At 36.2% G+C, this 103,651-nt stretch carries 93 protein-coding genes, 2 pseudogenes, 1 CRISPR repeat array and 1 riboswitch; of the genes and pseudogenes, 79 read left to right on the top strand and 16 right to left on the bottom strand.

The annotated features are described in order from the left end of the window. Nucleotides 1-629 precede the first annotated feature (629 nt). Nucleotides 630-1,391 carry a DeoR/GlpR family DNA-binding transcription regulator gene (locus LDM92_RS07295; RefSeq protein WP_223902654.1) on the bottom strand — a complete coding sequence of 254 codons (762 nt, stop codon included), beginning with the start codon at nucleotides 1,389-1,391 and terminating at the stop codon, nucleotides 630-632. Nucleotides 1,392-1,593: 202 nt separating this feature from the next. Between LDM92_RS07295 and ulaG the strand changes: the two genes are divergently transcribed. The 7 genes from ulaG to LDM92_RS07260 all read left to right on the top strand — a co-directional run bounded on the left by ulaG (nucleotide 1,594) and on the right by LDM92_RS07260 (nucleotide 7,315). After that, a complete protein-coding gene (ulaG, locus tag LDM92_RS07290; protein WP_046331537.1) occupies nucleotides 1,594-2,667 on the top strand; it encodes an L-ascorbate 6-phosphate lactonase in 1,074 nt (357 codons plus the stop codon). A 36-nt stretch (nucleotides 2,668-2,703) separates the two neighbouring features. Continuing rightward, on the top strand, nucleotides 2,704-3,180 hold the full coding sequence (locus LDM92_RS07285) for a PTS sugar transporter subunit IIA (protein WP_223902653.1): 477 nt from the start codon (nucleotides 2,704-2,706) through the stop codon (nucleotides 3,178-3,180). Nucleotides 3,181-3,185: 5 nt separating this feature from the next. After that, nucleotides 3,186-4,679 carry a PTS ascorbate transporter subunit IIC gene (gene ulaA, locus LDM92_RS07280; RefSeq protein ID WP_223902652.1) on the top strand — a complete coding sequence of 498 codons (1,494 nt, stop codon included), beginning with the start codon at nucleotides 3,186-3,188 and terminating at the stop codon, nucleotides 4,677-4,679. 21 nt (nucleotides 4,680-4,700) lie between these two features. Continuing rightward, complete coding sequence (locus tag LDM92_RS07275; protein WP_223902651.1) at nucleotides 4,701-5,003, top strand: PTS sugar transporter subunit IIB; 303 nt, start codon at nucleotides 4,701-4,703, stop codon at nucleotides 5,001-5,003. A gap of 12 nt (nucleotides 5,004-5,015) precedes the next feature. Then, a complete protein-coding gene (locus tag LDM92_RS07270; RefSeq protein ID WP_223902650.1) occupies nucleotides 5,016-5,654 on the top strand; it encodes a 3-keto-L-gulonate-6-phosphate decarboxylase UlaD in 639 nt (212 codons plus the stop codon). 72 nt (nucleotides 5,655-5,726) lie between these two features. After that, a complete protein-coding gene (locus LDM92_RS07265) occupies nucleotides 5,727-6,608 on the top strand; it encodes an L-ribulose-5-phosphate 3-epimerase (RefSeq protein WP_223902649.1) in 882 nt (293 codons plus the stop codon). An 11-nt stretch (nucleotides 6,609-6,619) separates the two neighbouring features. Then, nucleotides 6,620-7,315 (top strand): L-ribulose-5-phosphate 4-epimerase, encoded by a 696-nt coding sequence (locus LDM92_RS07260; RefSeq protein ID WP_046331543.1) that lies wholly within the window; start codon nucleotides 6,620-6,622, stop codon nucleotides 7,313-7,315. 125 nt (nucleotides 7,316-7,440) lie between these two features. Here the strand turns inward: LDM92_RS07260 and LDM92_RS07255 are convergent, their stop codons facing one another. Next, nucleotides 7,441-8,121, bottom strand: coding sequence for a hypothetical protein (locus LDM92_RS07255; protein ID WP_223902648.1), 681 nt, complete (start codon nucleotides 8,119-8,121; stop codon nucleotides 7,441-7,443). Between the two features lie 56 nt (nucleotides 8,122-8,177). On the opposite strand from LDM92_RS07255, the gene yaaA reads away from it, so the two are divergent. From yaaA to LDM92_RS07200, 11 genes are all read left to right on the top strand, one after another. Further along, nucleotides 8,178-8,945, top strand: a complete 768-nt coding sequence (gene yaaA, locus LDM92_RS07250; RefSeq protein ID WP_223902647.1) for a peroxide stress protein YaaA — start codon at nucleotides 8,178-8,180, stop codon at nucleotides 8,943-8,945. Nucleotides 8,946-8,974: 29 nt separating this feature from the next. Continuing rightward, a complete protein-coding gene (locus LDM92_RS07245) occupies nucleotides 8,975-9,580 on the top strand; it encodes a histidine phosphatase family protein (RefSeq protein ID WP_223902646.1) in 606 nt (201 codons plus the stop codon). Between the two features lie 251 nt (nucleotides 9,581-9,831). Beyond that, nucleotides 9,832-10,353 carry a TetR/AcrR family transcriptional regulator gene (locus tag LDM92_RS07240; RefSeq protein WP_223902645.1) on the top strand — a complete coding sequence of 174 codons (522 nt, stop codon included), beginning with the start codon at nucleotides 9,832-9,834 and terminating at the stop codon, nucleotides 10,351-10,353. Then, on the top strand, nucleotides 10,353-11,414 hold the full coding sequence (locus tag LDM92_RS07235; protein WP_223902644.1) for an ABC transporter permease: 1,062 nt from the start codon (nucleotides 10,353-10,355) through the stop codon (nucleotides 11,412-11,414). The genes LDM92_RS07240 and LDM92_RS07235 overlap by 1 nt, the downstream gene beginning before the upstream one ends. Before the next feature lies 1 nt (nucleotide 11,415). Next, nucleotides 11,416-12,090 carry an ABC transporter ATP-binding protein gene (locus tag LDM92_RS07230; protein ID WP_223902643.1) on the top strand — a complete coding sequence of 225 codons (675 nt, stop codon included), beginning with the start codon at nucleotides 11,416-11,418 and terminating at the stop codon, nucleotides 12,088-12,090. A gap of 494 nt (nucleotides 12,091-12,584) precedes the next feature. Then, nucleotides 12,585-12,806 (top strand): hypothetical protein, encoded by a 222-nt coding sequence (locus LDM92_RS07225; protein ID WP_223902642.1) that lies wholly within the window; start codon nucleotides 12,585-12,587, stop codon nucleotides 12,804-12,806. A gap of 106 nt (nucleotides 12,807-12,912) precedes the next feature. Beyond that, nucleotides 12,913-13,524, top strand: coding sequence for a TetR/AcrR family transcriptional regulator (locus LDM92_RS07220; RefSeq protein ID WP_223902641.1), 612 nt, complete (start codon nucleotides 12,913-12,915; stop codon nucleotides 13,522-13,524). A 143-nt stretch (nucleotides 13,525-13,667) separates the two neighbouring features. Then, a complete protein-coding gene (locus LDM92_RS07215; protein WP_223902640.1) occupies nucleotides 13,668-14,207 on the top strand; it encodes an NADPH-dependent FMN reductase in 540 nt (179 codons plus the stop codon). Nucleotides 14,208-14,218: 11 nt separating this feature from the next. Continuing rightward, on the top strand, nucleotides 14,219-14,767 hold the full coding sequence (locus tag LDM92_RS07210) for an NADPH-dependent FMN reductase (RefSeq protein WP_223902639.1): 549 nt from the start codon (nucleotides 14,219-14,221) through the stop codon (nucleotides 14,765-14,767). 85 nt (nucleotides 14,768-14,852) lie between these two features. After that, nucleotides 14,853-15,644, top strand: coding sequence for a tyrosine-protein phosphatase (locus LDM92_RS07205; RefSeq protein WP_223902638.1), 792 nt, complete (start codon nucleotides 14,853-14,855; stop codon nucleotides 15,642-15,644). Between the two features lie 11 nt (nucleotides 15,645-15,655). Then, entirely contained in the window at nucleotides 15,656-16,585 is a 930-nt protein-coding gene (locus tag LDM92_RS07200) for an FAD:protein FMN transferase (RefSeq protein WP_223902637.1), read from the top strand. Nucleotides 16,586-16,645: 60 nt separating this feature from the next. Here LDM92_RS07200 and LDM92_RS07195 read toward each other — a convergent pair whose 3' ends face one another. Together LDM92_RS07195 and LDM92_RS07190 are read right to left on the bottom strand one after the other, a co-directional pair. Next, complete coding sequence (locus LDM92_RS07195) at nucleotides 16,646-17,716, bottom strand: C39 family peptidase (protein WP_223902636.1); 1,071 nt, start codon at nucleotides 17,714-17,716, stop codon at nucleotides 16,646-16,648. 225 nt (nucleotides 17,717-17,941) lie between these two features. Continuing rightward, nucleotides 17,942-18,478, bottom strand: a complete 537-nt coding sequence (locus LDM92_RS07190; protein WP_223902635.1) for a CvpA family protein — start codon at nucleotides 18,476-18,478, stop codon at nucleotides 17,942-17,944. 157 nt (nucleotides 18,479-18,635) lie between these two features. On the opposite strand from LDM92_RS07190, the gene rsmG reads away from it, so the two are divergent. The 19 genes from rsmG (at nucleotide 18,636) to ribH (ending at nucleotide 38,970) form a co-directional block, all read left to right on the top strand. After that, on the top strand, nucleotides 18,636-19,358 hold the full coding sequence (gene rsmG / locus LDM92_RS07185; protein WP_223902634.1) for a 16S rRNA (guanine(527)-N(7))-methyltransferase RsmG: 723 nt from the start codon (nucleotides 18,636-18,638) through the stop codon (nucleotides 19,356-19,358). Nucleotides 19,359-19,373: 15 nt separating this feature from the next. After that, nucleotides 19,374-20,222 (top strand): nucleoid occlusion protein, encoded by an 849-nt coding sequence (noc, locus tag LDM92_RS07180; RefSeq protein WP_223902633.1) that lies wholly within the window; start codon nucleotides 19,374-19,376, stop codon nucleotides 20,220-20,222. A 15-nt stretch (nucleotides 20,223-20,237) separates the two neighbouring features. Then, the gene (locus tag LDM92_RS07175; protein ID WP_198180500.1) at nucleotides 20,238-21,017 is read left to right on the top strand and encodes a ParA family protein; all 780 of its coding nucleotides are present in this window, start codon (nucleotides 20,238-20,240) and stop codon (nucleotides 21,015-21,017) included. Next, nucleotides 20,995-21,882, top strand: a complete 888-nt coding sequence (locus tag LDM92_RS07170) for a ParB/RepB/Spo0J family partition protein (RefSeq protein ID WP_223902632.1) — start codon at nucleotides 20,995-20,997, stop codon at nucleotides 21,880-21,882. The genes LDM92_RS07175 and LDM92_RS07170 overlap by 23 nt, the downstream gene beginning before the upstream one ends. Further along, nucleotides 21,875-22,150, top strand: coding sequence for a DUF951 domain-containing protein (locus LDM92_RS07165; protein ID WP_223902631.1), 276 nt, complete (start codon nucleotides 21,875-21,877; stop codon nucleotides 22,148-22,150). Before LDM92_RS07170 ends, LDM92_RS07165 begins: the two co-directional genes overlap by 8 nt. Nucleotides 22,151-22,175: 25 nt before the next feature. After that, entirely contained in the window at nucleotides 22,176-23,276 is a 1,101-nt protein-coding gene (gene ychF, locus LDM92_RS07160) for a redox-regulated ATPase YchF (protein ID WP_223902630.1), read from the top strand. A gap of 9 nt (nucleotides 23,277-23,285) precedes the next feature. Next, on the top strand, nucleotides 23,286-24,068 hold the full coding sequence (locus LDM92_RS07155) for a DUF1129 family protein (protein WP_223902629.1): 783 nt from the start codon (nucleotides 23,286-23,288) through the stop codon (nucleotides 24,066-24,068). Between the two features lie 144 nt (nucleotides 24,069-24,212). Next, on the top strand, nucleotides 24,213-25,937 hold the full coding sequence (locus LDM92_RS07150) for an ABC transporter ATP-binding protein (RefSeq protein ID WP_223902628.1): 1,725 nt from the start codon (nucleotides 24,213-24,215) through the stop codon (nucleotides 25,935-25,937). Then, nucleotides 25,938-27,809: an ABC transporter ATP-binding protein gene (locus tag LDM92_RS07145; protein WP_373868653.1), complete on the top strand. Its 1,872-nt coding sequence runs from the start codon at nucleotides 25,938-25,940 to the stop codon at nucleotides 27,807-27,809. A 199-nt stretch (nucleotides 27,810-28,008) separates the two neighbouring features. Next, entirely contained in the window at nucleotides 28,009-29,535 is a 1,527-nt protein-coding gene (locus LDM92_RS07140) for an ABC transporter permease/substrate-binding protein (RefSeq protein ID WP_223902626.1), read from the top strand. A 1-nt stretch (nucleotide 29,536) separates the two neighbouring features. Further along, nucleotides 29,537-30,505, top strand: coding sequence for an ABC transporter ATP-binding protein (locus LDM92_RS07135; RefSeq protein ID WP_223902625.1), 969 nt, complete (start codon nucleotides 29,537-29,539; stop codon nucleotides 30,503-30,505). Between the two features lie 177 nt (nucleotides 30,506-30,682). After that, nucleotides 30,683-31,369 carry a response regulator transcription factor CroR gene (gene croR, locus LDM92_RS07130; protein ID WP_034978891.1) on the top strand — a complete coding sequence of 229 codons (687 nt, stop codon included), beginning with the start codon at nucleotides 30,683-30,685 and terminating at the stop codon, nucleotides 31,367-31,369. Nucleotides 31,370-31,373: 4 nt separating this feature from the next. After that, nucleotides 31,374-32,528 (top strand): sensor histidine kinase, encoded by a 1,155-nt coding sequence (locus LDM92_RS07125; RefSeq protein WP_223902624.1) that lies wholly within the window; start codon nucleotides 31,374-31,376, stop codon nucleotides 32,526-32,528. Between the two features lie 44 nt (nucleotides 32,529-32,572). Then, on the top strand, nucleotides 32,573-34,144 hold the full coding sequence (locus LDM92_RS07120; RefSeq protein ID WP_223902623.1) for a UDP-N-acetylmuramoyl-L-alanyl-D-glutamate--2,6-diaminopimelate ligase: 1,572 nt from the start codon (nucleotides 32,573-32,575) through the stop codon (nucleotides 34,142-34,144). A gap of 14 nt (nucleotides 34,145-34,158) precedes the next feature. Further along, on the top strand, nucleotides 34,159-34,905 hold the full coding sequence (locus LDM92_RS07115) for an aspartate/glutamate racemase family protein (protein WP_223902622.1): 747 nt from the start codon (nucleotides 34,159-34,161) through the stop codon (nucleotides 34,903-34,905). Nucleotides 34,906-35,352: 447 nt separating this feature from the next. Continuing rightward, nucleotides 35,353-35,486, top strand: a riboswitch (FMN riboswitch). Nucleotides 35,487-35,605: 119 nt separating this feature from the next. Further along, entirely contained in the window at nucleotides 35,606-36,667 is a 1,062-nt protein-coding gene (gene ribD / locus LDM92_RS07110) for a bifunctional diaminohydroxyphosphoribosylaminopyrimidine deaminase/5-amino-6-(5-phosphoribosylamino)uracil reductase RibD (RefSeq protein ID WP_274383962.1), read from the top strand. Next, nucleotides 36,652-37,257, top strand: coding sequence for a riboflavin synthase (locus LDM92_RS07105; protein WP_223902621.1), 606 nt, complete (start codon nucleotides 36,652-36,654; stop codon nucleotides 37,255-37,257). Before ribD ends, LDM92_RS07105 begins: the two co-directional genes overlap by 16 nt. 11 nt (nucleotides 37,258-37,268) lie before the next feature. Next, on the top strand, nucleotides 37,269-38,495 hold the full coding sequence (ribA, locus tag LDM92_RS07100) for a GTP cyclohydrolase II (RefSeq protein WP_274383961.1): 1,227 nt from the start codon (nucleotides 37,269-37,271) through the stop codon (nucleotides 38,493-38,495). A gap of 1 nt (nucleotide 38,496) precedes the next feature. Further along, the gene (gene ribH / locus LDM92_RS07095; protein ID WP_223902620.1) at nucleotides 38,497-38,970 is read left to right on the top strand and encodes a 6,7-dimethyl-8-ribityllumazine synthase; all 474 of its coding nucleotides are present in this window, start codon (nucleotides 38,497-38,499) and stop codon (nucleotides 38,968-38,970) included. A 97-nt stretch (nucleotides 38,971-39,067) separates the two neighbouring features. On the opposite strand, the gene LDM92_RS07090 is transcribed toward ribH, so the two are convergent. Further along, nucleotides 39,068-40,333 (bottom strand): MFS transporter, encoded by a 1,266-nt coding sequence (locus LDM92_RS07090; RefSeq protein WP_223902619.1) that lies wholly within the window; start codon nucleotides 40,331-40,333, stop codon nucleotides 39,068-39,070. 433 nt (nucleotides 40,334-40,766) lie between these two features. Here LDM92_RS07090 and LDM92_RS07085 point away from each other — a divergent pair, with 433 nt between their 5' ends. The 8 genes from LDM92_RS07085 to LDM92_RS07050 all read left to right on the top strand — a co-directional run bounded on the left by LDM92_RS07085 (nucleotide 40,767) and on the right by LDM92_RS07050 (nucleotide 48,408). After that, the gene (locus LDM92_RS07085) at nucleotides 40,767-41,756 is read left to right on the top strand and encodes a D-2-hydroxyacid dehydrogenase (RefSeq protein WP_223902618.1); all 990 of its coding nucleotides are present in this window, start codon (nucleotides 40,767-40,769) and stop codon (nucleotides 41,754-41,756) included. A gap of 300 nt (nucleotides 41,757-42,056) precedes the next feature. Further along, nucleotides 42,057-43,529, top strand: a complete 1,473-nt coding sequence (locus LDM92_RS07080; RefSeq protein ID WP_223902617.1) for a BglG family transcription antiterminator — start codon at nucleotides 42,057-42,059, stop codon at nucleotides 43,527-43,529. Further along, nucleotides 43,519-43,893 carry a PTS sugar transporter subunit IIA gene (locus LDM92_RS07075; RefSeq protein WP_223902616.1) on the top strand — a complete coding sequence of 125 codons (375 nt, stop codon included), beginning with the start codon at nucleotides 43,519-43,521 and terminating at the stop codon, nucleotides 43,891-43,893. The genes LDM92_RS07080 and LDM92_RS07075 overlap by 11 nt, the downstream gene beginning before the upstream one ends. A gap of 65 nt (nucleotides 43,894-43,958) precedes the next feature. Then, nucleotides 43,959-44,813: a class II aldolase gene (locus tag LDM92_RS07070; RefSeq protein ID WP_223902615.1), complete on the top strand. Its 855-nt coding sequence runs from the start codon at nucleotides 43,959-43,961 to the stop codon at nucleotides 44,811-44,813. A 12-nt stretch (nucleotides 44,814-44,825) separates the two neighbouring features. After that, nucleotides 44,826-45,305, top strand: coding sequence for a PTS sugar transporter subunit IIA (locus LDM92_RS07065; RefSeq protein WP_223902614.1), 480 nt, complete (start codon nucleotides 44,826-44,828; stop codon nucleotides 45,303-45,305). Then, entirely contained in the window at nucleotides 45,305-45,598 is a 294-nt protein-coding gene (locus LDM92_RS07060) for a PTS sugar transporter subunit IIB (protein ID WP_223902613.1), read from the top strand. Before LDM92_RS07065 ends, LDM92_RS07060 begins: the two co-directional genes overlap by 1 nt. Before the next feature lie 10 nt (nucleotides 45,599-45,608). After that, the gene (locus LDM92_RS07055; RefSeq protein ID WP_223902612.1) at nucleotides 45,609-46,970 is read left to right on the top strand and encodes a PTS galactitol transporter subunit IIC; all 1,362 of its coding nucleotides are present in this window, start codon (nucleotides 45,609-45,611) and stop codon (nucleotides 46,968-46,970) included. After that, the gene (locus tag LDM92_RS07050) at nucleotides 46,954-48,408 is read left to right on the top strand and encodes an FGGY-family carbohydrate kinase (protein WP_309294914.1); all 1,455 of its coding nucleotides are present in this window, start codon (nucleotides 46,954-46,956) and stop codon (nucleotides 48,406-48,408) included. Before LDM92_RS07055 ends, LDM92_RS07050 begins: the two co-directional genes overlap by 17 nt. Nucleotides 48,409-48,434: 26 nt before the next feature. On the opposite strand, the gene LDM92_RS07045 is transcribed toward LDM92_RS07050, so the two are convergent. After that, nucleotides 48,435-49,421 carry a LacI family DNA-binding transcriptional regulator gene (locus LDM92_RS07045; protein ID WP_223902610.1) on the bottom strand — a complete coding sequence of 329 codons (987 nt, stop codon included), beginning with the start codon at nucleotides 49,419-49,421 and terminating at the stop codon, nucleotides 48,435-48,437. A 184-nt stretch (nucleotides 49,422-49,605) separates the two neighbouring features. On the opposite strand from LDM92_RS07045, the gene LDM92_RS07040 reads away from it, so the two are divergent. Further along, the gene (locus tag LDM92_RS07040) at nucleotides 49,606-50,262 is read left to right on the top strand and encodes a ribulose-phosphate 3-epimerase (RefSeq protein ID WP_223902609.1); all 657 of its coding nucleotides are present in this window, start codon (nucleotides 49,606-49,608) and stop codon (nucleotides 50,260-50,262) included. Nucleotides 50,263-50,279: 17 nt separating this feature from the next. Further along, on the top strand, nucleotides 50,280-50,795 hold the full coding sequence (gene rpiB / locus LDM92_RS07035; protein ID WP_052060281.1) for a ribose 5-phosphate isomerase B: 516 nt from the start codon (nucleotides 50,280-50,282) through the stop codon (nucleotides 50,793-50,795). 150 nt (nucleotides 50,796-50,945) lie between these two features. Here rpiB and LDM92_RS07030 read toward each other — a convergent pair. After that, nucleotides 50,946-51,440: pseudogene (locus tag LDM92_RS07030) on the bottom strand (PTS system mannose/fructose/sorbose family transporter subunit IID); the annotation flags it as partial. A gap of 17 nt (nucleotides 51,441-51,457) precedes the next feature. On the opposite strand from LDM92_RS07030, the pseudogene LDM92_RS07025 reads away from it, so the two are divergent. The 3 genes and pseudogenes from LDM92_RS07025 to LDM92_RS07015 all read left to right on the top strand — a co-directional run. Continuing rightward, nucleotides 51,458-51,829 (top strand): annotated as a pseudogene (locus tag LDM92_RS07025) (DeoR/GlpR family DNA-binding transcription regulator); the annotation flags it as partial. Between the two features lie 189 nt (nucleotides 51,830-52,018). After that, nucleotides 52,019-53,377 (top strand): DHA2 family efflux MFS transporter permease subunit, encoded by a 1,359-nt coding sequence (locus LDM92_RS07020; protein ID WP_223902608.1) that lies wholly within the window; start codon nucleotides 52,019-52,021, stop codon nucleotides 53,375-53,377. Between the two features lie 32 nt (nucleotides 53,378-53,409). Next, entirely contained in the window at nucleotides 53,410-53,910 is a 501-nt protein-coding gene (locus LDM92_RS07015) for a TetR/AcrR family transcriptional regulator (protein ID WP_223902607.1), read from the top strand. Nucleotides 53,911-53,963: 53 nt separating this feature from the next. On the opposite strand, the gene LDM92_RS07010 is transcribed toward LDM92_RS07015, so the two are convergent. The 4 genes from LDM92_RS07010 to LDM92_RS06995 all read right to left on the bottom strand — a co-directional run bounded on the left by LDM92_RS07010 (nucleotide 53,964) and on the right by LDM92_RS06995 (nucleotide 58,089). Further along, nucleotides 53,964-54,767, bottom strand: coding sequence for an ABC transporter ATP-binding protein (locus LDM92_RS07010; RefSeq protein WP_223902606.1), 804 nt, complete (start codon nucleotides 54,765-54,767; stop codon nucleotides 53,964-53,966). Then, nucleotides 54,745-55,662 (bottom strand): ABC transporter permease, encoded by a 918-nt coding sequence (locus tag LDM92_RS07005; protein WP_223902605.1) that lies wholly within the window; start codon nucleotides 55,660-55,662, stop codon nucleotides 54,745-54,747. The genes LDM92_RS07010 and LDM92_RS07005 overlap by 23 nt, the downstream gene beginning before the upstream one ends. 30 nt (nucleotides 55,663-55,692) lie before the next feature. Continuing rightward, a complete protein-coding gene (locus LDM92_RS07000; RefSeq protein ID WP_373868655.1) occupies nucleotides 55,693-56,655 on the bottom strand; it encodes an ABC transporter substrate-binding protein in 963 nt (320 codons plus the stop codon). A gap of 510 nt (nucleotides 56,656-57,165) precedes the next feature. Beyond that, nucleotides 57,166-58,089, bottom strand: coding sequence for an ABC transporter substrate binding protein (locus LDM92_RS06995; protein ID WP_373868654.1), 924 nt, complete (start codon nucleotides 58,087-58,089; stop codon nucleotides 57,166-57,168). Nucleotides 58,090-58,554: 465 nt separating this feature from the next. On the opposite strand from LDM92_RS06995, the gene LDM92_RS09965 reads away from it, so the two are divergent. Together LDM92_RS09965 and rpoN are read left to right on the top strand one after the other, a co-directional pair. Then, nucleotides 58,555-58,689, top strand: coding sequence for a hypothetical protein (locus LDM92_RS09965; protein ID WP_507762881.1), 135 nt, complete (start codon nucleotides 58,555-58,557; stop codon nucleotides 58,687-58,689). A gap of 98 nt (nucleotides 58,690-58,787) precedes the next feature. Next, nucleotides 58,788-60,059 (top strand): RNA polymerase factor sigma-54, encoded by a 1,272-nt coding sequence (gene rpoN / locus LDM92_RS06990; protein WP_223902602.1) that lies wholly within the window; start codon nucleotides 58,788-58,790, stop codon nucleotides 60,057-60,059. A 61-nt stretch (nucleotides 60,060-60,120) separates the two neighbouring features. Here the strand turns inward: rpoN and LDM92_RS06985 are convergent, their stop codons facing one another. Continuing rightward, nucleotides 60,121-61,062 (bottom strand): aldo/keto reductase, encoded by a 942-nt coding sequence (locus LDM92_RS06985; RefSeq protein ID WP_223902601.1) that lies wholly within the window; start codon nucleotides 61,060-61,062, stop codon nucleotides 60,121-60,123. Nucleotides 61,063-61,249: 187 nt separating this feature from the next. Here LDM92_RS06985 and LDM92_RS06980 point away from each other — a divergent pair, with 187 nt between their 5' ends. The 7 genes from LDM92_RS06980 (at nucleotide 61,250) to LDM92_RS06950 (ending at nucleotide 74,801) form a co-directional block, all read left to right on the top strand. Further along, nucleotides 61,250-62,158 carry an L-lactate dehydrogenase gene (locus LDM92_RS06980; RefSeq protein WP_187154930.1) on the top strand — a complete coding sequence of 303 codons (909 nt, stop codon included), beginning with the start codon at nucleotides 61,250-61,252 and terminating at the stop codon, nucleotides 62,156-62,158. 129 nt (nucleotides 62,159-62,287) lie between these two features. After that, nucleotides 62,288-66,478, top strand: a complete 4,191-nt coding sequence (gene cas9 / locus LDM92_RS06975; RefSeq protein WP_223902600.1) for a type II CRISPR RNA-guided endonuclease Cas9 — start codon at nucleotides 62,288-62,290, stop codon at nucleotides 66,476-66,478. Between the two features lie 226 nt (nucleotides 66,479-66,704). Beyond that, entirely contained in the window at nucleotides 66,705-67,616 is a 912-nt protein-coding gene (cas1, locus tag LDM92_RS06970) for a type II CRISPR-associated endonuclease Cas1 (protein ID WP_223902599.1), read from the top strand. Next, nucleotides 67,594-67,899, top strand: coding sequence for a CRISPR-associated endonuclease Cas2 (gene cas2, locus LDM92_RS06965; protein WP_198180437.1), 306 nt, complete (start codon nucleotides 67,594-67,596; stop codon nucleotides 67,897-67,899). The genes cas1 and cas2 overlap by 23 nt, the downstream gene beginning before the upstream one ends. Next, on the top strand, nucleotides 67,896-68,564 hold the full coding sequence (gene csn2 / locus LDM92_RS06960) for a type II-A CRISPR-associated protein Csn2 (protein ID WP_223902598.1): 669 nt from the start codon (nucleotides 67,896-67,898) through the stop codon (nucleotides 68,562-68,564). The genes cas2 and csn2 overlap by 4 nt, the downstream gene beginning before the upstream one ends. 32 nt (nucleotides 68,565-68,596) lie before the next feature. Next, nucleotides 68,597-72,196: direct repeats of the CRISPR family, unit length 36 nt; unit sequence GTTTTAGATGATTGTTAGATCAATGATGATTAGAAC. Between the two features lie 90 nt (nucleotides 72,197-72,286). Continuing rightward, nucleotides 72,287-73,480 (top strand): MFS transporter, encoded by a 1,194-nt coding sequence (locus LDM92_RS06955; protein WP_238480654.1) that lies wholly within the window; start codon nucleotides 72,287-72,289, stop codon nucleotides 73,478-73,480. Between the two features lie 163 nt (nucleotides 73,481-73,643). Next, complete coding sequence (locus LDM92_RS06950; RefSeq protein WP_223902596.1) at nucleotides 73,644-74,801, top strand: hypothetical protein; 1,158 nt, start codon at nucleotides 73,644-73,646, stop codon at nucleotides 74,799-74,801. Between the two features lie 136 nt (nucleotides 74,802-74,937). Here LDM92_RS06950 and LDM92_RS06945 read toward each other — a convergent pair whose 3' ends face one another. Both LDM92_RS06945 and LDM92_RS06940 read right to left on the bottom strand, forming a co-directional pair. After that, nucleotides 74,938-76,185, bottom strand: coding sequence for a glycosyltransferase family 2 protein (locus LDM92_RS06945; RefSeq protein WP_223902595.1), 1,248 nt, complete (start codon nucleotides 76,183-76,185; stop codon nucleotides 74,938-74,940). Nucleotides 76,186-76,599: 414 nt separating this feature from the next. Continuing rightward, nucleotides 76,600-77,514 carry a proline-specific peptidase family protein gene (locus LDM92_RS06940; RefSeq protein ID WP_223902594.1) on the bottom strand — a complete coding sequence of 305 codons (915 nt, stop codon included), beginning with the start codon at nucleotides 77,512-77,514 and terminating at the stop codon, nucleotides 76,600-76,602. A gap of 500 nt (nucleotides 77,515-78,014) precedes the next feature. Here LDM92_RS06940 and LDM92_RS06935 point away from each other — a divergent pair, with 500 nt between their 5' ends. The 17 genes from LDM92_RS06935 (at nucleotide 78,015) to LDM92_RS06855 (ending at nucleotide 97,965) form a co-directional block, all read left to right on the top strand. Next, nucleotides 78,015-78,464, top strand: coding sequence for a DUF3290 domain-containing protein (locus tag LDM92_RS06935; protein WP_223902593.1), 450 nt, complete (start codon nucleotides 78,015-78,017; stop codon nucleotides 78,462-78,464). 13 nt (nucleotides 78,465-78,477) lie between these two features. Continuing rightward, on the top strand, nucleotides 78,478-79,113 hold the full coding sequence (locus LDM92_RS06930) for a DUF421 domain-containing protein (RefSeq protein WP_223902592.1): 636 nt from the start codon (nucleotides 78,478-78,480) through the stop codon (nucleotides 79,111-79,113). A 13-nt stretch (nucleotides 79,114-79,126) separates the two neighbouring features. After that, nucleotides 79,127-79,948, top strand: coding sequence for a Sir2 family NAD-dependent protein deacetylase (locus LDM92_RS06925; RefSeq protein WP_223902591.1), 822 nt, complete (start codon nucleotides 79,127-79,129; stop codon nucleotides 79,946-79,948). Between the two features lie 9 nt (nucleotides 79,949-79,957). Next, on the top strand, nucleotides 79,958-80,911 hold the full coding sequence (locus LDM92_RS06920) for an exonuclease domain-containing protein (RefSeq protein ID WP_223902590.1): 954 nt from the start codon (nucleotides 79,958-79,960) through the stop codon (nucleotides 80,909-80,911). 105 nt (nucleotides 80,912-81,016) lie between these two features. Further along, nucleotides 81,017-81,889, top strand: coding sequence for a DNA/RNA non-specific endonuclease (locus LDM92_RS06915; RefSeq protein ID WP_223902589.1), 873 nt, complete (start codon nucleotides 81,017-81,019; stop codon nucleotides 81,887-81,889). A gap of 327 nt (nucleotides 81,890-82,216) precedes the next feature. Continuing rightward, nucleotides 82,217-83,302, top strand: a complete 1,086-nt coding sequence (locus LDM92_RS06910) for an ABC transporter ATP-binding protein (RefSeq protein ID WP_223902588.1) — start codon at nucleotides 82,217-82,219, stop codon at nucleotides 83,300-83,302. Then, nucleotides 83,302-84,168: a carbohydrate ABC transporter permease gene (locus LDM92_RS06905; protein WP_187154942.1), complete on the top strand. Its 867-nt coding sequence runs from the start codon at nucleotides 83,302-83,304 to the stop codon at nucleotides 84,166-84,168. The genes LDM92_RS06910 and LDM92_RS06905 overlap by 1 nt, the downstream gene beginning before the upstream one ends. Further along, complete coding sequence (locus tag LDM92_RS06900) at nucleotides 84,169-84,993, top strand: carbohydrate ABC transporter permease (RefSeq protein ID WP_223902587.1); 825 nt, start codon at nucleotides 84,169-84,171, stop codon at nucleotides 84,991-84,993. Beyond that, complete coding sequence (locus LDM92_RS06895; RefSeq protein WP_223902586.1) at nucleotides 84,977-86,272, top strand: MBL fold metallo-hydrolase; 1,296 nt, start codon at nucleotides 84,977-84,979, stop codon at nucleotides 86,270-86,272. The genes LDM92_RS06900 and LDM92_RS06895 overlap by 17 nt, the downstream gene beginning before the upstream one ends. Nucleotides 86,273-86,321: 49 nt before the next feature. Then, nucleotides 86,322-87,632 carry an extracellular solute-binding protein gene (locus LDM92_RS06890; RefSeq protein ID WP_223902585.1) on the top strand — a complete coding sequence of 437 codons (1,311 nt, stop codon included), beginning with the start codon at nucleotides 86,322-86,324 and terminating at the stop codon, nucleotides 87,630-87,632. A 268-nt stretch (nucleotides 87,633-87,900) separates the two neighbouring features. Then, nucleotides 87,901-89,205: an extracellular solute-binding protein gene (locus LDM92_RS06885; protein ID WP_223902584.1), complete on the top strand. Its 1,305-nt coding sequence runs from the start codon at nucleotides 87,901-87,903 to the stop codon at nucleotides 89,203-89,205. A gap of 136 nt (nucleotides 89,206-89,341) precedes the next feature. Beyond that, nucleotides 89,342-90,259: a magnesium transporter CorA family protein gene (locus LDM92_RS06880; RefSeq protein WP_223902655.1), complete on the top strand. Its 918-nt coding sequence runs from the start codon at nucleotides 89,342-89,344 to the stop codon at nucleotides 90,257-90,259. Nucleotides 90,260-90,273: 14 nt separating this feature from the next. Beyond that, the gene (locus LDM92_RS06875; RefSeq protein WP_223902583.1) at nucleotides 90,274-91,197 is read left to right on the top strand and encodes a serine hydrolase; all 924 of its coding nucleotides are present in this window, start codon (nucleotides 90,274-90,276) and stop codon (nucleotides 91,195-91,197) included. 161 nt (nucleotides 91,198-91,358) lie between these two features. Further along, entirely contained in the window at nucleotides 91,359-91,946 is a 588-nt protein-coding gene (locus LDM92_RS06870) for a TetR/AcrR family transcriptional regulator (RefSeq protein WP_223902582.1), read from the top strand. Next, entirely contained in the window at nucleotides 91,939-94,971 is a 3,033-nt protein-coding gene (locus tag LDM92_RS06865; RefSeq protein WP_223902581.1) for an MMPL family transporter, read from the top strand. Before LDM92_RS06870 ends, LDM92_RS06865 begins: the two co-directional genes overlap by 8 nt. A gap of 319 nt (nucleotides 94,972-95,290) precedes the next feature. Beyond that, nucleotides 95,291-96,850 (top strand): ATP-binding cassette domain-containing protein, encoded by a 1,560-nt coding sequence (locus LDM92_RS06860; RefSeq protein WP_223902580.1) that lies wholly within the window; start codon nucleotides 95,291-95,293, stop codon nucleotides 96,848-96,850. 95 nt (nucleotides 96,851-96,945) lie between these two features. Further along, nucleotides 96,946-97,965, top strand: coding sequence for a zinc ribbon domain-containing protein (locus LDM92_RS06855; RefSeq protein WP_223902579.1), 1,020 nt, complete (start codon nucleotides 96,946-96,948; stop codon nucleotides 97,963-97,965). A 77-nt stretch (nucleotides 97,966-98,042) separates the two neighbouring features. On the opposite strand, the gene LDM92_RS06850 is transcribed toward LDM92_RS06855, so the two are convergent. Then, entirely contained in the window at nucleotides 98,043-99,419 is a 1,377-nt protein-coding gene (locus LDM92_RS06850; protein WP_223902578.1) for an NAD-dependent succinate-semialdehyde dehydrogenase, read from the bottom strand. Between the two features lie 122 nt (nucleotides 99,420-99,541). Then, nucleotides 99,542-100,324: an alpha/beta hydrolase gene (locus tag LDM92_RS06845; RefSeq protein WP_223902577.1), complete on the bottom strand. Its 783-nt coding sequence runs from the start codon at nucleotides 100,322-100,324 to the stop codon at nucleotides 99,542-99,544. A 193-nt stretch (nucleotides 100,325-100,517) separates the two neighbouring features. Here LDM92_RS06845 and LDM92_RS06840 point away from each other — a divergent pair, with 193 nt between their 5' ends. From LDM92_RS06840 to serS, 3 genes are all read left to right on the top strand, one after another. Further along, on the top strand, nucleotides 100,518-101,123 hold the full coding sequence (locus LDM92_RS06840; RefSeq protein ID WP_223902576.1) for a TVP38/TMEM64 family protein: 606 nt from the start codon (nucleotides 100,518-100,520) through the stop codon (nucleotides 101,121-101,123). Further along, a complete protein-coding gene (locus tag LDM92_RS06835; protein ID WP_223902575.1) occupies nucleotides 101,123-101,653 on the top strand; it encodes a GNAT family N-acetyltransferase in 531 nt (176 codons plus the stop codon). The genes LDM92_RS06840 and LDM92_RS06835 overlap by 1 nt, the downstream gene beginning before the upstream one ends. Before the next feature lie 330 nt (nucleotides 101,654-101,983). Then, nucleotides 101,984-103,291: a serine--tRNA ligase gene (serS, locus tag LDM92_RS06830; RefSeq protein ID WP_223902574.1), complete on the top strand. Its 1,308-nt coding sequence runs from the start codon at nucleotides 101,984-101,986 to the stop codon at nucleotides 103,289-103,291. Nucleotides 103,292-103,651 lie beyond the last annotated feature (360 nt).

Raw genomic sequence — 103,651 nt, 5'->3', positions numbered from 1 at the left:
AGGAACTCCTTTTTCTAATGTTTTAAGAAATTAATTTAAGGAATTATTCATCCTTACACAAACTATTTTACGGTCTCGCATATAGAGATAAAATGTGTAAGATTTTATATAAATGTATATAATATAAATCACATATTTTAAGTTAAAAACTTGCTTGGAAATAAAATTCTGATTTACATTTAAGCAATACTTATATAATATTGGCTGAAGTGAGATTATGAGTATCGGACCTTTGTCAGAGTGGGTTACTGCAGCTGCATAAATTGCTGCTGTGTGCGTTGCTTTATTTTTACCTGTTTATGATAAAAAACAGGTAAAACGTAAAAAGACTCGTAATATGAAGGCTATTTTTAGGCTTTTAATTAAAAAAGCGCTAGAAGAAAAAGACACGTCAAACTTGGAATCATACTTTAAAATAAGTTTTCTCATTATTGACAGTAATGACGACAAGCAGATTTATTCAATAGTGAAACGTGCATTGAAATTTTAAATAATCAGAATATGCCGGAGGATAAAAAAAGAAACAGGCATTAAGCAGCTAATGGAATATCTTAAATAAGCAAACTTTATTTCTGAACAAATTAAAGCAGGGGTGAAAAGTAATAAACTTTTCACCCCTGCTTTTTTGCTTATAACTGTATTTGAATAACTTGCACACCAGCTTTTATAAACCCTTCAACCGTATCTCTTGGCGTAAAAGAATCCGTGATCAATAGGTCTATATCACTGGCCTGACCGATTACAAAATTAGAAAACTGGTTAAACTTACTGTAATCAGCAACTACTATTAATTTACGGGACTGTCTAATAATAGCTTTGTTTACTTTTGCTTCTTCCATAAAAGGTGTTGAAATGCCTCGTTCAAGACTTAAACCCGCACAGCCGATAATTGACCAGTCGGCAAAGATTTTTAAAAAAGGTTCAACTGCCAAGTCACCGCTCATAATCATTTTGCGAGAGACATTACCACCGCTTAAGATAATTTGGCTGTTACTGGCTCGCATGTCTAAATTTCCTGCATAGCCATTATTGGTTAAAATGTTAACGTCTTTTTTTAGTAAGTAGGGAATCGCCTCAAAAGCGGTAGTACTTGAATTGATAAAAACCCAGTTATGTTTCTCAATGTGAGAAGCTGCTTCTTCACCGAGCCTTTGTTTAATGTAACTGACAGAATCAGTAAAAGGAACTTCTTCAGGCTTTACTAACGAGATGATGCCTTTTTCCTGCAATATCTTGCCTTGATTAGCCAGATTGCTGCAATCTCTGCGAACTGTCATAATAGAAACGTTCAGCTTTTGACTCAATTCATCTAAGCTGATCTTTTTTTGATGGTTAAGTAAATCAATAATTTTTTGGCGTCTATTTTTGATTTCTTGATATGAGTTCTTCATTTTAAATTCTCACCGTAATAACAACTATTTATTTTCAGTAACAAAAATTACCATAAAATATGATAATTATCAATAAAATATCTTATTTTTTGTAAAAATATCATAAAAAGTAATAATTATCCTTTAATATGGTTGAAAGCGATAACATACTACAATATAATTTAACATGAAAACAAGGATAAAAAGAACATAGGAGGAAAAAATGACGAAACCAACTAACATTAATGAAGTGACACCGCAAGTTTTTGCAGAAAATAATTTCCCAGAATGGGGAACTTTCTTAAATGAGCAAATTGCTGCCAAAAAGGTACCAGAAAAATCATTTGCAATCTGGTGGCTAGGTTGCATGGGTACCTGGCTTAAAACACATGAGGGTACAAACATTGCAATTGATATGTGGAACGGTACCGGTAAACACACTCATGGTGATGGCAAGATGCGTCAAGGTCACCAAATGATGAGAATGACAGGTGGAGAGGCTTTACAACCTAATTTACGTAATAAGCCTTACGTAATTGACCCATTTGCTATCAAAGATTTAGATGCACTGTGCGTTACACATACTCACCACGACCACTTGGATATTTATACAGCAGCTTGTGTTAACAAATTTTGCCCTAATGCAAAATTTATCGGTCCTCAAGGCGTAGCTGATGAATGGGAAGAATGGGGCGTTCCGGCAGAAAAAATCACTGTAGTTAAACCTGGAGATGAAGTCAAGGTTGGTTCAGTAACCATCAAGGCTTTAGAAGCTTTTGACCGGACTGAACTTGTTACAGAAGATGATCCGAACGTTAAATTGGCAGGTACTAAGCCAATAGAAATGGCCAAAGTAGCAGTTAACTACCTCGTAGAAACTTCAGGTGGAAACTTATACCATTCAGGCGATTCACACTATTCTAACACTTTTGTGAAACATGGTAACGAAAATAAAGTTGACGTAGCCCTTTGTGCATATGGTGAAAATCCACGTGGAATTACGGATAAACTTGATGATTCCCAAGTTTTACGCATGGCAGAAGCTTTAAAGACAAAAGTTATTATCCCAATGCACTATGACATTTGGACTAATTTTTACAGCGATCCTAAAGATATCTTGGCTTTGTGGAACAGAAAAAAGAATCGCTTACAATATCAATTTAAACCTTACATCTGGCAAGTCGGTGGAGAATTTAACTTCCCTCAAGATAAAGATAAATTTGAATACATGTACGATCGTGGCTTTCATGATGCATTTAAGAATGATCCTGACTTACCATTCCCAGAATTACTATAATTCTCTTTTTCATTAAAAATTTGGTAGGAGGAAATCATGCTCAGATATTTTTTAGAAAATCACTTGATTAATATCAGTCAGAAACACCCAAAAGATTGGCAGCAGGCCATCAGGATATCCGGTGAAATAATGAAGAAAAATAAGCTTGTCACGGATAAATATATTGATCAGGTAATTGCAGACGTCAAACAATATGGACCGTATATTGTGATTGTTCCCGGTGTGGCAATGCCCCATTCGCAAGCCAATAGTTCGGAGGTTTTAGGTACTGGTATTGGTCTGACAATATTCCCAGAGGCAGTTTCCTTTGACCCAAATGATCCAGAAAAAAATGCGCAACTATTCTTTATGCTGGCTGCTAAAGATAACCCTACTCATATGAAAAATATTGCTAACCTCTCCAACTTGCTGATGGAAGATGACATGATTGAAGACCTACGTAAAGTGAAGAATTTACAAGATTATCAAAAAGTCATGCAAAAACATGATAAGAGTAAAGAAAAAAGCAGGTAAGAAAAATGCAAAATATTTTAAATGCTTTATTAGCTATTTGGAGCTACTTTGCCACTAATGTTTTAAATCAACCAGCGTTCATGATCGGCTTCATCGTTCTCATTGGCTATATTTTGGAACGTAAAAAGTGGTATGAAGTTCTGTCAGGTTTTTTAAAGGCTACTGTTGGCTACTTTATATTAGCTGCCGGTTCTGGGGGTTTAGTTAACACTTTCAGGCCGATTCTTGTAGGCCTAAAAGATCGTTTTCATCTTAGTGCGATGATTATTGATCCTTATTTTGGACAAAATGCTGTTAATGCAGGAATAATGGAACGCTTTGGCCGTTCGTTTGCAGACACAATGCTATTACTGTTATTTGCCTATATCATTAATATTTTATTGGTCAGATTTTCAAAATACACCAAGCTGCGGGCCGTATTTACTACGGGCAATGTACAAGTGCAGCAGGCGGCAACTGCCTTTTGGCTGATATTGTTCTGTTTTCCTAAATTAAACCGCTTTTCGATTTTAGCAATCATGAGTTTGATTTTAGGACTCTACTGGGCTGTGGGCTCAAACCTAACAGTTGGTATCACTCAAGAATTAACAGATGGAGCCGGTTTTGCTGTAGCTCACCAACAGATGTTTGGTATTTACTTTTTTGCCAAGCTTTCCGAAATGATTGAAAAACATTCTGTGAAAAAGACTAAGGGTAAAAACAAACGACTTGAGGACATTAAACTGCCAAGTTTTATGTCAATCTTTAATGACAATATGGTATCAACTTCAATCTTAATGTTGATTTTCATCGGCGCAATTTTAGTAGTTCTGGGACCAGATTACTTAACCAAGGCTCATTTTATGCAAAAGGGTCAAAGCTTTATCTTTTACATTTTGCAAACTGCCCTGCAATTTTCAGTTTACCTGGCAATTCTTCAGCTTGGGGTAAGAACTTTCGTTAATGAATTAACTGAATCCTTCACAGGAATTTCAGATCGTTGGCTTCCAGGTGCGGTACCGGGGATTGACGTTGCCGCCACCCTAGGTTTTGGTTCCCAAAATGCACAAACTATTGGATTCATGTTTGGTGCACTTGGTCAATTCACCATGATTATCTTATTGCTTGTTTTCCACTCGCCAACTTTAGTCATAGCTGGATTTATTCCACTGTTCTTTGACAATGCCGCTATAGGACTATATTCAAATGACCGTGGAGGCTATAAGTGTGCGATGATTATGCCATTCATTTCCGGCTTAATTCAAGTTGCAGGTTCAGCTTTAATTGCTACCTGGGTAGGTATGGCAAGATACGGTGGCTACCTCGGCATGTTTGACTGGGCTACTGTTTGGCCATTCTTCACGGTAGTCATGAAATATCTCGGCTATATCGGTGTAGCAGTAATCATTATTTTGCTTTTAGCTATTCCACAATTACAGTACCGTGCCGATCCTGAAGGTTACTTCATGATCACTGAAGATTACCCAGCATGGAAGAAATTAAATAATAAAGAAGAATAACTACAGAAAGGATGATTTTATATGAAGATTTTGACTGCGTGTGCTAATGGTTCAGGAACGAGCTTAATGCTGCTGCGAACCGTCAAGAAGACATTGGAAAAGATGGGCTATCAAATAACGCAAGCTGATCATACTTCCATTTCGGAAGCTAAAGGCATTGCGCGTAACTATGACGTAGTTTTTACCTCAATTCCATTTATCAGTATGTTTGATGAAGTTAAAAAGCGTGGCGGTGAGGTCATTGGCATAAAAAATGTTATTTCGGCTAAAGAAGTTGAAGACAAAGTAAATGCTTCTGACATCCCCACAAAGTTTAAAAAGTAATAGGAGAAAATAATGGATTTACCAAAATTACAAGTGGCTTTAGACAGTGACAATACAGCGCAGGCAATAGAAGTTTTACGTAAAGTAGAAGATGTAATTGATGTTGTTGAAGCGGGGACCATTCTGGTTTATAAAGATGGCTTAAGTGCGGTTAGGAACCTGCGTGCAATGGCTCCAGATAAAATCTTGCTGGCTGATATTAAATGTGCTGATGCTGGTACAAAGTGTGGTCAATCATGCAAAGATGCCGGTGCAGATTGGATGACATGTATTAATGCAGCTACTGTTCCTACTATGAGCAATGCTCAAAAGGAAATTGAAGTTCAAGTAGAACTTTATGAAGGCTGGGATAATAAAGAAAGAATGCAGGAATGGCTTGATCACGGCATTCATCAGGTAGTTTACCATCAAAGTCGTGACGCCAAGTTTGCTGGCCAAAAATGGTCGCAGCAGGATGTTGAAAATGTCAAAAATCTGATCAATATGGGCTTTAAGGTTTCCGTTACCGGTGGCGTTCATCCCGAAATTTTAAAGTTGTTTAAGGGAGTTCCAGTTTATACCTTTATTGCTGGTCGTGCAATCAGAGAAGCAGATGACCCACACGCTGTTGCCAAACAGTTTAAAGACGAAATCAACAGAATTTGGGGTTAATTAAATACTAAAAAAGGGGATAAGTGAGCGAAGGTTCATTTTCCCTTTTTTAATAAATATGAGGAGAGAATAATGACAGTTAATGCTTTAGGAATCTATGAAAAAGCTTTGCCCCAGAACTTGTCGTGGCGGGAAACTTTTGAATTAACACATGACTTGGGCTTTAATTTTTTAGAATTTTCAGTTGACGAAAGCGACGAACGTTTAGCACGCTTAGATTGGACACGAGAAAAGAGAAGTGAAATCCGTAATCTAATGTGGGAGACGAATACCAGGATAAATAACTTAATGCTATCGGGTCATCGACGCTTCCCCTTAGGTTCAGCTGATCCGGCAATACGCGAGAAATCCTTGGTAATGATGCAAAAAGCAATTGATCTTTGTGTCGATTTGGGCATTCACAATATTCAAATGGCCGGCTACGATGTTTTTTATGAAAAAAAGACTATGACTTCCAGAGAATATTACGTTGAAAATCTGATTAAATGTGTCCATATGGCTGCAAAGAAAAATATTATGCTGTCAATTGAAACGATGGATGATCCTTTTATTAATAATCTGTCTAAGATTGCCCATTATCATGATTTAGCTAAAAGCCCGTGGTTGCAGGCATATCCTGACTTAGGCAATTTGAGTGCATGGCCTGAAAACGATGTGCCGGCCCAACTTGAAAAATACATTGATACTATCTGTGCCATTCATTTAAAAGACAGTAAAAAAGTTACCTCAACTTTTAAGGGTCAGTTTAAGAATGTGCCTTTTGGTCAGGGATGCGTTGATTTTACTGGTTTGCTCCGTACTTTAGTCAGATTAGATTATAACGGCAGTTTTACTATTGAAATGTGGTCTGGAGATAACGGTGATGAAAACGCGCTCGAAGAAGTAAAAAGTGCCAAGGCATTTTTTGATGATATTTTCAAACAGGTAGGCATTACTCAAGAAAAGGTGAATTAAAGGAGAATAAAATGCTGGAAAAATTAAAAGAAGAAGTCTATGAGGCTAACATGTCACTACCCAAGTTAAATTTGGTAACTTTTACTTGGGGCAATGTTTCAGGAATAGATAGAGAACAAGGTTTATTTGTAATTAAGCCCTCTGGGGTCCCTTATGAAAAGCTGAAGCCAGAAGATCTAGTGGTTATTAATCTAAAAGGCGAAGTAGTTGAAGGAGACAAAAATCCGTCATCAGACACACCCACCCATACTTATTTGTATAATCATTTTCCTAAAATTGGTGGGATTGTGCACACCCATTCACCTTGGGCAGTTTCATTTGCGGCTGCCAAAATGGATATTCCGGCACTGAACACAACTCATGCAGATACCTTTTATACTGCTGTGCCGGCTGCTGATGCCTTGACTAAGGCAGAAATAGAGGAAGATTATGAAGGCAATACCGGGAAGACAATTGTGCGTACTTTTAAAGAACGTAATCTTGATTACGAAGCAACTCCCGCTGCACTAGTTAGTCAGCACGGTCCGTTTGCTTGGGGTGCAACTCCTGCAAAAGCTGTTTATAATGCCAAGGTGTTGGAAGTAGTGGCAGAAGAAGACTTTCACACTTTAGAATTAACCCATCAGAATTCAGAATTACCGCAGTATTTGCTGGATAAACATTACTACCGTAAACATGGTCCTAATGCTTATTATGGTCAACGGTAAAAATTAAAAACTGATTCATTAAAAAACTGATAAATCTTTATTTGACGATGTAACCCGAATTCTTATTCAAGTTACACAATCTTAACAAGGTTTATCAGTTTTTAAGTTGAAATTGTTATTGAGTGCTAATATTTAGTTTCTTTAATATCGTCTTCTGGCCGGTGCTCTTGAATTCGAATTAGCTGCCATGTAAAATCACTTTTAGGCACACCATCTAAGTTTATGCTCAATTCGTCATCAGCAAAAGTGAAATCCAGTTCAGTCCTATTCTCAATCATTTCGATACGATTAGGATTGTCGGACAGACCCAGAATTTTTAGTGTTTCTGGCAGTGGCTGTTTGATAAAAATATATTTTTGATAAGGCATGTGCCTATTCTGGAGTACGAAACCGTTATTGTCTTCTACATTGCTAATTTTAAGGGCGCAGGGTTCGCTTTCATTAAAAGCATGGCCAAAAAGATGCATCCAGTTGTTGATTTGCTTAAGCATTTCTTCAGTTTCAGAAGGCAACTTCCCATTATCGGTAACTGGAATATTAATTATCGTCTTTTGACCATCTTTACGATTTGCTACAAGCTTTGCAACTGCATTTGCTGGGACTAAATCACAACTTTCTTTAATAGTTTCTGCATCGACCAAAGCAATAGTATATTTTGCACAAGCTTTTTTAAAGTCTGTTTGATGAGCGTCAACGCTGACAGCCCGGGCTCCTATATTGCGAGCAGTTTTAACTAAAAAATCAGCGTCTACATCTTTTGTACTTTTTAGTTTAAAATTTAATACGATGGCAAAATCAGGATTCATTGATTTCTCTCCTTCAGTAGATATTATTAATAAGTTTAACCCAAAAGGTGGTAAAGATGAAAATTATTATTTCACCGGCAATGAAAATGACAGTTGATAATGACTCTTTTTCTGCAAAAACGTCTCCACAATTTTTAGCTCAAGCTCAAGAATTAGCCGCTTTTCTAAAAAAATGCAGTTTTGATGAATTACAAAAAATCTGGCAATCTAGTGAGCGTACAACTAAAGAAGGTCAAAGGCAGATTCAAACTCTAAACTTGAGTCAAAAAGATGGTTTAACTCCTGCCATTATTTCCTATTCTGGCATTCAGTATCAATATATGGCTCCCGACTTGTTCACTAAGCCCGCTTTGTCTTACTTGCAAAAAAATGTCCGAATATTATCAGGTCTGTACGGTGTTTTACGACCTTTTGACGGTGTGTGGCCATACAGATTGGAAATGAAAAACAAGGTAAAGGGGTTTAAACAGCCCAATTTATACCGATTTTGGGGCACGACAATTGCGAACAATCTTTTTGATGAAGATCAGATACTCATTAATTTGGCTTCTAAAGAATATTCTCGTAATGTTACTCCATACGTTAAGAATGGCAGGCAGATGATTACTGTTGATTTTCAAGAAACGAAAAACGGTCAGTGGAAAACAGTTGGGGTGCATGCCAAGATGGCTCGTGGAGAGATGGTGCGCTATATTGCTGAAAACCAATTAACTGAACCGGAGCAACTGCAAGATTTTCATGATTTTGGTTTTGTGTTTGAGCCTGAAGACAGTACCAATGACACTTATGTTTTCAGGACAGAGTTCGATTTTAAACGGCGCTAAAAATTAAGATATAGAAATGTGAGGTTATTATGGAAATTGTTTTTGTTCGCCATGGTCAAACGGATTTAAATAAAACCGGTCGTATTCAAGGTTCGGTTTTTGATCATGATTTAGATGAATCTGGTCGTGCATGTGCTGAAAGAGCTGCTGCCAATTTTGATCCTGCGGGATTTGATGTGGTTTTTTCAAGTCCTTTAAAAAGATCTTTGACAACCGCTGAAATTTTTACTAAAGGACAAAAAGAAATAAAAATTGATCAAAGGCTAACGGAAATTAATTTTGGCGAATGGGACGGTCATTTTCTTTCAGAGCTGGGGCAAAAATATCCTGATGCCATTGATCCTTGGGGCAAGGCTGCAGCTCGCTATATAAAGTATGCCCCGAGTGGTGAATCTTTTGCGGCACTGGATCAAAGGTGCGGCAGTTTTCTAGATGATATGAAAAAGAATTATTTGAGTAAAAAAGTACTCGTTTTTTGCCATGGTACTCTAATTAGAATGATGTTTGCCCACTATTTTACGCATGGTGACATGAAGTATTTTGAAACCATGGATAATTGTGCTTTAGCAAAAGTTTCTTATCTTAATAGTATTCCCCGGGTAAATTATTATAACCGTATTTTAACTTTTGAATAGCGTACTAAGAGTCTGGGAAAAAACTCTAACCTAACTAAAAAAGGCCGACAAATCACGTCAATAAAACGTTGATTTGTCGGTCTTTTTTAATTGTGAAATTTTTAAATTTAACTTCAAAGAACACTTTTTTCCCAGACTCTTTTTTTATAAAAAATTATGCGAGCATTATAATTGACGACTAAAAGCAACTGAACTATCATTTTTATAAAGTGACACTGTGTCACTTACGACAAAAGGAGATGATTAAGAAAATGGCTAAGTCAACTTTTATTAACTTGCCTGCTGGCAAAAAGAAGAAAATCGAAAATGCTTTATTAAAAGAATTTAGCAACTATCCTTTGGCAAAAGCACAAGTGGCACGAATAGTGAAAGAAACGGGTATTGCACGCGGGACTTTTTATAAATATTTTTTTGATTTAGAAGATGCATATCATTATATGTATGAATTGGCTCTAAAAAGTATTCATTTACCAATAAAAATAAAGTCGCAGTTTGATGCACAACAATATTATGTCAATGTTGTGCATTTTATTGAAGAAATGCAGGCAAGTACATATGCAGGTTTAATAAAAACGCATATTTTGTATAACGAAAGTTCACCTGGCCATCCTGTTTCACCAAAAATTTTAGCTGAATTAGATCCGCAGAATTGGAGTGCAATGGTGCTAAGCCATGCCACCATTCGCTTGGTATTAACAAACCCAGCTCAAAAAAAGGCAATTATGACTCGTTTTAAGGCGAGCTTGGAACTGTTGAATAAAGGAAAAAATTAATGTTTTTAGCAATTAAAGAAATAAAAAGAGAGAAACTACGTTATGGCTTAATAATTTTAATGATTTTTTTGATTAGTTATCTTATATTCGTCTTATCAGCACTGGCAACAGGCTTGGCCAGTGAAAATACACAGGCACTTGAATCTTGGAATGCTCAAAAAGTAATCTTAAATAAAAATGCTAACGTAAGTATGAGTCAGTCATTTTTAACCAAAAATGATTTAAAAAGGGCTTCATTATCTAAAGATGAAGCATTGCTAGGTCAAATTCCAGTAGTAGTTAAGAAAGCAGGACGTCCCCAAATTTCAGCACAATTTATTGGGGTTAAAAAGCAACAGTTTATTTATCATGATCAAGAACTTATTGCGGGTAGAAAAGCAAAAAAGAATTATGAGGTGACTGTTGACCAGGCCTTTAAAACTAAAGGTTACAAAATAGGCGATAAACTGGCACTTAACGGCTCGAGTAAAAAGTATAAGATTGTTGGCTTTGTTAAGAATGCGAAAATTAATATTGCTCCAATTATATACGGGACATTGGAGTCTTGGAAAAAGTTGCGGCAAGGGATGCCAACTTTAGAGGCTTCAGCTATAATTTCTCGTGATCATAACTACAAGTATAATTATAAAGATAGCAAGACATATCCTATTGGCCAATTTATTAAAAAACTTCCAGGATATACAGCGCAAAATATGACTTTTGAATTGATGATTGGATTTTTATACATTATTTCGTTAATTATAATCGCAGTTTTCCTGTACATTTTAACAATGCAAAAAATGCATAACTATGCGGTCATGCGTGCACAAGGAATTCCCAGCAGCACTTTAGTAAAAGCAACCGTTAGCCAGGCAATTATATTAGTTCTTACCGGATTAGTCATTGGCTTGGCAGCAATGTTTGTGACAGTTAAGGTTTTACCGGCCGCAGTTCCCATCAGCTTCACGCCAAGAATCATTCTGACCGGTACAGCAGGTTTGCTGTTAACGGCAATTATCGGCAGCTTAATTCCAATCAGATCAATTTTAAAAGTAGATCCGGCACAGGCAATAGGTGAATAATATGGCAATTATCGAATTAAAAAATGTTCAAAAAGTATATGGCATTGGAGCTGCACAAGTTGTTGCCCTTAAAAATATTAATTTTAAAGCCAATCTAGGTGAAGTGGTTTTGATTATGGGGCCTTCAGGAGCAGGTAAAAGCACCTTTTTAACAATAGCCGGTTCTTTGCAAAAACCAACTACAGGAGAAGTTATTGTCAATGGTCAGAATATTGCACGGATTTCTGCAAAAGCAAGTGATCATTTACGACTAATGCAGCTGGGTTTTGTATTGCAGGCTTATAATTTAGTTCCTTTTTTAAAAATTAGAGAGCAGTTTGAACTAGTTAATAAGGTAAAGAAAAGAGGCAATATCAGTCAAGAAAAATTGCAGGAATTATTAAAACAGCTTGGTATCAATTCTTTACTTGATAAATATCCGAGTGAATTATCAGGCGGTCAGCAGCAACGGGCAGCAATTGCACGTGCTCTTTACGCCAATCCTCAAATTTTGCTGGCTGATGAGCCTACTGCTTCACTTGACAGTGTAAATGTGGCAGAAGTAGGAAAGTTGTTTAAAAAACTGGCAAAAAGTTATAATAAGGCGGTTTTGTTGGTAACGCATGATCCCAGATTAAAGCAATACGCAGACCACATTTATGAGATGATGGATGGCAAAATTAAGCAAACGCTTTAGTTATTAAATTTTGTAAATAAAAATAACAATATAAAAAATAACCGGCAGAATTATTTTAATTAAAAGCGAAGAATCAACTAATCTTTTTTTGTTAATAGTAATTTTATTATTTGTAATAATTTCAGTTTAGCATGAACAATGTTATTAATTGAAATCATTTTTTACTGCTTAAATTTCACAGAAAAATCCTTGATTCTTTTGTACTATAAAAAAGTACTTTGCTCTTGACAAAGTACTTTTAAATTTATTATTCTTAGTAGTAGAAAGATAATGTTATTTTTTGAAGTGAAATAACGAATGTAATCAAAAAATATAATTATTAATTTGTTTTTTAACTACTTGAGTAAATTACTAGGAAATAATGATCTCTTTGCTAAAATAACAAAAAAGTATTTTTGAGTATATGTTTTAATTTGGTATAATTTTTATTTTATTTATTAGCGATACGAGTATAATATATTACTGAGTAAGGCTTTTTATGTAGAGGTATAGTAATGAATGATGTCCCAGAAGATAAGTCGATTGAGTTGTCAACCGATTACCAAAACCATAGCATTAATATGACTTTTTCAGACAATCTAACAGATGATTCTGAACGAGGTTATATTCTGTCCGCTGCTTTCTTTTCCTATTGCGCAGCGCAAGGTCTAAGCAAAGAAGAAGTAAGTAACATGGTTTCGACTTATTATGATGAATTTTTAAATAATGAGGAATAATTAACTCATTTCAAATATTTGGCTAAATGAAGTTTCGATAGTAGTACTGTCTCTAGAAAACTGGTTTATATAATAGTACGTTTAAAATTAATCAAGGAAAACCAAAATGGCTAGAAAAAAAGAAATAGGAAGAAATAAGATTTTAAGTATTGCCTACAAAATGGTTGTTAAAGACGGCATTGAGAGTTTGACTGCTCGCAATATTGCCAAAGCTGGTCATTTTTCCACTCAACCTTTGTATCTTGAGTTTAATAGCATGGAAGACTTACGCAAAGAAGTTTTGCGTAAAATTGCCGACAACTTAAAGAATAATATTTTGCAAAAAAGGTATACGGATAAACCATTAATTGATATGGATCTATCATATATTGATTTTGCTAAGGAACAGGAAAATCTTTTTAGAGCAATGTTTGTTGACGGTAAATTTGGTAGTAAAATTATCGCCGATACATTAATTAATTTTGGTATTGAAAAATTTAAGGAGCAATATCCAGATAGTAATTATTCCGAAGATAGAATTAGAAGTGTTGTCATTGCTAACTGGATTACCACTAGTGGTATTGCTTCATTAATAGTTAATAAAATTGCGACTTTTTCACAAACACAAATTATAAATGTTTTAACAGCACAGATTAATGATGCAATCTTAAATGACTGGCTAAGCAAGACTAGTAAAGTTTCTTTATTTGATACTAATGAAGACAAAGATAAGAAATAGACTTTAATGCTCTATTGGCAAAAGAATTATTGGCTGGGAGCAGTTATTAAATTATTAAAACTATCTGAAACAAGGAACATGTTAAAAAGATACGAATATGCTATAATTAATTTTGAAGTTAGTTTTCCTGAAAGGTGGTTTTTATGAAAATCCTTGCATTATGTGGCTCAAATGCCAATAATTCATTTAATGAGGCATTGCTTAAATTTATTTCTAAGCATTTTGCCGACAAGTATGATTTTAAGTTTGCAACTGTTAAAGGGTTGCCAATGTTTAAAGAGGGTGAAGATGCTCCAGAAGCAATTCAAACCTTAACTAAAGAAATTGAAGACGCTGATTTGGTTTTAATCGGTTCTCCTGAGCAACAACACTCTGTTACCAGTGCTTTAAGTAGCGCACTTGAGTGGTTATCTTGTGTAACTCACCCATTTAAGGGTAAGCCAGTTGCTATTGTTTCAACTTCACCAATGCCACAAGGTGGATCTCGTTCACAAAGTCGTTTGAAGAGTTTGTTGACTGCACCAGGCTTTGGCGCCAAGGTCTTTAATGGTGATGAATTCATGATGGGTGTTGCACCAACACAGTTTGATGATAATGGTGACTTGAAAGATGAGCCAACCGTTAAATTCTTAGGTCAATTTTTCGATGAAGTTGATAGTTGGTACGCACAAGTAACTAAGTAGGAGGGTCGAGAATGAAAATATTAGCAATTGTTGGTACAAATGCACCTTTTTCCTATAATCGTTTTTTAGCACAATTTATTGCCAAGCATTATAGTGACAAAGCAGATATTGAAGTAAAAGAAGTCGATAAATTGACACCTTTCTGCAGAACAGAAATGGCTGATGACACTATTAAGGCCTGGATTGAAGAAGTTAAGAGTGCTGATGGTATAATAATCACTACTCCTGAATATGATCATACTATTCCTGCTGCTTTAAAGAGCAGCCTTGAATGGCTTGGTTCACATGCAGGCCCTAATGTTATGAAGATGAAGCCAGTTGCTGTTGCTGGTGCATCATACGGTGCACAAGGTACTGGTCGTGCTCAAGAAGATATGCGTGAAATTTTGCTTTCACCTGATATGAGTGCAAATGTTTTACCAGGCAACGAAGTTTTAATTGGTCAAGCTCCAGATAAGTTTAACAAAGAAACTGGAGAATTAACTGATGAAGCTACTATCAAGCAGTTAGATGGCATGATGGATAACTTCTTCAAGTTTGTTGAGCAAGCACATAAATAAACTTTTGCCAGTTTAGCTGGTAGAGAGTAAAATAACCGGATAGGAGCATCCTATCCGGTTATTTTTGATGTGAAAGGAAGTTGGCATGACAAAACCTGTCGTTTTACCTGTAAAATCTGTGCGTAATCCCCGCGACTTAGGCGGTTATATTGGCCTGGGGGGCCATAAAATCAAAAGTCATCGTTTATTGCGTACAGGCAACATAAGTAAAATAATCCCAAAAGATGAAAAATTTTTGCTTGATTATGGTCTGAGTAAAATTATCGATTTACGTTCACCAGCTGAGTGCAAGGCTAATCCCGACCAAAATATACCAGGTGTTAACCATTATGAATTTCCCTTGTCTGTTGATGACAATACTGGTGGCAATGGTCTGGATATGAGTATAGAATTTGAACAATATCGCCATGATCAATATGCGGGTTTTTATACTATGTGTCAGAGATATCATGATCATGTCAGCAATAAATTTGCTCAGAATAGCATTCACCAAATTGTCAGTTTAATTGCTGAAACGACCCAGGGCTCAGTTTTATACCATTGTTCAGAAGGTAAAGACAGGACGGGATTGGTAACTGTAATATTGCTTCACATTTTGGGAGTAGACCTAGAGACCATTCGGCAGGACTATCTTTATTCCAACTTGATGCTCAACGATTACCGCAAGGTTCGTGATGAGCGATTTAAAAGGGCCGGAGAAAATGATAAGTTCCGTGCTAACATGCGCATTTTGGGTTCGGTAGCCAATGCGTATATTGATACGAGCTTGATTACAATCAATGAAAACTATGGCGGCATTGATTCTTATATTGATAAACAATTAAGAATCGATGAGCAGATGAAAGAAAAAATAAGAGAAAACTATTTGGAGAAGTAGGGATAAAATCAATGATAAAAAATTTAGCTTTAGAACAACAAGTAGGACAACATCATGCTTTAGGCACATCAATAACCTTACAAATTTTTGGAGCACGCGATAAAAGTGTTATTAATGACTCGTTTACTTTGATTGATCATTATGAAGATTTATTAACAGTTAATCGTGATGAATCTGAAGTTATGGATGTAAACCATGCGGCTGGTAAACATCCAGTGCAAGTTTCCAGTGGTACCTATGATTTAATCAAATTAGCAGTAGAAGAGAGCCGGAAAAATTTTGGCTTTAATGCTTTAATTGGTCCAGTCGTTAAATTATGGGCAATTGGTTTTAAGGGAGCCCATGTTCCAACTGATGATCAGATTAAAGAAAGGATGAAGCTGATTGATCCTTTTAGTGTTGACTTGAATGACACAGACCAAACCGTTTTTTTGAAAAAGTCGGGTATGGAATTAGATCTTGGGGGTATTGCTAAAGGCTGGATTGCTGATCGCATTAAAGATTTCTGGATGGCCTATGGTGTTCATGCTGGAATTATTAATCTTGGTGGCAACATTCTACTTGTTGGTGATTCTCCTAAAAGGACTAGTGGTCAGTGGTCAGTAGGAGTGCAGGATCCTAAAGAGCCGCGTGGCAATAATATTGCTTCGGTAATGGTACCACAATGTTCGGCTGTTACTAGTGGTACTTATGAACGGTACTTGGTAGTTGACGGGCATAAATATCACCATTTAATTGACCCGCGGACTGGCTATCCGGTTGAAACTGATTTAGCCGGAGTGACTACCTTTACCAAGTATTCAGTTGAAGCAGAAATCGAATGTAAGAGGCTATTTTTTGCAGGTAAGCCGGTTGCTGGTTGGCATGATAATCCAGATCGCATCGGGGCAGTTTTTGTTTATAACGATGAGCACGTTGAGTATGACAACTTTCAAAAGTAATAAAAAAGTGCCGTGAAAGGCACTTTTTTAATTACAATTTAAATTCGTAATGTAAGTATATTATTTGAACGAGAGAGCTTTATGGCAAAATTCTGCTTGAATAGCACTCTTTGGTACCCAGGCAATTGCACCATGATCATAATTCATGTTCTTGCCACCTGTACCCGCTTTATCAAACTTGGAGTAATAAAGGGGATCATAAACTAAGAACCTGCCTTTCTTGTAGCCGGTGATAACTTTGCAGTGATTGCGCTTGTAATCGCCAGCTTTTTGATATGAAGAAAAGCCATAGTATAACACTGGCTTGCCAGCCTGAATATACATTTTAAGATCATCAACAGTTAGCTTTTTACTGGAAATATTAATAATCTTTTTGCCCTTTTTAAAAGTCCGGGCATATTTAGCTAAGGCACCTGGGCTAATTACGTAGCCAAAACCGACGCCAGTGTAAACATTTCCTTTTTGTCCGCCTTTAACTGGTTGCATTGGTAAATTATTTTGAATTTTTGTAAGCAAGCTAGTAGTAATTTTCTGTCCCTGAGAACCTAACAGCATCGCCATTGAGGCTCCTGCACAGCCCCACGGGGTTTTAACAGGAACGTATTGACTGACATACGGCGTCTTTTCAATTGTTTTAGCCTGATTAGGAGTAGCTACAGCTTTTTTATTAATGTAGCCAATTGATTTCTTGCCCTTTTTGTTAAGCCAATAGTATGTTTTGCCGTTGTGGGTGAATTTTTTATTGACATTAAAAGTTTGGTGAAAATAATTCTTGGCTGCTTTCTTCTTGGTAAAATTATCAAGATAAATACCATAATTCTTTTTAACAATTGCTATTTTGAAAGTTTTGACTTTTTTGGCTGTGATATTAGCAGGCTTTTTATTCTGAGTCTTGGCAGCTGGGACCTTGGTTTCGGTCTTATCTGTTTCTTTGTCTGTCTTTTGGTCTTCTTGCGACTTTTGCGTCTCAGACTCTTTATTTACTTGATTAGGGTCCTGCTTTAATTGCTTATTTTGAGATTCCGTTTCTGCGCTAACTGTTTTGGTCAGACTGTTACTGAAAACAGGTGCTGCAAGAATAATGGCTGCAGAAAGAGTTACAATTTTCTTTAAGGTTAATTTGCTTTTCAATTTATCCTCCTAATTTTCTTATTCAAAATGCCTTTATAACCAGTTTACTACCAAAAATGGCAAATATGTGCAAAAAATTTGTGGATTTCTATTATTAGTAAAGGTGCATATAACACAATTACTCAAATTATTTTAGTTAGAAATCAGAGTAAACTTTTGCTAATTGTTAAACAAAAACAGCACTTAAACTAACCAGTTTATACACTGATGATAGTTTCATTTAATTTAGGCAGCAGTTCTACTGATACTAAAAATGCTGTTGAACAATCCGTTGGATAAGCCAGGTGTGTTATAAATAATGAAACGGATAAATGAAGAATCCAAAGTTTGCTGGATAAACCACGGATTTTGCAGAGCATTAAGCATTGACAATATAATATACACGAAGAAATAACTGGCAAAAAAAGATACGACAGCACCCAAAACGCTATCTAGTAAGTTGCCGAAGTTAGTTGCATGGGGATTTTTATTTGGCACCCAGCCTTTAAAAATCTTAACCACCATCTTACCGATAAAAACAATAATGAAGAAGGCTAAAAAACGAAAGAGCATTAGGTTGGTTCCGGGAGTTAAAGTGGTTTGAATATTCTGTCCCGTGATTTGACTGTAAAGCCAATTGCCAACGGGATTTTGAAACAGAATTGCTGCAATGAAGACAATAGCAGCAAATACCAAATTAATGATTAGTCTGGTAAAGCCGGTTTGAAAACCTTTATAAGTTTTTAGTGCCAAATAAGCCAGAACAATTAGAGTAACAATCATATTAATCTCCTTTGACGATATTATAGCTTAATTTATGCGTTTAGACTTTGACGACAGTCGAAAAATATTTCATAATTAAAGGGATGCATTGACTTTACAATAAGCCATTTTTAGCGTTAAATTTAGAGGGTGTGAAACAAGGTTTCACGGGTGAAAAATGAATCCTGAACAATTTGTCCAAGAATTATCAAAACGTAATTTTAAATTAAATGAAAATCAAATCAACCAATTTAACCAATACTTTACCAGTCTGATTGAAGCTAACAAGCACGTTAATCTCACGCGAATAACTGCAGAGAATGATGTTTACCTCAAACATTTTTATGATAGCATCACGCCGCTTTTGACCTTTAGTACGGTTTTGAAGTCAAGCAGCTCTTTATGCGATGTTGGTGCCGGAGCCGGTTTTCCTTCAATACCATTAAAAATTATGTTGCCAGAACTGCAAATAACAATAGTTGATTCTCTTGGTAAAAGACTGAATTTTTTGCAAGGATTGATCACCCAGCTAAATTTAAAAAATGTTACCTTGGTTCATGGGCGTGCTGAAGACGTGGGCCAAAATAAACATTATCGTGAGCAGTTTGATATTGTAACTGCCAGAGCTGTTGCCAACATGGCTGTTTTAAGTGAATACTGCTTGCCACTTGTCAAAAATGGCGGCAATTTTATTGCTCTCAAGGGACCAAAAGCTGAAGATGAATTAAAATTGAGTCAGAAAGCTTTAAAAATTTTAGGTGGCAAGGCAATTGCCATAAAAGAATTGCAACTGCCTCAAAGCACAGAAGAGCGCACGCTAATTTTGGTAAAAAAAGTGCAGCCTACACCCAAAAAATATCCGCGGCAGGCGGGCACACCGCACCGCAAACCAATTCATTAAACAGGGGGACTCAAAATGTCATTATTTTCTTCTTTGCGTCATCATGAAGAAATACCTAAAAATAAGCAAGTTCAGGATATTGAACTAAGTAAAATAAAACCTAATTCATATCAACCACGACATGAGTTTTCTGAAGAATCAATTCGTGAATTAGCAACGACTTTAGATAAAGATGGCTTGCTGCAACCTATTATTGTGCGTGAAAAGGGCGATGATTATGAAATTGTTGCCGGCGAACGCAGGTTGCGGGCCGCAAAGCATCTAGCTTGGGAAAAAATTCCGGCTATCGTAAACAATATGGATGATAGTCAAGCTGCTTCATTAGCTTTAATAGAAAACTTACAAAGAGAAGATTTAAATCCAATAGATGAAGCACAGGCCTATAATAATCTCATGAAGTTAAATAACTTAACTCAAACAACTTTGGCCCAAAATATTGGCAAGTCACAATCTTATGTTGCTAACAAGTTGCGCCTTTTAAAGCTGACACCTAAGGTGCAGAGTTATTTGGCCAGTGGTGAAATTTCTCCTCGTCATGGACGCTGTTTAGTCGGACTTAGTGAAAAAGATCAAGGTCGCGTTCTCGATGAAATTTTGGCTCACAACCTTAATGTGAGCGATACCGAGAAAATCGTTAAAAATGTAGAGCAATATTTTGCCGGCAAGAAAATTGAGGACAAAGAAAAAGAGCAGGCTGAAAAGACCAGACGAGCAGCTAATCGAATTCCCAAAGACCTAAAGGTACAAATTAATACGATCAAAAAGGCGATCAAGCTTGCACAGCAGTCTGGCATTAAGGTTAAGTTTAAAGAAAATAACGATCCTGATGATTATATGATCACGATTGAATTAAAAAGAAAGTAGGAAGGCATGGAAAATATGGTGAGTGTAATTTCGGTTGCTAACCAAAAAGGTGGCGTTGGTAAGACGACCACGACTATTAATTTAGCGGCTTCGATTGCGGAACGTGGGTATCAAGTCTTAATTGTGGATATTGATCCGCAGGGTAATGCCACTTCTGGCTTGGGAATTGAAAAGTCTGCAATTGATCAAGATATTTATAGCGTTTTGATTAATGATGTTCCGCTTAAAGATACGATTTTCCATACTTCGACTAATCGCTTGGATTTGGTTCCGGCAACTATTAATTTGTCCGGTGCAGAAACAGAACTGATTAGTATGATGGCGCGTGAAACGCGTTTAAAATCTGCTTTAGATTCAATTAGTGGCAATTATGATTTTATCTTTATTGATTGTCCACCTTCTTTAGGCCAGCTGTCTATTAATGCTTTTACAGCATCGGATTCAATTTTGATTCCCGTTCAAAGTGAATATTATGCTATGGAAGGTCTTAGCCAGTTGCTTAACACTATTCGCTTGGTGCAAAAGCACTTTAACAAAGATTTAGGGGTGGAAGGCGTCTTACTGACAATGCTGGATGCTCGGACTAATTTGGGCGCTGAAGTTGTTAAAGAAGTGCGTTCTTATTTTTCCGATAAAGTATATAAAACTATTATCCCCAGAATTACTAAACTGGCTGAGGCACCTAGTTATGGGCAAGCAATTACTGAATATGCGCCTAATTCACGGGGTGCTGAAGTTTATGATGATTTAGCCAAGGAGGTGTTGAAGAATCATGGCAAGAAACTCAAGAAGTAAAGATACAAAAAAGCATGGTGGCCTGGGCCGCGGAATTGAAGCTTTGTTTGAAGACGAGCCGCAGATTGAGGACAATGAGGAAGAAATTCAGGATCTTAATTTAAGCGATATCAGACCGAACCCATATCAGCCACGCAAAAATTTTGATGATAAGTCTCTTAAAGAGCTGGCTGATTCAATTAAAGAAAATGGGGTTTTTCAACCAATTATTGTCCGTAAGTCGGTTAAAGGGTATGAGATTATCGCTGGTGAACGCAGGTTTCGTGCCTCAAAACTAGCCAAAAAGACTACTATACCTGCCATTGTACGTGACTTTAGCGAAAGTCAAATGATGGAAGTTGCGGTTCTGGAAAACTTGCAACGTGAAGATTTAACACCGCTTGAAGAAGCTCAGGCTTACGAAATGCTGCAAAAAAATTTAGGCTTAACTCAAGAAGAAGTTTCAAAAAGAATGGGCAAGTCCCGTCCTTATATTGCAAATTATTTGCGTTTGCTTACTTTACCAAGCAAAACCAAACATTTGCTTCAACATGGTGAGCTTTCAATGGGTCAGGCCAGAACGCTTTTAGGCTTAAAAAATAAAGACAAGATTGATGAAGTAGCTAAACAAGTGGTTAAAGAAGGGATGCCAGTGCGCAAAGTTGAGGCATTGGTAGCCAGTCTTAATGCTAAGAAGCCCCGCAAAAAGACAGTTCATAAATCACCTTTTATTCGTGCTACTGAACATCAGCTAGCTGATAAGTTGGGTTCAACTGTCAATATTTCAGAAAACAAAAAAGGTAACGGTCATCTGTCAATCAGTTTTTCTTCAACTGCTGAATTAAATAGAATACTTGATGTGTTGGGAGTCGATCTTGATGAATAAAGAGATTTCTTATAGTTTGGCAGATACGGTGTTGATGAAGAAACCTCATGCTTGTAAGACTAATGACTGGGAGGTTTTGCGCTTAGGAGCTGATATCAGGTTAAAATGTATGGGCTGCGGCCACATCGTCATGATGCCGCGTTCAAAATTTACGCATAACTTGAAAAAAGTTTTAACTAAGGCGAATGATCCGGTCAACACTAAAAATGAGCTTTATGTGCCTAAAGAAGAAATAGTAAGACCTGGTTTTAATCAAGAAAATAATTGATTTTTGTTAAAGAAAGAGGATAAAAATGTCACTAACTGCTGGGATTGTTGGCTTGCCTAATGTTGGTAAATCAACTTTGTTTAACGCAATTACGAAAGCGGGAGCGGAAATGGCCAATTACCCGTTTGCCACCATTGAACCCAATGTTGGTATGGTTGAAGTTCCTGATAAGAGACTTGCGCGCATTCAGGAATTGATTCCTGCAAAAAAAATAGTTCATACTACTTTTGAATTTACCGATATTGCCGGTTTAGTTAAAGGAGCTTCAAAAGGCGAGGGTTTAGGTAATAAATTCTTGGAGAATATTCGCCAGACTGATGCGATTATTCATGTTGTTCGTGCTTTTAAAGATGACAACATTACTTCAGTTACCGGTAAAGTAGATCCAGAGGAAGATATCAATACTATTAACTTGGAATTGGCAATTGCTGACTTAGATGCCGTTAATCGCCGCATTAATAAGGTAAAAAAGATTGCCCAGCAAAATGATAAGGAAGCTAAAGCTGAATTTAACGTTTTGCAAAAGATTAAGCCAGTTCTAGAAGAGGGTAAACCCGTTCGCTCAATCAAGTTTAATGAAGATGAACAAAAAATTGTTAAGGGCCTATTTTTGTTAACTGACAAACCGGTTATTTATGTAGCTAATATTGCAGAAAGTTCAATGGCTGAGCCAGAAAAAGATCAATATTATCAAATTGTCAAAAAACATGCTGACAGTGAAAATGCTGAATGCTTAGGTATTTCCGCAGCCACTGAAGAAGAAATTGCCGGCTTGGATGATAATGAAAAAGCAGAGTTTTTAGAAGCTGAAGGTGTAACAGAGTCAGGTCTTGACCGATTAATTAGAGCAGCTTACCACATTTTGGGCCTAAGAACTTTCTTCACAGCTGGTGGACCCGAGACACGTGCCTGGACTTTCCATAAGGGCATGAAAGCACCACAAGTTGCCGGCGTTATTCACTCAGATTTTGAACGGGGATTTATTCGTGCCGAAGTAGTTTCATTTACCGATTTGGATAAATATGAAACCATGCAAAAGGTCAAAGAAGCCGGGAAATTACGTCTTGAAGGCAAAGATTATGAAGTCCAAGACGGTGACATTATTGAATTTAGATTTAACGTTTAGGAAAAAATAATGGCAGAAAAGAAAACTGAAGTACAAGCTAAAATCGATACTAATAAGCAAGAAAAATTAAAAGAGAAAGTAGTCAATCAGAATAAAGATGATGAGGTTAAACAGATGAAACCTGATCAGTTGCGCAAGCAACTCAGCAATAAAAATTCTGATTACATTTTTCGCTTGCAAAAGGAGCTTGAAACACAAGGTAAAATGAGTCATGAAGATGCTCAAAAGAAAGTAGATGAGCTTTTGAATGATTTAATAATTGCACAGCGTCATGGTCAGCCGGCCAATACATACTATAATATGTCACCTAAATTAAAAGCTGCTGATATGCTAAAGCCGAAAAAGCGGAAAGCGTCTGATATTCCGTTTTGGCAATACGCCACAGATAATGCTTTATTTTATGTTGCCCTTTTCTTTGGTCTTTTTGGCTTAATTGGTTTATTCCAAAAGAATAACAAATATAATTCAGAGATGGGTGCCTTAACTTTGCTGATTGTTGGTGCTGCTTTAGGCGTTTTTATGACGAAGTATAATGAATGGGTCTTACCTAATGGCGGTAAAAATCGTAAAATTCCTTGGTCAAAATTAATTTGGGGTTTTATTTTAATGATGGCATTACTCTTTATCTGCTTTGGCGTACTGTCTCTGCGGGCATTACAAATTATAAATCCGGTTTTACCTGGAATATATAATTTAATAATTGCTGCGGTAGTATATGGTATTCGCTGGTTTTTCCGTCGACATTATCAAATCATTGGCTCTGCCTTTTCACCAGCTGATAGGAGCAAATAGGGTGCTTTTTGTCAAGAAAAGAGCTATACTTAGATAACTATATATTTTAAAGGATAAATAGATTTGCTATGAATCTATTTATCCTTTTTAAACTGAAGTACACGTTTAAAAACAACGCATTAATAAATTAGAAAGAGGTATTTAATGATTAACACGCTGAGTAAGTCAATCAGGCAGTATAAAAAACTGTCTTTGCTGTCACCACTCTTTGTCACTGGTGAAGTTATCATTGAAATGTTAATACCATATTTGGTCGGTATTTTAATTGATAATGGCATTATGAAAGGGAACATGCCCTATATTACTAAAAGCGGTATTGTTTTATTGGTGTTTACGGTTCTTTCACTTGTTTTAGGTTCTGGTGCCAGCTATGCCTCTGCTCATGCTGCAGCTGGGTTTGCAGCTAATTTACGTAAAGATATGTTTTATCATGTGCAAGACTACTCTTTTGAAAATATTGACAATTTTTCTAGTGCCAGTTTGGTTACGAGAATGACGACTGACGTTAATAACGTTCAGATGTCGTATCAAATATTAATTAGAATTGCAGTCAGAGCGCCAATGATGTTATTGGTTTCAATAATCATGTCTGTTATTGTCAGCCCCCAATTGTCACTGGTATTTGTAGTGATTGCCCCAATTTTTGTTATTCTGCTTGGTATCATTATTAAAAGTGCCAGCAAGTATTTTCCTAAGATTTTTAGGGGTTATGACCGCATGAACCAAGTAGTGCGGGAAAACATTCGCGGCATTCGTGAAGTTAAAACCTATGTTCAAGAAGAAGCACAAACAGTTAAATTTAAAAAATCTGCCGGCTTTATCTACAGACTATTTGCCACTGCCCAAAAAATCATGTCACTGAACTCACTGGTGGTTATGGCAGTGTTAAATATTTCTAACTTGGCTATTTGCTGGTTCGGGGCCAAAGAAATTGTTGGTGGCAGTTTACAAACTGGGCAGCTTATTTCAATGTTTTCATATTCAAACTCTGTCTTAGGCAGTTTGAATATGTTGGCAATGATCTTTACTCAGCTGGTTGTTTCTGCTGCTAGTGGACACAGAATTGCGGACGTTATCAATGAAAAACCATCAATTGAAAATCCACGCAAGCCTTTAAAGCATGTAAATAATGGTGAAGTAATTTTTGATCACGTTAATTTTAAATATGATCCAGATGATAAGAACCTGGCTTTGAACAATATCAATTTAACCATTAAACCGGGTGAGACAATTGGTATCATTGGGAAAACCGGATCATCTAAATCAACCTTAGTATCCATGATTCCCCGGCTTTATGATACGGATTCTGGAGCAGTTCGGGTATCAGGACATAATGTAAAATCATATGATTTAAAAACACTGCGTGACAACGTAGCGATGGTTTTGCAAAATAATGTTCTGTTTTCAGGAACCATTAAGGAGAACCTGAAATGGGGTAACGAAAATGCTACTGATGAAGAAATTGTTGCTGCTGCCAAAATTGCTCATGCAGATGATTTTATTCGTGAAATGCCTGACCAGTATGAAACTATGGTTGAACAAGGGGGGACTAATGTTTCCGGTGGCCAAAAGCAAAGAATTACAATTGCAAGGGCATTGCTAAAGAGACCCAAGATTTTAATTTTGGATGATTCTACTTCAGCGGTTGATACACAAACTGAGCGTCAAATCCGCGAAGCACTGGTAGAAAATATGCCGGATACCACTAAAATAATTATTTCGCAGAGAATCGTATCCATTAAGGATGCAGACAGAATAATTGTCATGGATGATGGTAAAATTCAGGATATTGGTACGCATGAAGAACTGATGCAACGCAATGACTTGTACAGCTCGATTGCCAAGTTTCAAGAAGAACAAAAGAAGTAGGTGATTAATTTGAATAAAGCAGTGGAAAAGCAAAATAACCAAATCTCTGGTAAACGTTCTACAATACTGTGGCGCCTGCTTAAATTAGTTGCCAGTACTAGTCCCTTGATGCTCATCAGTTCTACAGTTGCCATAATTCTCACGGCTGCTGCAAATGTTTTAGGATCCTTATTTATCGAACGCTTGATAAATACTTATATTATTCCGCTAACCAAAGAGGCCAGACCAGATTTTGGTCCACTTTTGCACGCAATTGCAGTAATGTTTGGCTGTTACGCTATTGGATTCATTTCTAATTATCTTTTTGCAATGTTAATGGCAGTTTTAGCTCAAAAAGTCCAATTCAGAGTGCGGATGGAAATGTTTGAGCACATGGAAAAATTGCCAATTTCTTATTTCGATGAAAATGATTATGGCGACATCATGAGCTGTTACACTAACGACATTGATACGTTGCAACAAATGATTTCGCAGTCTATTCCACAGTTTATGAACTCAACTTTAAACCTTATTTTCGTTTTGGGTGCGATGCTGGTTTTGAGCTGGCAACTAACTATTTTTACTTTAATAGTCTTTGCACTTTCTATTATCGTTGTACGCTTTTTAACGATACGTTCAGCTCATTACTTTAAGTTGCAGCAAAAAGAATTAGGGCAAGTTAACGGTTATAATGAAGAAATGCTTAATGGCCTTAAGGTAATTAAAGTCTTTAGCCATGAGCCTGAAGTTGAGCAAGATTTTAATACTTATAACGATTCATTGCAAGTAGCATCTGGCAAGGCTCATACTTATGCCACGATTTTATTCCCAATTATGGGTAACTTGGGCAACTTGCTTTATGTGTTAATTGCAGTTTTAGGTGGTGCGGTGGCCATCAATCATATTGCACCTCTTTCATTAGGAGTTATTGGTGCCTTTTTGCAGTTATCAAAACAGTTTGCAATGCCGATAGCTCAGATTTCACAACAGTTAAATTCTATCGTAATGGCATTAGCGGGTGCGGAAAGAATTTTCAAATTAGAAGATCAGATAGTTGAAGTTGATGATGGTGATGTAACCATCACTAAAGACGAAGATGTAAAGGGTGCATGGCACTGGAATGTACCGCAAAAAGATGGGTCAGTGAAGAAAGTTACTGTCAATGGTCATATTGTTTTTGATCATGTTAACTTTGGTTATTCGCCAAATAAACAAATTTTGTATGATATTTCGATTGATGCCAAACCTGGTATGAAAGTAGCGCTGGTTGGTGAAACTGGAGCGGGCAAAACCACTATTTCTAATATGATTAATCGTTTCTACGAAATTAACTCTGGTACTATAACTTATGACGGTATTCCGATTAATAGAATTAAAAAAGATGATTTAAGGCGGTCGTTATCAATAGTATTGCAGGACACACACATGTTTACCGGTACAGTTATGGATAATATCCGTTTTGGTAATGCTGAAGCAAGTGATGATGATGTGTACCAGGCAGCGCACTTATCGCATGCCGATGAATTCATTCATCACTTAGACGAAGGCTACAAAACTATTATCGATGGTAATGGCGGAGACCTGTCTCAGGGTCAAATGCAGCTGCTCAGTATTGCACGGGCGATGATTGCGGATGAGCCAGTCATGATTTTAGATGAGGCAACTTCCAGCATTGATACCCAAACTGAAAAGCTAGTGCAGGCTGGTATGGATAATCTGCTTGCAGGACGTACAAGTTTTGTTATTGCCCACCGTCTTTCAACAATTGTTAACTCGGACTTGATTTTAGTACTTGATCATGGTCATATTATTGAAGCCGGCAACCATGAGCAGCTTCTAAAGCAAAAGGGTTACTACTACGAGTTATATACTGGTAAAAAAGAAATACAGTAATTTTGATAAAATTTTCTCAGCATTATGGTGCTGGGAATTTTTTTGCTTCAAAAGACCTGCAAGCAATAATTGCTTACAGAACGCAGGTTTGTGTTATGGTAAGGTTTAAGAAATTAGCTAGGTCTAAAGCAATTAACATAGTGCTTTATGTAATTTAGGATAATTAAAAAAACTGGCATAGACAAAAGGAATTACGCAAATGAATCAAATCATCCAAATTTTAAGTGAACGCCGAGGCGATTTAGGGATCGCACTACTGCAACACATACAGATATCATTAATTTCACTGCTAATTGCTATGGTTATTGCAATGCCACTAGCTTTTTGGACTGTAAAACATGCCAAAGTAGCAGAATTTTTATTGCAAATTGCCAGTATCTTACAAACTATTCCTTCTTTGGCACTTCTGGGTTTGCTAATACCACTTGTCGGCATAGGAACAGTTCCTGCGGTAATTGCCTTGATAGTGTATGCTTTATTGCCTATCTTTCAGAATACTTATTTGGGGCTAACAGAAATTGATCCAGCTCTGGAAGAAGCTGCAGATGCGTTCGGCATGTCACGCATGCAAAAACTGGTCAAAGTTGAATTACCATTAGCTATGCCCACAATTATTTCTGGTATTAGGACAGCTTTAGTTTTAATTATCGGAACAGCTACCATGGCAGCATTAATTGGCGCAGGCGGACTTGGTAGTTTTATACTCCTGGGAATTGACCGCAATAATACGGCTTTAATAATTATCGGTGCAGTTTGTTCAGGTGCCCTGGCTATTATCTTAAGTGCCTTGATCAAGTGGTTAGAACATGCTTCAGTTAAAACCGCTTTAGGAGTTTTAACTGTCAGTGTTCTGTTTCTAGCAGGCAGTGGTGTTTATGAAACTGTTGTTAATCAAAAAGAGACGATAACTGTTGCTGGTAAGCTGGGCTCTGAACCCGAAATTTTGATTAATATGTACAAAGAATTAATTGAACAGGGTGATTCGCACATTCAAGTGACGCTCAAACCTAATTTTGGTAAAACTACTTTTCTCTTCAGTGCATTAAAAAACAATAAGATCGATATTTATCCAGAGTTTACAGGCACTATTTTAGAAACTTTTGCTAAAACTCCGGTAAAAACGACGGGTTTATCTGAAAAAGAAACTTATGATAAAGCTAAGGAATTAGTGAACAAGCAGGATAAACTTACTTTACTTAGACCAATGGCCTACGATAACACTTATGCCTTAGCTGTTAAAACATCTTTTAAGCAGAAAAATCATTTAAAGAAAATCAGTGATTTGGCTAATATTACCAATAAGCTCAAGGGTGGTATGACTTTAGAATTTATTGACCGCGGGGATGGTTTTAAGGGTATAAAAAAATTATATGGTATTGACTTCCCAGTTAAATCAATGGAGCCGGCGTTACGTTACCAAGCAATAGACCAAAATAAGGTTAACATTGTTGATGCCTATTCAACAGACAGTGAATTGCGACAGTACCACTTAAGTATTTTAAAAGATAACAAACATAACTTTCCTATTTATCAGGGTGCTCCTTTAATGAGTAATGTCTTTGCACGTCGGCATCCCCAAGTAGTACGCAGTTTAAATAAATTAGCCGGCAAGATTACTGAAAAGCAGATGCAGGAAATGAATTATGAGGTCAATGTCAAAAATATGGATCCAGGCCAAGTAGCGCATCATTATTTAGTAAAACAGCATTTGCTTAAGGAGAAGTAAGATGACTTCAGCGATAAAATTTGATCACGTAAAAAAATCGTTTGCTGATAAAATAGTAATAAACGATCTTAATCTTGATATTCAACAAGGTGAACTCTTTGTCCTAGTGGGTAATTCTGGTAGTGGCAAGACAACATCAATTAAAATGATTAATCGCCTGGAAGATCCTAATGCTGGCCAAATCTTAGTTAATAAGCGCCCAACTACTGCTTATGATGTGCAAAAGTTACGCTGGAAAATTGGTTACGTTTTGCAACAAATCGCTCTTTTTCCCAATATGACCGTTGCCCAAAATATTACTCTCATACCGGAAATTCAAGGGGTAAATGTTAATCTGGAAAAACTGGCAGCTCAACTGCTGCAAAAAGTGGGTCTCAATCCGCAAGAATACGCTCAGCGTTATCCCCGTGAACTGTCTGGTGGTGAACAACAAAGAATTGGCATTTTAAGGGCTATTGCATCAAAGCCTCCTATCGTGTTAATGGATGAACCTTTTAGTGCGCTTGATCCACTTTCTCGAGCAAATTTACAAGAACTAGTTGTTGACTTGCATAAGCAACTGCATAATACTATTTTGTTTGTAACACATGATATGAACGAGGCACTTCATTTAGCTGACAGAATTGGTATTATGAAGGATGGTCAATTACTGCAGGTTGATCAGCCCGAAGAAATTTTACGACATCCAGCTGATAACTTTGTCCGAGACTTTTTCAGAGGCAGCATAGGTAGCAACTTATATGAAACTACTTTGAAGCAAGCAGCTTTATTAACTAAATTTAAACGCACTGAATCTGGTTCACGGGCGGCAATGCCAGTAATTAATGTCGAGGAAACAATTGCTAAATTGTTAGCCCTTTTAAGTGAGCAAAATGAAGTGCTAGTGCAAAATTCCAGTGGGGACTTTTTAGGCCTTGTTGATCGTCAATGGCTGGTTACGTATCTGAATAATATTAATAGTTTAAAGTAGAAACTAAGCTGGAAAAATCCGGCTTTTTTAATAAAACGATAAAGTTATGCTTGAATATTAGTAGTTTGTTACAAAATTGTCTAAAATATTAGACATAGATTCTGCTACACTATATTTAGTAGAATATAAAAATAAAACGAATATAATCAATAAGTAAAAAGAAGGGAAATTAGCCCTATGAAAATTTTAGTTGTTGACGACGATAAAGAAATCGTCGAATTGTTAAGTATTTATCTTAAAAATGAAGGGTATACCCCAGTTGTTGCCTACAGCGGCAAAGAAGCAATCACAAAATTAACTACCACTCCTGATATTGCACTAATGATTTTGGATGTCATGATGCCTAATATGAGTGGAATTGATGTTATTAAGGAAGTTCGTAAGGATTCAGACATTCCTATTATTATTGTGTCTGCTAAAACTGGCGATATGGATAAAATTCAGGGTTTGATTACGGGTGCTGATGACTATGTGTCAAAGCCATTTAATCCATTAGAGGTAATGGCGCGAGTTCGTTCGCTTTTGCGTCGCAGTCAAAAGCAAGTCAAAGATGATGAACCTGACATTCTTGAAGTTGGACCACTTATTATTAACCGTGATTCTCATGAAGTTAAAACAATTGATGGCAAAGATATTCAGTTGACTGCTTTGGAATTCGGTATTCTGTATCTTCTTGCTAGTCACCCTAACCGTGTATTCTCTGCAGATGAAATTTTTGAACGGGTTTGGCAACAAGAATCGATAGTTTCTGCTAAAACCGTCATGGTGCATGTTTCCCACTTGCGTGACAAGATTCAAACGGCCACAGGCGGCGAAGATGTTATTCAGACTGTTTGGGGTGTAGGCTATAAAGTTGAGGCTTAGCTAGATGAAAAAAGAAAGAGTCAAGCTGACAGCTGCTGAAAAAAGCGAGTTGTTTGCTGAAGGCGTTATAACGGTGATCTTGCTGTTATTGTTAAACCTATCGGTGATTATTTTAATCAACTTGACAATTTTACAAAATAAAAACCTGGTTAACGGTATTTATTTTTTAAAAAGGACCATTACTTTTGCTGGTGGGCGTCACTTATGGTCTTGGCAAAATACCTTTATCATTTTTATGGGTATTGGTGATTTGATCGTGCTCTATTGGCGCTTAATTCGGCGTTATCATCAAATGCAGTTAAGACACGTTATTTCTGAATTGCATTATATTGCCAAAGGACATTTTGATCATACAATTTCTTTTAAAGTTAAAACAGACTTGCAGAAAGTAATTGATTCGATTAACTCATTAGTGGATAGTACAGTCAACGCCATTAATGAAGAAAAGGCAATCGAAAAGTCAAAAGACGAACTAATCAGTAATGTTTCTCATGATATCAGAACGCCTTTAACTTCTATTATCGGTTATTTAGGTTTACTTAAATCGGGGGTGTCGGATCCAGCAGATCAGCAAAAATATCTTAATATCGCATATATGAAGGCAGAACAAATGAAGTCATTGGCTCATGATCTGCTTGAATATACAACGTTAAAATCAACTAGTACCAAATTAAACTTGTCCCCCTTACATATCTTTTCTATGTTAGAGCAGGTGGCAGCAGGTTTTGAATTTGAGGGTCAAGAAAAAGGGATAGTATTTAATATAGAAGCAAGACCCAAAGATTTAACCATTCAAGCTGATGCAGAAAAATTGGTACGTGTATACAATAATCTCATCACTAACGCACTTAAATATGGCACAGGGGCAACACAAATTAATTTAATTGCCAATTTGGTTAACAACAATGAAGTAGAATTGCGAGTAGAAAATAATGGTGCCCAAATTCCTGAAGGGTCGCTAAAAAAAATATTTGAGCGCTTTTACAGAGTAGAAGGTTCCCGCAATACTAAAACAGGTGGTACAGGATTAGGCCTGTCAATTACCAAAAGCATTGTTGATCTTCATCACGGTAAGATTCGTTGTGAATCTGATAAAGATTGGACCCGTTTCATTATTTGTCTGCCTTTAAACCTAAAGAGTGAAAAAACTCCAGCATAGCTGTGGTATAATTTTGACTGAGATAATAAATAGAGGAGTATAGCATGAGTATTTCTTTAAATACCTGTATTTTAATTTTAAAAGAGCACCATCTGCTTAAATCGAGTGCTGTTCAGGACACCGTCCCATCAAAAATGGAATATGTATCATATGATTCACGTGATGTTCATACCAATACACTATTCTTTTGTAAAGGCGCTGGTTTTCGTCCTACATTTTTGTCAATGGCGAAAGCAAACGGTGCCAACTGTTATGTAGCAGAGCAACCATATCCAGAAGGCAAGGGAATGCATGCACTGATTGTGCGCAATGTTTCTAAGGCAATGGCTCTATTATCTGCAGCCTTTTTCCGCTTTCCTCAAGATGATTTATATTTAATTGCTATTACTGGTACTAAAGGTAAAACCACTACTGCTTATTTTCTAAAAGGAATGCTGGATCAAGTCAATGGTGGTAAAACTGCACTGATTTCTTCTGTTAACACAGTTGTGGGTCAGGGAAAAGACGATACTTTTAAATCCAGCTTAACCACTCCTGAATCACTTGATTTGTTCCGTGATATGCGAACGGCTGTGGACAATGGTATGACGCATATGGTGATGGAAGTTTCCAGTCAGGCTTATAAGAAAAACAGGGTGTTCGGACTAACTTATGACTTAGGCTTTTTCTTAAACATTTCACCTGATCATATTGGACCTAATGAGCATCCTAACTTTGCTGATTATCTGCATTGCAAACTGCAATTATTAGTTAATGCACGCAAGTGTATTATTAACGCTCAGACTGACCACTTTGATGAAGTTTATGCGGCTGCTACGACTACTACCGATCCAGACAGTATCTACTTATTTGCAGCTGAAAAGTTTACTAATCCTAACTTAAAACAGACCATTGATTTTCGCTTTGCAACCGAAGAACTTGATATGGCTCAGACTAAATTCCAGGTATTATGTGTTAGTGATAAAGCTAAGCAACTTAAAATAGCCGGTGATTACCAGTTAAAGATGCTGGGTGATTTTAATGAATCAAACGGTACAGCTGCAGTAATTGGAGCAGGGCTTGCTGGGATGGATCATCATGATGCTGCTAAAGGTATTAGCCAAGTAACTGTTCCGGGACGGATGCAGACAGAGGTTACCAAAGAACATGGTGTAGTTGTAGTAGATTATGCGCATAATGAAGCTTCGATGATGGCACTTATGGGTTTTATGCAACGCGAATTTAACAATCCCAAAATTATTGTGGTTGTAGGAGCGCCTGGCGATAAAGGAATTTCTCGCCGTCCTGGTTTTAGCCACAGTTTAAATGCCTATGCTGATAAAGCCTTTTTGACTACTGATGATCCGGGGTTTGAAGATCCAAAAGAAATTGCACAGGAGATTGATGCCGGTATTGATCATTCTAAAGTTGATGTGACAATAGAACTTGACCGTAAAAAGGCCATATATGATGCTATCAGTATGTCAAATAAAGGAGATATTGTTCTAATCTGTGGTAAAGGTGAGGACGGTTTTCAAAAAGTGCGCGGCGTGGATACTCCTTATCCCTCTGATATCACAGTTGCACAAGAAGCAATTGATGAACTTGAAGGACAAAAAGAGCACTTTAGAAGTTAGAAAAGCAGGTATTAATGAAACATTTTTTTAGTATTATTGGCGGTATGGGTACGATCGCAACGGAGAGCTTTGTTCGCATGATTAATCACCGCATCAAAATTACTAAAGATCAGGACTATTTAAATTATATTTTGGTTAACGATGCCCAAGTTCCTGATCGCACGGCTTATATTAAAGATCACAACCAACCCAATTTTTTCACTGCCTTACGTGAGGATGTGCTCCAGCAAGCACAAATAAAGCCGGACTTTTTTGTAATGCCGTGTAATACAGCTCATTATTGTTATGATGAGCTGGTGGAGCTAACAGACATTCCTTTTTTGCATATGATGCGCATTGCCGTGCATAAATTTATAACAGATTATCCCCAAGAGAAAAAGATTGGGTTAATTGCCACCGAAGGGTCTATATATGATCATTTGTATGAAGATGAGATTAAAGAAGTAGGTCGAGAAGTTGAACTGGGTGGTCCTGAGATTCAGCCAATGGTTACTGAGCTGATTTATTCCAACATTAAAGAAAAGGGCGTAGTTGATGGCGAACTTTATCACCACATATTGCGCACAATGCATGACAAATATGGCTGCAATGTCATATTACTAGGTTGCACAGAATTATCGTTAGCTCAAGAGAAAGCGCCAGAGCATCCCTATAATGTTATCGACCCGCAAGTGATCTTGGCTGATGTAGCAATTGAATTAGAACTAAAAATTCGTGCAGGAATGGATCCTAAGGCTGCCATAAAGAAGTATCTGTATTAAAAAAAACGTAAGGTTTAACAGATTAAAATAGACTAGTAATCAATTTGGTTACTAGTCTATTTATTTTGCCAAAAAAAGTTGACAATGTTAACACTAAGTAGTAGTGTATTATAAAAGTGATACAGTTAAAAATAGGAGGGCTAAGATGCTATATCTTTTGTATATATTTATTAGCATACTGATAATTGTCACTACTAATTTAGCAGTGACAACAATTTTGAGTATCAGAGACGCTTATTGCAATCATCTTAAAGATCATTCGTCATTTGGCACTGCCTTTAAAAAATATTTTGGTAAAAACAATAATATTCCTCTCCATTTGTCTGATTGGAAGTTTTAAGGAATAATTTATTTAAGTTTGATCTTATCGTATATATAATTTATATAAAACAAAAAATTGCTATTGCCGATATAGGATATCTATATTATACTAAAAACAGTTGAATACGGTTTCTTCGGGGCAGGGTGCAATTCCTTACCGACGGTGACAATTAATAATTGAAGTCCGTGACCCGCGTTTTGCGGTGGAACTAGTGCAAGTCTAGTACCGACAGTTAAAGTCTGGATGGGAGAAGAACAAACAAGATTAGACAGAAAACTCGCGTCGTTATTAAACTTCGCTGAAATCTTATTTGATAAATAAAAGATGAGCCTCGTTGATAAAATCAACGGGGCTTTTTAATGTTTAGGAAGTGAAATAGTGCAGGATAAAGATTATATGCAAATGGCAGTTCAAGAGGCTTTAAAAGCTCAGGGGATGACTTGGACAAATCCATTAGTTGGTGCAGTTTTGGTTAAAAATGAGCAAGTTTTAGCAACGGGCTATCACCATCAATTTGGCAAAGAACATGCGGAAGTAAATACACTGTCACACTTAGCGGATCCCAAACAAGCTCAAGGGGCAACCTTGTACGTCACACTAGAGCCTTGCAGCCATTATGGCAAGCAACCTCCTTGTTGTAAAACAGTAGCCGAGGCCGGAATCAAAAAAGTTGTTATCGGTCAGGTCGATCCCCACCAAATTGTGGCAGGTAAAGGCATTAAATATCTTAAAAGTCATGGAGTTCAAACAGAAGTCATTGGTGGCACTGAAAGTTTAAATGTTGCGTATAACTTTTTTTATCAACAAGAAAGACCGTTTGTAACACTTAAATATGCAATGTCTATTGATGGCAAAATTAATGCTGCGGGCAAGAGAAGAACGCTTTTGACTGGGGATGCTGCTCAAGTGGATGTACAAAAATTGCGCTTGCAAAATCAAGCTATTTTAATTGGCGCAAATACTTTACGCATTGATAATCCGCTGTTAACGGTTAGAATAAAGAACTTACCACATCCTCCTATTAGGATTGTGTTAACTAAGGATGCCAATCAGCTGGATTTTACTAGTCAATTATTTAAGACCCGCGGTCAAATTTGGCTACTGAGTGAAACTAAATTAACACAAAAAGTTGGAGAAAATGTATGCTGTTATACTGCTAGCAAGTGGACACCAGCAAAAGTAGTACAGCTGCTAGCTGAACACGAAATTCAATCGCTGTTAGTTGAGGGCGGCAGCAATGTCCAGGCTCAGTTTGTAGCAGCCGGTTTGGCTGACGAAATAGTGACATATGTAGCTCCGATAGTTTTAGGAGGCACCGGTTTACCAGCCGTGTTCGGCCAAGCTTTAGCAGAAAAAAAGAACTATCAACTTTTGGATGTTAAGAGATTCAATCAAGATATCAGAATTCGCGTGAGGAGAAAAGAATGTTTACAGGAATAATTCAAACAACGGGTACGATTACCCGTTTGGAAATTAGTGAGCAACATGCAAGACTGGGTATTTGCGCTCCAAAATTGGTGCAAAAAGATTTGCCTTTAGGAGCAAGTATCGCCGTTAACGGTATCTGTTTAACCATTACTGACTGGAGTGAAAAGGACTTTGCAGTTGATGTAATGCCGGAAACAATGAAAAGAACCAACCTTGGAAAATTGCAAAAAGATAGTTTGGTTAATTTGGAACCTTCACTAACGCTAAATGGCAAACTTGATGGACATATTGTTGCAGGACACATTGATACCACAGCTGAACTGGTAAAAAGGGATGAAAACGAAAATTCTATTGAGTTGGAATTTCAAGTACCACATAAGTATGACTCCTTTATTGTTGAAAAAGGATCAATCGCTATTGATGGCATCAGTTTAACCGTTACGATGGCAGAAAATGATCATTTTGGGGTAAGTTTAATCCCCTATACCATCCAAAATACTACTTTGGCTCACTACCAAGTAGGCGATAAAGCAAATATTGAAGTGGATATGATTGGCCGCTATGCAGTCAAGCAAATTCAGGCCTGGAAAAAGGAATTTTGATGGAGGAAAAAATGACAGAACAATTGAATGAAAAGATACAGAAAGTATTGCAGCACATGCTAAATGGTGGTTTGGTAATTGTGGCTGATTCACCGCAGCGTGAGTCTGAAGGGGATATGATTGGCTTAGCAGAAAAAGTTACGCCACAAGCTGTTAACATGATGATCACTAAAGCTCGTGGATTATTATGCGTGCCGATGAGCAAAGCATATGCCGACCGTTTGCAGTTAAAACCAATTGAAACTGGTTCAAACGATACTTTTGGCACGGCTTTCACTCTTAGTGTTGACTCCACTGAAACTACGACAGGAATTTCAGCTTTTGATCGGGCAAAGACTATTAAAAAGTTAGCTGATCCTAATAGCCAATGGGCTGATTTTTATCATCCTGGTCATGTTTTTCCGCTGGTAGCTAAAGAAGGTGGCGTGCTGGAGAGGACTGGTCATACGGAAGCAGCCTTAGACTTGGCAAGACTAGCTGGCGTTGCTCCTGTTGGCTTTATCTGTGAGTGTATTAAAAAAGACGGTACAATGGCTAGACGTAAGGACTTGAAAGCTTTAGCAGAAGGACTCGGCATTCCTTATTTGACCATTGAAGAGTTAATTGAATACCGTAAAAATCAGGAAAATAAAGATTTGGGGATTGAGTCTTTTACTAAGGTTGACTTTCCTACAAAATATGGTCACTTCCAGCTTGAAGGGTTTAGAGATAAAAAGCATCCTGAAAAGCAACCTACTTTATTAATTAGCAAAGGTGAAATTAAAAAAGGTGAGCCCCTTTTGTTGCGGCTTCACAGTGAATGTTTGACTGGGGATGTTTTTGGCTCTAAACGCTGTGATTGCGGCGCTCAACTTGCTGAAGCACTAACTAAGATTGAAGAAAATGGTTCAGGAGCGGTTTTATACTTACGTCAAGAAGGTCGGGGCATTGGCCTGGAAAACAAATTGCGTGCTTATAAACTGCAAGATGAGGGTATGAACACAGTAGAAGCTAACCAGCATCTTGGTCTGCCCGTTGATGCTCGGCGTTACAATGTTGCTGCCGAGATCTTACGACAAAAGGGTGTAAGTGAAGTTAATTTGATGACCAATAATCCTGACAAAGTGAATCAATTAGAAAACTATGGTATTAAAGTTACTAAACGTATTCCTGTTGAAGTAGGCATGACTGCAGAAAATAAAAAATATTTGGCAACTAAAAAGCATGAAATGAATCATATTTTAAATGAGGTGGATTAATATGAAAGAAATTATTGGGAATATTGCCCAAGGACAAGATAAAAAGATTGGTATTGTTGTAGCTCAGTTTAATGGTGTGGTAACTGATCGCCTGCTTTCAGGAGCAGTGGCACAATTAAAAAAATCGGGCGTGAAAGATGAAAATATTGTGATTGTGAGAGTGCCCGGTGCCTTTGAAATCGCCCGTACAGTCAACTGCTTGGCAAAAAGTGGCCAAGTTGACGGTATCATTGCATTAGGAGCAGTAATTCGGGGTGAAACAGCTCACTTTACCTACGTTTGTGAAGGCACTACTTCGCAGTTAGCCGCTGCATCAGCTAATGGAAATGTGCCAGTGATGTTCGGCGTGTTAATGACTGATACAGTTGCACAAGCAACCGATCGTGCTGGCGGCAAGTCAGGCAATAAAGGTGCAGAGTGTGCCACAGATGTCTTAGAGGTCTTAAATATAGAAGAACAGATTAAACAATTATAATTTAATTAAGTGCATTATCGCTATTGAGCGCCATTAATTACGCAAAAAGCCATCTCTAGAAATAGAGGTGGTTTTTTATGACTTCACGTCAACGCTTTTAATTAATCTCTTCTAAACGATACCGCTCCATATTATTGCCAAGAAGGCTAAAAACGAATAAAAGGGCAATACCTGCAGCAAGTAGAGTAAGAGCCGGTTGGTGGCAAGCATTGGCAATTGCAGATACTCCGACAGTAAAAAAGATATTCAATAGAGAACTCCCCAGCTGCAAAAAACTTGTTTGCGCAGACTGGACCTCTTTACCGGTTCTTTTAATCCTAGTTTTATTGCACCAATTAGCGATTGGTAAAGTTTCACCATATATCAGTACCGTGATAATGGCCATAGTAACGATTGTTTGCCTTAAAAAGAAAATTCCTAAAGCCAGCGTGGTAATAAATACTAAAGTAGTAAGTAACCAAAATGTATTATCAAAGTGGATAAGAATAGCACCTAAGAAAAGACCACTGACTACTGCAACTAGTAGCCAGTAAACTTGACTGTAATTAGGATCAATCGCTTTCCAGAAATAGATCAGCAACCCGTTAAATACTGATTGGAGAGTACTGGTAAAGATGGCAATAATAATTGAGGCGCGTAAGCCTTTACTAGCAGCTATTTTGTGCCAAACTGTCATGAGGTGGGTTAAGGTTTTAAAGCTACTTTGGTTTTTAGTAAAGTGCCTTTGGTGTAAAGCAATAGAGAGAAAGATGTTTATAAAAAAGCCACCGCTTGCTACTAAGAGAAAATACAAATAGTTGCGGGTAGTAAGAATTAAAGCTGCCATCGCTGCTACACTGGCAATATTACCGATTAGACCAGCAACGGAATTATGGTTGATAGTTGACCCCAGTGCATTATCAGTCAGAAGAGACTTTAAATTTCCAGTGAAAGATAACCCTTCGACTAAGCTAAACATTGTTATACAAAGGTCAACCAGAATGTATAAAGGTACAAAGTATTTTCGTGGGAAAGTAAAAGGGAGTAATAAAAATAAACTTAGTAAAATATACATCCGGATAAGCACGCGTCGCTTATCAGTGTTGTCGAGCTTGGAACCGATAAATAAAACGCTCAAAATAAGTGCTAACGAACTGATACTCGAAATTAAGCCGTTAATAACGATATTATCTGAATATTCACGGATAATTAGTGAACCGCCAATTCCAACTAAGATGCTGCTAAAATTCGTCAAAAAATTGATTAGTGGTAATAATATTTGATTACGACTGAGAAAGTTATTATTGTCCAATTTTGCCACGCTTTCGTTTTGTATAATGAGAAGCGTAACATGAGGAAATTTTGCTGGCACCAAAAGTAACATAAACGGCCGTTTCTTTTACTTAAACTATAATTTTGCAATATACAAAATTATATATTTTAATTAAGTTTGTTAACAACTTTTTTATAAATTATGCTACCAAACCTATAAAATACATGGTGTTTTCAAATTTTTAGAGTATTATATAAATATTAAGAAAAAGTGATAGTAAAAGTTGTGATAAGGATAATGTATGGTTACAATTACTGGTTTGCGTGGCGTACCCATAATTTCTAAAGTTTGGGATTTGCTGGCAGCAGCTGCGGGGTTAGTAATGAGACTGGTGTCAATATACCTCTAGCATGCATTCACGGTCTTGAATATGAAAAAGTTAGGCTTTTGGTATTGTCGATACCGTGAATTAGAATCAATCCGATTTTTCCAACTAGAAAGCTAAGATTACCAATTTTTAAAGCAAGAATAGGAGAGATAAAAAGTGAAAATTATTTGTTATGGTGTAATTAAAATGGAAGAAAAAATTATTGAAAACTGGGCTAAAAAAAACCAAGTTGAAATAAAAATCGTCCACGATGACTTGTCTGCAGATAATGCTGGTTTAGCTCAAGGTTTTGACGGAGTGAGTTCTGAAGGCAACCTTCCAGTCGGCGCCAGTGTCTACGAAAAATTTAAGCAATTTGGCATTAAGCAATTATCTGTGCGGCAGGTTGGAGTTGATAACCAAGATTTAGCGGCCGCAAAAAAGAATGGTATTAAAATTACAAACGTTGCAGCGTATTCACCAAGGGCCATTGCCGAACTTGGCGTAACCGATGCAATGTATTTACTGCGTAAAATTGGGATTTATCAAGACAGAATGGCTCATGGTGATTTTACTTATGATAAAAGTACAATTAGTACTGAAATTTTTAATTGCACTGTCGGTATAATTGGCGCCGGTCATATTGGTGGAGCCAGTGCACACTTATACAGCGCATTGGGCGCTAAAGTTTTGGCTTGTGATCCGGTTTATGACGCATCTCTGGAACCTTACCTCACTTATACCGACTTTGATACGGTTCTTGCTGAATCCGATATTATTTCTTTACATACACCATTACTAGCAAGTACTGAAAACATGATTGACAAAACTGCCTTTGATAAAATGAAGAAAAAGCCTATTTTGATTAACGTAGCTCGTGGGGGCTTGGTTGACACACAAGCTTTAATTGTGGCCCTTAAAAATGGGCAAATTTCTGCTACAGCCTTGGATACTTTAGCCGATGAAACAGATTTTTATGATAAAAAGAATATGCTGAATTCACTACCGGAAGATTATAAAGAACTACAAGCAATGCCACAGGTATTAATCACTCCGCATATTGCTTTCTTCACGAAATTAGCTGTTAAAAACAGTATTGAAATTGCTTTGAATGATGCTAAAACAATTATTTCTGGAGGAGAAGTAAATAGCGTAGTTAATTTGTAGAAAAAGCAAAAAATTGTTTTGTTGTAAATATCATTTTAGTATACGTGAATAGATTTTTAGAGATATTCAACTTCTAAAACTTATTTTCAGAGCAACTAACTTATAAATAAAAGCAAAAGTCTAACAGACATTTCTAAATTGAAGGAATGTCTGTTTTTTACTTACACTCTTGCTGAAACCGCCATTTTTGTAAGCGCTATTAAAGTTGTCCGTTATTATGGACATAAGTTGGAATTTCTAGGGTGTAAAAGTTAATAAGATAATAATTGAATCTCTAAAAATCAGGAATTGGGGGTGACTATGGAAAATTCAGATAGAGTTCATGAGTTAATCGGTTTTCTTTTAAATAGTAATGGATATGTAACCGCTAAAGAAATAGCGCAAGTTTTATTTGTTTCTGAAAAAACTGTTTACAGGTTAGTTGCTTATATAAATAAGAGTACGGGATCTTCTGTAATTATGTCTCAAAGGGGAAGGGGCTTTAAGCTTAACTACAAATTTTATATTCAGCCATCTGAGCACCAGAAATTAGGTAAAGATTCATTGGTAAATATTTCTCCGGTTGAAAGGAGAAACAGAATTATGAAAAAACTTTTGCTAAATTCTCCGCAACCGTTAGAGGAAAGTGAGATATTTGCTCAGTATTACGTAAGTTCGAATGTCCGTCATAATGACAAGCAGATAATTAAAAAAAATCTTGATAGGTATCAAATTAAATTGATTTCTAAGAATAATTTTCTAAAAGTTTGCGGGCCAGAAGAAAATATCAGAATTGCTTTAAAAAAACTGATTAATGACCAGGAAATAATAGACCTAAAGCAATTACCATTAAACTCTGACTTTAGTGAAAAGTATGATGTCCGCTTTGTTGTGAAAGAGATTGACAAAATTAATTACCTGTTACAAATGACACTGCCTTACCCATATAATGTTAATTTATTTTCACACTTGTATATTTTGATTTGCCGCTTAAGAAAAAATGGGACAAAGTATTTAGTTAAGGGAAAGCAAAAATTAAGTCCAGGTGAACATCAGTCAGAAATATATCGTATTAGTGAACAGGTAATTAAGGATATTAGCAACTATTTAAGTATTAAAGTACCAAATGTTGAAGTGGATTATATATTTCAATACTTAACTTCCTCAAGGTTTGTAAGCAGTGATTTGAATATTGCTGCATCTAGTCTAGTAATAAAAATAACTAAAGAACTAATTGCAAAAGTTTCAAAAGACTATAACTACGATTTTACTTTTATTCAGGAAAGATTGGAAAAACATGTTCAACCTCTTGTTAACAGATTGAAAAATCATATTCATGTTAATAATAATTTGTTAGAACAAATCAAAATGGAGTATCACGATTTATATCATATTATTTTTACAGATGCTCAAAAAATATTTTTTAAGTATAACTTGAAGGGCATTGATGATAATGAGGTTGGTTATATCACGCTTTATTTTGCACAAGCCCTTGAGGAAAATTCTTACAAATTAAAAGTAGTAATTATGTGTGCTACTGGAATAGGAACTTCCGAATTGTTACAAATTAAGGTGAAAAAAGCTTTCCCTAACATAGATATAGTTGGGGTCACATCTAATAATGATAACAAAGTCAATTACCAAGACGTTGATTTATTAATATCAACTGTGCAAGTTTCTGAGAAAATTAAAGTTCCGCATATAGTTGTCAGTGCCTTATTCACAAAAAAAGATCAGAAAATTGTTCAAGAGAAAATTGATGAGATTGTAAGGAAAAAACGCTTTGAATATTAAAGAGAAATATTTATCAGTGCAATTAAAAGACAGTGAAGACCTGTACCATTACATTACCTGCTTTGTAAACAATATAGAGTCCAGTCTAAGCAAAAAAGAAATATTAAAGGATATTAGAAAAAGAGATGAAATGGGAGAAGGACTTATTTCTTCAAATGGACTGATTATTCATATAATCGATACCAAAATAAGTCAAAACAGAATCGTATATTTGTCTCTTAAAGAAAAGATTGAATATTTTTCAAAGCAGGAAAAGCATATGTTTTATATAGATACAGTCATTGTTTTGATAATCAATCCTAATTATTCAATTACTGGTTCAAATCATTTGAAAAAATTTTTAAACGATAAACATTTAATTTGAGTTTTTAAAACACTTTTAATAAAGATTTTTAGGGATTCCAGATCAAAAGTATTGGAGGAATAACAATGCCACTAGTTAATGGCTTTAAATTATTAGAAATTATCAAAGAGCGCCATGTTTGTGCCGGTGCTTATAATACCACCGATTTAATCACAACAATGGGCATATTGGATGCAGTTGAGCAAAGTAAAATTCCAGCTTTTATTCAGATAGCACCAACTAATATTCCTTTATCAGGTTATGGCTACATCTTTGACATGGTTAAAAGATATGCTGATAAGATGGAAACTCCTGTTACCTTACATTTGGATCATGGTAAAGATTTTCAAAATGTGGTTGATGCGTGCAGGGCAGGATTTGGTTCGGTAATGACAGATAATGCCCAATATGAATATGATGAAAACGTCGCTCACACTAGGCAGGCTGTCGAATTTGCTCAAGGTTACGGTGTACCTGTTGAAGCTGAATTAGGGGCAATAGCCGGTAAAGAGGATGACTACGTAAGTCCTGATCATAAGTATACCGACCCAGACCAGGTAGTTGATTTTGTTGAAAGAACAGGTGTCAATTTATTGGCTGTTGCTGTCGGCAATGTCCATGGTTTGAACCTAGATCCTGATATCAAGTTCGACCTGCTAAAAGAAATTCAAAGTGTTTGTAAAGTGCCTTTGGTATTGCATGGTGCTTCTGGTATACCTGACGAGCAAATTAATCAAATGGTTAACTATGGTGTTGTCAAAATTAATGTTGCCAGTGATTTGCGTAAAGCATACATACAAACAATGGGCCAAGACTACGAAAAGGACAATGATCGCTTTGACTTGGTGAATGTCACTTTAGATGCCAGAAAAGCAGTTAAAGAAGTGGTTTATCACAAAATTAACGTGATGAACAAACTATCTCCTGCTCAAGTTTATTAAAGGAATTAAGATATGGCAGTAAATGACAATAAAATTAGGTTTGAAAAAGATCAAATAGTCACTTTTAACGAAAAAACCAATTTTGACAATGTGATTAATACTTTGGCAAAAGTTCTAATAAAAAAAGATCTGGTAAAACCTGAATATCCACAGCAGGTAATATTACGAGAACAAAAATTTCCGACAGGGTTGCCTACTAATCCTTTTGGTGTGTCAATACCTCATACCGATGCAAAATGGACAAAACACAATGCGATTGCAATTGGCATATTGAAGTCTCCGATAGAGCAAGTGGTAATGGGAAGTGATGAAACAAAAATTGGGGTTGAAATTGTTTTTATGCTGGCTCTAGATAAATCGAATAAGCAATTAAATATTTTATCTAAGCTTATGAAAATATTTCAAGCCCCTGAAAGTTTGGTGAAAATCAGAAATAGTTCTAAAGATGAAATATTGAAAATAGTAAATAAAGTTATTTTGGAGGAAAAATAATGTCTAATAAGAAAAAGAATATTCTTTTTGTATGCGCTACAGGTATTGCCACATCTACTGTGGCAACTGAAAAAACATTGGAATACTTGAAAGATAAAGGAGTGGAAGTAACTTATACACAAACTAACGTTGCCTCTTTACCAGAAGTTGCAGATCCTAAAACCGTTGATTTAATAGTGGCTACCACACAAGTACCATTTGACTTGGATATTCCGGTTGTTCATGCATTATCTCTAATTACAGGTATAGGAGCAGATAAAACATTAGCAGAAATTTATGATTACGTAAAATAGGAGGCAAAAAATGGTTAATTTGGCTTCACAAATTAATAATATAGTTCAATACATTTTAAGTATGGGAGCTATTGTAATGCTGCCCATCATCCTATTTATAGTAGGTTTATGCTTTAGAATGAAAGTCTCACAGGCATTCAAAGCTGCTTTGACTGTCGGAGTAGGATTTGTCGGTATTTTTGCAATTTTTGGTATTTTGACCAACAATGTGGGACCGGCAGCGCAAGCCATGGTTAAGCATACAGGGATTAACCTTCCTGCTGCTGATCTTGGTTGGCCAGCTCTTTCTGCAATTACTTGGGGTTTGCCAATTGCTCCGTTTGTAATTCCAATGACTATAATTATCAACATAGTAATGTTGATAATAGGAAAAACAAGGACAGTGGACGTAGATATGTGGAACTACTGGCATTTTGCTCTTGTGGGTACATTAGTTTACTATGTAACCAATAATTTTATTTTAGGATTACTAGCTGCTGCAGTTATTACTATAATAGTTTTTAAAATGGCAGACTGGGCAGCGCCAATGGGTGAAAAATATTTTGGCTTAGAAGGCATTTCTTTGCCTACAGTTTCTTCGATTACCTTTTGGCCGATAGGACTGTTAGGAAATTGGCTAATAGATAAGATCCCTGGTGTTAGGAATATTAAAATTGATCCGAAAACCATTCAAAAGAAGTTTGGCATTTTCGGTGAGCCTATGATGATTGGCTTAATTTTAGGTGTTTTATTAGGATTATTAGCTGGCTATGATGTTAAAGGGCTGTTAAATATCGGTGTTAATTTAGCTGCAGTAATGCTACTCTTGCCAAGAATGACTAGAGTTTTGCTTGAAGGATTAATGCCAATTTCACAAGCAGTACAAACATTCTTAACAAAGAGGTTTCCAAATAGAAAAGATCTTTTTATTGGCCTGGATATAGCTGTAGCTATCGGTAATTCTTCCATAATTTCAACAGCTTTACTGTTAACGCCCCTTGCCATTCTTTTGGCATTTATCATGCCTGGCAATCGCACTTTGCCTCTAGCTGATCTGGCTAACTTAGCAGTTTTTGCATCTATGATTGTTTTAGCCTGCAAGGGTAATATTTTCAGGGCTGTAATTATTGCTATCCCGTGTTTAATAGGTGATCTTTATATTGCAAGTGCTATGGCTCCAGTCATAACAAAGATGGCTAGAACTGTAGCATATAAAGGTGCTGCCCACGCTACAGTTACAAGCTTTTTAGATGGTGGTAATCCGCTTAGATTTTGGATAGTGAAAATTTTTGAACTTAATCCTTTTGCTATAGGTGGAATTGTGGTAATTGGCCTTTTAGTTTGGTGGATATATCGCACTACGAAGAAAGAAGTAGTTGATATTGATCAATAATTGCCTAACCATTGATGTTGGTACAACCAATACTAAAGTTACTTTGTGGCATGACCGAATTCCTGAGTTAAAAGCATTTCCTACACCGAAGAAAGTAATGGGAAATTTCACTAACTTTGATTTAAAAAAGTTGTGGGCAGAAATTGTTGCAAAAATAAAAACTTTTAATTTGTCTCAGCTAAATAAAGTGGAGAAGATTGCAATAGCAAGTGTTGGAGAGTCCGGCATATTAATAAATGAAAAAAAAGAAGAAGTTAGTCAATGTATTGCTTGGTATGATGAGCGTGCACAATTAATTGTTGACCAGATTCCTCAGGCCGAAAGGGATGAAATTTATCAAATTACGGGATTACCTTTAAATGCACATTATTCTGCTTGTAAAATCGCATGGTTACTTAGATATGATGAAACCGTTAAAGAGCCAAAAGATAAATTTATGTGGTTGTGTATTCCTGATTATTTAGTTTTTAAATTAACTGGGAATTTGGCTACTGAAAATACAATTGCCAGTCGGACGCTTTGCTTTGATATTAAAAAGAGAAAGTGGTCTGAAAGAATAAAAGATATTTTTAAAATAAAAAATGTCACTTTTCCTCAAGTCTTTCAGTCAGGTACTAATCTGGGGAAAGTTTGCGGAAAAATTGCAAACTTATTCAATGAAAATTGCCAGGTAGTAATTGGCGGTCATGACCATATGTGTGGAGCAACAGGAATTAATTTGCAAAATTCAGAGCTGTTTGACTCAACAGGAACTACTGAGGCTATTATGACTCTCGTCAATCAGCCAGATGTTGCAAAAGAGGCACAGAAAAATGGCCTGGCAAACGGAATTTATACAAATAGCCAACTTTATACCAGGTTTACTGCCATGCCTTCGGCTGGTTCAACTATTGCTTGGTTTATGAATGCTTTCAAAATTAGTGAAGAAAAGTTTTCTTTAACAATGAATCAAGTTTTAGATGAATATAACGATCATTCGCTTTTTGATTCTCAAGTCTTATTCTTTCCCCATTTTAACGGTAGTGGAGCACCAAATAAAATGCCAGACAGTAAGGGCATGATATATGGTCTAACAAGACAGACAACATTAAATGAGTTAACCTTTGGTTTATTTCTCGGTTTAACGTTTGAGTTTTATATTGCATATGAGTCGATGTTTAAATCAAAGGACTATACAGCAATAAAAGTAATTGGTCCAGCAGTAAAAGATCCAATTTGGTCACAACTCAAAGCTGACATACTAGAATTAAGGGTAGAGTGTATAGATGCAGAACAAGTGGTATCTGAAGGCGCATATACGATTGCAATGCATGATAATTTACATAATACCGTAATTAAATATTTCCCTACTCAGGAAAAATCAAAAAAACAGTATTTAAATAAAATGCTAAAGTTATATCAAGAGATATATAACAACAAAATAAAGCAACGTCTTTAAACAAAAATAGCTAAGTTTTTACTTAGCTATTTTGTGGTTTCTCTGATTATTAATTTAGTTGGAATTAGAAATTGACTTCCTTTTTCATTTTGCTTATTGATGGCATGCATTATGCTGGTAACTGCTGTTTGAGCAATTTTTCTGGTATTTTGCTGGATGGTTGTTAACTTTGGTGTAATTATGTTAGCTGCAGGTACATCGTCGAAACCTACAACTTGAATTTGTTGTGGAACTTGGTAACCAAGATTTTTAAGATATTTGAGTAATTCCATTGCAATCCCGTCATCGACCGCAAATAAACTGTCAGTTTTGGGATTTTTTTGCAAAAATTTGGCGAATGAAGATTGACTTTGCAACTTCAGTTCGTGGCGTGACTTAACGAATTTAAGAGAATGATTTTTCAAACTTTCCTTAAAACCGTCAATTCTAGATTTAATTGAGCTACTAACCTTTTTGACTACGACCACAGGAGATTCTGCTCCTTTTTGAAACAAATAATTAGTTGCATCCAGGGCACCTTGATAGTGATTAGAAGAAATAAAAACTGTATTATGAAAATTTTCTGGTTCGCGGTCAATACAAATGTAGGGAATTTCTTTTAGAGAACTTTGAAATTTAAAACCGTGTTGATAAGACCCAGAAATCACGATAATGCCATCAACCTTTTTGTTTTCAAGCATACGTAAGTATGCTTTTTCTTTTTGTTCATTTTTATCAGTATTACAAATAATGGTGGAATAGTTTTTGGTAAACAGCAATTCTTCAATTTTTTGAACCAAATCGGCAAAGAATGGATTTTTAATGTCTGGAACAAGGATTCCGATAGTAAATGTAATATTCGTACGCAAACTACGGGCATTGTTATCGATTTTATAGCCAGTTTGCTTAATAACGTCTAAAACCCTTTGCCTGGTTTTTTCAGAAAACCTGCCATTATTATTAATTACCCGTGAAACTGTTGCAGTTGAAACATTACATAATTTTGCAATGTCTTTAATTGAATATTGCTTCATTACCTACTCCTTCATTTATTGCCTAATTATATCATTAAAATAAAAAATGAATATCCTTTTTATAGTTAAACGATTGCTCATATTTATAACTTGTTATTTAGAAAAACGTTTACAAATAAAAAATTAAGTGCAATAATAGCAGTATGTTAATTTGAGTAAACGATTACTCAAAAAGGAGGAGAAAATGTCTTTAATACTAAGCCCGTCAATGATGTGCGCAGATTTTAGTGATTTAAAACAAGAAGTTGAAAAGCTGAATAACGCTGGAGTCGATATGTATCACATGGATGTAATGGATGGTAGATATGTTCCGAATTTTGCATTAGGACCAGAAGATTATCAAACAATCCGTTCCTTGACGAAAAAGCCTATGGATGCTCATTTGATGATTGAAAATCCTCGTTCTTACATTAAATTCTTTAGTGATTTGGGAGCAGACATTATTTATTTTTGTCCAGATGCTGAAAAACAACCTGCGAGGACAATTGATGATATTCACGCTTTGGGTAAAAAAGCTGGAATTGCAGTAAATACTGGTACATCTTTTATGACAGTTCAGGAGCTTTTACCTAATGTAGATTATGTTTTAGTAATGACTGTTCATCCGGGATTTGCAGGACAGCCGTTTCAAGATTTTGTAATGCCAAAGCTAGATCAGTTTATTGCAGCAAAAGAAAAGTATGAGTTTGTCCTAGGAATTGACGGAGCAGTTTCACGAGAAAAAATTAATCAACTGCATAGAAAAGGCGTTGATAATTTTATTCTCGGAACTTCGGCACTATTTAACAAGCCAGTTTCTTATCAGGAAACAATTGCTCAAATCAGAAAGGAAAATCAGTAAAAATGGTTGCAAAGAAAATAAAAATAGCTTTTGGATCAGATCATGTCGGCTTGGAACTGAAACCTACAATTATGGAATATGTTAAAAGCTTGGGCTATGAAGTTTATGATTTTGGGACTAAGAGTAATGAGCGAACTGATTACCCTATTTACGGTCAAAAGGTTGGTAAAGCCGTTGCTAATGGGGATTATGATCTGGGAATCGTAATTTGTGGCACTGGTGTAGGCATTTCATTAGCAGCAAACAAGGTAAAAGGTATTCGTGCCTGCGTATGCAGTGACTGCTATTCAGCTAAGCTCTCGCGAATGCATAACAATACAAATGTATTAGCTTTCGGCTCTCGCGTAGTTGGTCCAGAGTTAGCCAAGATGATCGTCAAAAATTGGTTAGAAGCCAAATATATTGGCGGTCGTCATGAAAGAAGGGTAGAAGAATTAGCAGCAATTGAAAGTGATAATGAACAAAAGTTTGATGAATTGGAGCACTCTAAAGAATTTGATGGCAAAGAACAATTTGAGGACCAATCACTGTAAGGGATAGGTGAGAAAAGCAGGTTATGATTGCTCAAGGGTTGTCATCTTCATGAATACTAAAGATTATCAAGATGTTGAACTGCTACATGCAGGGGAAAATAATTATGGCTTTTTTGAAAGTCTTGCTATTTTTAATTAATTCTTCTAGCCTTAAGCAATGCCTAATGCACTTATCAAAATGCAAAAGACAATTAAGCCCAAGATGACAATTGTAAAGTTGACGTGCTTCTTTGCTATCAACCAGTAGCAACCTAAAGTTCTGGCTGCTTTTGTGAAAATTGTTAATAAACCAGATGAATACATTTCAGTGATATATTCAGAACCTACTGTAAATCCTAGTTTAGTCATTTCCCAGTGACACCATTGAGCAGGGATGTTGTAGATCAACAGGAAGACGAAGGGTGCTAAAACATTGCCTTGCATTCCAAATGTCATTGCGACTCCGGCAGCAATAACTCTTAAAATACCCCAAAATAGCGTGTCACCAATTCCAGACATTGGTCCCATCAAACTGGCTTTGACGGCACTAATTGAAGAAACATCATAATCTTCGTGTTGGGAAGCCTGCTTCTCCATTGATGCAACCAATCCTTGACAAAAGGTTCCCACATATTGAGTGATATTATAAAAAACAGTATGTCTTTTAAGAGCTTGCTGCTTTTAACGACTTAAACATTTCAACTACTAATTTAGAAACGGCAATCTATTTAAATCTACATACACAAAATAAAATTAATGTAATTGGGGGGAGTATGATTGATACATATTCTAGTAGTATGATTACTGCCAGAAATTTACGTGATCATGTTTTTGATATTTCTTTTATGTCATGTAGAGGATTTAGTCTGGAGTACGGTGTTACTGATAAGGTTGAATCCGAGTCTAGCATAAAGCATACTTTAATTGAATGCAGCAAAAAATTAGTTTTATTGATAGATAGTAATAAAATGGGTCTGATTTTTCCTTATAGAGATTGTAAATTAAGTCAGATTTCTGCAGTTGTAACAGATAAAAAGCCTGCTGGTGATTTTTAATCATTAGCAGGCTGTTTTGTTTTTACAATGGACTATCAGATTTTTCTTAAATGGATAATAGAATACCCATTTCAATTTTTAATTGATTTACTATTTATATTTTCCCAACATTTCAATATAAATTGTTGGTTGTTTATCTTTTCTACATCAATATAATTAAAACAACTTAAATTGAAAGAAGAGAAATTCATGACTGGAAAAAAAGCTAATTTAATTTTTGGAACTCTTTTGACTGGAACAATTGTTACATCGTTTCTTCAAACTTCTTTAACAACGGCCTTACCACAAATTATGCATGAGTTATCATTGACCGCACTAACTGCCCAATGGTTAACCAGCGCTTTTAGTTTAGCTATGGCTTTAATGATTCCTATATCAGCATATTTGATTAAAAACTTTACTACTAGGCAAATATTTTTATCGTCAATGCTATTATTTGCTTTCGGCACATTGCTTTGTTGTTGGGGGAATAATTTTCCTATTATACTAATAGGTCGTATATTTCAAGCCTTTGGTAGCGGCATTATTTTACCATTAACTCAAGTAGTAATTATGATTCTTTATCCGGTTAACAAGCAGGGAACAGTCATGGGGATATTGGGATTGGCATCAGGAGCAGCACCTGTGATAGCACCAACTTTAACAGGCTTCCTTATTGAAATATGGGGTTGGCGTAGTGTTTTCTTTATTTCAGCTGTTGCATCACTGTTTATTATAATTTTAGCAATCTTTAGCGTTGAAAATGTTTCACCAGTTGCAAAAAATCATCTAGATTACTTTTCTCTATTATTAAGTACTGGTGGCTTGAGCAGTATGTTGATAGGACTAAGCAATATTACTACTAGATTATTTACAAGCTTAATCTTGATGGTTATTGGAACAGTATTAATAATTATTTTTTGTAAAAGACAGTTACAAGATGATGAACCATTACTAAATCTAAGAATTTTTAAGAATTCAAAATTTCGTTTGGCTGTATTAATCAGTATGCTTCTTTATGCAATAATGATGGGTAGTTCAACTATTTACCCTATTTTAATTCAAACTGTAATGAAAAAATCAGCCCTTATTTCAGCATTTATAATGTTGCCCGGATCATTAGCTATGGCTCTAATTAATCCTTTTACCGGAATGTTTTATGATAGATTTGGAATAACTAAATTGGCAATTTCAGGAAGCTTGTTATTAGTAATTAGTTGTTTGGGAGTAACATTTATCAATTCTCCAAAAGAAATAATTTTGTTAGGAGCTCTTTATCTTCTCCGTTTATTAGGGGTTGGCTGTTTGATGATGCCAATCGTAACTTGGGGAATGCAAAGTTTGCCTAAAAATGAAGCAGCAAATGGTACAGCTCTTCTAACTTGTTTAAGAACATTAAGCGGTGCTATAGGAACTTCTTTATTTATGGAAGCTATGACTAGCGCAACCCACTTTATTGATACCAAGGTGACGGCAAATTATATAGGAATTCAATTCACATTCGGTATGATGACATTTTTGGCTTTAGTTCAATTATTTATTAGCATATATAAATTAAAAAAGCTTTAACAAAAATATTTTTATATGTCATAATCATTTCTATGAATAAAAAAAGAAATCGCACTGTATCACGTAAAAAAATTCAAAATGCCGTAGTTGAACTTTTAAAGAATAGTAACTTAGAAAATTTAAAAGTCACTGAAATTTGTCAAAAGGCACATATTAACAGGTCAACTTTTTATGATAATTACACAGATATTTATGATATGGCAGACAAATTAAGAAAATATTTTGTTGATGAATACGCACTAACGCAAAATAATTCTAAAAAACCATGTTTTTCAAAATTATTGCAACATGTTAAAGACAACCGAGATTTGTATCGTTTATTTTTTAAACTAAATTTACAAGATGGTGTTGCTGAAAAGTTTATAGATAGTCATGAAGAAAAAAATCATTATGATGAAGTATTTTTTCGCAATGGTATAGTGGCTATAATTACAGAGTGGCTAAAAAATAATTGTTCAGAACCAATAGATAACGTTGTTAAAGTAATTGAGGCACATCAAAATTGCTTGCAGAATAGTAGTAATAAATATTAAGATCTATCTAAGAAAAATAAAAAACAATCTGAAATTCAGATTGTTTTTCTGTTTTAAGCCAGTAAAATAGCATCATCTTCAAGCCCCGAACCAACGTGCTTTTGGAATAGCTCCATCAGTTTAGGCACCGTCAAGTTTTGTTTATCTTCACCGGCCAAATCAATTGCCACACGACCTTGATGCAACATAATCAATCGATTACCGTATCGTATAGCATCTTCCATGTTGTGGGTAACCATAAAAGCTGTTAAATGCTGTTCAGATATCAACTTTTCAGTTAATTGCATGACTGTTATTGAAGTTTGTGGATCAAGAGCCGCAGTATGTTCATCCAGTAGAATCAAGTCTGGCCGTTGCAGCGTTGCCATCAAAAGGGTAATAGCTTGTCTTTGACCACCTGAAAGTAAACCAATTTCAGTTTCTAAACGGTTTTCTAAATTCAAATTAAGTTGAGCAAGCTGCTTTTTGAAAAATTTTCTGTCCTGACTTTTAACACCAGGACGAAAGCCCCGGCGCTGTCCGCGCTTCATAGCTAAAGCCAAATTTTCTTCGACAGTTAGTCTGACTGCTGTTCCCATTTTAGGATCTTGAAAAACGCGACTAATATTTTTTGCTCTTTTAGTAATAGGCAGTTTTGTAATATCGGTACCTTTTAGAATAATTTGTCCTTCTTGAATAGGTAACGTTCCGGCAATACTATTGAGCAGGGTAGACTTACCAGCACCATTACTACCAATGATAGTCACGAAATCTCCGGCTTCTAAACTAAGGTCAATTCCGCGTAAAACACGGTTTTCATTAACAGTTCCTTGTTCAAAAGTTTGATGTAAATTTTTAATCTTTAGTACTTCTGGCATTTTGCTTTCCTCCTTTAAGATTGCGTGGTAAATGGAAATTTGGCAAGGTTAAGCACACAACTAAAACTAAAGCTGAAGCTAATTTTGCATCAGACGGTTCGACATTCATTTGGAATACTAAAGCTAAAATCAATCTATAAATAATGGCACCTACTACTAAAGTAAGTAAACGACCACCAATTGACAAATTCCTAATAAGTACTTCTGCAATAATAATTGAAGCTAGCCCGATAACAAGAGTACCCACACCAGAGTTAAGGTCGGCAAAGCCGTTATTTTGTGCTAACAGTCCACCTGACAAGGCAATACAGCCATTAGAAATCATATAACCTAAAATTTTCATTCCTTGAGTTTTAATGCCGTTGGCAGCACTCATCTGCGGATTGTCACCAGTAGCTCTCATAGCTAAACCAATTTCAGTTTTAAAGAAAATGACTAATAACATAATAACTAAAAGTGCAACTATTAGTCCCATTGCAATTACAGCATTGTTACGACTTAAGCCCCAATTTTGCGCAATTGTAAAGACCGTCTTTTTGCCTAGCAATGAAACGTTGGCAGCGTTTTGCATTACTCTGGAAGTAATGGAGTACAATCCAGTCATTGTAATAATTCCTGCTAGTAAGGAAGGAATACGCAATTTGGTGTTCAAAATACCAGTAACTAAGCCAGCAATCAAACCGCCAATAAATGCGGCAATTGTTGCCAATATCGGATTAATGCCTTTAATAATGCACATCGTCGCAACAGCTCCCCCTAAGGGAAAGCTGCCTTCAGCCGTCATGTCGGCTAGATCTAATATTCGAAAAGTTAAATAAACACCGATCGCCATTAGGGACCAAAGTAGTCCTTGTGAAGTAGACGAAAGTAACAACTCCCAAAATGTATTTAACATAACTTTTATTTCACGCTGCCTTTCTTTAATTTACTTAGGTGCTTTAATTGAAGCAGGATCAATTCCAAGTGCCTTTGCCATTTTCTTGTTAACTACCAATTTCAAATCAGTTGCCCTTTCAACTGGCATATCTTTAGGTTTAGCTTTACCGTCTAAAATTTTGGCAGCCATTTTACCGGTTTGTTTACCGAGTGCCTCATAATCTATTCCAATAGAAGCCAAGCCGCCAGTTTTAACCTGGTCAGTTGAACCTGCTACCAGTGGGATCTTCTTTTCCTTAACAACCTTACCAATAATTGAAGAAGCAGAAGCAAATGTGTTGTCTGTGGGTACGTAAATTCCTTGTACTTTACCAGCTAAGGTTTCTGTTACTTGTTGAACGTCGTTAGTGGTATTAGCTGTTTTAACTAAAACTTTAACGCCAGATTTTTTCAGTGCCTTGATGGCTAGATCAGCTTGAATTTTAGAATTGGCTTCGCCCGCATTGTACATAATGCCAATTGTTTTCGCCTTAGGCACAATTGATAAAAGTAATTTGATTTGTTTATCGATTGAAACCATATCAGTAGTTCCTGTGACATTTCTACCAGGTTTTGCATCAGAATTAACTAGTTTGGCAGCTTTCAGATCAGTCACAGCAGTGACCACAATCGGAATATCTTGGGTCGCATTAGCAACACTTTGCGCTGCTGGGGTGGCAATTCCCAAAATTAAATCTGATTTTTCGTTGACTAGTTTTTCACTCATACTTTTCAGATTGTCTTGGCTATTTTGGGCATTTTGGTAATCAATTTTCAAATTTTTCCCTTCAGTGTAGCCTTCTTCTTTTAGACCTTCTTTAAAGCCCTTGTTGGCTTCATCTAAAGAGGGATGTTGTACTACTTGCAGTATACCCACATGTTTGACAGTTGCTGTACTGCCTGATTTTTTGTTATTGCAACCACTTAGTAGTAACAAACCGGTTAAGGCCATTCCCATAACTAATTTCTTGATTCGCATTTTTCTTCCTCCGTAATTCTGCTGACCGTAAAAAAATATCCACTTATTTCTAAGTGGATATACAAGAATTATTAGTAATAATCATTTGTGATTAGCCACTTAGAAGCTATGTGGCTAACCGCAATTAAAGGACTTTAGCCATCATAGATAAATTCAAAACTTGAGTCTGGTTTGAATTCATCTAGATGAACCCAAACCTTATCTAAAATAGCTAAAGTAATAACGGTTATTCAGTTGTGAGACTCGTGTTAAATTATATTTCATAAAACTTTACCTCCAACCTTAATGAAAAGATTATAAAAAATAAAGAAGAAAAAGTCAAGAAATAATAAAATTTGATTGCAGAAATAATAATCTTTATGCTTGTTTAAAGCAGAGTCTCAATAAAAATTCGTTCTAATTATTATTGCTAAATAAAAAGGCCACCCAGTTGAATAAGTAACAAAGTTTCTCGCTTACGTTATTTGTTTCAATGTTTAGCGGCCTTTTTATATCAACTTAAAATTATTTAGGTGCTTTGATTGATTTAGGATCAATTCCCAGTGCTTTTGCCATGCTCTTATTAACAACTAATTTCATATCATGTGCTTTTTCAACCGGCATGTTAGCTGGCTTAGCTTTTCCAGATAAGATTTTTGCAGCCATTTTGCCAGTTTGTTCTCCTAATAGTTCGTAATCAATTCCGATTGAGGCCAAACCACCTGTTCTAACTTGATCAACGGAACTTGCTACCAGGGGAACTTTCTTTTCTTTGACTACTTTTCCAACTACAGAAGCAGCTGAATCGAAAGTATTATCGGTAGGAACGAAAATACCGTCAACTTTAGACGCAAGCGTTTCAGTTACTTGCTGGACATCGTTAGTCGTATTTGCCGTTTTAATTAAAACTTTCACTCCCGCTTTTTTCAGTGCAGCTGTTGCTAAGTCAGCTTGAATTTTGGAATTCGATTCACCAGCGTTGTACATGATACCGATAGTTTTAGCCTTCGGAACAATTGACAGGAGCAGTTTGATCTGGCGTTTAATTGAAACCATGTCTGTTGTTCCTGTAATGTTTCTGCCAGGTTTAGCATCTGAATCAACTAACTTAGCCGCTTTCAAGTCAGTTACAGCAGTAACAACAGTTGGTATTTTTTGGGTCGCATTGGCAACGCTCTGTGCAGCTGGAGTGGCAATGCCCAAAATCAAATCTGATTTTTCATTAACCAGTTTTTCACTCATACTTTTCAGATTGTCTTGATTGTTTTGCGCATTCTGGTAGTCAATTTTAAGATTTTTACCCTCAACAAAACCACTTTCTTTTAGTCCCTTTTTAAAACCTTTGTATGCCTTATCTAAAGAAGGGTGCTGCACTACTTGTAAGACACCAACATGTTTAACATCAGGCGACTTGCTAGCTTTTTTGCTGCTGCACCCTCCCAGTGCCATTAATCCGACAATACTAATTCCTGTGATCAATTTCTTAAAATGCATTTTCTGCCTCCATAAAAAATACCCACTTATTTCTAAGCGGGTACACAAAAATTTTTATTGCCAAAAACGATTGAATGTGGTCAGCCACTTAGAAAGCTATGTGGCTAACCAAACTAAAAGAGTCTTAGCCATCATAGATAAATTCAAACTTGTGTTTAGTTTGAATCCACCTAGATGAACCCAAACTCTTATCTATAGTAGCTAAGATAATAACGATTATTTAGTTGATTTTCTTTTTGACTAAATTGAGTCATTATCCTTACCTCCAACTTCAATAATCAAATTATAAAAAAATAAGAAATTAATGTCAAGACTTAATTTAATTGTTAGTGCTAATTAAGTGGGGTGAGAAAAAGTGTGTTACTAACTTCTAGTAAAGCTGGCCGTATGACAACTATGGATGTTAAATTTTAGATAAATTTGTCCCTAAATATTGGTAAAGGAAAGCCAATTCTGTTTCACGGATATCTTGATCAATTATTTAAAGGTCTAATACCTCTTTTGATAACCGTAGGCTGTTTTTACCTTTTATGCAAAAGGGTAAACATTAATTGAATAATGTTAGGTATATTTGTACTGTCAATCTTTTTAGGACTGATAGGTGTAGTATAATTAAATAGATAGTCATTCTTAAGTAAGAGGAGGAAAAGCCGATGACGCGATTGCAAAAAATGGTATTAAAGCCGAAAGAGCAGTTAGTGACACGGCTTTTTTTGTCACCAAAATTAAAGCAGAACTTAACCGTTCTTTCTTACAGTACTCATGACTTAATAAATGCCATGAAGGAAATGAGTGCCAGCAATCCCTTTGTGACTTTGAAAGAGCCTAAGGGAGAGATGCAGAATTTAGAATGGCTGCGCTCGCCTGAAGGAAAAAATTTAATAGATCATTTATTATTGCAAGTGGATTTAAGTGACTGGCACACTTGGGAAAAAAGTGCAGTCAAGGCTTTGATTTATAATCTTGATGAAGATGGCTACTTAAGAATTGATTTGGCTAAAATTGCGGAACAAACTGAGTTTACTCTGGCAAAATTATTAAGGGCAAAAAGCCTACTTCAAAGTCTTGACCCGTGTGGGATCGGAGCTGCGAATCTGGCTGAATGTTTAGCGCTTCAGGCAAAACAAAAAGACAACTTTAATCCTGTAGCACTTGAAATTTTGCTTAATAATCAGTTGGAAATGCTGGCCGATCCAAAACAATGGTCTAACTCTAGGTTTTCAATATCCGAATTAAATGATGCACTGGCCAGCATACAAACGCTGAACCCTACTCCAGCCAGTGATTATGTGGTCGACAGTAATGTTCAATATTTATTACCCGATTTGATTTATAAGGTAACAGATGGACGTATAACGGTAGAAAACTTTCAAGCACAAATACCAGAGATGGTTTTTGATGAAAAATCATATCGTGAATTAAAAGATCAGTCCAATGAAAGTAAGTATTTTTCGGAGCAAAAGCAGCATTTTCTTGAAATGAAAAATGCGATTGCAGAGCGTCAGAAAACTATCATGAGATTGGGTAAATATGTGGGCCAGTTTCAACATGGTTTTTTAACTACAATGCAAAAGCAGAAGTTAAAGCCACTTGGTTTAAAAGAAACCGCTCAAGCTTTGGGTCTGGCACCAAGTACAATTAGCAGGGCGATTAAAGATAAATACGTCCAGTGCCAGAATAAGGTTTTCAGTTTGAAAATTCTTTTTCCGCGTGAAGTAACTACTGATTTGTCCCAAGCACGCATAGAATACGACCTGCAAAAGATCATAAAAAAAGAAGATGTCCGTGCTCCCTTAAGTGATCAGCAATTAGTAGAAATTTTTGCCAAACATGATGTGACTTTAAGTCGACGAGTAATTGCTAAATACCGTAAAAAACTCAATATACCTAATAGTTATAGCAGAAAATCCAAGTCAATTGATTAATATTGGCAAAAAAAATCCTAACGTAAAATTGCGCTAGGATTTTTGTGTTATCAGTTAATTTTTAAGGTAAGTCATTACCAGCAGCTAAATAAATGTCATACCATTCCTGTGCAGTAAGTGAGATATCTGCTCCCTTGGCACTGTCAATGATATGAGCTGGTGTCATCGTACCGATAATAACTTGTGTATTTGCCGGGTGCCGCAAAATCCAGGCAGCAGCCACAGCATTTTTAGAAACACCTTTTTGATCCGCTACTTTTTGTAAAGCTTCGTTGACTTCTGGAAACTTAGGATTGCCAATGAAATTGCCTTCAATTTGACCGTATTGGAAAGGCGACCATGCCTGAACGGTCATGTTGTGCAAGCGTGAGTAATCCAAAACGCCACGGTCATGATCAATACTCCGCTCATCCGTCATATTAGTGTGAATATTGAAGTCAATTGGACCAGTGTGCATGACACTTAATTGCAGTTGATTAATTAACAGTCTTTGACTAACTCCACTCTGCAGTAAATCGACTTGCATCGGGTTGAAGTTGGAAACTCCAAAGTGCCGCACTTTGCCGTCTCTTTGCAATTCATCAAAGGCAGCGCCAACTTCAGCTGGATCCATTAAAGCATCTGGTCTGTGGAGCAGCAAGCTGTCTAAATAGTCAATTCTCATCCGAGAGAGAATACCATCTACGGCATTAATCAGGTATTTCTTAGAAAAATCATACCTGGTAGTCTTGTAATCTAACTCAGGACTTTCATAAATCCCAGTCTTAGATTGAATGTAAAAATCGTCGCGTTTTAAGGTTGATTTTTGTAATGCTTCTCCGAAAATTTCTTCAGATTTACCATGACCATAAACATCAGCTGAATCAATATAGTTAATACCAGTTTCATGGGCAGTTTCTAATACCTTGACAGCTTCATCAACAGTCAGTTTATTCATGCGCATAATTCCGAGTGCAATGGCTGAACCAGAAAAGTTGGTGTTGCCAATTTTAATTTGTCTCATAATGTACCTCCTTTCTTTAGTATACGCTTTCTTGGAAGAGAATTTTAAAAAATGAGCGAGTTTTAATTTATATTTAGCAATAATAGCAAAAAGCCTAATATTTTTTTAAAAATAATTTTATTTTTATCATTATTTTGTATATAATAGAAATTACATAATTTTGAAAAACAAGTAGGAGGGAAAAATTATGAGTAATAAAATAGGAGTTATCGGTGACGGCCACGTTGGCAGTACGGTAGCGCAACAGTTAATATTAACAGGTTTAGTAGATGACCTCGTTATGATTGATGTTAATGAAGCAAAGGTTAGAGCAGATCAGCTTGATTTTCAAGACGCGATGGCAAATTTGAAGCATCACACTACTATTACGATCAATGATTATTCCGCCCTCAAGGATGCAGACATTGTCATTAGTGCTTTTGGAAATATTGAGTTGGAAGCAGGCGGCGAGCGCTTTGCAGAATTGAATTATAACCGTGAGCGGATTGGAGACATTGCGGAGTCAATCAAGAAGAGCGGCTTCAATGGTATTTTGGTTGCCATTACCAATCCAGTAGACGCAATTACTAATATGTATCAAGAGCTAACTGGTTTACCGCGCAAGCATGTCATTGGTACCGGTACTTTATTAGATACAGCCCGTATGAAGCGTGCTGTTGGTGAACGAATGAATGTAGATCCTCGTTCAGTTGAAGGCTTTAACTTGGGTGAACACGGTAATTCACAATTTACTGCTTGGTCAACTGTTAAAGTTTTGGAAAAACCAATTACTGAAGTAGCTGAAGCAAAACACCTTAAGCTTGAAGACTTAAACGATGAAATTAAGTTTGGTGGTCAAACAGTTTATAAGGGTAAGCAATATACTAACTACGGTATTTCAGCTGCTGTGACTCGCTTGGTAGAAACCATTCAAAGCGATGCTCACACTGAAATGCCAGTTTCAAATTACCAAGAAAAATATGGTACCTACTTATCTTACCCGGCAATTGTTGGTCGTGACGGTATTGTTCAAACCGTTGAATTGACACTGACTGATGAAGAAGAAAAGAAATTAAAGGCGTCTGCAGAAACGATTAAAGAAAAAGCTAATAAGTAGTTCTAGTTTGTTTAGTAAAAATGATGGTCACAAAGATCATCATTTTTTTATTATATAAAAAAAGATAGTGAATTCTATTGTTATAAGGGGTATTCTTATAGTAATGATAAAAAATAAAGGAGAAAATAGATGAAAAGAGTTAATGAAGATTATATTTTAGGTCTTGATATCGGGACCAATTCTTGCGGCTGGGCCGTGACTGATAAGAAAAATAATTTATTAAAGCTCAGAGGAAAAACAGCAATTGGCTCACATTTATTTGAAGAAGGTCATACTGCTGCAAAGCGACGAAGTTTTAGGACTACTAGAAGACGTCTTAAACGCAGAAAGTGGCGCTTAAGACTTTTGGAAGAGATTTTTGCAGAACCAATAGCTAAGGTGGATCCGGGATTTTTTGTGCGCCTGCACCAATCATGGGTTTCGCCACTTGATAAAGATCGCAAAAAGTATCAGGCGATTGTGTTTCCAACTGCTAAGGAAGATCAGGCATTTTATAAACATTATGCTACAATCTATCATTTGCGTGACGCATTGATGACTCAAGACCGTCAATTTGATTTGCGAGAAATATTTTTAGCCATCCACCACATTGTTAAGTATCGTGGTAATTTTTTACAAGATACACCTGTAAAAGACTTTGAAGCTTCCAAAATTGAAGTAGGTCCTATTTTATCGAAAATCAATGATGCTTTTGCGGAAAAGATAGTTGAGGACCAAGACCCTATTGAACTAAATGTCGCAAACGCTGCCGAGATCGAGGCTGTTATACGCGGTAAAGATGCAGAAAAGACCGTTTATAAGATGGACAAGGTCAAGAAAATTGCCAAGTTATTAACAGATTCAACTGCCAAGGAAGAGAAAAATGTGGCCAAGCAAATTGCTAACGCTATTATGGGCTATAAAACGCAGTTTGAAACAATTTTAGGTAAGGAAATCGATAAAAGTGACAAGGCGCAATGGGAATTCAAACTTTCGGATGCAGATGCAGATGATAAGCTGGATGCCTTATTACCGGATCTTGATGAAAGTGATCAGACTGTTGTCGCTGAAATCGAAAAATTGTTTAGCGCGATTACCTTAAGTACTATTGTTGATGAAAACAAGAGCTTATCACAGTCAATGGTAGCCAAGTACGACAAGCATCATCAAGATTATAAGTTGTTAAAAGCTTATATCGACACTTTGCAAGACCGCAGTATAGCTAAAAAGTTGCTTTTAGCTTATGATTTATACGTTAATAATCGTCATGGTCGTTTGCTGGAAGCCAAAAAAACATTTGGAGATAAAAAAAAGAAAAAAGCTTTAACCAAAGATGAATTTTATAAAATAGTTAAGGATAATCTTGACGATTCCGATCTTGCTCATGAAATACGGCAAGCAATAGCTGCAGATAACTTCATGCCTAAGCAGCGAACAAACAGTAATGGTGTAATTCCGTTTCAGCTGCATCAAATCGAACTAGATAAGATTATTGCTAATCAAAGCAAATATTATCCATTTTTAGCTGCAGAAAACCCAGTAGAAGATCACCGTAAACAAGCACCTTACAAGTTAGATGAACTGGTTAGATTCAGAGTACCTTATTATGTAGGTCCGATGATTACAGCCGATCAACAGAAAAAAACTTCCGGTAAGAGTTTTGCTTGGATGGTCAGAAAAGAAGATGGTCAGATTACGCCTTGGAATTTTGAGCAAAAAGTAGACCGTCAAGAATCCGCCAACAAGTTTATTAAACGCATGACTATTAAGGATACCTACCTATTAGGTGAAGATGTTTTGCCTGCTAATAGTTTGCTTTATCAAAGATTTGAAGTTTTAAATGAGCTTAATAATATTAGAATCAATGGTAGCAGGATCAGTGTTGACCTCAAGCAACAAATTTTCAATGAACTTTTTGAAGAAAAGAAAACTGTCACGGAAAAATCCTTGACAAGTTATTTGAAGCAAAACCTACATTTGCCAACTGTAGAAATTAAGGGACTGGCTGATCCAACTAAATTTAATTCAGGTCTGGCGAGCTATTATCACCTCAAAAGCTTACACGTATTTGATAAGGAATTAGCAGATCCCCAATATCAAAAAGACTTTGAAAAAATAATTGAGTATTCGTCTATTTTTGAAGATAAAAAGATATACCAAGATAAGTTGCATGCGGAATTTAAGTGGCTAACGCCTGAACAATTTAAGGCAATTTCGACTTGGCGCCTGCAAGGTTGGGGCAGATTATCACGTAGACTCCTAGTAGAATTACATGATACAAATGGCCAAAACATTATGGAGCAACTGTGGGATAGCCAAAAGAACTTTATGCAAATTGTGACTGAACCAGATTTTAAAGAAGCAATTGCTAAGGAAAACCAAAATGTTACTCGAGCAAATGGTGTTGAAGAGATTTTGGCTGACGCCTATACTTCTCCAGCTAACAAAAAAGCTATAAGGCAGGTAGTCAAAGTAGTAGCTGATGTTGTAAAAGCAGCAGGTGGCAAGAAACCTGCACAATTTGCGATTGAATTTACACGTGAACCTGATAAAAATCCACAGTTGTCACATATTCGTGGCACTAAATTGCTCAAAGCATATCAGGAAACTGCTGGCGAACTAGTGGATCAGAAGTTAACTGATATTTTAAAGGAAGCGATGACCAGCCGTAAGTTGCTAAAAGATAAGTACTTTTTATACTTTATGCAGGCTGGAAGGGATGCCTATACGGGGCAAAAAATTAATATTGATGAAGTATCGACAAATTATCAGATTGATCATATTTTGCCACAGTCATTTATTAAAGATGATTCCTTTGATAACAGAGTATTAACTGCTACTCCGTTAAATGCAGAAAAATCGGATGATGTACCTTATAAGCGCTTTGCCAATAATTACGTTTCAGACCTGAAGATGACAGTAGGTGAAATGTGGAAACACTGGCAGAAGGATGGCATTATTAATAAGCGTAAGCTAGGTAATTTGCTACTTGATCCAGACAGATTAAATAAATTTCAAAAATCTGGTTTTATTAACAGACAATTGGTAGAAACGAGTCAAATAGTTAAATTAGTCTCAGTTATTTTGCAAAATAAATACCCAGATGCAGAAATTATTACTGTTAAAGCTGGAGATAACTCAGCTTTGCGTCAACGACTAAACTTGTATAAGAGTCGTGACGTAAATGACTATCACCATGCCATTGATGCCTACCTTTCAATTATTTGTGGCAACTTTCTGTACCAGGTTTATCCTAAGTATCGTCCATACTTTGTTTATGGCAAGTATAAAAAGTTCAGTCAAGACCCGGACTTGCAGAAGGATTTGATTAAACACTTCAAGGGCTTTACATTTATGTGGCCATTATTGCAAAAGGATAATTCTGAGCGTAAAGCTCCAGAAAAAATTAAAGAAAATAATAGTGAGCGAATTGTCTTTTACAAGCATCCTGATATTTTTGATAAATTACGTAAAGCATACAATTATAAGTATATGCTGGTTTCAAGAGAAACGACTACTGAAAATAGTGGCCTTTTTGATGTAACTATTTATCCACGCGGTGAACGTGACCTTGCGAAGACTAGAAAGCTGATTCCTAAAGGTAATGGACTCGATCCGAAAATTTACGGTGGCTATAGCGGTAACAGTGGTGCATATATGGTAATTGTCAAAATTGAGCAGGCAAAAAAATCTATTTATAAAGTTATTGGTGTTCCGATGCGCACTCTTGCAAGTTTAAATCAAGCTAAAAAACAAGGAAACTATCAAGGAAAACTCCACAAAGTACTTGAGCCGCAGATTATGTTTGATAACAAAGGGAAACCTAAACGTGGTGTTAAAGGCTTTAGAGTAATAAAAGATCATGTACCATTTAAGCAAGTGGTCTTAGACGGTGACAAAAAGTTTATGCTTTATTCTGATCAATATGAAGCTAATGCCAAACAACTGACGCTTTCTCAGGAGACTATGCGAATAGTGACAGACAACTTGAAAAAGGGTGAGGATCAAGATCAATTACTAGTAGAAGCATATGATGAGATTTTGCAAAAAGTTGATCAATATTTACCAATTTTTGACATGAAAGGTTTCAGAAACAGTTTACATACGGGTAGAAAGCAATTTATTGATTTTTCAATTACTGATAAAAAGTCTACTTTGAGTAACATCTTAAATGGTCTACATGATAATATGGTAACTGTAGATATGAAATATCTTGGAATTAGAACACCTTTTGGAAGATTACAATCAAGCTCTGGTATAACTTTGTCATCTAATGCACTATTAATTTACCAGTCACCAACTGGACTTTTCGAAAAACGGGTTAGGATAGCCGATTTGTAAACAAAAATAGGGAAGCGAAATAATCCGGTTCCCTATTTTTATGCATAAAAAAACCTCCGCTATAGAGCTGAGGCAGTACGGTAATAATACCGCGTTGAAACTTAGTATCTTAAAGATACATTGTTTGATTTTAAATCTGGTTGTTAGATCAATAATGATTAGATCGTTGGTAGCTAACCAACAACTATAGTATAACATTTATTTTTAAAAATACAAGGAGGAAAATATGGGATGGAGATCAGTAATCATCACGCAGCATGCTAAATTGACTTATTCAATGCAAATGATGATTGTACAAACTCGTGATGGAATAAACCAAATACCAATTGAGGATATTAATTTATTGCTTGTTTCAACTACACAGGCAGTGATTACCAGCGCCCTCATTAGTAAGTTGGCGCAGAATCAGACCAAAGTTATATTTGTTGATGATAAAGGAAATCCTATCGTTGAAACAGCTGTTTATTATCCGGGAACAAGGAATATGGCTAAATTAACGCAACAGTTTAATTGGGATGAACATTTAAAAGAAGTATTGTGGACAAGGATTGTTAGTCAAAAGATCAAAAATCAGATTGCAGTTTTGGATAATTATCATTTGAATAAGGACGAGGTTCAGAGTGAACTTGATCAGTTAGAAATTAATGATGAAAGCAATCGAGAGGCAATTGCAGCCCGTAAATACTTTATGCTTTTATTCGATAAGGACTTTGTCAGGCGTGATACCAGTGCCATTAATGCAGCATTGGATTATGGCTATGCCATTTTGCTTTCAAGCTTTAATAGAGAAATTGCAATGAATGGCTATCTGACATATTTTGGTATTCACCACTGTTCACAGGAAAATCAGTTTAATTTAGCCTCGGATCTAATGGAACCATTTAGACCATTTGTTGATTATTGGGTTAAGGCTCATGAAAAAATTAAAGAACTAACGCCAGATATTAAGTATGGGCTAGTTGAACTTTTAAGTTTAGAAATAAAGTTTAATGGCAAAAAGACTCTTTTAACAAATGCTATTACAGTTTATGTACGTGAATGTCTAAAATTTCTAAGTGGGGAAAGTAAGGAATTGCCAGAAATGGAGATGAGTTTGACCAATGAGGTACCGAATAATGCGCTTAATGATAATGTTTGATTTACCAACAGAAACAGCTGAAGAACGAAAAGAATATCGCCAGTTTCATAAAAAGTTGATTAATGAAGGTTTTCTGATGGTCCAATTTTCAGTATATGTGAGGGTCTGTGTTACGAGACAAACGGCTAAGTTTTTGGAAAATCGTATTAGAAAGTTTTTACCTCACGGGGGATTAGTACAGTCATTAATGGTTACTGAAAAGCAATATAATGACATGCATTTTTTAGTCGGTAAGCCAATTGACGATGTGCGTAATACATCAGATAGGACGGTAATTTTATGATTTTAACTTATGCGACTCATAAAAAATGGGTATTTAAGGATCCTGGAATAAAAGTAATTGGTTTACAAAGTTCAATTGCTTACCGTGATATAATTCAAGGCTTTCAAGGAAAAAACAAGCTGTTAATTTGTTCAGAGGATGATTATAGTCCCCTTGATGTAAGTAAAACTTTTGATTTTATTGGTGATCCAATGCTTAGTGGAAATATTACTAAAAAGTATATGCCCCATATTGTAAGTAGTTATCTGAAAAATTTAGATGAAGAAAATCGCAATAAAGTGATTAAGTCTTTTTATAATTTAGAATCAACCTTGCAAGATTCACTTTTACTTGAAGACTTACCTTTAGCAATTGATTTTGATGAAGTCTTAAAAAAATTACTTAAATTTACAGAAATTCATTTAGATAAATCAATGTTGCTCAGTCCATATGGTATAATAGAAACAGTTTTGAAAATTCACCAAACGTGTAATTTAAAATCAGTTCCTGTTATTTGTAATGTAGCTCATTACTTGGAAGAACGGGAGTGGCAAGAATTAGCTAGTCTTGTCACAGAAATGAATTTAATTTTGGTTGTAATTGAATTCACGACAAAAGAAAATTTGGCAATTTCTAAAGACATACCTTTTTACTATATTGATAGGGATCTAATCGATTGGTACTAGCAACAATATTAAAATCATATTATAAAATATCGGTTTTAGATGATTGTTAGATCAATGATGATTAGAACAAATCATACCCAGAACTATCTGCATCCATAGTTTTAGATGATTGTTAGATCAATGATGATTAGAACCAGTAGTAGTTTCATAAGCACCCAAATCTCGTTTTAGATGATTGTTAGATCAATGATGATTAGAACACCATTAATTTTTCCACCACATGCCTTAATGTTTTAGATGATTGTTAGATCAATGATGATTAGAACGCGTGGATCGGGTATATCGATGCCGACTAGGTTTTAGATGATTGTTAGATCAATGATGATTAGAACTAAATCTTGCTTAATCTTGGCAGGATAGGTGTTTTAGATGATTGTTAGATCAATGATGATTAGAACGACAAAAGACCACACATGCTTAGATGCTTTGTTTTAGATGATTGTTAGATCAATGATGATTAGAACAAAGAAGGTGAAAAAAATGTCAGACAAAGAGTTTTAGATGATTGTTAGATCAATGATGATTAGAACTCAATAAAAAAGAACACTATTTAGTGTCCTGTTTTAGATGATTGTTAGATCAATGATGATTAGAACAAATTAATTTCTGACTTTGGCTGGTGCTGGGTTTTAGATGATTGTTAGATCAATGATGATTAGAACCGAGGACCTGACTGGGCATCATTAACCATAGTTTTAGATGATTGTTAGATCAATGATGATTAGAACTCGCTTTCATTGTCTGAAGGCAATATATAGGTTTTAGATGATTGTTAGATCAATGATGATTAGAACGATTAGCAAGCGTGAAAAATGACGTGTTGCGTTTTAGATGATTGTTAGATCAATGATGATTAGAACAGCAGATCAGACTGAGCCCTCCATTTTTTTGTTTTAGATGATTGTTAGATCAATGATGATTAGAACGCAAAGGTAGTCGGTATGTTCCACTCTTTGGTTTTAGATGATTGTTAGATCAATGATGATTAGAACTTGGCTCTGTGATTGCTTATCGTTTTTCAGGTTTTAGATGATTGTTAGATCAATGATGATTAGAACCGAGGCTCTGCCCCTGTTACTTTGTGCAGCGTTTTAGATGATTGTTAGATCAATGATGATTAGAACTGTCCTTATCGTATGGCAATGCCGAGTAACGTTTTAGATGATTGTTAGATCAATGATGATTAGAACTTACAAGATTAGTAATATCATCTGTTGAAGGTTTTAGATGATTGTTAGATCAATGATGATTAGAACACCAACTTATGGAGCAGAACCTAAACACGCGTTTTAGATGATTGTTAGATCAATGATGATTAGAACTTTAATTCCTCTAAACTATTCAATCCCCATGTTTTAGATGATTGTTAGATCAATGATGATTAGAACTGAAAGATCAAAACTTAAATTATATTCAGTGTTTTAGATGATTGTTAGATCAATGATGATTAGAACGAAATATATTGCTCAAAATGTGGGCAAAAAGTTTTAGATGATTGTTAGATCAATGATGATTAGAACATGCAAACTGGCATTGCCCTAATGGTCAAAGTTTTAGATGATTGTTAGATCAATGATGATTAGAACCAAGCCCTAGAATTAAAGGGCGGTGAGAAAGTTTTAGATGATTGTTAGATCAATGATGATTAGAACGGTCGATGGTGGCGGATTCAATTACGACGAGTTTTAGATGATTGTTAGATCAATGATGATTAGAACACCTGCATACGTCTACTTGTATTTGCAAAAGTTTTAGATGATTGTTAGATCAATGATGATTAGAACTAAAGAGCCAGTTCACGTCTACTCTAACAAGTTTTAGATGATTGTTAGATCAATGATGATTAGAACACAAGGTTTAAACTTGCAAACGGTCTATATGTTTTAGATGATTGTTAGATCAATGATGATTAGAACGAATATTTAAATTTATGCAAGACCAACAAAGTTTTAGATGATTGTTAGATCAATGATGATTAGAACCAATGACACAAGCACTAAACTACATGCGGAGTTTTAGATGATTGTTAGATCAATGATGATTAGAACATTTAATCCACCTTTATAAAAGTGTTTTAAGTTTTAGATGATTGTTAGATCAATGATGATTAGAACAGGAGGCTTGGTGGGGTATGGCTATCCCGTGTTTTAGATGATTGTTAGATCAATGATGATTAGAACGCGAGCCATTTGAATATCGTGTTGATGGTAGTTTTAGATGATTGTTAGATCAATGATGATTAGAACTAATTATATGTTTTGCCGTCACCACGAGTAGTTTTAGATGATTGTTAGATCAATGATGATTAGAACCAGTTCAATATAAAAAATTATGGTGACGTCGTTTTAGATGATTGTTAGATCAATGATGATTAGAACCTCTAAGAAGTGGCTAATGGCTATGAAAAAGTTTTAGATGATTGTTAGATCAATGATGATTAGAACATAAAAAGCAACAGTTACCACTGCTAAGAGGTTTTAGATGATTGTTAGATCAATGATGATTAGAACACTGTGAAAATTAATGGCAAAACAGTAAATGTTTTAGATGATTGTTAGATCAATGATGATTAGAACATCCTGATAATGTCTCAGAAGCTAGCGTCGGTTTTAGATGATTGTTAGATCAATGATGATTAGAACTTGCAAAATATCAAGGTCTAATGCAAAATCGTTTTAGATGATTGTTAGATCAATGATGATTAGAACTCAGGTTCCACTGCAGTTGTCAGTGCGTAAGTTTTAGATGATTGTTAGATCAATGATGATTAGAACCCAAGACAGGTAAGGATAAACAAGATATTTGTTTTAGATGATTGTTAGATCAATGATGATTAGAACGCTGAAGCCATTATTGTTACTGTTAGCTCCGTTTTAGATGATTGTTAGATCAATGATGATTAGAACACGGCGCAGGCGATTTTATCATTTGGAACAGTTTTAGATGATTGTTAGATCAATGATGATTAGAACAAATAATGGCTGCATTGCTCTATTTGGTCAGTTTTAGATGATTGTTAGATCAATGATGATTAGAACTCAAAGGTAGAGTATACTCTATAACCCCTAGTTTTAGATGATTGTTAGATCAATGATGATTAGAACATACTCTCGGTTAATGGGACCGTAAATTCCGTTTTAGATGATTGTTAGATCAATGATGATTAGAACTTCGTCACCTTGCCATTAACATCAGTAACAGTTTTAGATGATTGTTAGATCAATGATGATTAGAACCCTCAAATTTTGTTTTTAAAACTAAATTGGGTTTTAGATGATTGTTAGATCAATGATGATTAGAACTTCGTCACCTTGCCATTAACATCAGTAACAGTTTTAGATGATTGTTAGATCAATGATGATTAGAACCCTCAAATTTTGTTTTTAAAACTAAATTGGGTTTTAGATGATTGTTAGATCAATGATGATTAGAACGGCAAGCCTACTCTGTGTGGCGATTGGAAAGTTTTAGATGATTGTTAGATCAATGATGATTAGAACCTTGGTTGAACCACGTCCTCCTTTGAGCCAGTTTTAGATGATTGTTAGATCAATGATGATTAGAACCGGGAGTGTCAAATGGTGACTACAACCAACGTTTTAGATGATTGTTAAATCAATGATGATTTAATGCGTTAAAAAACACTAATTAAAGAAAGGCTGCTACTTGTTCAAATGCAAAACATACTAAAAAGTAACAACAACAAACTATACCTTTTGTCAGTGATTACCGATAACTTGGGCAGCTCTTTAATGTCATTTGCATTGCCGTTAATGGTTCTTGGTATCACTAAAAATGGTATTCACTTATCAATAATTTCCATTATTGAAACATTGCCAATTTTGGTTTTAGGTCTTCCAGCAGGTGCTTTAACGGATAAATTAGATGTTAAAAAGATTCTCATTTTTAGTGATTTGATTAGATTAATCAGCTACTTGATTCTTTCCGCATCATTTGCATTCCAGCTAACAGTGAATTGCATGATTTTAATTATTTATGCGGTATCACTTGTCGTCAGCGTGACAAACACAATTAATACGGTGTCAGAAATTACTTTTGTTTCTTTTTTGGTAGAAAAGAAGGACTTTTCAGAATTAAACAGTCTAGTTTATGGCATACAATATGCAGCTAATTTTACATTGCCTATTATAGGCGGAATATTATACCAATATATTTCGCATAGTCTTTTAATTGTTATTTGTGCAATTTTCTACCTAATTAGCCTTTTACTGGAAAAAAGGATCAGCCTGAAAACTAAATCTACTGCTTTTACCGGCTTTACAGCTCTTAAATCTGCACTTAAAACGGTAAAAACAGATATAAAGGAAGGTCTGCAATATACCCTTAATCTTCGTTCTGTTTTGTATCCGTTAATATTAGCTGCACTAGTTAATATTGTGTCAGCTAATTTTGATAATGACAGCCTTATAATATTACGTACGCAATTAAAACTTTCCTCTCAAAATATTGGAATAATTTCAGCGATTGCAGCTGTCAGTGCCTTAATTGGTACTTTGGTGGTCAATTGGTTGAATAAGCACATTAAGTTTAATCTATTGTTTATTCTACTAATTTTTGCAGGTGCTCTTTTTCGTGCCCTTTTTGCGCTGGACCAAAATGTACCAACTATGGTTTTAGCTATTGCGTTTGTTTCTATAATTGAATCAATTATTAATATTAGTATCATCACGAATAGGCAACAGCAAGTTGAACAAAAATATCTGGGGCGGGTTACGAGTATCTATAAAACAGTGCTGATTGGAGTAAACTCTTTGGGCTATCTTTTAGGCGGACTTGTTGCTAAAAAAATAGGCTCAAGATCAGGCATTGGAGTTTCAGCCATTGAACTTTTGCTAGTTACAGCAATTAGTATTTTTTTACTGGCACCTGAAATCAAGCACGATAACAAGCCTTAGCGTCAAAAATTTGGGCAAAAATAGTAAAAAGCAAGAATTTATAGGCAGGTTGGGAAACTATAAATTCTTTTTGGTTATATATGCAGGTCATTTGTTTAAAGCCGCAGATAGATTAATAATGATTATAGTCTGTGACTTAATAAAGTAATGAGGAGATATATAAATGACTACAGTGCACAATAATAGTCGTGAAGTTAAACCAGATTGGTCTTCAGTGATTGTGGAAGAAAAACAAATGCCCTGGTCCCCAAAGGGTGCCAAGACCATCTGTGCAAGGTACGAGGATCCAGTTCTTAGAGGCTATTCTGCTGTAATTGTAAAAGATTCAATCACCAGAGAGTTTTCTGAGAATGAAAACTTAATTACACCAGACAGAGTCACAACTATGATTGTCAGGTTTCCCAGATTTATTCTTCCCGAGTGGAATACTCATCGGGTTTTCAGCAGAAACAGTGCCTCTTCAAGAGCAAGAAGCATAAAGACTACCGTCAAGCCAGTCATGGAGCAACCTGTGATTCCACTATGGACTATTAATCACAAGGGTATGACAGGGCCATTTGCTGATTCGGAAAGGGCAAAAAGATCTACCGCAAATTGGCTGCACTCCCGAAATGAAGCCGTTCTGGGTATGTTTCGACAGCTGATGAATGAAGAAGAAGTCCCTTACGATGCTGAAGCTAGTGACTGGGAAAAATTTGCTGACAAGTATGATGAAGCATATAAAAATGATGCAGTTCCAGCTTCATGGAATGATGCTCATAAACAAGACTGCAACAGATTGATTGAACCATGGATGTGGCATGAAACTCTGGTAACATCAACTTTTTGGCAAAATTTCCTGGATTTGCGAATTGCTGCTGGCGTCCAGCCGGAAATGGAAGCTACAGCAATTTTGATAAAAGCGGTTCTTGAAGCAAGTCCCAAGTATCGAACGCTGAAAAAAAGAATATTGCATGTTCCTTTTATCGATGTTGAAGAAAATGATCTGTTATCATGGGAAAGGCTTGAGCCAGTGCTTCTGCAATCGGCTTCAGAATGTGCCAGAATTTCTTATCATGACCGCTCTAAAATGAAAAACAGAAATGGCTCAAATTTGGGTAAAAGATTGCTTGCTGAAAAGCATATGAGTCCGTTTGAACATATAGCATGGTCAGCTCAAAGCAGTGACTGGAAAAAAGTTCCCGCATTAAAAGAAAGGATGCCAGGTTTACTTGAAAAGCATCCTGATTGCCCTCCCGACAAGATAGCTGGTTCGCTGACTTCAAATTTTAGTGAGAGTTGGTTGCAATTCAGAAGAGTTATTGAAAATAGAGAACAGTAGCTTAATTAAATGAGTTTAATTATATAAAATTTGCAGAAAGCAAAAGACTAATAAATTGGGTTAGCAATACACAAATTTATTAGTCTTTTTGAATGTAAATATTTAAAAATAGAAGCTAATTCAGTTTTCTGCCATGTTAAGTATGAGAAGTTTTTGACCAGGACTGATTGCCAACTAAAATTCGGCCCAAAGCTTTATATGGAACTATGGCTAACGACCATCTGTAAAAATCAATCAAAAACAATATTTTTAGCAAATATGAAATTTTCAGAGGCTCAGCAATCTTAGTTTCACGATAATGCTTTAGTATTAACATTGTATTTGTCAAATATTCTATTACCAGCAAACTGGCAATAATTGAAATGCTAATCCAGGCATTCGTTTTCATATAAAGCAGTAAAACTATAAATGAAATTGCGGAGGCTGGTGTTGTGACCATTGAAAATACTGGAATAAGCAGGAAGAGCAATACAAAAGTTTTAACCATTGAAGGAATAGATTTAGATTTAACAATCTTTTTGCTATATTTGCCTAAACATTGAAAACCGCCTTGACACCAGCGAGTACGTTGCTTGATCAGCTTTTTATATTTTGTAACGCCCTCTTGTCCAATGCTGACGGTATTTAAGAAGGTACCACGATAGCCTTTTAATAAGCCTTTTAATGAAAATTCGCAGTCCTCCAATAATGATGATGACCAGCCAACGTTACTAGTCATTTTTAAGGTCATGAATTGACCATTGCCTGAAGCCAAAGATGAACCCCAATAAGTTCTTGCCATTTGTAAAAGAGAATTATAAATAGTGAATTCAAAATTTTGCATTGCTGCAATATTATGATCCAGATTATAGATATTTACTCTTGTTTGAAGCAAGTCGCAATTTGAATGGTCAAAGGCATATACCACTTGCCACAGGTAATTTGCATCTAAGTGGCTATCAGCATCTATGACACCAATAATAGTTTTATCCTCAGAATAGTTCATTTTGGCAATGCGTTCAGCTGCTTCTTGTAATGCCGGGCCTTTTCCTTGCTGAGCATTAGGCTTTACGCGGTGTACAACTACGACATTAGGATGATAAGCGTATTTTTCTAGTAAAGTAGTGGTACCATCACTAGAGTCATCATCGATAAAGACCAGCTTGAGTTTGATAAAACTCTCACATTGTTTTTGCAATTCCATTAAATAGGGAATGTTTTTTCTTAAAGATTGAAATTCATTCATTGCTGGGATTAACAAGAACATAGTATCGAAATCTCGACAGTGGTCACCGTAATGATCTTGCCTAACATGATTGCTAAATGTCAGATAAAGAGTCCAAACTAAATCAAAAATGTATGAACAGCCACCCAAAATTAATATTATGGCTATTAATAACTTCATTTATTATCACCTAGTTATTTTTTCCTAATCTAAATATACTTTAGTTTTATAATAACACTAATTGGTCTAGACAAAAAATATATTCTTTGTAAATTTAAAATTTAATATATAGGGATATATCTTTATAAATATTGCTTTAATCACGGGAAAACTTAAACATGTAAAAATGTATGAAAAATTATTTTTTTGCATTTATTATTATTGCTTTATAAGTTAAGTAAAATATTTTATTGCTATTTTTAAAAAAGTATATTCTTGAAAAGTGTTATTTTATACAGGAAAATAATATAGTGAAAAATTCACTATTTATGCTAAAAGTAATTAGCAGATAAGCTTTTTTTAAGTGAACAAAAAAACAAGCAGTTGCCTACTTGCTTTTTGTTAGCTATACTTGTATAAAAATAGTTGGACTTGTTATTCTCCTTTAAATGTCCCTGCTTCAACTTGACTAATGAAATCAGCTAAATGTTTGTAATAAACGTCTGGATTATCAACCATATGGTGATGACCACCATCAGGAGTTGTAACTAAGCAGGAATCAGGAATCTCTTTTTGCATAATTTTAGCCGTAGCGATTGGCATCGTTTCATTTTCGCCAAAGGTTAACAAAGTTGGTACTTTAATATTTCTGAGTTGATCTCTAAAGTGCCAGTCTTTTAGTTTGCCAGTAATGACAAACTCATTATCGCCTTGAAATGCTTGGTAAACAGCAGAACCGCCAATATCTTTGAGGTGATATAACTTAGATGGCTGTTTGCGGTCAACAAAGTTAATGTTGAGAATGTTGACATCTTCTTGATAGCGGTCATTGTCATAATCATTATTGTTTTCACATTCATGCATGAAGTCAATTTCAGATTGGGGCAAAACTTCTTGGCGGCGACGATTCACGGCTTTAACATAATCATCAATATCATCGACCATTGAGGAAATAATTGCGCCCTTTAGGTGCTGACCATATTTAACGGCATATTCTTGTACCAGAAGTCCGCCCCAGCTTTGACCAATCAAATAAAAATTGTCTAAACCCAGTTTTTCACGGACCTCGTCAACTTCATCTAAGAAGTACTCGTAGGTCAAATACTTTTTAGCAATTTTAGGATCAGAATAATCCGGCTGATCGGAATAAAGGGAACCAAGTTGATCATACATCGTTACTTGCACGTCCAAGCCTTGCTTTTTTAATTGCTCGGCAGTATCTTCCCAGTATTCATGGTTGCCTCCGGGACCACCGTGCAAAGCTAACAGATGAATGTTCCCCTGACCCTGAGTGTTTGTCCACAAATGATAGCCATTATCCAGTGTAATAATTTTGGTACCTGTTTTCATATTTTTCTCCTTTAATCGTTATCAACTAGTCTCTATTTTAGCTCATTATAATAGAAAGAAAAACCAATGCCAAAAATGAGAGATAATATAAAAATTAGCTTTAAGTTAAGCACTTGCATGTTACAATTAGCTTATTATTTAAGATAAAGATTAAAAAGAATGAAAATGGCTGAACTCAAATAGTTAAAAGATCTAGATGCTAGCGAGTATTTAAAAGAAGACTTTGATGCAAAAGGCGAAAGTTTGGATACAGCAACAGATGCTTCTCAAAACTAGAAATAAATTGAATACTAATAAGCAGTAGTTAGATAGGTTCTAACTGCTTTTTTGTTATACTGATAATAGGTAAGCTTATAAACATAGTTGAATAAGCTAAAAAGGAGGAATTAGGCATTTTTAAGGTTTATTTGGTAAAAATAAAAAATAATTAGCTGGCAATTTTACGCTAAGTTAGTTATATAGAAATTAGAATAAAGTATTTTGATAGAGGTAATTATGTTATGACTTTTTACACACTTAAATATATCCAGCAAAATCAAAACACCAGTAGAACCATTCTCTATGTGTTGATTGCAGTTGCAGCATTGACCATGATCGCTTTCACTGTTCTTTACCTGCGCCACAGATTTGACACCCGCTACCGGGATCTGGGTATTATTGCACTTTTGTTTTTACTTTTATTTATGGGAACGCAATACGAAAAATATGTGCAAACTAATGTAGTAAAATCCCAATCCGAACAGATTGCGCCTTTTATTAAATCAGTTGCTAAAGATCATAAGGTTCCAGTTTCAGATGTCATGGTCAGTTCTACCACCTTGCAAAACGGCCTCATTGTCAGAGTTGATTCCAAAGACATTGACTATCAACTGGAACTAAATGACGATAACAATTCATATTCTTTAAAACAGGCTCATGTAATTAATCACGAAGTCAATGTGAAGAATTAGGAGGAAAGCAATAATGAATTATACACAGCTTTTTATTAAATTTGCCTTAGGTGTGTTAACATTAATTTTTCAAATAAATGTTTTTGGCAAGAGCAACATAGCTCCGACCACTGCTTTAGACCAACTTCAAAATTATGTTCTTGGTGGCATCATTGGTGGAGTTATTTATAACGCAAATATTTCCGTTTTGCAGTTTCTGCTGGTTTTAATCGTCTGGACCTTGGTCGTTTTTATCCTAAAATTTGCCAGAGAACACAGTAACTTTATCCGCAGCTTAATTGATGGCAAACCAATTCAGATAATTAAAGACGGTCAGGTTTTATCCCGTAATTGCTTGTCTGCCGGGCTTTCAGCCAATGAATTAATGTTTAAATTGCGTAGTCAAGGCATTTATTCAGTTGATAAAGTGAAGAATTGCATCTTTGAAAAGAATGGTCAGCTGACGGTTATTAAAAAGGATGAAAAAAATGTCCGTTTTCCGTTAATTAATGATGGTCAAATCAATGAAGATGTGCTTGAATCTATTAATAAGGACGATAAGTGGTTAGAAGAGCAAGTGAAGCAAGCTGGTTATAATGATGCTAGTGATATTTTCTTAGGTGAAATTGAAGATGGGAAGCTTTCATTTACTGCTTACAACCAAAAATAGAGAAGAGATTTAGATGGAAAATTTGAATAAGGCACGAGAATTAGTGCAAAATGCGGCATTTGTAGTTGTTGTTGCTGGCAACGGTCTAGCTAAAATTGAAGGGCTTGATCTGTTGGGTCAGGAAGATTTTGAGCAGAGTTTTCCTGAAGTTGTCCAAAAGTATGATGTCCACTCAGTCGGCTTTGCACTTGATCAGCATATTTGCTCTTGGTCTGAAAAGTGGCAGTTATGGTCAAACCTTATTCAAAAATATTCCGTTGATTATCATCCTAGTCAGACGCTAAAACAACTTCTGCAGTTAATTGGACATAGACCATATTTCGTTGCTACCTCAACTTTTGGCCACTTTTTTGAAAATGCGGGCTTCAACACTAACCGCATTTTTAATGCTTTTGGCGATTGGACTAAAGCGCAATGCTCGAGTGGAATTAATCATGGGCTGCGGAATTGTCAGAATGTCATCCAAAAGATTGCTGCCAAGAAGCCGGATGAAGACATAGAAAAATTGGTGCCAAAATGTGAAGTATGTGGTCAACCATTGGAAATACACATGCCTCTTAATGATCATTTTTATCCAGAAACCGAAGCCAACACTCGTTTTCGCTGGTTTCTAACCGGCAATGAAGATAAAGCTACCGTCTTTTTGGAACTGGGAGTTGATGAAACCAGTCCGCAGCTACGGGAGCCAATTGAACGTTTAGTGGCTGAATTTCCGCAGTGGTCCTATGTGGCTGCTGACTTTAAGCAGGAAAATTTATTACCGGAAATTCAAGAACGCAGTGCTGGTATGAATGCTGATGCAGCAAGTTTAATTAACAGTTTAGTGATGGAGTAACTGATTTTTATGAGTATTTATGTAAAAAAAGGCGTACTGCATGTTTCTGGCGTCCAAGACAAGATCCGGGGCAAGGGTCAAGAATGGCCTGACTTCATTTCTGACTATACAATGCTTGATATTGAAACCACCGGCTTAAATCCCTATCGCGATCATGTAACGGAACTAGGTGCAGTTAAAGTTCGAGCTAACCATGTAGTAGATGAGTTTAGTCAACTGGTTGTTTATCCCCGGTCAAATCGGGTGCCGAGTTTTATCACTAAGTTAAATGGTATTACCGAAGATCTGCTTCTTGAAAAAGGAAAACCTGTAAAAGAGGCAATGACGTCTTTTCGCAAGTTTATTGGTGACGATATTATCATTGGCTATAACGTCAATTTCGATCTCAATTTTTTATATGATTTAGCACGAAAATTTCATTTGCCGGAGCTTAGTAACGATTATGTCGATGTGTTGCGTTTAGCTCGAGTATATTATCCGCAACAGCACAATCGCTTGCTTGACTGTATTCAGCGCGCAGGCATTGCACAAGTAGAACAGCATCATGGTCTGGAAGATTCCCTTGATACTAAAAAAGTTTATGATGATTTTCGCCAGCATTTTACCCCTGAACTATTGCAAGAAGCACAAGGCAAACTGAAAAACATTGATTTGCTGCAGGAAGAGCTGGAAGTCTGGGAATTAGGATTTCGTAATCCGGTTAATAATAAAAAGATTGCTTTTGCTCCTGAGGTAGAAATAAACGGCACTGAAGCCGCTCAAATGGTTAATAATATGAATGGCATAGCTCAAAGCGGTGTCAAAGCTGATACAGACTATTTAATCATGAGTGATGATGGCTTTTTTAGTAAAAATAATCCGGAAACGTTGAAGGCAAGGGAATATAATCATGCTGGCAGCAAGATTAAGCGCTTGTCTGAAAGCTACTTTTTGAATATGCTGGATGAATGGGCCAGAAGTTAGAATTTAGGAGGCAAGAGATCATCAACCTTGCTTTTTTCTTGTTCCTATTGCAAACAACAGTTCGATTAGCTATACTTAATTATTATTAAACAAGGAGCAATGTGAATGGCACGCAGGAGGAGCAGACGAAGCAATAAAACAACTAATGGAGATTTCTGGGCAATAGTGATTATTATCCTGTTCTTGTTCTGGTTTGTTTCTACTAAAGGTGGCTCAGACCCAAGTGGACACCAGACAATGAACAGGATTACCCGCAGCGACCGGCAGAAGAGCAATAAAATTGGTAAGGCCAAACCTGCCAATAAGGTTTATGGTGGGCTGTCACATGAAGATTACCAAAAACTGGCTAATTTAAACTTTAAGAGTGGTGGTTCGTCTTACATAACAGTCAATAATGACCATTCAACTTTAATCAAAAATGCCTGGCGTGTTAATCGGGTTATTTATTCTGACTTAGATAGCTTAAATAGGACATCTCATTCCAATACGGCCTTTTTGCAAAAGCGTAACGTTGCTAACGACAGTCTAAGGGTCCGTCAATTCGTTGAACCGACCGGCTGGCATTATAACCGACGCAATGGTACGCAAATCTATAATCGCGGACATCTGATAGCTTATTCAGTTTCTGCGGGCATTGACCTTGAAGGCAACTTCAATCCCGGTAATCATTCAGGTGACCAAAATAACCCTAAAAATTTGTTCACACAGTCTGCTTTTTCCAACCAAAGAATTCAAACAATGTTTGAAAGCCGTATACGTGTGGCACTAAGACAGAATAAAAAAGTGATTTATCAAGCTACGCCGATTTTTCGTGGAGACGAATTAATGGCTAGGGGAATTAATTTACAAGCGGTGTCGACTGACGGAGAACTTGATTTTAATGTCTATTTGTTTAACGTTCAACCAGGATATTCTTTTAACTATAATAATGGCCGAGCCAAAGTTGATCATGAGATTTTTGTGAAAGATAACTATTAGTTTTTGGCTAATGGCAAAAAATTATATTTAAAAAATAGTCAAATGTTCGGATAAAATATTAATTAATATATACAGAGATTAAAATAAGCGATAGTAAGATTTATTATCGTTTTTTCTCTAAAGCAAAATTATAAAATAAGAACAATAAAACTATTTTTAAGTTAATAATTAGTAATTTACTTGATAAATACGAATAATTAGTTGAAAAGCTTGCTTATGATAAGATAATTACGAATTTTAATGAAGCAAATTAGGTTGTGTTCTCAAACTATTTATCATAAAATTAAGAGAGTAAAAAAGAAATAGAGATTATAGTGGTGCGAGTTAATGGATAACAATAAATTTGTTGAAGTGAAAAACCTGCGAAAAGTTTATGACAATGGTCATGAAGCAATTAAAAACGTTAGTTTTTCGGTTAAAAAAGGAGATTTAGTTTGCTTGCTAGGGCCGTCTGGTTGCGGCAAGACAACAATTTTAAATATATTGGCCGGCTTACTTAATCCCACAGAGGGCGATATTATCTTTAACGGTAAGTCGGTGGTAAAAGTTGCACCTAAGGATCGCCATATCGGTTATGTTTTTCAAAATTATGCATTATATCCTCATATGACAGTTTTGCAAAACGTTATGTTTCCGCTAATTGTAGGTGCTAACAAAAAGCCTAAAGCAGAAGCCAAAAAAATTGCCACTAAATACATGGAGTTGACACAGATTACAGAACTGGCTGAACAAAAGCCGGGTAATTTATCTGGTGGTCAGCAGCAACGTGTAGCAATTGCCCGTGCTTTGGTGCAAGAACCCCAAATTCTGCTGATGGATGAGCCATTAAGCAATTTGGATGCTAGATTGCGCCTGAAAATTCGTGAAGAAATAAGGTCACTTGTAAAAACTGTAGGGATTACGACCCTCTTTGTAACCCACGACCAAGAAGAAGCGTTGTCTATTGGTGATAAGATTATTTTGTTCAATGATGGCATTATTCAACAAGATGATTTAGGACAAAACTTTTATTTGGAACCAAATAATTACTTTGTAGCCAACTTCGTTGGCAATCCGGTAATTGATAATTTTAAAGTAACAAAAACTGCAAATGAATTAAAGTCAAGCCAATTTACGATAAATCTTGCCGATCTGGAGCAGTCACGTTTTAAACGGGAAATACCAGACGGTGAGTATGTCTTATCTGTTCGACCCGAAAATATTGTTCCTGATCCTAATGGCCTGTTTGAGACTACGGTAGACGATATTGAACTAATTGGACGTGAACGTATTTTAAAATTTACATTTGATAATGAGCAAGTGCGTTCCCTAATTAATCTCGAAACTCCAATTAAACGAGGCGATCAAGTTAAACTTAAAATGCGATTTAATCGGGTATTTCTTTTTACACCTGGAGGAGAGCGAGTTTACTAATGAAGACAAATCAAAAAAAGGCTTGGCTTTTTTTAGCGCCAACTATCATCTTTGTCACCTTATTTAGTATTTACCCTATTTTGCGTGCATTTAGCATGAGTTTTCAGGGTGGTTCCTTAATTGACTTACACTGGAATGGTTTTAGCAATTATCAGTATATTTTTAACGACCCAGAATTTTGGCTGGCCATTAAAAATACAGTGCTATATGCTGTTATTTCTGTACCAGTGGGTCTAGCAATTTCGATCATGCTGGCATGGATTATTTTTGACAAGGTTAAGCATAAGTCCTTCTTTGAAACCACGTTTTTTATGCCTTATGTCACCTCGACAATTGCCATTGGGATTGTCTTTCGTTATATCTTTAACGGTGATTACGGTATGTTAAACTTCGTGCTCAGGTGTCTGCATTTACCGGCTCCTGACTGGATTGACGATCCGGCAATGTCTTTAACTACGATTATTATTTTCGGAATCTGGTCATCTTTAGCATTTAATATTGTTATATTAATGGGGGCACTGCGTAATATTGATCCTAATTTTTATACCATTGCTGACATGTTTGGCGCCAGCGGTCGCGATAAGTTTTGGCGCATTACTATGCCAGAGCTGGTTCCTACTATTGCCTTTTTGCTAACAATGAATGTGATCGGGGCTTTTAAAATTTATACTTCAGTTTATGCACTCTTCAACGGGCAAGCTGGAGTGGGCAATTCAGGAACAACCGCAGTGTTCTACATTTACAATAAGTTTCAAATCGTCGGTACTCCCGGAGTTGCCATGGCTGCAACCGTAATTTTGTTCCTGATTATTTTATTTGCGACATTCTTGCAACGGAAAATGATGAAGAAGATAGGAGAAAATTAAATGAAACGAATTCGTTTAGGAGTCTTATTCAGCTACATTATCTTATTTCTCTTTGCCGTTATTACCGTTTTTCCATTCATATATATGATTTTGGGCGGCTTAATGAGTTTTCAGGAAACCACTTCGATTCCGCCGACACTAATTCCCCACCATTTTGAGTGGTCTAACTACGCCAAAGTATTCGCTCGTGCACCATTTGGGCGCTACTTTTTCAACACGGTTTTAACAGCCAGCGTGACTACGATTGTCAGTCTGTTTAACTCATTGCTTGGCGCTTTTGCCATGGTTAACCTGCGCTTTAAGGGCAAGGGCTTAATTCAAATGGTGCTTTTATCACTATTGATGGTACCCGGTGAAGCAATTATTTTTACTAACTACAATACAATTGCTCATATGGGTTTACTTAACACTTATGTAGGCTTGGTTTTGCCGTTCTTGACTTCCATTTTCTACATGTATTACTTGCAGAGCTACTTTGGTTCAATTTCGGATACGATTTATAAAGCAGCTATGATTGACGGTGCCAGCGATTGGGACTACATTTGGAAAATTTTAGTACCAATGTCAAAGGGTGGCTTGTTTACAGTTGGTCTTTTAAGTTTTATCTCTGGTTGGAATTCATTTCTCTGGCCTCTGCTGGTTACCAATGAAGACACGATGCGCCTTCTAAATAATGGTTTGTCAGCCTTTGCTTCTGACGCCGGCAGTGAGACGCAATTGCAATTAGCTGCTGCAACTTTAACTGTTTTACCAATTTTAATCTTGTACTTAATCTTTAGAAAGCAAATCATCAAGGGGGTAGTGCGCAATGACCTTAAAGGCTAAAACTACCATCACTTTTTACAACGGTTTAAATACCATTGGTGGGCCAATGATTGAAGTAGCTTATAACAAGTCTCATGTCCTGTTTGACTTGGGTGAAGTCTACAGACCGGAATTGAATCTACCTGATGAAAAATACCAGACTTTAGTTGATAACCAGTTAATTGGGGATGTGCCTAATTTTTATGATCCTGAGCTAACTGGTAAGCCGCTTGATCATGAACGCTGGGAACACGCGGCTGCTTATATTTCGCACCTTCATCTGGATCACAGCAAAGCCATGAATTTTTTGGCCCCAGAAATACCTTTATATGCAGGGCCGATAACAGCTAAGATGCTGCCTGCTTTAAACGAAAAAGGCGACTTTCTGCTGCCGGCTGCAGGTCATGAGCCGAGCTATACTCGCCCAATTATTGCAGCCGAGTATCAAAAACCAATAAAAGTAGGCGATATTACGATGACTGTTTGGCCCAGTGACCACGATGCGTATGGTGCCACTGGCCTGATAGTTAGGACACCCGATTTAGCAATTGCCTATACTGGCGATATTCGTCTTCACGGGTATCATCCTGACTGGGTTAAAAATTTTTTGGCAGCAGCCAAAGACTGTGATGTTTTAATTACTGAAGCAACCGGCTTTTCCTGGCCGGAAGAAAAGCATGACGAAAATAGCGCAGAATTTACCGGCCCTAAAAATGAGGATGAACTGACTGCCAAATTTGTACAATTGCAAAATGACAACCCTAAGCGGCAAATCACTTTCAATACTTATCCGACCAATGTAGAACGGCTATTGCGCATTATTTCTGATTCACCGCACCGAGTTGTTTTACATGCCGCAAGAGCTCATCTGCTCAAGGAAAGCATTAATCAGGATTTGCCGTATTACTACTTGCCAGGGGAGCAAAAATTCGCTGATCTGAAACCAGAACTGGCTGTTCAGTACGATGAGCTGCTAAATGATGATCACGAATTCCTCTGGCAAGCAGTTGCTGATTTTGACCATTTGCAAAAAGGAGGCTTGTATATTCATTCAAATGCTGAGCCATTAGGAGATTTTGATCCAGCCTATCAGCCATTTTTGCAAAAGTTGGAGAAGCAAAATATTGAAGTTCAAATGTTGCGTTGTTCTGGTCACGCTGACGAGCAAGAACTAAAACAAATTATTGCTTGGGTTCAACCACCAACACTAATTCCTGTGCACACATTGCATCCGGAGCTGGTGGAAAACCCTTATGGTAACAGGATTTTACCAAAACGTAACCAAACAATTGCGTTTTGATTAATCATAAAAATGTTGTTTAGTTTTTATATTTGGGAGGTTTAACCAAATGAAGTTTAGTAAAAAGTTGGCCACTGCGTTTGCTGTTGGTTTAACTCTTGTTGGTACTGCAGCTTGTTCAAATGGCGGAAGCAATTCTAATTCTTCCTCATCTTCAAGTTCAGAAAAAATTGCTAAAGTCAAAAAGACAACTAATATTGTCTTTTGGCATGGTATGACAGGTGTGCAACAATCTACTTTAAAGAAATTGACACAGGAATTTGAAAGTAAAAATCCTAAGATCAAGGTTAAGTTGGAAAATCAGGGAGCTTATAATGACTTACAAGCCAAAATCAATTCAACTTTGCAATCGCCTAATAACTTGCCAACTATTACTCAGGCATATCCTGACTGGCTCTTTAATGCTGCCAACAAAAACATGCTGGTTGATTTAAAGCCATACATTAATAGTAAAGAAGTTGGTTGGGGCAGCAGTGAAGCTTCTAATATCAAGAGTGCACTTCTCGATGGTGCTAAGATTAATGGCAAACAATACGGTATTCCTTTTAACAAGTCAATCGAAGTTTTGACCTATAATGCAGATTTATTAAAGAAATACGGTATTAAAAAAGCCCCAGCCACTATGGATGAACTGAAGAAAGATTCTCAAATTATCTACAAAAAGAGTAATCATAAAGTCGTTGGAGCAGGTTTTGACTCATTATCAAACTACTACACTTTAGGCATGAAGAACGAAGGCGTTGACTTCTCAAGTAAAATTGACTTTGCTGGCGACACTTCGAAGAAAGTTATTAATTTTTATGCAGATGGAATCAAAGACGGTTACTTTAGAGTAGCTGGTTCAGAACACTATCTGTCTGGTCCATTTGCTAACCAAAAGGTAGCAATGTACATTGGTACTTCTGCAGGTGAAGGGTTTGTTAAGCAAGGTGTAGGCAACAAGTTTACTTATGATGTTGCTCCTCGTCCTGGTAAATACACCATGTCACAAGGTACTGACATTTACATGTTTAAGCATGCTTCAGCTGATCAAAAATCCGCTGCATTTACCTACATCAAGTTCCTAACTTCAAAAGCTAGTCAACTTACATGGGCTAATGCAACTGGCTATGTTCCAGTTAATCAAGCTGCCGCTGATTCTGCTGAGTACAAGGATACCAAGAAGTTGAAATTGCCAGCCAAACTTGAAGATGCAATGGCAAACCTTTACAGTGTCCCAATTATTAAGGATGCCGGTGCAGCATATGGCAGTTTAAATCCAATTATGCAAACCATTTTAGCTGCTGCACAAAAGAAGCAAAATGTTAATGATGCAATTAAAGCAGGTAAAACAAAATTTGATGCTGCTTGGAAACAATAAAAACTAAATAGCAATTTTTATCATAAAGCTTGTCTTTTTACGGCAAGCTTTTTTTTGTCCGCAATAAAAGCAAGAGAGTAACTACCTGATAAATGTTCGTAATGTGGTGAACTATATAATTAAATAAAGTAAAATATACAAATAAAGCCGAATTTTTTTTGGTTAATTTATTGTAATTAATCTATATTTGCTATACAATTAATGGGAATTAATGCTCACAGTATCACTAGTGAGCGCGTAAAAATGTTCTGGAGGAAAAAATAATATTATGAATTTCGGTAAAAAGCTGGCGGCTCTAGCAGTCGCGGGCTTGGCTTTAGTTGGAACTGCTGCTTGTTCAAATAACAGTAATTCATCGTCATCAAGTTCAAGCAAAATTCCTAAAGTAACTAAGAAAACCACAGTTGTCTTTTGGCACGGGATGCAGGGTGCTCAGGAAAAAACTCTGAAAAGTTTAGCTCAGGACTTTGAGAATAAAAATCCTAAAATTAAGATTAAGCTTGAGCAACAAGGTGATTATGATAATCTGCAATCAAAAATTACTTCAACTTTACAATCACCTAAGAATTTGCCAACGATCACTCAGGCATATCCGGGTTGGCTTGAGAGTGCAGCCAAGAATAAGATGCTGGTAGACCTTAAGCCATACATTAATAATAAAGATGTCGGTTGGGGCAGCGTTGCCGCATCAGGCATTAAACAGGATATGTTGAACAGTGCCCAAATTAAAGGCACTCAATACGGTATTCCGTTTAACAAGTCAATCGAGGTTTTAATTTATAACCCAAAGATGTTTAAGGAGTATGGCATAACCAAAGTCCCTGCAACGATGGCTGAGGTTAAAAAAGCTGCTCAGACTATTTATCAAAAGAGTAACCATCAAGTAGTTGGTGCCGGCTTTGATGACTTAGACAACTACTATGTTTTAGGAATGAAGAATCAAGGCGAGAATTTCTCTAGTAAAATTGATTTTACCGGTGCAAAATCCAGAAAACTGCTCAACTACTTTATCGACGGTGAAAAGTCGGGCTACTTTAGAATGCCTGGCTCTGATAAATACCTGTATATTCCATTTACTAACAAAAAACTAGCTATGTTTGTAACCTCTTCTTCAACTGAAACCTGGATTAAACAGGCTGCTAAAAAGGGTTTCACTTATGAGGTTGCAGCTCGGCCAAGCAAATACACTATGTCACAAGGTACTGATATTTATATGTTTAGCCACGCAAGTGCGATGCAGAAAGCTGCTGCTTTCAAATTTATGAAATATCTTTCTTCTAAAGATAGTCAAATTAAGTGGGCTAAAGAAACCGGCTATATTCCGGTTAATGAAAGTGCTACAAAATCTGACGAATATAAGTCGAATAAAGATTTTAAACTGCCGGCCAAATTGGAAGACATTCTTAATGCCAACTCACTATACAGTGTTCCTGTAATTAAGGACTCTAGTGCTACATTTAGTCAATTAACCCCAATTATGCAGTCAATCTTATCTGCTGCACAAAAGAACCGTAATGTTGAAAAAGCCATTACAACAGGTAAAAATAAATTTGATGCAGCTTGGAAACAATAGAAATGTGATAAAAAATTTAAAAAACAGGTCTTGACCTGTTTTTTTATTTGTCGTTTTTCTCTTCAATGTTAAGATAATAATGGCATAACAAAGCTGGTGGCAGCACTAGCTAAATATAGTGGCCAGGGGTGAAAATGTGATCAAAGAACAAAAGTTTCCAGTAGAAACTAATTATAAATGGTATGATATCAGCAATTTGAGTGAAGAAGACAGTAATAAGCTGCAAATAGATTTTCATTTTACTCCTGACATGATTACCTATATTTCAGACCGACATGAACGACCCCACTATGATTATGATACGCATACGCATATCAATTTGCTGGTTTATGATGTACCTATTTGGCCAACTAAAACCATCAAGCATTTTACGGCTCACCCAGTAACTTTTTTAATATCGGGGGAAAACATTTTTACTTTTCATACGCAATCAACTAGTTATGTATTTGATGAGTTTAATGACACGACTACTAGACGGGAACTATCCTTGGCGCAAGATGTTACTGAACTTTTAATGAAGTTTTTACTGTATTCTTCGCAGTATTTTCAACGAGCGGTTACTCAACTTGATGCAGAACGCAATAGTTTAGATCAAAAGCTTTCTGGTGACATTAATAACAAGGATTTAGTAGAGCTGTCGAACATTGAGAAGAGTCTGGTGTATTTGTCTAGCTCTATTCAGACTAACTTAATGATGCTGCACAGTTTAAAAATGTCTAAATTGGATTTTACCAAGCCGGGGCGTGAACGTCTTGATGATGTTTTAATTGAGTCAAACCAATCGGCAGAAATGGTGAAAATTTCGCAACAGGTAACCCAAACTTTGTCTGCAACTTCAAATAATATGATGAACAATAACTTGAACGATACGATGAAGTTCCTCACAGTTTGGTCTTTGGTTTTAACTATTCCTACTATTTTAACCGGTTTTTACGGGATGAATGTCAGTCTCCCGGTTGGCCATAGCTCGTCTGACTGGATTGCTATCATTGTAGTTACCGTTTTTTTGATGGTATGGCTGATTGTATTAATGAAACGACATCATTTCTTTTAAATTGAGGCAAGTAAATGAAAAATAAAGTTTTGCTAGGCTCATTAATTACGGCTCTGATTGCTTTTATGCTCTATTCTGTTAATCTAAAAAAAGTAGAAAACAGCAGTTTGAAAATTGTCGGTCAAGGACAGGAGCAGGTTGTCAAAAATAAAAAGGGAAAAAGTACTGTACGTGAACCAAAAGTTGCGACTGTGGAATATCCCAATCACATTAAAATTGCTTCTGGGAGTGAGCAAAAATGGGCAGAAAAAATCATACAAGTAATGGGGAAGGATCAGAGCTATCAAGTTTGTGTTCAAGACCTGAATAATAATAAATATGCCCGTGTTTCTAACACCAGTCAACGACACGGAGTAAATACTATTAGTCGTCTATTTCTACTCGTTGCTTTGACTTATCAAGAACAACATGGGAAGCTTGTTTCCACAAAAGCAATTAAGATCAAAAAAGCAGATCACGTTAAGGGTGAAAAGGTCCTGCAAAAGGGAATTGCGTATAATGCAGCTTATTTGAAGCAGCTGATGATGCAAGGTGACAAGACTGCAGCTAATGCTTTGCTGCGCACAGTTAAACCCGCTACCGTTAATTCTATTATTAAGAAAACCGGGGTACATGATACTACAATTAAAGGTAAATTTTCAGCCAAACCAGCAGCTTTAACCACAGCAAATGATTTGAACAAAATTATGGTAAGTTTGTACCATGATCAAATTTTAAGCAGACAATATTCTAATCAAGTTTTAGGAGCACTAAGTTCTGTCAAGACCAAACCCAAAATTGTTCGTAATACTAGAGGCCTGATATATGGCATTGGAGATGGTAAAGCGAATGTTGCACTTGTCCAATCTAATGGTAATGCCTATTGCGTCAGCGTTTGGAGCAATAATGATCATAATTTTGTTAAACTGGGAAAGGCAGTCAATAGCTTTTTTAAATAACATTTTTGACGTATACTTTACCAAATCTTAAATTTTAGGTCCTAATAAGAACTATATTTTAGGGCTTTTTTATTATTTTAAAATAATTTACAGCTTGTAGATTGTATTCTTCATATTGTAGTGCTATATTATTCAGTATGCTGTCAGAAGGAGGGGTGAAATTGGTTAGAAAAAGAAACCTTGATTTGGATAAGGTGATTGCGAAGGCGACGGAGCTGATTGGACGAAAGGGACTTTCCGCGACCACTCTGCCGAACCTAGCCAAAGAGTTAGGCGTTCGTTCACAGTCACTTTATCATTACGTTTCAGGTCGAAAGCAACTGTTGTCGCTTGTCGGTGCAAGCAGAATTAAAATTTTAGGTAAAAAATTAGTTGATAATTTGATTGGAATTTCAGGTGAAGAGGCTTTACTTAAGTTTGCGGATATCGTTCGTGATTTTATTTTGGACGATCCTGCATTAATTAGTATTCTCTATCATCTGAATGAATACCAAAGAGATGATGCTATTACCCAAGAAATTTTAAAGATAATAGCTTTGGCTGACAAACTAAATTTGAGAAGTGACAGCACGGTTTCGCTCCATTCCTTAATTGGGGCAGTATTAGGATACGTTTTCCTAGATGTATCAGATTCTTTTACAGAAGAAACTAGTGAAGAGGCTGACCAGGGTTATCATGAATTAATTATTCAATTGGTTCAGCCCAATAAATTATTGCAAAAAAATAGAAAGGAAAATCAGAGTGCATAAACTAGTAAAAAATCATATTTTCTCGTTAATTGCATGGATTTTAATTTTAATCATTTCTTTTGTGGCTTTGCCGGACGTTACAGGGTTAACCCGTGAGCACTCAAATATTTCCTTACCGTCTGACGTTCAAAGTGAAGTTGCAAAATCAATTCAAAATGATTGGGGTCCTAAACAAAAAGATACCTATCAGATTGCGGTGGTCTTTAATAAGCAAAAAGGCAAATTGACATCTGATGATAAGAATGCCATTAATGAAACTATTGACAGACTTAAAGATAAGCAAGATCAGTATGGCATTAAAATGGTTTTAGGCCCAGATGATAATATTGCTACTAAGAAAAAGCTGCAGTCAAAGGATAATACAACTTGGATAATGCAGTTGAATGTGGCTAAAAAGCACGGACCGGTTAATGATGTTGAGGATGAGTTGAATAAAGCAGTCAAAACTGCCGGCATCAGGACTTATGTTACTGGTGCTGATGTTTTACAAAATGCCTTCTCAAATGCTATTCAAGAGGGAATTAAGAAAACGGAAGTAATTACCGTTATCTTTATTTTCATCGTGTTAGTAATTGTCTTCAGGTCGCCAATAGTGCCCCTAATTTCATTACTGACTGTTGGAGTTTCCTTCATCACATCATTTGCGATTGTTACTAACTTAGTTAAATACCAGAACTTCCCGTTTTCCAACTTTACACAAGTCTTTATGATTATTGTGTTGTTCGGAATTGGTACGGACTATAACATTCTCTTGTATGATAAATTTAAAGAGGATCTGGGTAAAGGAATGGGCCGCTACGAAGCGATGAACAGTGCCTTGAAGGTGGCTGGTAAAACCATTTTGTATTCCGGTTCTTCAATCTTAATCGGATTTTCGGCACTGAGTTTGGCTAACTTTTCCATTTATCGCTCAGCAGTTGGTGTTGCGGTCGGCGTAGCAGTTTTATTAATAGTGCTGCTGACACTCAATCCTTTCTTCATGGCTGTTTTGGGAGAAAAAATGTTCTGGCCGGTGAAAAAGTTTACTGGTGAGCATGAAGATAAATTATGGCATGGTATTTCCAAAGCGACACTTGCTCACCCAATTATTTACTTAATTGTACTGGCTGTGGTTGTGCTTCCTTTTGGTCTGATGTATACCGGTCACTTGAATTATGATGACACTGATGAGATTGATAATAGTACTTCAGCTAAAGCAGGGATGCTAGTTGTTGAAGATCACTTTTCAAAAGGGATGGCTGAACCTTCTACACTTTATATTAAGAGTGATCACAAACTTGATAATGAAGCCGACTTACGTCTGATTGATCAATTAACCAGACAACTCCAGGCATCTGGAGATGTGGCTTTCGTCACTTCTGTAACTCAGCCTTATGGTGAAAGCATCGATCAGCTTTACGTCAATAACCAGCTTAATACAGTTAACCAAGGTGTTGATCAAGCACGTGCCGGTTTAGGTAAATTAAGCAAGGCAAGCCAAAAAGTTACTGCGGGTGCAAGCAAGTTGGCTGACGGAACTAGTCAGTTGCAAAATGGTACTAGTCAACTCCAAGATGGCGCCAGCAAATTGCAAGCTGGTACGGGTAAGCTGCAAAATGGTGCCAGCCAATTGCAAAACGGTACTGGGCAACTGCAAGGTGGTGCAAGCCGTCTGCAGAGCGGAACCCAGCAAATGACCAGTGGCCTTAATCAGTTGAATTCGCAATTGGCAAGTGGCAGTGCTGGTATCGCAAATGCGCAGAAAAATACTAAGGCTGCTTTAGAAAAGAGCTATAAAGCTAACCTATCAAAGAGTATTAACAGTATACCCGGTTTAACTCAACAACAGAAGATGGCTGCCATGCAAGCTGCTGGTGCTGCTTTAGAAAAATCCTGGGCAGAAGCTTCCGCATCAATGCCAGATGTATCTGGTCAAATGGGTCAACTGCAATCTGGTGTCGGCAGATTAGCCACTGCTTCTGGTCAATTAAATAGTGGAGCTTCTACTCTAAATGGCGGCATTGGTCAACTCAATTCCAGCGCTGGTCAATTAAGCTCTGGTATTGGTCAGGTTAATTCCAGTACAGGTCAATTAAGTTCAGGTATCGGTCAATTAAATTCCAGTGTTGGCCAACTTAATTCAGGTGCCGGCAAGTTAGCTTCAAGTACGCCAAAGATTACTAATGGGGTAGATGAAGTTAATAGTGGACTTGGACAAGGTGCAGCCTATCTTAATGGGTTAGCAAGCTCCTCAGCCGCAGATACTTTCTATATCCCAAAGGAATTTATTAAAAACGATACTTTCCAAACTTCGATTAAGAATTACTTGAGTCCTGACAAGAAGTCAGCCATGCTGATGATTGTCTTTAAGTCAAATCCAAGTAGCCTTAAAGCAACCAAGAAGGCGCAGGATCTGAGTTTGATGGCTAAAAAGTCCTTAGCAGGAACCAGGCTCAAAAAAGCCACAGTAGCAATGGGCGGAGAAAGTTCTAACATTGCTGACATCAAAGATATTGCCAACAGAGACTTTATTAGAACTGCTGCCATCATGTTAATTGGAATTGGCATTGCGCTGATTTTTGTAACTCGTTCACTTTTGCAACCAGTTTATATCTTGGGTACACTACTGATTGCTTACTTCTGTTCATTATCAATTACGGAATGGGTAGTAAAAGCAGCATTAGGCAAAACTATGCTAACTTGGAACACGCCATTCTTCGGCTTCATCATGTTAATTGCCCTGGGCGTTGACTACAGTATCTTCTTAATGACTCGCTATCGTGAACTTGAAGACGGTAAGCCAAGTCAAAGAATGCTCAAGGCCTGTGGCATTATCGGCACAGTTGTAGTTTCAGCTGCTATCATTTTAGGTGGTACTTTTGCTGCGCTAATCCCTTCAGGGATTCCAACTCTGATTGAAGTGGCCTTGGCAGTGATTATCGGACTGATAATCTTGGTCTTTATTATGCCGATTACCTTGTCAGCTGCTGTCAAGTTGACCTATGAAGGTGTCCATTGGCATAAGAATAAGCGTGCTAAAAATTAATTGAACTTAATTAAAAGGTTGAAATTCTCGTTTAGAGGATTTCAGCCTTTTTTTGCTTAACGCACTTCTTGACTGGTTTACAAAAGATTGTTCATTATAGTATAATGCTTTTAATTAAATTTTAAGTAGAAAGTAAGGAATACTGGCATGTCAAGACAAGTAAATAATCAATAAGCTCTAGCTGTAGTTTTAAATCAATTACCACTTTTTAATTTTTAACTCAACCTAGAGCGATTCACTTTAGCAGATAGAGTAATTTTAGCAATTCAATGAATTGCAGCTTATTTAGTGTATTTTGCGTGCACGTTGAGGTTTGATAGTGGAATTAATTAAAATAGATTATTTACAAATTGGCGTGGCAGCTTCTAAACTGCTGACAGTCTCAAATTTGAGCATCAATTCTGGGCAAAAAATTGGCTTAGTTGGCAACAACGGTGCTGGTAAAACAACTTTAATGCGGATACTTGCTCAAGAAAAATTTACGGATTTATTTACCATTAAAGGTGTAGTTGCTAATAATTGTAATTTTGCCTATGTTCCGCAACTGCTTGATGCTGGGGATAAGAGCGGTGGACAAAGGGAAAAACTGGCTCTCAGTAAGGCCATCGCCCAACTAAAAAATATGCCTAACGGTTTGCTGCTTTTGGACGAACCCACATCTAATTTGGATATTACGCAGCAACAATGGTTAATAAAATTAATAAATAAAAGCAAAATTGCCTGTTTAATTATCAGTCATGACCAGAATTTTTTGAACAAAGTTTGTGATTCAATCTGGTATATTCAAAATAAAGAAGTACACAATTTCTCAGGGACTTATGAAGAGTTTCGCAACTTTAGCGAAGATCAGCGAAAACGGGCAGAAACGATTTATGAGCAAAAGAAAAAGCACCTTGAGCAACTTACTAAAAGTTATCATCAGCATGTTAATAAGGCCAAAACTTTTTCTCATAATAAAAAGGGACTTTCTTCTTCTGATTGGCGGTCAAAGTCGCTGGGAAAACAAAAAACTGCAAATAATGTTATAAGAGCTAGTAAGAATCTCGCTAACCGCATCAATAAGGAAAAAGCAGAAATAAAGAAGCCGCAAATGCATCATGCGATTACCTTAAAAAATGGCAACAATGCAATAACTGATTTGTCGATTTCTCCTAAAAGCAAGGCATTACGGTTGGAAAAACAACCAATTAATGCATATGGTCAAAAGCTATTTAACATTACGCAGGAAGTAAATCTTGCTTATGGCTCAAAAGTAGTTTTAATTGGGCAAAACGGGAGTGGCAAGACTGTTTTTCTGAAAAAAATCAAGAATAAACAATTAACCGGCTTTTATAATCCTAAATTGAAAATAGGTTATTTTAACCAAAACATAGTTGCGAGCCAAACAGATAAAACCTTATTAGATTCTCTTTTTGCCACCAGTATCTTCGATGATAGTTCGACTATGCAGGTCTTAGGCGATTTGCATTTGCGCCAATACGGTGAGCACAAAATAAGTGATATTAGTGGTGGCCAGCTAGTGTGTTTTAATTTAGCTAAGATACTAACAGGCCAATATAATTTATTGCTGCTGGATGAACCGACTAACTTTTTAGATATTGCATCGGTTAATGCACTGGCCGAATTTGTCACCGCTTATCCCTTTGCCATGATTCTCGTCTCGCACGATCAGGAATTTATCAAGCAACTTGAAGTTCCTAAATGGCAAATTAAGAATAGTCAGTTAATCACATCAACTGCCCAAAAGAAGCAGTCCAAAAAAGGCAACAATAATGAATTAGAGTTACTTAAATTTAAGCTCGATCAATTAATGCTTGATTCGCGGGCTTCAATTTCTGAAATAAAGCAAGTTAAGGCACGAATTCAAGAATTACAGTAAAAGACTGTATTAAAATAGTGATAAAGAATTTTCCTTAGCGCTATTTTTGTTTTATGATTAAGCTATTAATAATTATTGTTTAAAGGAAGTTTCTTATGACTACTTGTCCAAATTGTGGTCGTCCTGTCTCTGACGAGGATGTTACCTGTCCCAATTGCCAGTTTGATTTACAAAAATACCGTGAGACTTTTTTCACGGATCAACACCAACAGGCTAACTTTGAAGATGAAGAGACCGGTAAAAAAATAGCCAGTCGCAAGGTATACCGGCAAGAATTTTATCCAGAAAAACAAAATTCGGTTATCGAACGAATGCTGCAATGGATTCATGTCAATAGTATGATTGTTTTTCTATTGGGAATTGCTTTACTAATTCTCATGAGTTTTTCCCGCAGCTTTGGTTGGATTTGCTTTTTTGCATTACTTGTCTGGCTTTACTTTGTGTGTAGCCGTCAAGAAAAAATTGATCGCTATACCGCGGATGAGCGCTTAACACAAAAAATAAATCAACTCGGATCCAATATGTTTAATGACGTAGCTGAATCAAAAGAAAAAGTGAAAGCTAAAAGCAGGTTAGCTCAAAGAAGTTCTGCTGAAAAAACAGCTATCAACAAGAAAAAACATTTTTCCTATGTGCAACTTTTAGTAGTACTAATGGCAGTAATAAATCTAATAGTTTTATTTACTGGTTCTGGTGCATCTGTTTTAGACGTGACTTATGGCCAAAAAATGTCCATTACTCGTGTAACTTTTGGGCTTGCTGGCAGGCTTTTTTCTTCAAATGCGACATTGCTTTCAGGTATTGTGCTTTGTGTAATTTGGTTAATCATAGTTCTAATTCCGCTATTTATTATTTATCATACTATGAGGGATACTAAAAAGAGCAGGGCCATTGCATTTTTACTTTCTTTGGTTGAAACTGTCTTTTTAATTTACATTATTTATAGAATGTCTAATAGTTCGCTTTCTAATCGCGGCATTTTACACAGTATTACCAGTCAACTACTTTTGTACGCAGTTTCAATAGGCGCTTCAACTTATTTCTTAATTTTGGCTAGCGTGATGACGACAGGACTCACAGGGTATAATTTATTCCGCCACCGTCAAAAGCAATAATAAAAAAAGCTGATAAATCAGCGTTCTTATTTAGTAACGCAGTTTATCAGCTTTTTAGTTTATATCTTAATGATAAGTTATTTGGTTGGCATAGAAATTACTAAATGTTGGTTAACGAAAGCCATCAAACCTAGGTCGCTAAGCTCACGACCATAGCCTGATTTCTTTACACCACCGAATGGTAATTCAGCAGAACTGATCCATGTGCCGTTGATTACGCTCATACCAGTTTCAATTTGCGCAGCTACATTCTGAGCACGCTTGATGTTGGAACTGATAACAGAAGAACCTAGACCGTAACTGGAATCGTTAGCTAAAGCAATAGCAGCATCTTCATCTTCTACTTCGTAAACGATAGCAACTGGGCCAAAGAACTCTTGGTCAAATGCAGGATTGTCACGATCAACATTGGTCAGAATAGTTGGGCGGAAGAAGGCACCATCTGAATCAATTTCAGGATATTGGTAGAACACTTTTGCCCCTGCTGCAATAGCGCCATTTACTTGCTTAGTCAGTTTTTCCTTTGCACCTTGTGAGTTCATTGGTGGCAAGCTAGTACTTGGATCAAGCGGATCTCCTGGCTTCAAACTAGAAAAGACCTTCTTTAATTCTTGCAGCGTTTCGTCATAGCGGGACTTAACGACAATAATACGCTTAGAAGAAGTACATACTTGGCCGTCATTATAAGTTCTGGCTGAACTAAGCGCCTGCTTTAAAACTTCAGGATCAGCGTCGTCAAGGATAATGAAGGCATCATTACCACCAAGTTCCATGGTCGACTTCTTCAGATTTTTACCAGCATTTTCAGCAACCGAAGAACCACCACGTTCTGAACCAGTCAACGCTACGCCCTGAATTCTAGGATCGGCAATCATTTGATCAAGTTGATCGTAGCTTGGATACATATTAATCAAGCTGCCCTCAGGGGCACCTGCCTGTTTAATAATTTTAGCAATCAATGCTGCAGAACCGGGAACATTGTGGGCGTGCTTCAGAATAATAGGATTACCAACAATAAAGTTTGGTGCAAATACTCTGATTACTTGATAAAGTGGGAAATTCCAAGGCTCACATGCCATTACAACGCCAGTAGCCTGCTTTAGGTAATATGCATCACCCAATTTGGAATCAATTGGCTCAGGTTTTAACAATTCAGGCCCTTTGTCGGCAAAGTAATCGCAAATAGAAGCACAAAGATCGACTTCACCTTCAGATTCTCCAATCATTTTACCCATTTCGCGAGTCATGATCTCTGCCATTTCTTTTTTATGCTCACGTAAACCGTCTGCAACTTTATGCAACGTTGCGGTTCGGGTTTCAGGGCCTTCATGGCGCCACTTTTTGTAAAGTGCATCGGTCAAGTTTAGAGCATCCTCGATTTGTTCAGCTGTAGGATTGTCATAGCTGGCAAAAGTTTCATTAGTATATGGATTAATAGATTGATATTTAGCCATAATATTATCTCCTTAAATTTTAATCAGGATAGATTTTTCTCAAAATCAATATAAACCGTTTTCATTAATCATTATAGCACATACAGAATATTTTACTAATAATTAGTAAGTAAAAGTTAAGATTATTTTATTGCATTTAAAAGATAAGTTAATGATTCCTCTAAATACTGATTGGCATAAGTCATTGCATGTCGCTTACCCGCTATTAATTTTAGGTCAACGGCATGATTATTTTTTGCTAAAAAGTTAATAAAATTAAGTAAATAATTAATAGGAGATAATTCATCTGCAGAATTGATCATTAATAATTGCTGTAAATTGCTGTAATCATATGAATCAGCATCAATCTTTTTTAATACCTTTTCATCTTCAGAACCGGCATATGCTAAAGTAAAATATTTATAAAAAGCATTATTGATATCGTGTAAATCAGATAAGCCCAGTTCTTTTCGACCATCAACCGCAGGGGTAACTTCTGTATGGTCTTTTATCCAGGCAGAATAACTGACAGGAGCAGACCATGTTACTGTTGGAAAGCCATATTTACCCGCAATATTCAGCGCCATTGTGCCACCACTGCTGGCACCAATTTGAGTAATGTGGGGCTTTTTATTAATTACAAACTCACTTTGCATTAGCCATTTGACAAAGTTAATGCTGTCTTGATGTGCTGCTGGAAAAGGGTATTGTGGCGCAAGAGAATAATTAGGGGCAAAAACAGTAAAACCTCTATCGGAAATATTTTGGCATAAGTCTTTAAAACTGTTTTTATCTCCCCGAAACCAGCCTCCACCATGCCAAAACAGCAGTATTTTATCACTAAAACTATTGTTGTCCGGCTTATAAATATCTACCTTAAGATTTCTTTGCTCATCATAAGTGACATCATTGATAATTTCTACCATCCGATTTTCCTCCCCAAAATTATATTTTTTAGATCTATTATACTGTAATAATAGCTAGTTTTTGCTTTAAACCCAAATTGCTTTCACTTCAGGAAAATAATTAAAATATTTTAATTATTATTATTTAATGACTTAAATAGTAATCACTATGCTTATTTTTTGGTAAAATTAGGCTTAACATTGGAGGTAAGCTATGCATCTGTCTGCTAAAGCTAGTCGAAGACTGATTAATATCTTGACCGTTGTCAGCGGGATTATCATTATTATTTTATGTATATACTGGTATAAATTAGGAATATTTACCAGTCAGGCTAAAATGAAAGCATATTTGGCTAACAAGAGAATAATTGGGCCGATTATTTTTGTTTTAATCCAGATAATTCAGGTTGTTATTCCTATTATTCCCGGTGGTGTTTCACTTTTAGGAGGGGTCATTTTCTTTGGGCCGATAGCAGGTTTTATATACAATTATGTGGGAATCTGTATTGGTTCAATTATCAACTTTTTTTTAGCGCGCTTTTACGGCAGACCTTTTATTCTTCATATTGTTTCTGAAAAAACTCTTGATAAATATATGAAGTGGACTAAAAACCAACGTAAGTTTAACTGGTTTTTTGCAATTTGTATTATTGCGCCAATGGCACCGGACGATGTTTTATGTCTTTTAGCAGGTTTAACTGACATGAAATTCTGGACCTATTTTTGGATTATTATCCTAGGTAAGCCTTGGACCATTGCAGCATACAGTCTGGCACTTGATTTTGGTATGGACTGGCTACTTAGGTTGATAGGTAATTAATGAGCAGTCGAATTTATTTTCGTCCCTTCAAATTATCTGATGCACCAACTCTGCTTAAATGGGGGCAAGATCAATATTATCAGCGCTTAGCCGGCTTTGGGCATTATCAAAATTTAGCGGAGGCTGAAGTTGCCGCAGGAAAGTATGCTGCAAGAAAGTATAGTTATGGCATTTGCCTTAGAAATTCTCAGGAGTTAATCGGCTTAGTTGAACTATATAATAGAGGTACTAGCGAAGAAGAGTTATTGCATACCAAAGAAATTGGTTTTTTACTTGATAAGGATTTTTCTGGTCAAGGTTATATGACCGAAGCCTTAAATATACTTCTAGATTATGCGTTTAAACAGCTCAATCAATCTGAAATTTGGGCCGGCACTTTTAAAAATAATTTTCGTTCACAAAATTTACTTACTCGCCTGGGCTTTAAATATATTTATTCAGTCGATATGAGCAAGTTAAGTAAGTTATTTCAATATCGGGAAGATTATTTTTTGTTAAAAAAGGCAGATTGGTTCAATAAAGAAAAGTGATTTAAAGTAGGCAAAATTTTTTACAAAAATAATTATAAAAACATTAAATATTGTTTGCTAAAAAAAGCATAATAGCTTAAAATAATATCCAAACACGGAATCCTCAGACTGATTCAGAGAGTTCGCATCTTGGTGCAAGCGAATAGATGTCGTTTCCAGATTCCATTAATGTGGGTAATTAATAATTACACGGCACGCGGCATCGTTATCGCCGACTTAATGAAGTGCAGCTAAATACTAGCTGAAACTGGGTGGTACCGCGAAGCCATGTATGAGCCAATTCGTCCCAATCATGTGGGATGAGTTGGCTTTTTTTGTGGAGGTTAAAAGATGCTGGATATTAAGGTGATTCGCGAGAATCTTGATTGGGCCAAGGATAAACTTGGTAGACGTGGTGTTAAGCCGGAAGAGCTTGATGAATTGGTTAAAATTGATGCCGATCGGCGTGAAGAATTGAACCGCAGTGAGCAGCTAAAAGCAGAGCGCAATACAGTTTCAAAGAAAATTGCGGAAATTAAGAGAAATAAAGAAGATGCTTCTGCTGCAGTGCAAAAAATGCGTGAAGTAGGACAGGAAATTAAGGAACTTGATGATAAAGTTGCTGAATTGACTGAAAAACAAGAATATATTTTGCTGAGACTGCCTAATTTCCCAGACGATTCTGATCCAATTGGACCTGATGAAAGTTATAATGAAGAAGTTCGTAAGTGGCATGAACCAACTAAATTAGCTTTTAAGCCTAAGGCACACTGGGATATTGGTACTGATCTTGATATCTTGGACTGGGACAGAGGTGCTAAAGTTTCAGGTGCCCGCTTTGTCTATTATAAGGGTGCCGGTGCTTTACTTGAACGAGCTGTATTTAACTTTTTCCTTGATGAAAACACTAAGGAAGGCTACACCGAAATAATTCCACCATATTTAGTTAATGATGAATCAATGCAAGGTACAGGACAATTCCCTAAGTTCCGCGAAGATGTTTATACCATTGTTGATAATGACAATCCTGACAAGCCACGGGACTTAACTTTGATTCCTACTGCTGAAGTGCCGCTTGTTAATTATTTCCGTGATGAAATTATTCATGGTGATAAGCTACCAATCAATGTTACTGCATTATCACCGGCATTTAGGAGTGAAGCTGGTTCAGCTGGACGTGATACTCGCGGTCTGATTAGAATGCATGAATTTAGAAAAGTTGAAATGGTTAAAATTTGCAAGCAGGAAGATTCTTGGGATGAATTAGAGAAACTGACTCATAACGCTGAACACCTGTTGCAAAAACTTGATTTACCATACCACGTTGTGGCTTTGTCTACTGGGGATGCTAGTTTTACCAGTGCTAAGACTTATGATTTGGAAGTTTGGATGCCAGCTCAAGATAAATATCGTGAAATTTCCAGTTGCTCTAACTGTACTGACTTTCAAGCTCGTCGCGCGCAAATTCGTTACCGTGATGAAGATGGCAAGCTGCACTTGGCACATACTCTTAACGGCTCAGGTTTGGCAGTAGGCAGAACTGTTGCCGCAATTTTAGAAAACTATCAAAATGAAGATGGTACAGTTAATGTACCAGAAGTTTTGGTTCCTTATATGAACGGAATGAAAAAGATTACTAAGGAAGAAACTCTGATTTAATAAGTAGCAGTTTACTGTGATTTCGCAAGTTGAATAAACTTGCGAAATTTTTTTATAAAAATTTGGGGCAGTGTAAATAGCAAAATTAATCGAATTACGAATAATTAGCTAATTGGTCTAGTCTAAAAAATAAAGAAATGGGTCTAACAGGTATTAGACAAAACTAATTCGAAAGCTATTTTACTTAAATAACGAACAAAATGATTAATTTGACGAATGAATGCAAAAAGAGTAAGGTATTACTTGTGTCTGAGCGAGTTACGTCAAATAACAAGCTCAACATAAATCGAGCAAAAGCAGTTGACAAAAGCGAGCTGCTTTAGTAAGATAATAAACGCTGTCGGGCAAGACGGCAAAAAG

This window comes from Lactobacillus laiwuensis (assembly GCF_019972835.1).
Classification (GTDB): domain Bacteria; phylum Bacillota; class Bacilli; order Lactobacillales; family Lactobacillaceae; genus Lactobacillus; species Lactobacillus laiwuensis.
Note: the sequence above shows the minus strand (reverse complement) of the source record. Positions and strands in the feature narration are given on the sequence as shown.

What these genes read in the sequence shown, in the direction of transcription:
- LDM92_RS07295 (WP_223902654.1), bottom strand. Translation starts at nt 1,391, where the DNA reads ATGAAGAACTCATATCAAGAAATCAAAAATAGACGCCAAAAAATTATT.
- ulaG (WP_046331537.1), top strand. Translation starts at nt 1,594, where the DNA reads ATGACGAAACCAACTAACATTAATGAAGTGACACCGCAAGTTTTTGCA.
- LDM92_RS07285 (WP_223902653.1), top strand. Translation starts at nt 2,704, where the DNA reads ATGCTCAGATATTTTTTAGAAAATCACTTGATTAATATCAGTCAGAAA.
- ulaA (WP_223902652.1), top strand. Translation starts at nt 3,186, where the DNA reads ATGCAAAATATTTTAAATGCTTTATTAGCTATTTGGAGCTACTTTGCC.
- LDM92_RS07275 (WP_223902651.1), top strand. Translation starts at nt 4,701, where the DNA reads ATGAAGATTTTGACTGCGTGTGCTAATGGTTCAGGAACGAGCTTAATG.
- LDM92_RS07270 (WP_223902650.1), top strand. Translation starts at nt 5,016, where the DNA reads ATGGATTTACCAAAATTACAAGTGGCTTTAGACAGTGACAATACAGCG.
- LDM92_RS07265 (WP_223902649.1), top strand. Translation starts at nt 5,727, where the DNA reads ATGACAGTTAATGCTTTAGGAATCTATGAAAAAGCTTTGCCCCAGAAC.
- LDM92_RS07260 (WP_046331543.1), top strand. Translation starts at nt 6,620, where the DNA reads ATGCTGGAAAAATTAAAAGAAGAAGTCTATGAGGCTAACATGTCACTA.
- LDM92_RS07255 (WP_223902648.1), bottom strand. Translation starts at nt 8,121, where the DNA reads ATGAATCCTGATTTTGCCATCGTATTAAATTTTAAACTAAAAAGTACA.
- yaaA (WP_223902647.1), top strand. Translation starts at nt 8,178, where the DNA reads ATGAAAATTATTATTTCACCGGCAATGAAAATGACAGTTGATAATGAC.
- LDM92_RS07245 (WP_223902646.1), top strand. Translation starts at nt 8,975, where the DNA reads ATGGAAATTGTTTTTGTTCGCCATGGTCAAACGGATTTAAATAAAACC.
- LDM92_RS07240 (WP_223902645.1), top strand. Translation starts at nt 9,832, where the DNA reads ATGGCTAAGTCAACTTTTATTAACTTGCCTGCTGGCAAAAAGAAGAAA.
- LDM92_RS07235 (WP_223902644.1), top strand. Translation starts at nt 10,353, where the DNA reads ATGTTTTTAGCAATTAAAGAAATAAAAAGAGAGAAACTACGTTATGGC.
- LDM92_RS07230 (WP_223902643.1), top strand. Translation starts at nt 11,416, where the DNA reads ATGGCAATTATCGAATTAAAAAATGTTCAAAAAGTATATGGCATTGGA.
- LDM92_RS07225 (WP_223902642.1), top strand. Translation starts at nt 12,585, where the DNA reads ATGAATGATGTCCCAGAAGATAAGTCGATTGAGTTGTCAACCGATTAC.
- LDM92_RS07220 (WP_223902641.1), top strand. Translation starts at nt 12,913, where the DNA reads ATGGCTAGAAAAAAAGAAATAGGAAGAAATAAGATTTTAAGTATTGCC.
- LDM92_RS07215 (WP_223902640.1), top strand. Translation starts at nt 13,668, where the DNA reads ATGAAAATCCTTGCATTATGTGGCTCAAATGCCAATAATTCATTTAAT.
- LDM92_RS07210 (WP_223902639.1), top strand. Translation starts at nt 14,219, where the DNA reads ATGAAAATATTAGCAATTGTTGGTACAAATGCACCTTTTTCCTATAAT.
- LDM92_RS07205 (WP_223902638.1), top strand. Translation starts at nt 14,853, where the DNA reads ATGACAAAACCTGTCGTTTTACCTGTAAAATCTGTGCGTAATCCCCGC.
- LDM92_RS07200 (WP_223902637.1), top strand. Translation starts at nt 15,656, where the DNA reads ATGATAAAAAATTTAGCTTTAGAACAACAAGTAGGACAACATCATGCT.
- LDM92_RS07190 (WP_223902635.1), bottom strand. Translation starts at nt 18,478, where the DNA reads ATGATTGTTACTCTAATTGTTCTGGCTTATTTGGCACTAAAAACTTAT.
- rsmG (WP_223902634.1), top strand. Translation starts at nt 18,636, where the DNA reads ATGAATCCTGAACAATTTGTCCAAGAATTATCAAAACGTAATTTTAAA.
- noc (WP_223902633.1), top strand. Translation starts at nt 19,374, where the DNA reads ATGTCATTATTTTCTTCTTTGCGTCATCATGAAGAAATACCTAAAAAT.
- LDM92_RS07175 (WP_198180500.1), top strand. Translation starts at nt 20,238, where the DNA reads ATGGTGAGTGTAATTTCGGTTGCTAACCAAAAAGGTGGCGTTGGTAAG.
- LDM92_RS07170 (WP_223902632.1), top strand. Translation starts at nt 20,995, where the DNA reads ATGGCAAGAAACTCAAGAAGTAAAGATACAAAAAAGCATGGTGGCCTG.
- LDM92_RS07165 (WP_223902631.1), top strand. Translation starts at nt 21,875, where the DNA reads ATGAATAAAGAGATTTCTTATAGTTTGGCAGATACGGTGTTGATGAAG.
- ychF (WP_223902630.1), top strand. Translation starts at nt 22,176, where the DNA reads ATGTCACTAACTGCTGGGATTGTTGGCTTGCCTAATGTTGGTAAATCA.
- LDM92_RS07155 (WP_223902629.1), top strand. Translation starts at nt 23,286, where the DNA reads ATGGCAGAAAAGAAAACTGAAGTACAAGCTAAAATCGATACTAATAAG.
- LDM92_RS07150 (WP_223902628.1), top strand. Translation starts at nt 24,213, where the DNA reads ATGATTAACACGCTGAGTAAGTCAATCAGGCAGTATAAAAAACTGTCT.
- LDM92_RS07140 (WP_223902626.1), top strand. Translation starts at nt 28,009, where the DNA reads ATGAATCAAATCATCCAAATTTTAAGTGAACGCCGAGGCGATTTAGGG.
- LDM92_RS07135 (WP_223902625.1), top strand. Translation starts at nt 29,537, where the DNA reads ATGACTTCAGCGATAAAATTTGATCACGTAAAAAAATCGTTTGCTGAT.
- croR (WP_034978891.1), top strand. Translation starts at nt 30,683, where the DNA reads ATGAAAATTTTAGTTGTTGACGACGATAAAGAAATCGTCGAATTGTTA.
- LDM92_RS07125 (WP_223902624.1), top strand. Translation starts at nt 31,374, where the DNA reads ATGAAAAAAGAAAGAGTCAAGCTGACAGCTGCTGAAAAAAGCGAGTTG.
- LDM92_RS07120 (WP_223902623.1), top strand. Translation starts at nt 32,573, where the DNA reads ATGAGTATTTCTTTAAATACCTGTATTTTAATTTTAAAAGAGCACCAT.
- LDM92_RS07115 (WP_223902622.1), top strand. Translation starts at nt 34,159, where the DNA reads ATGAAACATTTTTTTAGTATTATTGGCGGTATGGGTACGATCGCAACG.
- LDM92_RS07105 (WP_223902621.1), top strand. Translation starts at nt 36,652, where the DNA reads ATGTTTACAGGAATAATTCAAACAACGGGTACGATTACCCGTTTGGAA.
- ribA (WP_274383961.1), top strand. Translation starts at nt 37,269, where the DNA reads ATGACAGAACAATTGAATGAAAAGATACAGAAAGTATTGCAGCACATG.
- ribH (WP_223902620.1), top strand. Translation starts at nt 38,497, where the DNA reads ATGAAAGAAATTATTGGGAATATTGCCCAAGGACAAGATAAAAAGATT.
- LDM92_RS07090 (WP_223902619.1), bottom strand. Translation starts at nt 40,333, where the DNA reads ATGTTACTTTTGGTGCCAGCAAAATTTCCTCATGTTACGCTTCTCATT.
- LDM92_RS07080 (WP_223902617.1), top strand. Translation starts at nt 42,057, where the DNA reads ATGGAAAATTCAGATAGAGTTCATGAGTTAATCGGTTTTCTTTTAAAT.
- LDM92_RS07070 (WP_223902615.1), top strand. Translation starts at nt 43,959, where the DNA reads ATGCCACTAGTTAATGGCTTTAAATTATTAGAAATTATCAAAGAGCGC.
- LDM92_RS07065 (WP_223902614.1), top strand. Translation starts at nt 44,826, where the DNA reads ATGGCAGTAAATGACAATAAAATTAGGTTTGAAAAAGATCAAATAGTC.
- LDM92_RS07060 (WP_223902613.1), top strand. Translation starts at nt 45,305, where the DNA reads ATGTCTAATAAGAAAAAGAATATTCTTTTTGTATGCGCTACAGGTATT.
- LDM92_RS07055 (WP_223902612.1), top strand. Translation starts at nt 45,609, where the DNA reads ATGGTTAATTTGGCTTCACAAATTAATAATATAGTTCAATACATTTTA.
- LDM92_RS07045 (WP_223902610.1), bottom strand. Translation starts at nt 49,421, where the DNA reads ATGAAGCAATATTCAATTAAAGACATTGCAAAATTATGTAATGTTTCA.
- LDM92_RS07040 (WP_223902609.1), top strand. Translation starts at nt 49,606, where the DNA reads ATGTCTTTAATACTAAGCCCGTCAATGATGTGCGCAGATTTTAGTGAT.
- LDM92_RS07020 (WP_223902608.1), top strand. Translation starts at nt 52,019, where the DNA reads ATGACTGGAAAAAAAGCTAATTTAATTTTTGGAACTCTTTTGACTGGA.
- LDM92_RS07015 (WP_223902607.1), top strand. Translation starts at nt 53,410, where the DNA reads ATGAATAAAAAAAGAAATCGCACTGTATCACGTAAAAAAATTCAAAAT.
- LDM92_RS07010 (WP_223902606.1), bottom strand. Translation starts at nt 54,767, where the DNA reads ATGCCAGAAGTACTAAAGATTAAAAATTTACATCAAACTTTTGAACAA.
- LDM92_RS07005 (WP_223902605.1), bottom strand. Translation starts at nt 55,662, where the DNA reads ATGTTAAATACATTTTGGGAGTTGTTACTTTCGTCTACTTCACAAGGA.
- LDM92_RS06995 (WP_373868654.1), bottom strand. Translation starts at nt 58,089, where the DNA reads ATGGCACTGGGAGGGTGCAGCAGCAAAAAAGCTAGCAAGTCGCCTGAT.
- rpoN (WP_223902602.1), top strand. Translation starts at nt 58,788, where the DNA reads ATGACGCGATTGCAAAAAATGGTATTAAAGCCGAAAGAGCAGTTAGTG.
- LDM92_RS06985 (WP_223902601.1), bottom strand. Translation starts at nt 61,062, where the DNA reads ATGAGACAAATTAAAATTGGCAACACCAACTTTTCTGGTTCAGCCATT.
- LDM92_RS06980 (WP_187154930.1), top strand. Translation starts at nt 61,250, where the DNA reads ATGAGTAATAAAATAGGAGTTATCGGTGACGGCCACGTTGGCAGTACG.
- cas9 (WP_223902600.1), top strand. Translation starts at nt 62,288, where the DNA reads ATGAAAAGAGTTAATGAAGATTATATTTTAGGTCTTGATATCGGGACC.
- cas1 (WP_223902599.1), top strand. Translation starts at nt 66,705, where the DNA reads ATGGGATGGAGATCAGTAATCATCACGCAGCATGCTAAATTGACTTAT.
- cas2 (WP_198180437.1), top strand. Translation starts at nt 67,594, where the DNA reads ATGCGCTTAATGATAATGTTTGATTTACCAACAGAAACAGCTGAAGAA.
- csn2 (WP_223902598.1), top strand. Translation starts at nt 67,896, where the DNA reads ATGATTTTAACTTATGCGACTCATAAAAAATGGGTATTTAAGGATCCT.
- LDM92_RS06950 (WP_223902596.1), top strand. Translation starts at nt 73,644, where the DNA reads ATGACTACAGTGCACAATAATAGTCGTGAAGTTAAACCAGATTGGTCT.
- LDM92_RS06945 (WP_223902595.1), bottom strand. Translation starts at nt 76,185, where the DNA reads ATGAAGTTATTAATAGCCATAATATTAATTTTGGGTGGCTGTTCATAC.
- LDM92_RS06940 (WP_223902594.1), bottom strand. Translation starts at nt 77,514, where the DNA reads ATGAAAACAGGTACCAAAATTATTACACTGGATAATGGCTATCATTTG.
- LDM92_RS06935 (WP_223902593.1), top strand. Translation starts at nt 78,015, where the DNA reads ATGACTTTTTACACACTTAAATATATCCAGCAAAATCAAAACACCAGT.
- LDM92_RS06930 (WP_223902592.1), top strand. Translation starts at nt 78,478, where the DNA reads ATGAATTATACACAGCTTTTTATTAAATTTGCCTTAGGTGTGTTAACA.
- LDM92_RS06925 (WP_223902591.1), top strand. Translation starts at nt 79,127, where the DNA reads ATGGAAAATTTGAATAAGGCACGAGAATTAGTGCAAAATGCGGCATTT.
- LDM92_RS06920 (WP_223902590.1), top strand. Translation starts at nt 79,958, where the DNA reads ATGAGTATTTATGTAAAAAAAGGCGTACTGCATGTTTCTGGCGTCCAA.
- LDM92_RS06915 (WP_223902589.1), top strand. Translation starts at nt 81,017, where the DNA reads ATGGCACGCAGGAGGAGCAGACGAAGCAATAAAACAACTAATGGAGAT.
- LDM92_RS06910 (WP_223902588.1), top strand. Translation starts at nt 82,217, where the DNA reads ATGGATAACAATAAATTTGTTGAAGTGAAAAACCTGCGAAAAGTTTAT.
- LDM92_RS06905 (WP_187154942.1), top strand. Translation starts at nt 83,302, where the DNA reads ATGAAGACAAATCAAAAAAAGGCTTGGCTTTTTTTAGCGCCAACTATC.
- LDM92_RS06900 (WP_223902587.1), top strand. Translation starts at nt 84,169, where the DNA reads ATGAAACGAATTCGTTTAGGAGTCTTATTCAGCTACATTATCTTATTT.
- LDM92_RS06895 (WP_223902586.1), top strand. Translation starts at nt 84,977, where the DNA reads ATGACCTTAAAGGCTAAAACTACCATCACTTTTTACAACGGTTTAAAT.
- LDM92_RS06890 (WP_223902585.1), top strand. Translation starts at nt 86,322, where the DNA reads ATGAAGTTTAGTAAAAAGTTGGCCACTGCGTTTGCTGTTGGTTTAACT.
- LDM92_RS06885 (WP_223902584.1), top strand. Translation starts at nt 87,901, where the DNA reads ATGAATTTCGGTAAAAAGCTGGCGGCTCTAGCAGTCGCGGGCTTGGCT.
- LDM92_RS06875 (WP_223902583.1), top strand. Translation starts at nt 90,274, where the DNA reads ATGAAAAATAAAGTTTTGCTAGGCTCATTAATTACGGCTCTGATTGCT.
- LDM92_RS06855 (WP_223902579.1), top strand. Translation starts at nt 96,946, where the DNA reads ATGACTACTTGTCCAAATTGTGGTCGTCCTGTCTCTGACGAGGATGTT.
- LDM92_RS06850 (WP_223902578.1), bottom strand. Translation starts at nt 99,419, where the DNA reads ATGGCTAAATATCAATCTATTAATCCATATACTAATGAAACTTTTGCC.
- LDM92_RS06845 (WP_223902577.1), bottom strand. Translation starts at nt 100,324, where the DNA reads ATGGTAGAAATTATCAATGATGTCACTTATGATGAGCAAAGAAATCTT.
- LDM92_RS06840 (WP_223902576.1), top strand. Translation starts at nt 100,518, where the DNA reads ATGCATCTGTCTGCTAAAGCTAGTCGAAGACTGATTAATATCTTGACC.
- LDM92_RS06835 (WP_223902575.1), top strand. Translation starts at nt 101,123, where the DNA reads ATGAGCAGTCGAATTTATTTTCGTCCCTTCAAATTATCTGATGCACCA.
- serS (WP_223902574.1), top strand. Translation starts at nt 101,984, where the DNA reads ATGCTGGATATTAAGGTGATTCGCGAGAATCTTGATTGGGCCAAGGAT.